Annotated in this window: 103 protein-coding genes and 2 tRNA genes (2 of these 105 running past the window's edge); 54 read left to right on the forward strand and 51 right to left on the reverse strand. The window is 40.6% G+C overall.

The features are described from left to right. The 5 genes from ccoN to WJR50_RS05385 all read right to left on the reverse strand — a co-directional run. A protein-coding gene (gene ccoN, locus WJR50_RS05365) for a cytochrome-c oxidase, cbb3-type subunit I (RefSeq protein WP_341292206.1) crosses the window boundary here: on the reverse strand, positions 1–1,922 show its 5' portion. 250 nt of this gene lie to the left of the window's left edge; 1,922 of the gene's 2,172 nt are visible here — the first part of the coding sequence; the start codon lies at positions 1,920–1,922; its stop codon lies off the left edge, out of view. A 6-nt stretch (positions 1,923–1,928) separates the two neighbouring features. Next, a complete protein-coding gene (ccoS, locus tag WJR50_RS05370) occupies positions 1,929–2,099 on the reverse strand; it encodes a cbb3-type cytochrome oxidase assembly protein CcoS (RefSeq protein WP_341292207.1) in 171 nt (56 codons plus the stop codon). Between the two features lie 130 nt (positions 2,100–2,229). Continuing rightward, positions 2,230–4,620 carry a heavy metal translocating P-type ATPase gene (locus tag WJR50_RS05375; RefSeq protein ID WP_341292208.1) on the reverse strand — a complete coding sequence of 797 codons (2,391 nt, stop codon included), beginning with the start codon at positions 4,618–4,620 and terminating at the stop codon, positions 2,230–2,232. 96 nt (positions 4,621–4,716) lie between these two features. After that, positions 4,717–5,526: a hypothetical protein gene (locus tag WJR50_RS05380; protein ID WP_341292209.1), complete on the reverse strand. Its 810-nt coding sequence runs from the start codon at positions 5,524–5,526 to the stop codon at positions 4,717–4,719. Between the two features lie 224 nt (positions 5,527–5,750). Further along, entirely contained in the window at positions 5,751–6,461 is a 711-nt protein-coding gene (locus WJR50_RS05385) for a Crp/Fnr family transcriptional regulator (protein WP_341292210.1), read from the reverse strand. A 172-nt stretch (positions 6,462–6,633) separates the two neighbouring features. Here WJR50_RS05385 and WJR50_RS05390 point away from each other — a divergent pair, with 172 nt between their 5' ends. Then, on the forward strand, positions 6,634–7,377 hold the full coding sequence (locus WJR50_RS05390) for a hypothetical protein (protein ID WP_341292211.1): 744 nt from the start codon (positions 6,634–6,636) through the stop codon (positions 7,375–7,377). A 3-nt stretch (positions 7,378–7,380) separates the two neighbouring features. On the opposite strand, the gene WJR50_RS05395 is transcribed toward WJR50_RS05390, so the two are convergent. From WJR50_RS05395 to WJR50_RS05405, 3 genes are all read right to left on the reverse strand, one after another. Beyond that, positions 7,381–7,770 (reverse strand): MerC domain-containing protein, encoded by a 390-nt coding sequence (locus WJR50_RS05395; protein WP_341292212.1) that lies wholly within the window; start codon positions 7,768–7,770, stop codon positions 7,381–7,383. 143 nt (positions 7,771–7,913) lie between these two features. Beyond that, positions 7,914–9,191: a citrate synthase gene (locus tag WJR50_RS05400; protein ID WP_341292213.1), complete on the reverse strand. Its 1,278-nt coding sequence runs from the start codon at positions 9,189–9,191 to the stop codon at positions 7,914–7,916. A gap of 75 nt (positions 9,192–9,266) precedes the next feature. Continuing rightward, positions 9,267–10,091 (reverse strand): prohibitin family protein, encoded by an 825-nt coding sequence (locus WJR50_RS05405; protein ID WP_341292214.1) that lies wholly within the window; start codon positions 10,089–10,091, stop codon positions 9,267–9,269. 291 nt (positions 10,092–10,382) lie between these two features. On the opposite strand from WJR50_RS05405, the gene WJR50_RS05410 reads away from it, so the two are divergent. Next, on the forward strand, positions 10,383–11,753 hold the full coding sequence (locus WJR50_RS05410) for a cystathionine beta-synthase (RefSeq protein WP_341292215.1): 1,371 nt from the start codon (positions 10,383–10,385) through the stop codon (positions 11,751–11,753). Between the two features lie 140 nt (positions 11,754–11,893). After that, positions 11,894–12,649 (forward strand): 3-keto-disaccharide hydrolase, encoded by a 756-nt coding sequence (locus WJR50_RS05415; RefSeq protein WP_341292216.1) that lies wholly within the window; start codon positions 11,894–11,896, stop codon positions 12,647–12,649. 78 nt (positions 12,650–12,727) lie between these two features. On the opposite strand, the gene priA is transcribed toward WJR50_RS05415, so the two are convergent. The 6 genes from priA to rpsF all read right to left on the reverse strand — a co-directional run bounded on the left by priA (position 12,728) and on the right by rpsF (position 19,684). Beyond that, positions 12,728–15,184 carry a replication restart helicase PriA gene (gene priA, locus WJR50_RS05420; RefSeq protein WP_510167118.1) on the reverse strand — a complete coding sequence of 819 codons (2,457 nt, stop codon included), beginning with the start codon at positions 15,182–15,184 and terminating at the stop codon, positions 12,728–12,730. A gap of 209 nt (positions 15,185–15,393) precedes the next feature. Beyond that, positions 15,394–17,472 (reverse strand): thioredoxin domain-containing protein, encoded by a 2,079-nt coding sequence (locus tag WJR50_RS05425; protein ID WP_341292218.1) that lies wholly within the window; start codon positions 17,470–17,472, stop codon positions 15,394–15,396. Next, on the reverse strand, positions 17,469–18,443 hold the full coding sequence (locus WJR50_RS05430) for a GSCFA domain-containing protein (RefSeq protein ID WP_341292219.1): 975 nt from the start codon (positions 18,441–18,443) through the stop codon (positions 17,469–17,471). Before WJR50_RS05430 ends, WJR50_RS05425 begins: the two co-directional genes overlap by 4 nt. 94 nt (positions 18,444–18,537) lie before the next feature. Next, positions 18,538–18,981, reverse strand: coding sequence for a 50S ribosomal protein L9 (gene rplI / locus WJR50_RS05435; RefSeq protein ID WP_341292220.1), 444 nt, complete (start codon positions 18,979–18,981; stop codon positions 18,538–18,540). Positions 18,982–19,052: 71 nt separating this feature from the next. Beyond that, positions 19,053–19,310, reverse strand: coding sequence for a 30S ribosomal protein S18 (gene rpsR / locus WJR50_RS05440; protein WP_341292221.1), 258 nt, complete (start codon positions 19,308–19,310; stop codon positions 19,053–19,055). Further along, on the reverse strand, positions 19,307–19,684 hold the full coding sequence (gene rpsF, locus WJR50_RS05445) for a 30S ribosomal protein S6 (protein ID WP_341292222.1): 378 nt from the start codon (positions 19,682–19,684) through the stop codon (positions 19,307–19,309). The genes rpsR and rpsF overlap by 4 nt, the downstream gene beginning before the upstream one ends. A gap of 199 nt (positions 19,685–19,883) precedes the next feature. Between rpsF and WJR50_RS05450 the strand changes: the two genes are divergently transcribed. From WJR50_RS05450 to WJR50_RS05475, 6 genes are all read left to right on the forward strand, one after another. Beyond that, positions 19,884–20,534 (forward strand): SOS response-associated peptidase, encoded by a 651-nt coding sequence (locus tag WJR50_RS05450; RefSeq protein ID WP_341292223.1) that lies wholly within the window; start codon positions 19,884–19,886, stop codon positions 20,532–20,534. A 100-nt stretch (positions 20,535–20,634) separates the two neighbouring features. Continuing rightward, the gene (locus WJR50_RS05455) at positions 20,635–20,868 is read left to right on the forward strand and encodes a hypothetical protein (protein WP_341292224.1); all 234 of its coding nucleotides are present in this window, start codon (positions 20,635–20,637) and stop codon (positions 20,866–20,868) included. A 4-nt stretch (positions 20,869–20,872) separates the two neighbouring features. After that, the gene (locus WJR50_RS05460; protein ID WP_341292225.1) at positions 20,873–21,505 is read left to right on the forward strand and encodes a hypothetical protein; all 633 of its coding nucleotides are present in this window, start codon (positions 20,873–20,875) and stop codon (positions 21,503–21,505) included. Between the two features lie 36 nt (positions 21,506–21,541). Further along, positions 21,542–22,603, forward strand: a complete 1,062-nt coding sequence (locus WJR50_RS05465) for a toxin-antitoxin system YwqK family antitoxin (protein WP_341292226.1) — start codon at positions 21,542–21,544, stop codon at positions 22,601–22,603. Positions 22,604–22,745: 142 nt separating this feature from the next. Continuing rightward, on the forward strand, positions 22,746–25,109 hold the full coding sequence (locus WJR50_RS05470) for a TonB-dependent receptor (RefSeq protein ID WP_341292227.1): 2,364 nt from the start codon (positions 22,746–22,748) through the stop codon (positions 25,107–25,109). A gap of 9 nt (positions 25,110–25,118) precedes the next feature. Next, positions 25,119–25,988: a DUF4249 domain-containing protein gene (locus WJR50_RS05475; RefSeq protein WP_341292228.1), complete on the forward strand. Its 870-nt coding sequence runs from the start codon at positions 25,119–25,121 to the stop codon at positions 25,986–25,988. 63 nt (positions 25,989–26,051) lie between these two features. Here WJR50_RS05475 and WJR50_RS05480 read toward each other — a convergent pair whose 3' ends face one another. Then, positions 26,052–27,398 (reverse strand): hypothetical protein, encoded by a 1,347-nt coding sequence (locus WJR50_RS05480; protein ID WP_341292229.1) that lies wholly within the window; start codon positions 27,396–27,398, stop codon positions 26,052–26,054. Positions 27,399–27,642: 244 nt separating this feature from the next. Next, a complete protein-coding gene (locus tag WJR50_RS05485; protein ID WP_341292230.1) occupies positions 27,643–28,785 on the reverse strand; it encodes a lycopene cyclase family protein in 1,143 nt (380 codons plus the stop codon). A 275-nt stretch (positions 28,786–29,060) separates the two neighbouring features. Here WJR50_RS05485 and WJR50_RS05490 point away from each other — a divergent pair, with 275 nt between their 5' ends. The 3 genes from WJR50_RS05490 to WJR50_RS05500 all read left to right on the forward strand — a co-directional run bounded on the left by WJR50_RS05490 (position 29,061) and on the right by WJR50_RS05500 (position 32,202). Beyond that, a complete protein-coding gene (locus tag WJR50_RS05490; RefSeq protein WP_341292231.1) occupies positions 29,061–29,855 on the forward strand; it encodes a bacteriorhodopsin-like in 795 nt (264 codons plus the stop codon). 183 nt (positions 29,856–30,038) lie between these two features. Beyond that, positions 30,039–30,950 (forward strand): hypothetical protein, encoded by a 912-nt coding sequence (locus WJR50_RS05495; protein WP_341292232.1) that lies wholly within the window; start codon positions 30,039–30,041, stop codon positions 30,948–30,950. A 199-nt stretch (positions 30,951–31,149) separates the two neighbouring features. After that, complete coding sequence (locus tag WJR50_RS05500; RefSeq protein ID WP_341292233.1) at positions 31,150–32,202, forward strand: amidohydrolase family protein; 1,053 nt, start codon at positions 31,150–31,152, stop codon at positions 32,200–32,202. Positions 32,203–32,205: 3 nt separating this feature from the next. Here WJR50_RS05500 and WJR50_RS05505 read toward each other — a convergent pair whose 3' ends face one another. The 4 genes from WJR50_RS05505 to WJR50_RS05520 form a co-directional block, all read right to left on the reverse strand. Continuing rightward, complete coding sequence (locus WJR50_RS05505) at positions 32,206–33,348, reverse strand: acyltransferase family protein (RefSeq protein WP_341292234.1); 1,143 nt, start codon at positions 33,346–33,348, stop codon at positions 32,206–32,208. A gap of 117 nt (positions 33,349–33,465) precedes the next feature. Beyond that, positions 33,466–34,077, reverse strand: a complete 612-nt coding sequence (locus WJR50_RS05510; protein WP_341292235.1) for a MarC family protein — start codon at positions 34,075–34,077, stop codon at positions 33,466–33,468. Between the two features lie 140 nt (positions 34,078–34,217). Further along, a complete protein-coding gene (acs, locus tag WJR50_RS05515) occupies positions 34,218–36,116 on the reverse strand; it encodes an acetate--CoA ligase (protein WP_341292236.1) in 1,899 nt (632 codons plus the stop codon). Between the two features lie 89 nt (positions 36,117–36,205). Continuing rightward, complete coding sequence (locus WJR50_RS05520) at positions 36,206–37,981, reverse strand: sodium:solute symporter family protein (RefSeq protein ID WP_341292237.1); 1,776 nt, start codon at positions 37,979–37,981, stop codon at positions 36,206–36,208. Between the two features lie 279 nt (positions 37,982–38,260). Here WJR50_RS05520 and WJR50_RS05525 point away from each other — a divergent pair, with 279 nt between their 5' ends. Next, a complete protein-coding gene (locus WJR50_RS05525) occupies positions 38,261–41,032 on the forward strand; it encodes a DUF1553 domain-containing protein (protein ID WP_341292238.1) in 2,772 nt (923 codons plus the stop codon). Positions 41,033–41,038: 6 nt separating this feature from the next. Further along, positions 41,039–42,508 (forward strand): DUF1501 domain-containing protein, encoded by a 1,470-nt coding sequence (locus WJR50_RS05530; RefSeq protein WP_341292239.1) that lies wholly within the window; start codon positions 41,039–41,041, stop codon positions 42,506–42,508. 49 nt (positions 42,509–42,557) lie between these two features. Here the strand turns inward: WJR50_RS05530 and WJR50_RS05535 are convergent, their stop codons facing one another. The 3 genes from WJR50_RS05535 to WJR50_RS05545 all read right to left on the reverse strand — a co-directional run bounded on the left by WJR50_RS05535 (position 42,558) and on the right by WJR50_RS05545 (position 45,813). After that, positions 42,558–42,926, reverse strand: coding sequence for a BlaI/MecI/CopY family transcriptional regulator (locus WJR50_RS05535; RefSeq protein ID WP_341292240.1), 369 nt, complete (start codon positions 42,924–42,926; stop codon positions 42,558–42,560). A gap of 6 nt (positions 42,927–42,932) precedes the next feature. Then, positions 42,933–44,429, reverse strand: coding sequence for a POTRA domain-containing protein (locus WJR50_RS05540; protein WP_341292241.1), 1,497 nt, complete (start codon positions 44,427–44,429; stop codon positions 42,933–42,935). 274 nt (positions 44,430–44,703) lie between these two features. Continuing rightward, the gene (locus tag WJR50_RS05545; protein WP_341292242.1) at positions 44,704–45,813 is read right to left on the reverse strand and encodes an alkene reductase; all 1,110 of its coding nucleotides are present in this window, start codon (positions 45,811–45,813) and stop codon (positions 44,704–44,706) included. 355 nt (positions 45,814–46,168) lie between these two features. On the opposite strand from WJR50_RS05545, the gene WJR50_RS05550 reads away from it, so the two are divergent. The 3 genes from WJR50_RS05550 to WJR50_RS05560 all read left to right on the forward strand — a co-directional run bounded on the left by WJR50_RS05550 (position 46,169) and on the right by WJR50_RS05560 (position 49,833). After that, complete coding sequence (locus tag WJR50_RS05550; protein ID WP_341292243.1) at positions 46,169–47,467, forward strand: PQQ-dependent sugar dehydrogenase; 1,299 nt, start codon at positions 46,169–46,171, stop codon at positions 47,465–47,467. An 89-nt stretch (positions 47,468–47,556) separates the two neighbouring features. Further along, on the forward strand, positions 47,557–48,057 hold the full coding sequence (locus tag WJR50_RS05555) for a c-type cytochrome (RefSeq protein ID WP_341292244.1): 501 nt from the start codon (positions 47,557–47,559) through the stop codon (positions 48,055–48,057). Between the two features lie 210 nt (positions 48,058–48,267). Then, complete coding sequence (locus WJR50_RS05560; protein ID WP_341292245.1) at positions 48,268–49,833, forward strand: peptide MFS transporter; 1,566 nt, start codon at positions 48,268–48,270, stop codon at positions 49,831–49,833. A gap of 29 nt (positions 49,834–49,862) precedes the next feature. Here the strand turns inward: WJR50_RS05560 and WJR50_RS05565 are convergent, their stop codons facing one another. The 3 genes from WJR50_RS05565 to WJR50_RS05575 all read right to left on the reverse strand — a co-directional run bounded on the left by WJR50_RS05565 (position 49,863) and on the right by WJR50_RS05575 (position 51,532). Next, complete coding sequence (locus WJR50_RS05565; protein WP_341292246.1) at positions 49,863–50,891, reverse strand: DNA topoisomerase IB; 1,029 nt, start codon at positions 50,889–50,891, stop codon at positions 49,863–49,865. Positions 50,892–50,983: 92 nt separating this feature from the next. After that, positions 50,984–51,265 (reverse strand): DUF4235 domain-containing protein, encoded by a 282-nt coding sequence (locus WJR50_RS05570; RefSeq protein WP_341292247.1) that lies wholly within the window; start codon positions 51,263–51,265, stop codon positions 50,984–50,986. 111 nt (positions 51,266–51,376) lie between these two features. Beyond that, the gene (locus tag WJR50_RS05575; RefSeq protein ID WP_341292248.1) at positions 51,377–51,532 is read right to left on the reverse strand and encodes a YqaE/Pmp3 family membrane protein; all 156 of its coding nucleotides are present in this window, start codon (positions 51,530–51,532) and stop codon (positions 51,377–51,379) included. Between the two features lie 343 nt (positions 51,533–51,875). On the opposite strand from WJR50_RS05575, the gene WJR50_RS05580 reads away from it, so the two are divergent. From WJR50_RS05580 to WJR50_RS05590, 3 genes are all read left to right on the forward strand, one after another. Beyond that, positions 51,876–52,127, forward strand: coding sequence for a YtxH domain-containing protein (locus WJR50_RS05580; protein ID WP_341292249.1), 252 nt, complete (start codon positions 51,876–51,878; stop codon positions 52,125–52,127). A gap of 180 nt (positions 52,128–52,307) precedes the next feature. Beyond that, positions 52,308–52,730 carry a hypothetical protein gene (locus WJR50_RS05585; protein ID WP_341292250.1) on the forward strand — a complete coding sequence of 141 codons (423 nt, stop codon included), beginning with the start codon at positions 52,308–52,310 and terminating at the stop codon, positions 52,728–52,730. A gap of 115 nt (positions 52,731–52,845) precedes the next feature. After that, positions 52,846–53,793, forward strand: a complete 948-nt coding sequence (locus WJR50_RS05590) for a diacylglycerol/lipid kinase family protein (protein ID WP_341292251.1) — start codon at positions 52,846–52,848, stop codon at positions 53,791–53,793. On the opposite strand, the gene WJR50_RS05595 is transcribed toward WJR50_RS05590, so the two are convergent. The 3 genes from WJR50_RS05595 to WJR50_RS05605 all read right to left on the reverse strand — a co-directional run bounded on the left by WJR50_RS05595 (position 53,747) and on the right by WJR50_RS05605 (position 55,710). Beyond that, on the reverse strand, positions 53,747–54,916 hold the full coding sequence (locus tag WJR50_RS05595) for an App1 family protein phosphatidate phosphatase (RefSeq protein ID WP_341292252.1): 1,170 nt from the start codon (positions 54,914–54,916) through the stop codon (positions 53,747–53,749). The two genes, WJR50_RS05590 and WJR50_RS05595, sit on opposite strands and share 47 nt — an antisense overlap. 77 nt (positions 54,917–54,993) lie before the next feature. Beyond that, positions 54,994–55,458, reverse strand: coding sequence for a ferritin-like domain-containing protein (locus WJR50_RS05600; protein WP_341292253.1), 465 nt, complete (start codon positions 55,456–55,458; stop codon positions 54,994–54,996). Between the two features lie 66 nt (positions 55,459–55,524). Further along, complete coding sequence (locus WJR50_RS05605) at positions 55,525–55,710, reverse strand: CsbD family protein (RefSeq protein ID WP_341292254.1); 186 nt, start codon at positions 55,708–55,710, stop codon at positions 55,525–55,527. Positions 55,711–56,113: 403 nt separating this feature from the next. Here WJR50_RS05605 and WJR50_RS05610 point away from each other — a divergent pair, with 403 nt between their 5' ends. After that, on the forward strand, positions 56,114–56,344 hold the full coding sequence (locus tag WJR50_RS05610; protein WP_341292255.1) for a hypothetical protein: 231 nt from the start codon (positions 56,114–56,116) through the stop codon (positions 56,342–56,344). A gap of 53 nt (positions 56,345–56,397) precedes the next feature. Then, positions 56,398–56,787 (forward strand): VOC family protein, encoded by a 390-nt coding sequence (locus WJR50_RS05615; RefSeq protein ID WP_341292256.1) that lies wholly within the window; start codon positions 56,398–56,400, stop codon positions 56,785–56,787. Here the strand turns inward: WJR50_RS05615 and WJR50_RS05620 are convergent, their stop codons facing one another. After that, a complete protein-coding gene (locus WJR50_RS05620) occupies positions 56,788–56,961 on the reverse strand; it encodes a hypothetical protein (protein ID WP_341292257.1) in 174 nt (57 codons plus the stop codon). Positions 56,962–57,105: 144 nt separating this feature from the next. Here WJR50_RS05620 and WJR50_RS05625 point away from each other — a divergent pair, with 144 nt between their 5' ends. Next, the gene (locus tag WJR50_RS05625) at positions 57,106–57,885 is read left to right on the forward strand and encodes a S24 family peptidase (protein WP_341292258.1); all 780 of its coding nucleotides are present in this window, start codon (positions 57,106–57,108) and stop codon (positions 57,883–57,885) included. A 158-nt stretch (positions 57,886–58,043) separates the two neighbouring features. Beyond that, positions 58,044–58,826: a type I methionyl aminopeptidase gene (gene map, locus WJR50_RS05630; RefSeq protein WP_341292259.1), complete on the forward strand. Its 783-nt coding sequence runs from the start codon at positions 58,044–58,046 to the stop codon at positions 58,824–58,826. 59 nt (positions 58,827–58,885) lie between these two features. On the opposite strand, the gene WJR50_RS05635 is transcribed toward map, so the two are convergent. Beyond that, a complete protein-coding gene (locus tag WJR50_RS05635) occupies positions 58,886–59,848 on the reverse strand; it encodes a hypothetical protein (RefSeq protein WP_341292260.1) in 963 nt (320 codons plus the stop codon). A 449-nt stretch (positions 59,849–60,297) separates the two neighbouring features. Here WJR50_RS05635 and WJR50_RS05640 point away from each other — a divergent pair, with 449 nt between their 5' ends. From WJR50_RS05640 to WJR50_RS05665, 6 genes are all read left to right on the forward strand, one after another. Further along, the gene (locus tag WJR50_RS05640; RefSeq protein ID WP_341292261.1) at positions 60,298–63,321 is read left to right on the forward strand and encodes a SusC/RagA family TonB-linked outer membrane protein; all 3,024 of its coding nucleotides are present in this window, start codon (positions 60,298–60,300) and stop codon (positions 63,319–63,321) included. 19 nt (positions 63,322–63,340) lie between these two features. After that, positions 63,341–64,945 (forward strand): RagB/SusD family nutrient uptake outer membrane protein, encoded by a 1,605-nt coding sequence (locus WJR50_RS05645; protein WP_341292262.1) that lies wholly within the window; start codon positions 63,341–63,343, stop codon positions 64,943–64,945. A gap of 319 nt (positions 64,946–65,264) precedes the next feature. Then, a complete protein-coding gene (locus WJR50_RS05650) occupies positions 65,265–66,590 on the forward strand; it encodes an NAD(P)H-dependent oxidoreductase (RefSeq protein WP_341292263.1) in 1,326 nt (441 codons plus the stop codon). Positions 66,591–66,865: 275 nt separating this feature from the next. Next, positions 66,866–67,249 carry a TraR/DksA family transcriptional regulator gene (locus tag WJR50_RS05655; protein WP_341292264.1) on the forward strand — a complete coding sequence of 128 codons (384 nt, stop codon included), beginning with the start codon at positions 66,866–66,868 and terminating at the stop codon, positions 67,247–67,249. Between the two features lie 36 nt (positions 67,250–67,285). Beyond that, positions 67,286–67,936: an SMC-Scp complex subunit ScpB gene (gene scpB / locus WJR50_RS05660; RefSeq protein WP_341292265.1), complete on the forward strand. Its 651-nt coding sequence runs from the start codon at positions 67,286–67,288 to the stop codon at positions 67,934–67,936. Then, positions 67,902–68,339 (forward strand): hypothetical protein, encoded by a 438-nt coding sequence (locus WJR50_RS05665; RefSeq protein WP_341292266.1) that lies wholly within the window; start codon positions 67,902–67,904, stop codon positions 68,337–68,339. The genes scpB and WJR50_RS05665 overlap by 35 nt, the downstream gene beginning before the upstream one ends. Here the strand turns inward: WJR50_RS05665 and WJR50_RS05670 are convergent. Continuing rightward, positions 68,336–69,865, reverse strand: a complete 1,530-nt coding sequence (locus tag WJR50_RS05670) for a GH3 auxin-responsive promoter family protein (RefSeq protein ID WP_510167116.1) — start codon at positions 69,863–69,865, stop codon at positions 68,336–68,338. The genes WJR50_RS05665 and WJR50_RS05670 overlap by 4 nt on opposite strands. Positions 69,866–69,918: 53 nt before the next feature. Then, a complete protein-coding gene (gene lptB, locus WJR50_RS05675; protein ID WP_341292268.1) occupies positions 69,919–70,653 on the reverse strand; it encodes an LPS export ABC transporter ATP-binding protein in 735 nt (244 codons plus the stop codon). A gap of 306 nt (positions 70,654–70,959) precedes the next feature. On the opposite strand from lptB, the gene WJR50_RS05680 reads away from it, so the two are divergent. The 6 genes from WJR50_RS05680 to WJR50_RS05705 all read left to right on the forward strand — a co-directional run bounded on the left by WJR50_RS05680 (position 70,960) and on the right by WJR50_RS05705 (position 75,638). Continuing rightward, entirely contained in the window at positions 70,960–72,255 is a 1,296-nt protein-coding gene (locus WJR50_RS05680) for a bifunctional folylpolyglutamate synthase/dihydrofolate synthase (protein ID WP_341292269.1), read from the forward strand. Continuing rightward, a complete protein-coding gene (trmB, locus tag WJR50_RS05685) occupies positions 72,252–72,911 on the forward strand; it encodes a tRNA (guanosine(46)-N7)-methyltransferase TrmB (protein ID WP_341292270.1) in 660 nt (219 codons plus the stop codon). Before WJR50_RS05680 ends, trmB begins: the two co-directional genes overlap by 4 nt. Positions 72,912–73,014: 103 nt before the next feature. After that, on the forward strand, positions 73,015–73,323 hold the full coding sequence (locus WJR50_RS05690; protein WP_341292271.1) for a hypothetical protein: 309 nt from the start codon (positions 73,015–73,017) through the stop codon (positions 73,321–73,323). 65 nt (positions 73,324–73,388) lie between these two features. Further along, the gene (locus WJR50_RS05695; RefSeq protein WP_341292272.1) at positions 73,389–74,120 is read left to right on the forward strand and encodes a CPBP family intramembrane glutamic endopeptidase; all 732 of its coding nucleotides are present in this window, start codon (positions 73,389–73,391) and stop codon (positions 74,118–74,120) included. Continuing rightward, entirely contained in the window at positions 74,117–74,935 is an 819-nt protein-coding gene (locus WJR50_RS05700; RefSeq protein WP_341292273.1) for an SDR family oxidoreductase, read from the forward strand. The genes WJR50_RS05695 and WJR50_RS05700 overlap by 4 nt, the downstream gene beginning before the upstream one ends. Before the next feature lie 304 nt (positions 74,936–75,239). Beyond that, positions 75,240–75,638 carry a hypothetical protein gene (locus tag WJR50_RS05705; protein WP_341292274.1) on the forward strand — a complete coding sequence of 133 codons (399 nt, stop codon included), beginning with the start codon at positions 75,240–75,242 and terminating at the stop codon, positions 75,636–75,638. Between the two features lie 71 nt (positions 75,639–75,709). Here WJR50_RS05705 and WJR50_RS05710 read toward each other — a convergent pair whose 3' ends face one another. Together WJR50_RS05710 and WJR50_RS05715 are read right to left on the reverse strand one after the other, a co-directional pair. Then, positions 75,710–78,193, reverse strand: a complete 2,484-nt coding sequence (locus tag WJR50_RS05710) for a TonB-dependent receptor (RefSeq protein WP_341292275.1) — start codon at positions 78,191–78,193, stop codon at positions 75,710–75,712. Between the two features lie 330 nt (positions 78,194–78,523). Beyond that, positions 78,524–80,947, reverse strand: coding sequence for an ABC transporter permease (locus WJR50_RS05715; RefSeq protein WP_341292276.1), 2,424 nt, complete (start codon positions 80,945–80,947; stop codon positions 78,524–78,526). A gap of 133 nt (positions 80,948–81,080) precedes the next feature. Between WJR50_RS05715 and WJR50_RS05720 the strand changes: the two genes are divergently transcribed. Beyond that, positions 81,081–81,344 carry a hypothetical protein gene (locus WJR50_RS05720; RefSeq protein WP_341292277.1) on the forward strand — a complete coding sequence of 88 codons (264 nt, stop codon included), beginning with the start codon at positions 81,081–81,083 and terminating at the stop codon, positions 81,342–81,344. 78 nt (positions 81,345–81,422) lie between these two features. On the opposite strand, the gene WJR50_RS05725 is transcribed toward WJR50_RS05720, so the two are convergent. The 4 genes from WJR50_RS05725 to WJR50_RS05740 all read right to left on the reverse strand — a co-directional run bounded on the left by WJR50_RS05725 (position 81,423) and on the right by WJR50_RS05740 (position 84,487). Next, positions 81,423–81,496: transfer RNA gene (locus tag WJR50_RS05725), tRNA-Arg, on the reverse strand. A gap of 91 nt (positions 81,497–81,587) precedes the next feature. Then, positions 81,588–81,857, reverse strand: a complete 270-nt coding sequence (locus tag WJR50_RS05730; RefSeq protein WP_341292278.1) for a hypothetical protein — start codon at positions 81,855–81,857, stop codon at positions 81,588–81,590. A 112-nt stretch (positions 81,858–81,969) separates the two neighbouring features. Continuing rightward, positions 81,970–83,283 (reverse strand): cation:proton antiporter domain-containing protein, encoded by a 1,314-nt coding sequence (locus WJR50_RS05735; protein WP_341292279.1) that lies wholly within the window; start codon positions 83,281–83,283, stop codon positions 81,970–81,972. 73 nt (positions 83,284–83,356) lie between these two features. Continuing rightward, entirely contained in the window at positions 83,357–84,487 is a 1,131-nt protein-coding gene (locus WJR50_RS05740) for a glycoside hydrolase family 5 protein (protein ID WP_341292280.1), read from the reverse strand. A 131-nt stretch (positions 84,488–84,618) separates the two neighbouring features. Here WJR50_RS05740 and WJR50_RS05745 point away from each other — a divergent pair, with 131 nt between their 5' ends. Beyond that, a complete protein-coding gene (locus WJR50_RS05745; protein WP_341292281.1) occupies positions 84,619–87,915 on the forward strand; it encodes a UvrD-helicase domain-containing protein in 3,297 nt (1,098 codons plus the stop codon). Between the two features lies 1 nt (position 87,916). Here the strand turns inward: WJR50_RS05745 and WJR50_RS05750 are convergent, their stop codons facing one another. Next, positions 87,917–88,513, reverse strand: coding sequence for a DUF445 domain-containing protein (locus WJR50_RS05750; RefSeq protein ID WP_341292282.1), 597 nt, complete (start codon positions 88,511–88,513; stop codon positions 87,917–87,919). 218 nt (positions 88,514–88,731) lie between these two features. On the opposite strand from WJR50_RS05750, the gene WJR50_RS05755 reads away from it, so the two are divergent. Further along, on the forward strand, positions 88,732–90,066 hold the full coding sequence (locus tag WJR50_RS05755; protein WP_341292283.1) for a Gfo/Idh/MocA family oxidoreductase: 1,335 nt from the start codon (positions 88,732–88,734) through the stop codon (positions 90,064–90,066). A 61-nt stretch (positions 90,067–90,127) separates the two neighbouring features. Here the strand turns inward: WJR50_RS05755 and WJR50_RS05760 are convergent, their stop codons facing one another. Together WJR50_RS05760 and WJR50_RS05765 are read right to left on the reverse strand one after the other, a co-directional pair. Further along, positions 90,128–90,439, reverse strand: coding sequence for a hypothetical protein (locus WJR50_RS05760; RefSeq protein WP_341292284.1), 312 nt, complete (start codon positions 90,437–90,439; stop codon positions 90,128–90,130). Between the two features lie 309 nt (positions 90,440–90,748). Beyond that, on the reverse strand, positions 90,749–91,192 hold the full coding sequence (locus WJR50_RS05765) for a TM2 domain-containing protein (protein WP_341292285.1): 444 nt from the start codon (positions 91,190–91,192) through the stop codon (positions 90,749–90,751). 494 nt (positions 91,193–91,686) lie between these two features. On the opposite strand from WJR50_RS05765, the gene WJR50_RS05770 reads away from it, so the two are divergent. The 3 genes from WJR50_RS05770 to WJR50_RS05780 all read left to right on the forward strand — a co-directional run bounded on the left by WJR50_RS05770 (position 91,687) and on the right by WJR50_RS05780 (position 94,649). Continuing rightward, on the forward strand, positions 91,687–92,250 hold the full coding sequence (locus WJR50_RS05770; RefSeq protein ID WP_341292286.1) for a YqgE/AlgH family protein: 564 nt from the start codon (positions 91,687–91,689) through the stop codon (positions 92,248–92,250). Positions 92,251–92,301: 51 nt separating this feature from the next. Beyond that, positions 92,302–94,503: a DUF349 domain-containing protein gene (locus WJR50_RS05775; protein ID WP_341292287.1), complete on the forward strand. Its 2,202-nt coding sequence runs from the start codon at positions 92,302–92,304 to the stop codon at positions 94,501–94,503. 72 nt (positions 94,504–94,575) lie between these two features. Then, positions 94,576–94,649, forward strand: a tRNA-Thr gene (locus WJR50_RS05780). Between the two features lie 212 nt (positions 94,650–94,861). On the opposite strand, the gene WJR50_RS05785 is transcribed toward WJR50_RS05780, so the two are convergent. The 4 genes from WJR50_RS05785 to WJR50_RS05800 all read right to left on the reverse strand — a co-directional run bounded on the left by WJR50_RS05785 (position 94,862) and on the right by WJR50_RS05800 (position 97,599). Further along, a complete protein-coding gene (locus tag WJR50_RS05785; RefSeq protein WP_341292288.1) occupies positions 94,862–95,389 on the reverse strand; it encodes a toll/interleukin-1 receptor domain-containing protein in 528 nt (175 codons plus the stop codon). Positions 95,390–95,598: 209 nt separating this feature from the next. Then, positions 95,599–96,342, reverse strand: a complete 744-nt coding sequence (locus WJR50_RS05790) for a LytR/AlgR family response regulator transcription factor (protein WP_341292289.1) — start codon at positions 96,340–96,342, stop codon at positions 95,599–95,601. After that, the gene (locus WJR50_RS05795) at positions 96,339–97,424 is read right to left on the reverse strand and encodes a sensor histidine kinase (protein ID WP_341292290.1); all 1,086 of its coding nucleotides are present in this window, start codon (positions 97,422–97,424) and stop codon (positions 96,339–96,341) included. The genes WJR50_RS05790 and WJR50_RS05795 overlap by 4 nt, the downstream gene beginning before the upstream one ends. Positions 97,425–97,467: 43 nt before the next feature. Beyond that, positions 97,468–97,599 (reverse strand): hypothetical protein, encoded by a 132-nt coding sequence (locus WJR50_RS05800; RefSeq protein ID WP_341292291.1) that lies wholly within the window; start codon positions 97,597–97,599, stop codon positions 97,468–97,470. Positions 97,600–97,745: 146 nt separating this feature from the next. On the opposite strand from WJR50_RS05800, the gene WJR50_RS05805 reads away from it, so the two are divergent. From WJR50_RS05805 to WJR50_RS05845, 10 genes are all read left to right on the forward strand, one after another. Beyond that, entirely contained in the window at positions 97,746–100,292 is a 2,547-nt protein-coding gene (locus WJR50_RS05805; RefSeq protein ID WP_341292292.1) for a TonB-dependent receptor, read from the forward strand. Positions 100,293–100,459: 167 nt separating this feature from the next. Beyond that, positions 100,460–100,921, forward strand: a complete 462-nt coding sequence (locus WJR50_RS05810) for a heme-binding domain-containing protein (protein ID WP_341292293.1) — start codon at positions 100,460–100,462, stop codon at positions 100,919–100,921. A gap of 124 nt (positions 100,922–101,045) precedes the next feature. Next, positions 101,046–103,331, forward strand: a complete 2,286-nt coding sequence (locus tag WJR50_RS05815) for a family 78 glycoside hydrolase catalytic domain (protein ID WP_341292294.1) — start codon at positions 101,046–101,048, stop codon at positions 103,329–103,331. Positions 103,332–103,362: 31 nt separating this feature from the next. Next, positions 103,363–103,506 carry a hypothetical protein gene (locus tag WJR50_RS05820; protein WP_341292295.1) on the forward strand — a complete coding sequence of 48 codons (144 nt, stop codon included), beginning with the start codon at positions 103,363–103,365 and terminating at the stop codon, positions 103,504–103,506. Between the two features lie 399 nt (positions 103,507–103,905). After that, positions 103,906–104,313: a DUF2569 family protein gene (locus WJR50_RS34190; protein ID WP_445223450.1), complete on the forward strand. Its 408-nt coding sequence runs from the start codon at positions 103,906–103,908 to the stop codon at positions 104,311–104,313. Between the two features lie 144 nt (positions 104,314–104,457). Beyond that, the gene (locus tag WJR50_RS05825; RefSeq protein ID WP_341292296.1) at positions 104,458–104,925 is read left to right on the forward strand and encodes a YybH family protein; all 468 of its coding nucleotides are present in this window, start codon (positions 104,458–104,460) and stop codon (positions 104,923–104,925) included. A gap of 440 nt (positions 104,926–105,365) precedes the next feature. Then, positions 105,366–105,557, forward strand: a complete 192-nt coding sequence (locus tag WJR50_RS05830) for a cold-shock protein (protein ID WP_341292297.1) — start codon at positions 105,366–105,368, stop codon at positions 105,555–105,557. 61 nt (positions 105,558–105,618) lie between these two features. Further along, positions 105,619–106,362 (forward strand): NYN domain-containing protein, encoded by a 744-nt coding sequence (locus WJR50_RS05835; RefSeq protein WP_341292298.1) that lies wholly within the window; start codon positions 105,619–105,621, stop codon positions 106,360–106,362. 153 nt (positions 106,363–106,515) lie between these two features. Beyond that, positions 106,516–107,601, forward strand: a complete 1,086-nt coding sequence (locus WJR50_RS05840; RefSeq protein ID WP_341292299.1) for a 3-oxoacyl-ACP synthase III family protein — start codon at positions 106,516–106,518, stop codon at positions 107,599–107,601. Positions 107,602–107,620: 19 nt separating this feature from the next. Beyond that, on the forward strand, positions 107,621–107,776 hold the full coding sequence (locus WJR50_RS05845) for a hypothetical protein (RefSeq protein WP_341292300.1): 156 nt from the start codon (positions 107,621–107,623) through the stop codon (positions 107,774–107,776). Positions 107,777–107,857: 81 nt separating this feature from the next. On the opposite strand, the gene WJR50_RS05850 is transcribed toward WJR50_RS05845, so the two are convergent. The 3 genes from WJR50_RS05850 to WJR50_RS05860 all read right to left on the reverse strand — a co-directional run bounded on the left by WJR50_RS05850 (position 107,858) and on the right by WJR50_RS05860 (position 110,290). After that, entirely contained in the window at positions 107,858–108,721 is an 864-nt protein-coding gene (locus WJR50_RS05850) for a sigma-70 family RNA polymerase sigma factor (protein ID WP_341292301.1), read from the reverse strand. 323 nt (positions 108,722–109,044) lie between these two features. Next, a complete protein-coding gene (locus WJR50_RS05855; RefSeq protein WP_341292302.1) occupies positions 109,045–109,314 on the reverse strand; it encodes a hypothetical protein in 270 nt (89 codons plus the stop codon). 85 nt (positions 109,315–109,399) lie between these two features. After that, a complete protein-coding gene (locus tag WJR50_RS05860; RefSeq protein ID WP_341292303.1) occupies positions 109,400–110,290 on the reverse strand; it encodes an AraC family transcriptional regulator in 891 nt (296 codons plus the stop codon). A 177-nt stretch (positions 110,291–110,467) separates the two neighbouring features. Between WJR50_RS05860 and WJR50_RS05865 the strand changes: the two genes are divergently transcribed. Then, positions 110,468–111,325 (forward strand): sugar phosphate isomerase/epimerase family protein, encoded by an 858-nt coding sequence (locus tag WJR50_RS05865; RefSeq protein WP_341292304.1) that lies wholly within the window; start codon positions 110,468–110,470, stop codon positions 111,323–111,325. 10 nt (positions 111,326–111,335) lie between these two features. Further along, on the forward strand, positions 111,336–112,466 hold the full coding sequence (locus tag WJR50_RS05870) for a Gfo/Idh/MocA family oxidoreductase (protein WP_341292305.1): 1,131 nt from the start codon (positions 111,336–111,338) through the stop codon (positions 112,464–112,466). Between the two features lie 73 nt (positions 112,467–112,539). Here the strand turns inward: WJR50_RS05870 and WJR50_RS05875 are convergent, their stop codons facing one another. Then, on the reverse strand, positions 112,540–113,769 hold the full coding sequence (locus WJR50_RS05875; protein WP_341292306.1) for a pepsin/retropepsin-like aspartic protease family protein: 1,230 nt from the start codon (positions 113,767–113,769) through the stop codon (positions 112,540–112,542). 339 nt (positions 113,770–114,108) lie between these two features. After that, positions 114,109–115,343, reverse strand: partial view of a beta-L-arabinofuranosidase domain-containing protein gene (locus tag WJR50_RS05880; protein ID WP_341292307.1) — the 3' portion only. 877 nt of this gene lie beyond the right edge of the window; 1,235 of the gene's 2,112 nt are visible here — the last part of the coding sequence; its start codon lies off the right edge, out of view; it ends in the stop codon at positions 114,109–114,111.

The following is a 115,343-nucleotide window of genomic DNA, read 5'->3' on the forward strand; positions in this document are numbered from 1 at the left end:
TAGGGGGGCATGATAGAACCGGGTGACATAGATTCAGGATCAAGCATGTGGTGGTAGTGCCAAGAGTCAGGGTATTTACCTCCAACCCTAAGTAAATCCGGTCCGGTACGTTTGGAGCCCCATAAGAAAGGGTGATCGTATACAAACTCACCTGCTTTGGCATATTCACCATACCTTTCAGTTTCTGAACGGAACGGACGCACCATCTGTGAGTGACAGTTATTACAGCCTTCTTTGATGTATAGATCGCGACCTTCCAGTTCCAGTGGGGTATAAGGCTGTACGCTGGCGATGGTAGGTACGTTAGATTTTATCAGGAAGGTAGGAATCATTTCCACCAAACCACCGATAAGGATTGCAATCAAACTCCAGAATAATAGGGCTACCGGACGACGTTCAAACAATCTTCTATGCCAGTGCTCACCTTTATGACCCTGATAATTTTTTGAAAGAGGAGCTGCGTGAGCTTCTTCATCCTTCAGTAATGATCCATTGGAGATGGTTTTGACCATATTGTAGATCATGATAATTACCCCTGTAATGTAGAGGGTACCTCCACCAGCACGTAGCATGTACATAGGTTTGATCTGGGTCACTGTTTCCAGGAAGTTAGGATAAGCCAGCAGACCTTCCTGAGTAAATTCTTTCCACATTAAACTTTGGGTAAAGCCAGCCCAGTACAGTGGAAGAGCATAGAAGATAATTCCCAGGGTACCTATCCAGAAGTGCATGTTGGCCAGTTTCTTAGAGTAGAGCTGGGTTCTGTACAGGCGAGGAATCAGGTAGTACATCATACCAAAGATCATAAAACCATTCCATCCCAGTCCACCAATGTGCACGTGGGCGATGATCCAGTCGGTGAAGTGCGCGATAGCATTCACGTTTTTCAACGAAAGCATAGGCCCTTCAAATGTTGCCATACCATAGCAGGTGATGGCTACCACGAAGAATTTGAGGATAGGCTCTTCCCTCACTTTATCCCAGGCACCTCTAAGAGTCAACAGACCGTTCAGCATACCTCCCCAGGAAGGAGCAATTAGCATAATAGAAAATACTACACCCAGAGATTGTGCCCAGTCAGGCAAAGCATTGTACAGCAAGTGGTGAGGTCCTGCCCAGATATAGATGAAAATCAGCGCCCAGAAGTGTATAATGGATAATCTATAAGAGTAGATAGGGCGATTAGCGGCCTTGGGTACAAAGTAGTACATCAGTCCTAGAACCGGAGTCGTCAAAAAGAAAGCCACCGCATTGTGTCCGTACCACCACTGAATCAGGGCATCCTGTACACCCGCGTACCAGGAGTAGCTTTTCATAAAAGTAACTGGTAACTCAAAGTTGTTCACCAGGTGAAGTACCGCTACAGTAACGAAAGTAGCGATGTAAAACCAGATGGCTACGTACAAGTGACGCTCTCTTCTTTTCAGAATAGTGGCAAACATGTTCCAGCCAAAAATTACCCAGATTACAGCGATTGCAATATCAATAGGCCATTCCAGTTCTGCATATTCCTTACTTGAAGTAAAGCCGAATGGTAACGTAAGAACAGCAGAAAGAATGATCAGCTGCCAACCCCAGAAATTAATTTTGCTGAGGAGGTCACTATACATTCTTGTTTTTAATAACCTTTGTAAAGAATAATACAGGCCAGTAAATGTTCCATTTCCTACAAAGGCAAAGATGACGGCATTGGTATGCAGAGGGCGAATTCTCCCGAAAGTCACATACTGTAAGCCGAGGTTGAGCTGAGGAAAAACCAGTTCAAGAGCTACATAGAGTCCTACCAGCATTCCGATCAGGCCCCAGATCACTGTAGCCATAGCAAACATTCTTACGATGGCATTGTCATAGTAGAATGTTTCAAGCTGCTCTGATTGAAGCCTGAGATCAGCTTCCGATTTAGTCTTAACACTTGTTGACATATCCGATTACTTAGTATTTGATTGATTATTTTTAGACTGATCTTCGTCAAACAGAATTCGTACGGAAGGAGTATAGTCGTCATCGTACTGTCCGCTCTTGGTAGCCCAGAGAAAGGCAATCAAGAAGCCTATGGCTACAAGAAGACTAATTCCGATAAGAAGAAATATTGCACTCATGATTTCATCATTTATACACAAAGAAACTATCTGGGCGTAGGAGTAGAAATGATAGGTGTCAGGGAAAAAACTGATATATGTCAGCTTTTTAGAAACATTAAACCTGATGGCCTAACAAAACCTGTCCTATCTACTTAAAAGCTCTACGACCTGCCCAATTTACTGCCAGTGTAATAAAACTGACCACACTGACCGAACTTACCGGCATCAGTATGGCAGCAATCAGAGGGGTCAGCATACCACTCACCGCAAAGCTCAATCCGATGATATTGTAAATGAATGAGAAGAGAAAAGCTGCTTTCACAATGCGCAGGCTGGTCTTGGAAAAGCAAAGAAACTTGTACAGTTTTTTGAACTGCCGGGCATCCAGAATAGCATCGCAGGCAGGAGAGAAATGATAGATATTATCTGCTACCGCGATTCCCAGTTTGCTTTGCCTTAGCGCTCCTGCATCGTTAAGCCCATCTCCTATCATTATTGTTTGCTTTTGTTCTTCATCCAATGATTTCAGATATTCCAGCTTATTGAGAGGTGACTGGTTGAAATATAAATGGTCAAAATAAGGTTGTAGCTTTACCCTCTCCCGCTCATTATCGCCCGATAGCATATGGAGTTTGTACTTGTCTTTTAGTGATAACATCAGTTCATTAAAACCCTCACGGTACAGGTTTTCAAATTCATAATATCCTTTTACCTCTCCATTGATACTGATGTACACTCTTGTAGTTCGCTTTTCAGTGGATACTTGCCCTGTTACGAATGACTCTGCTCCGAGGAGTAGTTTGTTTCCATCCACATAAGCAATAATTCCTTTACCGGGTATCTCTTCAAAAGCATCTGTTTTGACCAGAGGAAGCTGATCATCCAGTGACTGGTAAATTGTTTTGCTGAGTGGATGGGTAGAATTTCTGACAACTGAACGAAGCCACATACTTTCCAACTGATTCAGCCTACCGCCTTCCAGCTTCAGATGCTGAGGTTTGGACTGCGTAATGGTACCGGTTTTGTCAAAAATGATGTCACTGCTACGCGCCATTTGCTCTACTGCCTCAGTATTTTTCAGGTATAGCCCCTTTTTACCGAACAGCCTTAAGGTATGGCCAAAAGTAAAAGGTACGGAAAGTGCCAGGGCACAGGGACAGGCAATGATGAGCACTGAAGTTACTGCATTAAGAATCTGGCTGCTATCCTGAAAATACCAATAAATAGCAGTAACAGCACTGATCAGCAGTATCACTGCGGTAAAGTATTTACTCACAGAATTGACCAGAGAGGTAAGCTGGGAAGTTTTTTGTTTGCTGAAAACTTCCTGGTTCCACAGGTCTGTTAGATAGCTGTTTTCTACTGGTTTCTGTATTTCAATGGTGAGCGTGCTACCTACCTGCCGCCCTCCGGCATAGAGCAGATCCCCACTGTTTTTGGAGACAGGTACAGATTCACCGGTGACAAAGCTATAGTCAATGTTGGCGTCTCCTTTCAGCAGAATTGCATCGGCAGGGATGAGTTCCTGGTTCCGGATCATGATCTTGTCACCGATCTGTAGATCTCTCAGTGCCACACTCTCTTCCCTACCACTATTTACTTTAGTAACAGCAATAGGGAAGTAGGAAGCATAGTCACGGTCATAAGAAAGCGCCTGATAGGTTTTGCTCTGATACCATTTACCAATCAGCATGAAAAAAATCAGCCCATTGAGCGAGTCCATATAACCGGGGCCCAGTTGCATCACGATTTCGTAAGTACTACGAAAAAAGAAAGCCAGCATACCCAGGGCAATAGGAAAATCTATGTTGATGAAGCGATATCGGATAGCTTTCCAGGCAGAAATCAGATAATCGGAACCTGCGTAAAAGAATACCGGCAGGGCCAGAAAGAGGTTGATATAGCCAAAAAAGACCTGATAGTCTTTGGTAAGTGAAAAATCTGTGTCCAGATATTCGGGTAAGCTCAGCAGCATGGAATTACCAAAACAAAATCCGGCAATTCCTATCTTGATGGCCAGGCTACGGTCTATATTCTTTTTGCTCTCTTTCTTACCATCGGCTAATGAAATTTCCGGCTCATAACCTACGGAAGTTAACAGCTCAACCAGCTGCCGGAGTGTAATCTTATCTTCTTCAAAGGTGATACTTACTCTCTTTTTCAGAAACTGTACACTGGAGTGTAAAATACCTTCCCTCAGTTTGTACAGATTTTCCAGCAGCCAGATGCAGGAACTGCAGTGAATGGCAGGGATGTAAAAGCTTATTTTTTTGAGGGTACCATCCTGAAAGTCATACAATTTGGCGCTGATCTCCTCATGGTCAAGGAAAGCAAATTTTTCCAGTCTGCCAGGGTTTTTTAGCTGAATACCAGGGTTATTTTCCAGATCATAGTACTGACATAAATCGCTGGCATTTAATATCTCATATACCGTTTTGCATCCCTGACAGCAAAATGTCTTCTCATCAAATGCTATGATTTCGTCTTCACAATCCTCACCACAGTGATAGCATTTCTCTTTCTCTAATGTTTCGGCCATAATCACCTTAGAATATATTTCTGCTGCTAAGGTCCCTAGATTATACCGTTTTCTGTATGATCACGATCAGAATTTATTATGACTTTTGTCAGTTTTTCAGGCACTGGCAATGAATAAAAAGTATTCATTATTATGAGCTAACTTCAGTTTTTCTATCTCTTCCCGCATAAAAGACGGAGGTGATTGGTCAGGAAAGTTATTCACAAGAAGAATATTTTTGAGGGGGTCAATGGCAAAGTGAATGGTATGGACTGAATCTTCACAAATTTTATGGACTCCCAAATCTTTGAAGTGGAAGCGAAGGTACTCAATTAGCATTTTCTCTTCATTAGCGGGAAAAGTAGAAGCATCTTTACTACAGGGGATAAGTACCGTGATCGGTATATTACGACATATGGGTGACAATACCATTCTTAGGAGCTTAATCCCCGACAAAGAAGTTAAATTGCCATCATAGATCAGGATGATTTGCTGAATTTCACACAGTTTGTCCGGGATCACCATGATGGGACAACCAGCTTTTTTGAGGACTTCATAGATAGGCTTATGCTGTCCATAATAGGTACAATCAGCATAATAATTAGCATTCCTGATTACCAGCAAATCAGCATACAGGCTCTCAGTAATCAGTTCTTTGATGCTGCTGGAATATATTACCTGCTTTTTATTGGCAAATGTGGCTTCTGCTTTTGCTGTTTCTTGTACCGAAACCCCTTGCTGCGCAGGGCTTTCGGCCTGAGTAGCTAAGGGCAGGTATGCTTCTGCCAAATCTTCCACCGTAATGCTTTCCAGATGGAATTTCATAATCTGATGGTGAGGGTGCGTGAGTTGATGATGGATAAAAGCCATTTCAAGTTGCGCATCATCCTGTCCATTAAGACATATCAAAATCTTCTTCCTGTTCATGGTCCTCACAAATTAGTTTAGATGACGGTATAGGAGGTCAATATCACAAAAGTAGAGAGAACAGAAGGGCAAGAAAATGATGGCTGTCAAACAAAAAAATGACAAATGTCAGTAAAACAAAAAAAGGGAGGGAGGGAAATGCTAAAAAAGGGAGGGAGGGAAATGCTTTGAAATAGAGGTGTTTAAAATAAAAAAAGCCCATTGCTGGGCTTAATATTTTGAGGTCAATAAAGATTTGCTGTTTTAACCAAACCTTCAGTGTCGTCTATACTGATCTTTCGTCCCTTGGTACTGATTAGTTTGTCATCTTTAAATTCATGAAGAAGTCGGATCAGCGTTTCAGTAGCTGTACCTACAATATTTGCAAGATCTTCGCGGGTGAGGTTAATCTCTACCGGACCATTTTCATGATAATCCAGGCCATAAGTATCTTTAAGCTTAAGTAAAGTGATAGCAAGACGCTCTCTAACTGTTCTTTGCGCCTGGTTGGTTAGGTTTTCAGTCATCACGCCAAATTCATGACAAACCTGCTTCATCAGTCTTTTGTTGAGGTCTGAAGAGTCATTCAGCGCCTGCAAAAAGTTTGGCCGTGACAGGAAACATATGGTACAGTCTTCCAGGGTTTCGGCAGATACTGAGTAAGGTTCCTCAGCAAGCATTGCTTTGTAACCCAACAATCCACCCTCTCCTATAATGTTGACGATCTGTTCTTTACCATCAAAACCGATCTTATATACCTTTATTTTACCCTTATTGACACAGAACACTCCCAGAGGCCGGGTACCTTCATGAAATAGTATCTGCCCCTTTTTATAGATCGTACAGGACTTATTCTGCGAAACCTCGGCAAGCTGTTTCCCGCAGAGTACATTAAACAGAGAGGAGTTTCGGGAGCGGCATTCCTCGCAGGAAATAAAAGTTTGTCCTTTTCGCATAATTAAGTATCTATTCTTAAGTAAAGCTAATTTATGAAATATGAAGCAAATTTCAAGTGTTATATACTTTAACAAACTTAAAACGGAAAGGTAAAAAATGTAGTTCACATATCTAGATGACTTAGATCATCTTATAAGTATTTTTTTGAGGATAAACATTAATTTTTTTGACATGCTTAGATTTCTATTATTTATTTTTTTGAGTGCCTGCACTTTATTCTTACCCTTTACAAGCAAAGCTCAGTTTCGTGTAGATATTGAAAGTGGGGCAGCTTTTACCGGATATAATAACATACAGGTGCCTGGTACGAGCGGAACTCGTTTTGACCTCAGTGAAGAACTGGATGTAGATGACCGTTTTTTCTATCGGGTCAAGCTTTTATATACTTTCAATGACAAACATACCATCGCTGCGCTTTATGCTCCTTTGAGCATTACGGCACAAGGATTGTCTAATCAGGAAATTCAGTTTGCCGGCTCCACATTTGCCGAAGGTGATGCGCTGAATGCCCGTTACGAATTTAATTCTTACCGTCTTACTTATCGTTATCTTTTTCCAAGAAAAGGTGATTTTCAATTTGGCTTAGGAGCTACGGCTAAGATCAGGGATGCGCTGATCAGACTGGAAGATGAAGAGCAACGTGCTACTAAAACCAACGTGGGCTTTGTACCTCTGATTAATTTTCAATTAGAATGGTTTGCCAGAGAAAAGCTAAGTTTTTTACTACAGGGAGATGCACTGGTCGGTCCCCAGGGTAGAGCAGAAGATGTTCTACTGGCAGCTTTGTTTTATCCGAGCCGCAATGTGACACTCAAAGCAGGTTACCGGATTCTGGAAGGTGGGGCAGATAATGATGAGGTATATAATTTTACATTAATCAACTACGCGGTAATTGGTGGTATTTTTACCTTCTAATTTCTATGCTCTGGCTGTTGCTTTTCTCGCATGATACTTTTGCTGATGTTGCTTAAAGTTAATGCTATGCACAATTACTAATAAAACCGAAGCAATCATAGAAGAGTACAATGCAGCTTCAAAAACCTCATGCAGCATTATGGATATGGAAAACCAGCCCGCGCCCACCCACATCAATACTTTGAGGGAATGATATTCAGCGTTACGACTGGCAAAATATACAGCGCCTATGGCCAGTATGATGAAGAGGTAATCTACCCATTCGGCATGGGTACTCCAGTCTTCATTCAGCAAACCTGCCAGTACAAGTACGGGTAAAAGTAAGCAATGAATCAGGCAAAAAATAGAACTAAGGATACCAATGGTGTCTGCTTTAGAATCTGCTGAGAACATTCAATCTTGATTTTGAAACAAAGATAGTCTATTAACGGACTTATCTGCAACTTAGTTGCATAAAAATTTAAACAAATAAAAAAGCTTCACCAACAAATGAATGGTGAAGCTTTTATGATAAATAAGTCCTTTAACGCATGCGTCTAGCGTTCAAGCTTGCGGTGGTTGTAGCCAGTATAAATCTGACGAGGACGACCGATCGGCTCTTTATTTTCGCGCATTTCTTTCCATTGAGCGATCCAGCCAGGCAGACGACCAAGCGCAAACATTACCGTAAACATATCGGTAGGGATGCCCATAGCACGATATAGTATACCTGAGTAGAAGTCTACGTTAGGGTAGAGCTTTCTTTCTTTGAAATAATCATCGTTCAGGGCAGTTTCTTCCAGTTCCTTGGCAATATCCAGCACAGGATCAGTAATACCCAGACCGCTGAGTACTTCGTCCGCATTCTTTTTGATGATTTTGGCACGAGGGTCAAAGTTTTTGTACACTCTGTGACCAAAGCCCATCAGGCGGAAAGGATCATTTTTGTCTTTTGCTTTGTCAATAAACTTCTTCACATCTCCGCCATCCTGCTTTATTTTTTCCAGCATCTCAATTACTGCCTGGTTAGCACCACCATGTAGTGGACCCCAGAGGGCGTTGATACCAGCAGAAATAGAAGCATAAAGACTGGCCTGAGAAGATCCCACGATTCTTACTGTTGATGTAGAACAGTTTTGCTCATGGTCAGCATGCAGGATCAAAAGCTTATCCAGCGCATCAGCTCGGGTAGCATCTACCTCATAACTTTCAGCAGGCAGGGCAAACATCATTTTCAGAAAGTTGCTGCAATAGTCAAGAGAGTTGTCGGGATAGCTTACCGGATGTCCGATTTTATGCTTGAAAGCCCAGGCCGCAAAGGTCGGCATCTTGGCAATGATACGGATAATGCTAAGGTTTACTTCTTCTTTGGAACGGTTGGGATCAAGCGATTCAGGATAGAAAGCGGTAAGTGAACATACCAGTGACGACAACACGCCCATAGGGTGTGCGCTGGAAGGAAAGCCATCCAGAATTTTTTTGATGTCTTCGTGTACTAGAGTATGGTGGGTAATTTCTTCCTTGAAAGCCTGAAATTCACTTTCGTTGGGCAATTCACCATAAACAAGCAGATACGCTACTTCCAGAAAATTTGACTTTGCAGTCAAGTCTTCAATAGAGTATCCACGGTAACGAAGTACGCCATTTTCTCCATCTAAGTAAGTAATGGAGCTGGTGGTAGAACCGGTATTTTTAAAGCCAGGGTCAAGAGTGATATAGCCACTCTCTGTTCTCAGCTTGCTGATATCTATACCTTTCTCTTGTTCTGATCCTTCAACAATTGGAAATTCATATGATTTCCCATCAACTTTAAGTTCCGCAGTGTTATTGGACATATTTGGAATGATTTAATAGTAATAAAAATTCAAGCTAAAAATAATGGATAACATTGTAATAAAATATTTTATAGGCTAATTGTTGCCCAGGATAAGCGGTAATCCATCACTACCATTGCCAATCACCACAACTTTTGCATTACTGGACTCCGAAAGACGAGTAGTAGCTTCAATACCCCGCATTTTCAAAAGCTCGTCAGTAAGGCTGCTATTGATAATTTTATTGGCTTCCGCTTCACCTTCAGCGGCAATACGTTTACGTTCTGCCTCACTCTTTTCTCTTTCTAATCTAAATTGATAAGCAAGAGCTTCCTGTTCTTGTTTAAGTTTATTTTCAATAGCAGTTTTAATCTGTTCAGGCAGATTAATAGAACGGATCAGCAGCGCTCTCATCTGTATGTTGTTGGATTCAGCCTGAAGAATATCTTCAGTTTCTTCAATGATTGATGTTTCCACCTCGCTGCGTTTGGTAGAATAAATTTCTTCAGCAGTATAACGGCCCATTACCCGACGAACGGTGGAACGGGTTTCAGGAATGATCAACTTATTGATGTAGCCCTCACCGAAAAGTTCGTGGATATATCCGATTTTGTCATACATAGGATGAAAACGTACAGTGACATCTACCTTCAGCGAAAGGCCATTTTTATCCAGTACGTCCATAGTTTCATCAATACTGTTTTCTTTGACATCATACACGTATATATCGTTCCAGGGAGCTTTGACCACAAAGCCGGGCTGATAAATTTGATCTTTGTCCAGCCCTCCTCCAAACTTACGGAAGATCACACCCCTTTCTCCTGAATTAATGGTGAGGAAAATACTGGATGATAAATAAATGACAGCGATAAATAAGATGACTCCAATGACGATAAAAGGCAAAAATTTTCGGTTATCCATATACAATAGGGGTTATCAGGGGTTTAATATGAGTAAGTGATAATTAAAAAAGTACTGAATAGCAATATTCAATACCAATATGAAGCCAGCCAGAATTAAAACGATTTTTAAAACACATCGTTGTTGGTAGATCAAAATAGAATTCTGAAGCATGCTTTATAAATGATATTTTTTTAACAAGGCTGTTTACTGATAAATTTTTAATTTGACACGATTTTTTGAGAATAATACCAAGTGATTGCTAATAAATAATCCTAATTTTGCGCTAAATTAATAATTACAGGCAGAAATATGTACTACAACTCAATTATAGAAACCATAGGAGATACTCCCCTGATCAAGTTGAACAAGGTGACAGAGGGTATAGAGGGTACGATACTGGTAAAAGTAGAATATTTTAATCCCGGAAATTCGGTCAAAGATCGTATCGCGATTAAGATGGTAGAAGATGCTGAGAAAGCAGGCATGATCAAGCCGGGAGGCACTATCATAGAAGGTACTTCCGGTAATACCGGAATGGGACTGGCCCTGGCTGCCATTGCCAAAGGCTACAAATGTATATTTACACTGGCCGATAAACAGTCGCAGGAAAAAATTGATATCCTCAGAGCCGTTGGCGCTGAAGTGGTGGTTTGTCCTACTAATGTTTCTCCAGACGATCCGCGCTCTTATTATTCAGTAGCCAAAAAACTGAATGAAACCATTCCCAACTCTTTCTATCCCAATCAGTACGATAACCTTTCTAACTGGAAAGCGCATTACGAAACTACCGGTCCTGAAATATGGGAGCAAACGGAAGGAAAAATAACTCATTTTGCTGCTGGTGTAGGTACAGGTGGTACCGTAAGTGGTGTTTCCAAGTACTTAAAAGAGCAAAGTGATAAGGTGTTTACTTTGGGAATTGATACCTATGGCTCTGTATTTAAGAAGTACAAAGAAACCGGAGAGTTTGATGACAATGAAGTCTTCCCTTACCTCACCGAAGGTATAGGAGAAGATATTATTCCCAAAAACGTAAATTTTGACCTGATAGATGAGTTTGTAAAAGTTACCGACAAAGACGCAGCCATTATGGCGCGTCGTCTTTCCAGAGAAGAAGGATTATTTGTGGGGTGGTCTTGTGGTTCTGCAGTTTTTGGTGCACTTAAATATGCCAGAAAACACCTGAAAAAAGATGATCTGATGGTGATCATCCTGCCCGATCATGGGACTCGTTATCTGGGTAAAATCTACAACGACAGCTGGATGAAAGACCACGGTTATCTGGAAAAAAGAGAGTTTGCTACCGCTCAGGATATTTTGAAAGCACGAAACGGACAGAGTGACCTGGTTACTGTCACATCAGATACAACAGTGGGGGAGGCTATTGGTATATTAAATTCCAAAGGAATATCGCAGATACCGGTAACAGATGGGGAATCATATGTAGGTAGCCTGACAGATTCCAAGCTTTTACATCAGTTGATTGATAACCCTGCCATCAAAACACAGCCTGTCTCCAAAGTGATGGACAAACCTTTTCAGTTTATTTCCATACACGATACGCTGGATGTTTTGTCTTCACTGATTGATAAAAATAACAAGGCTTTGCTGGTACGTGATCGACTGAACCAGGTCCACATTATAACCCGTGCGGACCTTCTGATGGCAATGAGCAATTAATCATAAAACTTGCTAAAGTTAATTGCCCGGTTCGTTGCCGGGCTTTTTTATGCATTTTGCTTTATTGCTTTTGTAAATGTTTTCTCTCAATTTGTAAGCGTTTTTTTACACTAACATTCTAATCAATTTTACAACGACTTATGAAATTACTTAAATTTAACTTATCTGTTTTATTGATTGCCGTAGTTGCTTTTGTATCCGGGGCATGCTCCTCCGGCACTACCGAAGAGTCTTCTGAAGATACCACTGACCAGACAGCAGAAATTCCACAAGATGAAGAAGTGTGGGTTGAGTTGGTAAAAGGAAGTTCTAAAGAAGGCTGGACACAGCTTAACGGAGAGGCGACCTACGAAGTGGAAAATGGGGTAGTAACCGGAACTACCAAACTGGGAGAGCCCAACAGCTTCCTGACCACCAATAAAATGTACGATGATTTTATTCTGGAATACGAAGTAAAAGTTGATCCCCGGATGAACTCAGGCGTACAGATCAGAAGTAATTCATATGAGCATGATACCACTTATGTGTATACTGATGACGAAGGAAATACGGTAGAAAAAACGGTGGAATCTCCCCGTGTACATGGCTATCAGGTAGAGATTGACCCTTCTGAGCGTGGTTATAGCGGTGGAATCTATGACGAAGCCCGCCGAGGCTGGTTAGCAGATTTATCGGAAAATGAAGAAGGACGTACTGCTTTTAAAAATAACGAATGGAATAAGTACCGTGTTGAAGCCAAAGGAGATACAATCCGCACGTTTATCAATGGCATACAGACTGCCGAACTGGTAGATGATATGACTGACAGCGGGTTCATCGGGCTTCAGGTTCACTCTACCAAAATTGAAGAACCTATGCAAGTGCAGTGGAGAAATATCAGGATTCAAGAGCTGTGATGGTGTTATAGTGCAATAGTGTTAGGGTTAATTTTGAGAGCATTTCTTTTAACCCTTACACTGTAACACTAAGAACCATTAATAAGGATCAACATCTATTGTAGTACTTGTTCTTTTGAGCTGCTTGTCTTTTTCTAAAATGTTGCAGGCATCAATAATAATCTTTTTTGCTTCCTGAATAAAAGTTTGCTTCTTCTCTAACTTGATCATCAGCTGCATCAGGTATTGGTTTCTTAGGCGGGAAATCAATGGTTCTTCCGGACCTAATACTCTTTTTGGACCCAGCACATCTCTTAAATTCTCACTGAGTCGCCTGGCAGCTTTACTGCAAATTAATTTATCAGGGTTTTTGATGGTGATGCGGATAAGTCTTACAAATGGCGGATAGTGATATTCCTGCCGTTCGGCAATCTCTTCCTGAAAAAGTCCGATGTAGTCGTTAGAAACGATTTTGTGAAGAATTGGCTGCTCTACATTTGTGGTCTGGATAATCACTTTACCTACTTTGTCGCGTCTGCCGGAGCGGCCACTTACCTGCGTGATCAATTGAAAAGTACGTTCGTGTGAACGGAAATCAGGAAAATGGATCATCCGATCAGCGTCCAGTATGCCCACCAGGCTTACGGCATCAAAATCCAGCCCTTTGCTCACCATTTGTGTACCCACCAGGATATCAAGTTCCTGTTTGGCGAAGGCGTCAATGATATTCTGATAACTATTCTTCTTGCGGGTAGTATCCAGGTCCATGCGCTGTACTCTGGCATTGGGAATGAGCATCTGAATTTCTTCTTCCAGCTTTTCTGTACCATAACCAGCAGTTCTGAGTTTGGTTGAGCCACAGGCTTCGCATTCCAGGTGCAGTTTTTCATGATGGCCGCAGTAATGACAGCGGAGTTCGTAGGCAAACTGATGATAAGTGAGGCTCACATCACACTGCTCACATTTGGGAATATGACCACAGTCTTCACAAAAAATATAAGGTGAATAACCTCGTCGGTTCTGGAAAATGATCACCTGCTCCTGCAGACCAAGCGTGGCTTCCATATGCTGAAGTAGTACAGAAGAAAAATCCTCCCGCATGGTACGGCGTTTCCTTTCTTTGCGGATGTCTACCAATTCTATTTCAGGAAGTTGAGCATTACCAAATCTGCGATTTAGCTGTACCAAACCATATTTCCCTTGTATAGCATTTTGGTAAGACTCAATAGAGGGTGTGGCAGAGCCCAACAATGTTTTGGCGTGGTGCATTTTTGCCAGTACAATCGCTACATCCCGCGCATGATAGCGAGGGGCAGGATCAAACTGCTTGTAGGAAATTTCGTGCTCTTCGTCAATGATGACCAGTCCCAGATTTTCAAAAGGAAGCAATACTGCGGAACGAACACCAACCACCAGAGGATAGCGTCCATCCAGTATTCCCTGCCAGACTTCCACCCGTTCATTGTCAGAAAATTTGGAATGGTAGATGCCCATCTGGTCACCAAAGATTTTCTTCAGGCGGTAAACGATTTGTGTGGTAAGCGCAATTTCAGGTAAAAGATAAAGCACCTGCCCCCCGCTGGAGAGGACATCCTGAATGAGGTCAATGTAGATTTCGGTTTTTCCACTCCCTGTCACACCATGAAGCAGCACAGCATCTTTATCCTCAAAATGCTTTAAAATTTGGTTTTTAGCTTCCTGTTGAGTTTCAGTAAGCTGTATTTTGCCTTCCTGAGTAGGGGCTACCGGTTGAAAACGTGAAACGATCTCCTCAAACTCTTCTAAAACGCCATTTTTAACCAGTGTATTAACTGAGGAGGTAGATACACTTTCATTGTTCAGAGAGGATTTGAGTAAGCCTCTTTCGTTGTCTTCAAGTTTTTGATAGGCTGGCTTAAGCTGAAGGTAGCGGAGGAGTACATCCAATTGTTTGGGCTGTTTTTCCAACTCTTCAAAAAGCTTTTCCAGGCTGATATTGTCATGGGCGTACTTTTTGCTCAGCCTAACTCTTTTCACAATTTTAGGACGGTATTTTTCTTTTACCTCTTCAAAGATCAGTACAGCTTCTTTGCGGATCAGTGATTTGATGACATGATAAAAATTTTTCTCATTGAGCAGGTTGCCAATCTCATTGTAAGTAAGTGTCTGTTTTTCCTGTAGTGCTTCTATGACCTGATATTCTTTGTCATTGAAGCTGCCTTCATACTCTTCCAGGTCAAATTCAGGATTCATTTGCACTTTTGACTCACTGCTCAGCTTTAGCCCGGAGGGCAAAGCCACGTTTAGCACTTCTCCTACGGTGCAGGCGTAGTAATCGGCTATCCAATGAAAATGCCTGATCTGTACAGGATGGACTACTGCCTGCTCATCCAGAACTTCCAGTATGTAGCGAGCCTGATATTTTTTAGGAGGAGTTTGATGAAGTTTACCTATTACCCCGGTAAGCACTTTTTTACTCCCAAACTGCACGATCACCCGGCTTCCTACCTGTACAATCTGTTCCAGATCTTTGGGAATACGATAAGTAAAAAGCTTAGGAATAGGTACCGGTAGCATCACATCGGCAAACCAGGTAATACGCTCGTCGGGGGCTTCTACGTTGAGTTTTAACTGATCCAAAGTATAATGTAAACAGTATTGTTGCTGAAAGAATTTCTAAATCAATGAATTTGAAAATTACATAACTTCATGCACTTTCAGAAATTCAACGCAACTCTACTTTGCTAAAGTTCTGCCTGCCCCTTAATCTAGTAAACTTGGGTATTCTAATACTTTAGAAAAGTACTATTTTCAGAGATTTGCTCTAATGCAGCTTCTTTGGTATGAACTGGCATTTTGCAGGCCTTATCAAAACAAACGTATACAGTGGTTTTGCCATCAATAGCTTTTCTGTCTTTGAGCAAAGGTAAGTCGCTACCTTTTTCCGTACCGACAAGTAGCCGGTTGGGTATATAGTGGGAGAGAAAAGTTTTGGCGTATGATTTACTGTCGTTTCCAATAATGGCTATTTCCAGGCTGGCTTGCATCATTTCCATGTACAGACAAGCCCAGTTGCTCAGGTATGCAGGGTCACTATCCAGCATTTTGAGCATCCTTTTCATCATCCTTTCACTCATCTCTTTGTACTTAGTATCATCCAGAAGCAATGAGAGACGATACAGGTTTTTTGCCATCGCTGAGTTCGAGGCAGGTATCACATTGTCAAAAAACTCCTTCTTGCGGGCAATGAGCTGACTTTCCTCATTGGTATAGTGGAAGAAACCTTCTTCTTTATCATAAAAATGATCTACCACAAAAGCTGTTAAATGCTCCGCATGACGTAGCCATTGTTCATCAAAACTGATCTGATACATGGCGATAAAGGCATCTATCACAAAAGCATAATCGTCCAGATAGCCTTCCAGATACGCTTTACCATCTTTATAGCTACGATACAGGCTGGCCCTGTCACCCTGCTGCCTCATGAGCTTATCAACGATGAAATGTGCATTACGAAGTGCAAGTTCAAGAATACTGGTATCCTGTATTGTGGCATAAGCATCGGCAAGTCCTTTGAGCATAAGGCCATTCCAACTGCACAGAATTTTATCGTCTAGTCCAGGGCGGGTTCTTTCTTCTCTTTTCTGTAAAAGCTTTGTCTTACTTTCCTGGAGTATTTTTGAGAATTTAGTTCTGTCTAATTCATATTTTTTAGCGAAGCGATCTTCTGTCGCTGAGCAGTGAAGAATATTATAATCATGCTCCCAGTTTCCTTCTTTTTTAACATGATAGAAATCGCTCATCATTTCAGCGGTTTCCCCTAAAGTTTCCTGAAATTCATCATAGGTCCATACATAGAACTTGCCTTCTATTCCCTCACTATCAGCATCCAGGGCACTGTAGAAACCACCTTCCTTGTTAGTCATCTCGCGAGAGATAAAGGCTACAGTTTCTTCCATTACTTTTTTGTAAAGCGGCTTATGTGTTAATGCATAAGTTTCAGCATAAAGGCTAAGCAACTGCCCATTATCGTATAGCATCTTTTCAAAGTGAGGAGCAAACCAGCGTTCGTCTACTGAATAACGGGCAAAGCCGCCACCGACCTGATCATAAATTCCTCCGAATGCCATCTGGTCAAGTGTCAGCTGCAGTTGGTTGAGTGCCTCCTTATCTTTAGTGTAATAATGATAGTGGAGAAGAAACAGCCAGTTGCTGGGCATTGGAAATTTAGGTGCTCTTTTCATTCCTCCTTTTTCCTTATCAAAGTTAGAAGAAAACTTTTCGTAAGCCCTGCCTAGCAGTTCACGATAAGCCTGTTGCTCCATCTGCTGCTCATCTTCTATAATGCCGAAGCGCTGAAGTTCGCTATGCGAAAGGTGATGGGCAAACTGCTCAGCAGATTCTTCCAGCTTTGCTCTCTGTTGGTCATAAGCCGTGCGCACATTGTGTAACAACTTAGTCCACTGCGCAGGGGGAAAGTATGTGCCACCATAAAAAGGCTTTTGATCGGGTAGTAAAAAGACATTGAGTGGCCAGCCGCCTTGTATGCCCATGCTTTGTACCGCTTCCATATAAATCTGATCTACGTCAGGTCGCTCTTCTCTGTCTACTTTGATACACACAAAGTTTTCACTCATGTACTTGCCAATCTCCTCATTTTCAAAACTCTCTTTTTCCATGACATGGCACCAGTGACAGGACGAATAACCAATACTGAGAATAATAGGTTTATCTTCATCCCGAGCCTTTTTGAGGGCTTTTTCATTCCAGGTATGCCAGTCTACCGGGTTATGTGCATGCTGAAGGAGATAGGGACTTTTTTCCTTGGCAAGCTGGTTGGTATATTTATGGTGAATTGTACTCATAATAATTGTTTTTTAAGTGCCTCAACTTCATTTCGCACATCTACTTGCTTACTTAAGAGATTAAGTTGCTCAATAGTTTTCAGAATAAACTGCTGATGCTGCTTTGAAGCAGGCTGAAACGAACGATGTGCTAAAGCCCTCTTTATCTTTTCCCATTCTTTTAAGAATTCACGTGCTTCTACATCCAGGTAGGCACTCACCCATTGTTCCCAGATATAATCTTCAGCTACTTCGGTAGGATGTATCATGTCTGCCTTGTAGAAGCGATAATCTCTTAGATCATCCATCATCAATTCATAACTGGGGAAATAGGCAGTGTTTTCAGGATAATTTTGTACGATTTCTTCTACTGCCAAACGAAGTGTAGCTTTACTTACTGTATTTTGAACCAGAGTGTCTCTGATATGCCTTACCGGGCTCACAGAAAAAATAAAACGCGCCTTTTGGTTTATGCCATGGAAGTTTTCATAAAAATGAGTGAAGCGAGTTTGAATCTCCTCGGGCTTCAATATTTTCTTTTCAAAAATAGCGGAAGGCATTTTGTGGCAGTTGGCTACGATTTCACCATTATTTTTTTTTTCGTAGTAGAAAGCAGTACCCAGCGTGATAATAATCCAGTCTGCGTTTTCTAGAAAATTATGCGTTTGCGACAAGGCATTTTCAATTTGCTTTTGTAGTCCCTCCTTACTTTCTGAAGCAAAATCCGAGTGAAAGTTATAATTGTAATGTACATTATCTCTCAACAGGTAGCTGTCTTCCTTTGGTGGTTGATTATTGAGGGAGTGAATCAACAAATTGAAAATGGAAGCAGGGTTGAAAAGTGTCCCGAAGGGATTGTTATAAGCATCAAACTTGTTTTCTGTCAATCTTTTACCAATGGCTTGCGCAAAGCAGGAGCCTATGCTCAGCACCTTTGAACTGAGCTGTAGTTTGTCAGAAGATGGCGTGATGGTAACCGGCGTTCTAAACATAAAAAAATAAGTAGGTTAGAACCGTATAATAACAAAAAAGCACCCCAAAAGATAGGAGTGCTTTTCAAAAAATGTTCTGGAAAATAATGGAGACTTAGCCTTCCACTACTTTAATAGTGATCTCATGTTTAACTTCCTTGTGCAAGTCAATCTCAGCAGTATACTCTCCCAGGTTTTTGATCTCCTGGTTGAAAGTGATTTTGCGACGGTCAATCTCAAAACCTTTATCTTTGAGTGCATCTGCTATCTGTAGGGTAGTTACAGCACCAAATATTTTTCCGCTTTCACCAGCTTTGGCAGGAATTTCAAGGGTAAGGTCTCCCATTTTTGCTGCTTTCGCTTCAGCGTCACTTTTGATTTTCTCAGCTTTATGAGAAGCCTGGCGTACATTTTCCTCAGCCATTTTCAGGTTAGAAGTACTTGCGATAATAGCAAGCCCCTGAGGAATCAGGTAATTTCTTCCGTAACCTGGTTTTACCGATACAATGTCATTTTTATAACCCAGGCCTTTGATATCATCTTTAAGAATAACGTCCATGTTTGTTACATTAATGGTTAATGGATGTGCATTTAAAGCCTCCCTTAAAAGGAAGACTTGTAATGACTTCCTTACTTCAGATTATCATCCACATAAGGTAAAAGAGCCAAATGTCTTGCTCTCTTAACGGCCTGTGCTACTTTCTTCTGATATTTCAGGCTGGTTCCGGTGATACGGCGAGGTAAAATTTTGCCCTGATCATTGACAAGTTTCAGCAGAAAGTCCGGATTTTTATAATCAATATACTTGATACCTTGCTTCTTGAAGCGGCAGTATTTTTTCTTATTCTCAGTTTTGTTACTGATTACGGGTTCGTTCTGTAATGTCATGATGCTGACTCCTCCTTAGCCTCTTTTTTAGATTTTTTGAATTCTCCTTTTCTTCTTCTTTCGTTGTACTCTACTGCATGCTTATCTAAAGCCACAGTCAAATAGCGCAAAATCCTGTCGTCACGTCTATATTCAGTTTCTAGAGTAGTCACTACCGAAGGTTCAACATTAAATTCTACCAAATTATAAAAACCTGTAGTTTTATGTTGAATGGAGTAAGCAAGTTTGCGCAAGCCCCAGTGCTCTACGTTGATCACGTCGGCACCGTTGTCTTTAAGGATTTGTACAAACTTACCGGCAGCATCCTTCATCTGATCTTCAGACAAAACGGGATTTAAAATGAATACTGTCTCGTAATTTTTCTTAAATTCCATTGTTTATTTTTCGTTAACTGGAAAAGAGGTGCAAATTTACAATTATTTTGATTCTAACAAAAAGTTATTAGCTTTCATTTGATAGGGTATAAATTAAATTTTGGCTGGGCTTACAGTATCTCAACCCTAATTCTTATTGTTAGTATATTTGAATACAAACGATCTATATTTTTCACGTACAACATTTATCCCTAAAAATATGTGTGGCAGATACAGTATCGGTGCAGAAATACAGGCACTGGCCAACAGGCTTAACGTAAAAGTTCCCTCAGATTTTGAGCCTAACTATAATGCAGCTCCTACCCAGCATTTACCTGTAATAAGTAATTATCAACCGTCAGGCTTTACATACTTTCAGTGGGGAATAGTTCCTTTTTGGGCTAAAGATGAGCAAAAAAGATTGATCAATGCTCGTGCCGAGACAATACTGGAAAAAGCAACCTTTAAAAAACCATTCAAAAGCCGCAGATGCCTGGTGGCAGCAGATGGATATTACGAATGGATGAAAACCGATGATGGGAAGTTACCTTACCGTATTTGCCTGGAAAATGAAACCCCCTTCGTATTTGCCGGCATCTGGGAAAGACAGAATGAATTTGAAGATCAGGCCGACTTTTGTATCATCACCACAAGTGCAAGTCCTTCGGTAGCTCATATTCACAATCGTATGCCGGTAATTTTGCATCCCGAGGCGATTCAGTTCTGGCTAAGCGATACAGAAGATTATGAAGGCTTGCAGGATGTACTCCGACCTTTGGAAGATAATTTGATAAAAGCCTATCAGGTCTCTAAAAAGGTGAATAATGTGCAGAATAATTCATTTGCTTTAACCGAAAAAATAAACGCTTGAGAAGGGGCAAAAAAATGCATTGCAATGCTGATGATATCCTTGTAAAGTACCAGTACCTATGCTAGCTTGAAGTTTTTAATGAATAACCCTTAGAAATAATATGCAAACCGAACGTTATAACCCAAGCCAGTTGGAAATTCAGGTGGCTAATGCTATTGAAAGTCTTAAAGGACAAATAGAAGAACAATTAGCCCATAATAAGATTATTGAAATAAAGAATAATACAGATCTGGATAATCCCCAGCTGAACATCTATCTACAGGATGAGGATGGTGACCAACATGAAATTGTGATCAAGGTTATCCAGCGGATTGATAATTTACAGAACGAATAGGCTTATGGAGCATGATGTGCAAATTACCGATAAAGAATTAACCTATCTGGAAGATCTTGATTTTCTGTTGACCCGCCACGGGATCAACAAAAAAATTAATCAACTTCTTCTGGAAACAGAAGCCGGGCTTAAGCACTTTATCCAGTCACACAGCATTCCATTTCCTGATAATATTAAGTATAAAGCCGGAAAAATTGCCAAGGGAGAGAACTACCGTTTGCTCCCTTACTTTATTTTAGACTACCCGCGTCAGTTTCATCGCAACAGCATATTTGCGTTGAGAACCATGTGCTGGTGGGGGCATTATTTTAGTGTTACTCTCCAGCTTGCAGGAAAGTCCCTCAAAGAATTGCGTCCTGCATTGATTGAAAATGCAGAGAAACTACAACAGCAGGAGGTTTATTTATACATTAACGAGGATGATCCCTGGCAGCATCATCTGGATGATAAGAATTATATCTCCTTAAAAACGCTTACTGAGGATGAACTCCGTACTAAAATACGTGAATTACCGTATATAAAGTTAATGTCAACGCTTAGACTGGAAGATTGGGAGGAACTTCCCGATTTTACACTTTTATTTTTCAAGCAAATGTTGGCAGCTCTTTCTCTTTATGAAGAAAGTAACGATGATTAAGTAAAGGTTAACCGCCTATTGAGCAAAAAATTAAATATGAAACGCATCCTAACTATCCTATTCATTACAATGAGCTTCCAGGTGTGGGGGCAAAGTGGTATTATACCTATTGACAGCCTGCGGGGCAGAGGAGAACTGCAAGATGGTAAGCGCGAAGGCCGTTGGACTTTTTTTAATGGTAATGGACAACTAGTTCAACGTGGTCAGTTTGAAAATGGTGAAAAAGTAGGCCGCTGGCTTTTTTTTGATGAGTACGGCAGTATGATGGGCGTAGGTTATTACGAAAAAGGTGAGGCAGAAGGAGAGTGGAAGTTCTATTATCCTAATGGTCAGCTAAAATCCATAACCTACCTTGATAATGGAATTCGTGATAGTACATATACTGAATATCATTATAATGGAAAAATAAGTGTAGAGGGGCAGTTTGATACTGATATTCAAACTGGAATCTGGAAAACCTACTATGAGACCGGAAGTATATATTCTGCCGGAGAATATGTGAATGGTCTGAAGAGTGGCATATGGAAATATTATAATCCCGAAGGTGTATTGATAGCAGAAGGACCCTACCGGCTGGACCTTGAAAATGGTCAGTGGTTCAAATACCACGATAAGGGGCAGCTGGAATCAGTGGGTAGTTTTGTGATGGGCGAAGAAGATGGACCCTGGGGACTTTTCTACATCAATGGACAATTGATACAGGAAGAAGAATGGAGTATGGGCCGCCTGATGAATGTAGGGCCTTACATGTCCATTACGGGTGATACTTTGGATAGTGGTACATTCAAAAATGGTGAAGGTATAAAATTAGCCTACTACAATACCGGAGAGCTTGAGGTAAAAGGCGAATATGAGAATGGTAAGCCCAATGGTGAATGGACTTATTATTTCCGAGAAGGAAAGGTTTCCGGTGAAGGTAAAATGACCAACGGACAGCAGACCGGGGTGTGGACGTATTATTATGACAATGGTAACATTGAATCAACCGGCGAATATACCCAAGATCAGAAGTCGGGGCTATGGAAATACTACACCCGTACTGGCAGACTGATAGAAGTGGTGGAACACGATCCTGTTGAAGATGAAGAGGAGCTTTAACACTGTTATTTCAAGTCCCCGCTAATTCCTACAGGCCTTAATTTAGTCAATTTTTTCAGGATACATACCTTGTAATGTATAGCACAACTTGCATTGTAAGGAGGCAAAGACATCGCTAATATGCACCATAAAAGATAGGTGCATGCGAATTAATATTGTCAGCATTTTTATTATGCTGATATTGTCTGCTCATTTTGCTGGAGCTCAGTCCAGGGTCAACCTTAGTGGTTATGTTTCGGATTCTGAAACCGGAGAGCCTCTACCGGGAGTCAATGTGACGATAACTGAGCTAGGCCTGGGTACAGCAAGTACTCTGGAGGGGTTTTTTCAGCTTGAAGTGGAGGCAAATAGTCCACATCGTGTACAATTTTCATTCATCGGTTATCAAGAGCAAGTTATGGAGCTCAACTGCGCTACAGATACTGTACTAAAAGTGCAGCTATCACCCGCTGTACTTATGACTGATGAAGTTGTAATACGCGCAGATAAAGATGAAAACCAGCATACTCAGCTGGTAGATAGGCTTAGCCTGAATGCTCAGGAGATTGAAAGTATTCCTCATCTTTTGGGAGAAGTGGATCCTGTAAAGGTAGTACAGATGCTGCCTGGTGTGCAAACTGCTGGTGATGGTAACACTGGCTTTTATGTTAGAGGCGGACAGGTAGACCAGAACCTGATTTTACTGGATAAGGCAACCATCTATAATGCCAGTCACTTGTTTGGCTTCTTTTCAGTCTTCAATGGTAACACAATTGGTGAACTGTCTTTGGACAAAGGAGGAATACCAGCTTACTATGGTGGAAGATTATCTTCAGTACTCAACATAGAAACCCAGGCAGGAAATAAAAAAGAATGGAAGGGTAAAGGTAATTTGGGTTTGATTGCCGCCAATATCAAAATAGAGGGGCCAGTGGTCAAAGGTAAAAGTTCTTTGATGATTGCTGGAAGGAGAACCTATTATGACATCTTTCAAAAATCTGTTCTGGAAAACACCTCTCTTCTTAAGTCAAGCCTGGATTATTATTTTTATGATTTGAATCTGAAATGGGATTACTTATTTTCTGATAAAGATAAGATCACTTTAAGTGCTTACACCGGTAATGATCATTTTCAATACGCCAACTTTGAAGCCTTTCAGAATGAAATCAGTTGGGGAAATCAAGCTGCTACTTTGCAATGGCAGCATTCATTCTCACCTCAATGGCTTTCTGAAACTACACTATTTGGTAGTCAGTATGAGATGAGCCTGGGGGCCAAAGTCAGTGGGTATCGTATTCAGATATCTTCTGATGTAGAGGAAAAAGGCGTCCATCAGGAATTTATATACTCTCCCGCTAATAATCAGACACTCACCACTGGCGTTAGGTTTACCCGATATCGTTTTGTGCCGGGAGCCATGCAGGCCAGTACTGAAGAGCAGGCATTAGACTTTGGCGAGGTAGTTCCATTGCATGCCCGGGAAGGAGCAGTATTTTTACACTTTGAATCAGCTTTAAGCGAAAAATTGAGTGCAGGTCTTGGAGTCAGAGCCAGCCTGTTTCAGCAAATTGGCCCTTTTCAGCGGTTTGAAAATGATGAAAATGGCCGTCATCTGGATACACTTTTTTATCAGCAGAATGAACGTATAGCACAGCACTCAGCTATTGAACCCCGTCTCTCTTTGGTTTACAAACTTTCTCAAGTTACTGCACTCAAGGCTACTTTTGACCATAATGTGCAATATATCCATATGGCTCCTATGTCATCCGTGTCATTGCCTACGGATGTTTGGGTGCCCAGTTCCAGCATTATCAAACCTCAAACAGCTAATCAATTTTCTCTGGGATATAACCGCTGGCTGAAAGATCTTGAGCTTAATACTTCACTGACAGCATATTATAAGCTTATGGAAAATCAGCTGGAATATCAGAACGGTGTACTTCTGGGAAAAGGGCAGTATCAGAACTTTGATGATAAATTTTATTTTGGTCAAGGGGATTCCTATGGTTTGGAATGGATGATTAAGAAAGAGAAAGGAAGTATTCATGGCTGGCTTTCTTATACATTGTCACGTACCACCCGAACTTTCCAAGATATCAACCAAGGATTAAGTTTTCCTGCAAAATATGACAGGTTGAATAATCTGTCCTTACTGATCAATTATCGTAAGCATACTAAATGGCACTTTTCAGGGGTATTTACATTGGCCAGTGGCAATACAATGACTTTGCCGGTGGCACGCTATATCATGCAAGGAAATATAGTCAATGAATATGCCGGAAGAAATAATTTTCGTCTGCCAAGCTACCACCGATTAGATCTTTCGGCTACCTATTATCCCGCCCCTACGGGTAGATTCAAATCGTACTGGGTGTTTTCATTATACAATGTCTATAGCAGGATGAATCCTTACTACGTCTATTTCCAGGCCGAAGGTAGCTTGCAAGATTATTCATTAGAGATTAATGCCCGTCAGGTATCATTGTTTCCTATCATTCCTTCGGTATCATATCATATTAGCTTTTAATATTGACGTATGAAGTTTTTCCACGTACTGGGTATTTATTCAATCATATTTTTATCAAGCTTGATATTATCCTGCGAGCAGGATATAGCAGTTGAGCTTCCCAAATATGAGCCAAAGCTGGTGGTAGAAGGGTGGATAGAGCAGGGCAAATATCCGCAGGTAATTCTTACACAGAGTGCTGCCTACTTTGATAAAGTTGATTCAGCTTCTATGCGTCATTCTGTAATCACTACCGCTAAGATTACTGTAAGTGATGGTGAGCAGGAAGAAATTCTGACTTTGAAGAAAAAAGAAGCATTCTTTCCGGCTTATGTCTATGAAGGAAATGAAATAAGAGGAGAAGTTGGTAAATCCTATAGCCTGAAAATTGAATCAAAAGGTAAAACTTATATTGCAGAGACTACCATCCCTGAGGTGGCTCATTTGGACAGCCTTTGGTTTGAACCTCTCACCAATAACGATACGCTGGGTCAAGTATGGGCCAGTGTGCGTGATCCTGCATCTGAAGCCAATCAGTACAGGATTTTTACCCAGAGAAAAGGTAAAGATAAAGGCTATATTCCGGTTTACCTCTCAGCAATCAGCGACGAAATTTTTAATGGTGAAAAAGTTGACTTCACTTTGCTAAGGGGAGCCGAATCGCTAAGTAATGTAACTGATGATCTTTATTTTAATAAAGGAGATACCATTTACGTTAAGTTTTGTACCATGGATATGAACCACTACCGCTACTGGAACAGTCTGGAAAGAGAGCTCTATGCTTCTAAAAATCCTTTATCAGCCTCGGGTAATAAGGTGCTTTCTAATATTCAGGGGGAAGATGTACTTGGTGTGTGGGGAGGTTACGGAGCCTCATACTTTACTATAATTGCGAGATAGATGTCATAAAAAAGCCATCCGGTTACCCAGATGGCTTAAAATTGAGACTTTACTTGTTATTGATTATCCTTCCAGGCTTCTCATAAACTTTGTGAGTTCATTAGAAAGCTCATCAAACCCTTCACCGAAATAGGTTTCCATATCAGACTTGGTTTCATCAGCGAAAATGAATCTCAGGTTTACAGAAGTATAGGACTCTTCTACTTCTACAATCTCCCATTTCTGAGTTTCTTCGTTATAATGATAGCTGTCATAGGTGTAAGTTTCCTCATAAGTATAGAACTCTGAGTCAGCTATTTTTTGCTTTTTGCTAGCATAAAATACAACCAGATTTACAGTTTCATTGAGAACTTCTGCTTCTTTGATAGCCTGATCACTGTCATTTTCTGCTTCCATATCTCCTTCCATGACGACATCATCGCCGTAGATTTCTTCCATTGCATCAGACAGCGTTACAATATCAACATTACCCGCGATCTTGATATCCATTACCTGGAAAAACGCATTGGCCTCAGTAGCGAGGTCTCCCGGGTTCGCATCCTCACTTGCAGAAATCTTTTCAATATTTTCTGTAGTGAAAGTTCCTTTAGCACCTGCACCCATAGAGATCAGAATTTTATCTCCTTTGGTAAGAGAATAGGCAGAACCAACATTTTCACTGTCATTTTTTGCTTCAAATGCGAAAGTATAGCTGCTGATGCTCACTGAAGTTTTAACACTATTAGGAGTGCCATCTTCATTATATGCAGCATTGAAATTATATAAAAGCGCCTGCTTACCTTCTACTTTTAGTTCTGCAACCAACTTAGTAGGTAAGTCTCCTTCATAATCATCTCCCAAAGGATTGGGTGAAGTAATACCTTCATAAGAGTGAATAGTCAGCACGGCATCATTGGAAGTTCCACTTTCGGTAGAAGGAAACTCAAATACGATCTTACTGCTTTCACTATTGTAGTCCCACTTGTCAGTGCTATGGTTATAGGAGTACACCCCAGCATATTTATCGTAATATTCCCGGATGCTGCTAGGCTCCTCTACTTGTGTACGTAGCGTAGCAAAGACATCTTTGACACTAGCCTTGCCATCCTGATATTTTTGAAGGGTACGTGCTGTGCTTAGTATCCTACCATTTATTGGAGCTTCTGATGATTGATCTAGCCAATAAGCGAAACTAGCGCTTGCTTTTACGCCTTGAGCTTGCTGTAAATCATCCATCTCATGGATGAGTTCAATACCATTGTCTTCTAAATTAGCTTTGTTTTGTTCAGTAGTAAAACTGCTAAAATCTTCCGGAATCTCAGTAGTACCAGTGGTAGGATCTCCACCTTCTACGATTTCGTCTTCCTTACAGGCTGAAAAGCATACCGCTAATGCTACTGCAAAAGCAGTGAGTTTGTTGAGTTTTTTCATAAAGTGTTCAGTATTTGTAAATGCTGAACAAATATTTGAAAAATTATATAAATAATTATTTTATTAATATAAAATGTATTGCTGTGTAGGAAATCAGACCAATAAAAAACTTTTTATATTTTTTTTCAGACCTTTTGATGCTATTGAATTGTCAGCGCTAGTATCTCAAGTTTCAGCTTATAAATTAGGTAAAGTTTCTTTTATGACTTTTTGAGATAGAAGAAACCCTTTAGTGAAATGGTTTTCATTTGCTTCCGGAGAGCCACCAGCCAAAAAAAGATTTTAAAAAAGGTAAATATGGTAGTTTAGACAAAAGGTACATGTCTTGTTGTAAAGAAGTAGATTCATCCATAAAAGATAAAATCTGATGGAAAGTATTGCCTTTAAAAAGATTAAAAAAAATCTTACTTACCACTTCCGGGTTTTGAGAAATGATTCTGAGCAGCATCTCATCGTAAAACTTAAAACGTTCCTTAACTTCCCAAATCGGCATACTTCCTTCCTGAATAGAGTTAATGAGTGAGAGGGTATGAGCAGTGATACGGTTAAAAGTATAGCCAGTGGATGGTTTGATCATTCCGGCAGCTCCGCCTATTTTAAAATAACGAGAAGAATAATTTGCCTCATTCTTCAAAAATAACATAGGAATCTTCCCAGTTTCAATTTGTTTGACTGAGTAGGAGGTATTATTGATTTGCGTTGATATATATTCTTTTATCAAGGTATCATACTGATGAGTTGGCCATACTTCAGATGAAAAGACCGTGGCTTCAATCAGACATGATGTAGATGAAAAGGGTAAGACATAAAAGAAAGTGGGCCAAACTGCATCTGATGTCAGGCTAAAATCCATAAGCGTTGCCGTAGAACTATCTAGAATTGGCTCATCAAACTCAACAAACCAGCCACGAAAATGCTGCCAAAGATGTGGAGATAAAAATTGATGTTTTTCAAGTCTTGCATCCAGTACGATAGAAGTATGAATCTCATCACCAGTGGTTTGAACAGTCTGGGTGTACTCATCCTGATTATGGCTTATGACTTTGTCCTTCAGATAATGCCAGTTTGGATGTCTGGTCAATCCTTCAGAAAAAAACCAGTCAAACATTGCGGAGGCAGGAATATAACGATACTGATAAGAGGCTATCTGCTCCTCTTTGCTAAAATCCTTGAAGCTAAATTTTAAGCGGTCCCACTGATGGGTAACAAAATAATCACAAGGATGAGTACCGCTATGCCAAAAACACCAGGACTTTTGAAAGTCAGGTTGAGGGTCAATGAATAAAATTTTTTTGTTTCTGAAGTAAGGCAAATCTTTGATACCCCAGGCAAATTGAAGGGATGAAGCACCTAAACCTACAAGGGTAATATCAAAGTTTTCTGACATGATTGAATGAATATTTATCTGGTAAAGTGCTCAAAACTATCGTCCCAGCTATAGTAAATCAGGAAAGCTTGAATGGGATTTATTACCGGACTTTTAAGATCTAGCTATTAGCATGTCTTAAGTTATTTGTTAAAATTTTAATTGAATATAATAAACGATTATTATGCATAATAAAAATATATCTTAATTTGTTAATTATTATTAACAAATAGTTAAACAAAATTAAATCTTATCTGGTTTTGCCTATTGTATGTTATACTCAAACATTAATAACTATGAATACCTTAGCAAGCCTTTTCCTCTTAGAAACCTTTCCTAAAGATGATCCTGTAGCATTTACTTTCTTTAGCGGCTACATGGCTATGTTTGCAGCCACCATCTTTTTCTGGTTATCCATACCTATGGTATCAGATAAATGGAAAACTTCTCTCATCGTATCCGGACTGGTGACATTCATTGCCGGAGTGCATTATTACTACATGCGGGATACTTATATGGCTACCGGAGAGTCGCCTACAGCTTACCGCTATATAGACTGGACCCTGACCGTACCATTGTTGATGGTAGAGTTTTATCTTTTGCTCAAGCCTGCTGGAGCTAAAGCAGGTTTACTTACTAAGCTGGTAGTAGCTTCCTTATGGATGCTCATTGCAGGTTATATCGGTGAAGCTTTTTATGCTGATAATGGACCTTTAAACATACTATGGGGAATCATTTCAACATTAGGTTACCTGTATATCGTCTATGAAATATATGCAGGCGAAGGAAAGAAGCTCGCTGCCAACTCTAACAAGTTTATCAAATCTGCACAATCCAAAATCACCTGGTTTGTAATAGCCGGATGGGCAATATATCCTATAGGTTATATGCTGCTGGATGGTAACCTTTTATCAGGTCTGGCCGGTGTACTGCCGATAGATTTGGTGTATAATATAGGCGATGCTGTAAATAAAATAGGATTTGGGCTGGTTACTTACTCAGCAGCAATTTCTATGACCAAGCTGGAAAAAGAACAGGGTATTACTGATAATGAGTTGCTTGGAAAGAAAAAAACCACAGTGGCAGGATAATTAAAATTCACCATAGTCTGTGACTCTCGTAAAAAGGCAGCCTTATGGGTTGTCTTTTTATTTGTAGAGGTGTAATACTTTAAAAGGTGTCATCTTAAGCTTCAATCTGCCTCATAAATTTTCCTTGATTAGAACCGGAATTGGCTTCTCTCAACTAACTTTTTTGTTTCCAGCCTTTAAGATATGGCACGAGCTAAAAAAATATTGCATCTGTTTCATTCTGTATTGCTATCAGAGAAATTCCGGAAAAGGTGTGAATTTGCTATTGTTATCATAGCAATTGCCGGCTTTATTATCCATTTGCTTTTCATTGCAATGTCACATTGGGGATTGATAGATTCCTTAAGATTCAGAGATCTGTTAGACAACCCCTTGGTCGCAATCTATACACCATTTTCCTTCATATTGATATATGAGGTTTATTTATTGGTCTACTATCTACCCCAGTCCACCAGCAAGTACGTAGGCAAGCAGTATGAGATCATTACCTTGATCGTTATCAGAAGTATTTATAATGATATAGCAAGACTGGATTTTACCTCTAATTGGTTTGAAAATCAATACGACCTTCAGTTTACTTATGATATCATTGCAACGATAGTCTTGTTTTATCTGATATTTCTTTTTTACAGGCTAAATCAAAAAAGACCTCAGAACACTTCGGAATCCTATCCACCAAAAATGGCCCGCTTTATCTGTATGAAAAAGCTCATCGCAGGAATTTTGATACTGGTGTTTTTTTTTCTGGCTACCTATAATCTTGTGATGTGGATAAACTCCAGCCTCTATTTGGTGAATGACGAGGTTGATTCAATCAAGGATATCAATAAAATATTTTTTGATGACTTTTTTACAATACTCATCTTTACAGATGTAACGCTCCTACTAATCTCTTTGCTCTACACTCATCAATTCAGTTCAGTCATTCGTAATTCGGCATTTATTATTTCTACGACTCTCATCAAAATGTCATTTGGTATAGAAGGTATTGTAGGTACAATACTTACAGTCTTTGCAGTTGCTTTGGGGGTTCTGATTCTAGCGATTCAAAACCAATACAACAGGCTAAATGCAACTTCAGATAATAAATTTTAAACAGAAATTTTGTAGCTTCATATTCACTTAACTTTTCAGATTTTTGAAATTGATTTTTCAGATTTTTTATCAATAGATACTTAAATTTCTTACGAATCAATAAGCTAACACAACTCAAAAAGCCATTCATCAAATCTTGTAAGTCACTATCTCCATGCACAACCTATTTCTAATTTCTGTACTATCAATCTTATTACTTATGGCTGGAAGTTCATATGCTCAATCTGCTGAAGGTGATCCTAATCAACTTTTACTTAAGGATCATCGGCCCAAGTCTATTTACAATATTCCTCAGACTGCTGTTGAAAAAGCAAGCTTCCCCCTGATTGATTTACATACCCACCCTTATGTAAAAAGTGAGGCAGAATTGGATCAATGGGTGCAAACCATGGATGAACTCAACATTGATAAGTCGGTCATTCTTACTTATCAGACCGGTGAAGCTTTTGATTCGCTTTATCAGTTTTTCCAAAAATACCCCGATCGCTTTATTCTCTTCTGTGGCTTTGACTATTCTGCTTACGAAGAAGATGATTTTGCAGAAAAAGCAGTAAAAGAACTGGAACGTTGTTTTGAGGTTGGAGCAAGAGGGGTAGGGGAACTAGGGGATAAAGGCGCAGGCTTATTCTACTCCAAACCCAGCCCGGCTTATGGTATGCACATAGATGATGAACGTATGAAGCCCCTGATTGAGAAATGTGGAGAACTGGGTATGCCGATCAGTATCCATGTGGCCGAGCCTATCTGGATGTATGAACCTATGGACTCCACCAATGATGGTTTGATGAATGCTTACAAATGGCGTCTGGATAACAAAGAAAATATCAAAGGACACGCTGAAATGGTAAAAACGCTGAAGAATGCGGTAAGTGAGCACCCAGGCACCACCTTTATTGCCTGCCATTATGCCAATAGCTCTTACGACCTCTCTATTCTGGGAAAGCTTTTTGATCAGTATCCGAACCTTTATGCGGATATCTCTGCACGTTATGCTGAAACCGCAGCCATTCCACGAAATGTCAACCGCTTCTTTACCCAATATGCCGACCGCCTGGTTTATGGTACGGACATGGGCACAGACAAAGCCATGTACCAGACTACTTTCAGAATATTAGAAAGTGATGATGAGCATTTTTATGATCACAGTATTTCTTCATACCACTGGGCACTCAATGGCTATGGCTTAAGTAAAGAGGTTTTGGAAAAAGTATACAGAACCAATGCACTGAAAGTACTCAATCTTGAGAACTGATTTTTAAATCTTAAAAAATATTTTTCTCTTATACAGCCAATAACACAAGTGCCAGTAAAGGGCAAAGACAGTAATTGAAGCGATTATGGCCATGGTATATGCATTGGCTCCTAACCAACTAAGTACCCCATCGGTAAAAATGGCTGTAAAATCATTGACCCACTGATGTCCAACTGTTTGGGTAAAAAGGTAGATGAAGATGGAGTTCATTCCGACTATGCTGAAAAAGAAAACACCAGCCCGTACTTTCTTGACATCTACCAGCCAGTAAGTTGCTGCCAGCACCAGCAGACACCAACCTCCGCTGACGATGGTAAAAGATGTAGTGGCAATACGCTTGATGATAGGCGTAATACCTGCAAAATCCATCGCATAACCCACTACCAAGCCTATTAAGCCAGCAATCACCAGTGGTTTCAGTTTTTCAGAAGCACTTGTATTTGAGATGAGTATTTTTCCCGCTACCACTCCCCAGATGGTATGGGCTGCGGTGGGCAGACAGTTAATGGTGACCCAACCTCCTCCATTGATTTTACCCATCAACACCGTATCCATCCAGGCCCCAAAGTTTTCACCCTGTATAAAGGGCTTCTCAAAGCCATCAATCAGTACAAAGCGATATAAAATTTCAGTCAGGAGCAAGAAGCCAAAGGAAGCAATGATCTGTGTTTTGATAGGCTGGCGAAAGAGAAAAAAAGTTACCAGTATGGTGAATGAAAGTTGGGTAAGCACGTTCCAGAGTTCCCAAACCAGTTCGCCACTATACACACAATGCAACATTACGCCAAATGCAAACAGCAGGGCACAGCGTTTGAAAATATGATTACGTGCTTTCTTCCAGTCGCTGGGAAAGTGAACCCTTTTTTGTAATGAAAAGACCATAGCTACTCCGACGATAAACATGAAGAAAGGCTGAACAAGATCCCAAAACCTTAGCCCGTTCCATGGATGATGATGGAACTGCAATGCCAAAGCATACAAAAAACTTCCTTCATTGCTAAATTCAAGGGCATGATGATAAAGCTCAGTGGTTTCTCCCACCAATAAAAACATGGTGGCTCCCCGGAAAAGGTCTAAAGAAAGTAGTCGCTCTGATTTGATAGTCTGGTGAGTGTCAGTAGTAGGTTTAGGTTGGGTGTCAATCATGGTAGCTAAGCTTAATTTCCATGAATATAAAAAATAGCTTTTGAAAATCAGGGATTGGGAAAAACTATTGAACAGAAAACAGCCTAAAATAGCTTATTTGTACTGGCAATGGCGATTTTAGCTCCTTTGAATCAGGTTTTCAATTCCTCGTACTACCATATCTATTCCGATTGCTCCTACAAAAAAGCCGTTGATTCTGGTGAGTATGTCCAGGTTTTTATCAAAAGCGACTTTCAGCTTACGAGAAGTAATGCGTTGTCGAATTTCCTTTAAGCCGATTACGAAAGCAAAATTGACCACCATAATGATTATCAGGGAAATTATACTTTCATAAAACATCAATTGGTCACCCATAAGGATAGACAGAGAAATGGTACCGGCACCCACCATAAAAGGCAGCGCAATTTCTGAAGCCAGATCATCCAAATCTTCTTTGATCTGAATAAACCCTCGTTGGCCTTTTACAATAAAAAGGTAGGCAAAGGAAAAGAGAATAACTCCTCCAAAAATCCGAAAAGACTCAAAATAAATCTGAAAAACTTTCTGAAAAATGAAGTCTCCTAACAACAAAAAAAATAAAAAGACAATAAATGAGATTAAGGATGCCCGGAAAAAGACTTTTAGAAAATGCTGGTCGCTTAGATCTTGCATCACTGGTTTTAAGTACAGAAAAAGCGCAAATGGATTGAGCATGACCAAAAAGCCAATGACTACAGATAGGATGTCCATAAAAAATTGATTTATTTAAAAAATGTTGTATTCAAAAATATAAAAATAGAAGTGATACGGAAAACGCTTTTCTTTAAAGATGTAGACAAAAAAAGGGCTGGCTCATTTGCCAACCCTTAAATATTGGATCAATAACAAAATTACTCCACTGCGCCACTTTTAATTTCCTCAACCACATCAGGGTTCAGTAGGGTAGAAGTATCTCCCAGGCTGGAAGTATCTCCCTGAGCGATTTTTCTCAGTATACGACGCATAATTTTACCGGAACGGGTTTTAGGCAAGCCGGGTACAATCTGAATTTTCTCAGGCTTGGCAATGGGGCCGATAATCTTGGTAACCGTTGATCTGATTTCATTTTTCAGGTTTTCTTCAGAACGATCAGTCATATCGCAAATGACAAAGGCATAAATTCCCTGCCCCTTGATGTCATGTGGGTAACCCACTACAGCTGATTCAATCACTTTAGGGTGCTCATTGATCGCGTTCTCAATCTCGGCAGTACCCATTCGGTGACCGGAGACATTGATTACATCATCAACTCTACCTAAAATTCTGTAGTAGCCATCTTCATCACGCTTTACGCCATCACCAGTAAAGTAATAGCCTTTGAATGCAGAGAAGTATGTCTGGCGGCAGCGCTCATGATCTCCGTAAGTTGTTCTTAAAATAGAAGGCCAGGGGAATTTGATGCAGAGATTGCCTTCTACGCTGTTTCCTTTCAACTCTTTACCATCATTATCCAGTATTACTGGTTGAACTCCGGGCAGTGGTAAAGAAGCATAAGAAGGCTTGGTAGGCGTTACTCCGGCAATGGGTGAAATCAGGATACCACCGGTTTCGGTTTGCCACCAGGTATCTACGATAGGGCATTTATTCTTACCTACATGGTCATGGTACCAGTGCCAGGCCTCTTCATTAATAGGTTCTCCCACTGACCCTATTACCTGCAGAGAATCTAGAGAATAAGGCTCCAGGGGCTCTGTGCCATGGGCCTGAAGCGCACGAATAGCGGTAGGAGCTGTATAAAACTGATTAACTTTATACTTGTCCACTATTTTCCAGAAGCGACCGGCATCAGGATAAGTCGGTACGCCTTCGTACATCAGCGTGGTAGCGCCTGCTAGCAAAGGACCATAGACAATGTAAGAGTGGCCAGTAATCCAACCCACATCAGCAGTACACCAGTACACATCACCTATGCTGTATTGGAAAACATTTTGAAAAGTATAATCGGTATACACCATATACCCTCCGCAGGTATGCACTACGCCTTTGGGCTTACCGGTAGAGCCGGAAGTGTAGAGGATGAAGAGCATATCTTCTGAGTCCATCTCTTCGGCTTTACATTCTGAAGAGACACCCTCAATCGCATCATGCCACCAAAGGTCACGTCCGTCTTTCATATTGACTTCAGTACCCGTACGTTTTAGTACAATCACCTTTTCAATGGTAGAGGTATTTTCTAATGCTTCATCCACCACTTTTTTTACTGGGATAGACTTAGCACCTCTGAAATTACCATCGGAAGTGAGTACCATTTTGGCCTCACAGTCGTTGATACGATCGGTGAGTGAAGAAGCTGAGAAACCAGCAAAAACTATAGAATGCACAGCACCGATGCGTGCGCAGGCGAGCATAGCTACAGCCGCTTCAGGTACCATAGGCATATAAATGATCACGCGGTCACCTTTCTGAATGCCGTTGGCTTTCATGGCATTGGCGAACTTGCAGGTTTCCTCATAAAGCTCTCGTAAAGTCAGAATACGGTTTTCATCATCTGGTTCATTAGGTTCCCAAATGATGGCAGGACGCTCACCCTGCGTAAAAAGATGCCTCTCAAAAATATTCTCAGTGATATTGAGCTTACCGTTCACAAACCATTTGATATCAGGTTTCTCAAAATCCCACTCAACAATTTTATCCCATTTTTTTCTCCAGTAAAAAGATTCAGCAATTCTGGACCAAAATTTTTCGGGTTGTTGCACACTTTTATCGTAGTCGTGGATATATCCGGCCAGCGTTTGAATTTTGTGACTCATCGTATTATATATCGTTAGGTATTGTTAAAAAATGTGTTAATCGTAGTGCTAATATTAGCAATTAATCAACTCAATAAAAAGAATTTGGCTTAATGACCACCCGCTCTACCAGCACCTCGGGGGAATCTTATGGTTTCTACAATTTCCTGCACATCTTCTGGTGGTGGAGCAGTAAGTTGACATACAATGATAGAGACAGCAAAGTTGATAAGCATGGCGACAAAGCCGAAACCTTCGGGTGAAATGCCAAACCACCAGTCTTCCGGACTACTTTCACCCAGCAGGTTAAACTTGAACTTGAGCATGTAAAAAATCATAGATAATAAACCTACGATCATGCCACTTACTGCGCCTTCCTTATTCATGCGCTTATAGAAAATACCCATAATGATGGCGGGGAAGAAAGACGCCGCTGCCAAGCCAAAAGCCAGGGCAACTACTGCCGCTACATAACCAGGTGGATTGATACCGAAATAGCCTGCAATGATTACTGCTACTGCCGCAGCGGCACGGGCTACAATCAATTCACCTTTTTCATTAATATCCGGCATGATCTGCTTTTTGATCAGGTCATGGGAAACTGAAGTAGAAATCACAAGCAGTAGTCCAGCTGCGGTAGAAAGGGCAGCGGCCAAACCACCAGCAGCCACTAGTGCGATTACCCAGTCGGGGAGGTTGGCAATCTCAGGATTTGCCAGCACCATGATGTCGCGATCTACATAGAGTTCATTGGGAGAGGAGGAGTCTACATTAGAAACTATTCTTTGTCCATAAGCACCTTCCTCACCTTCTACAAATTCTGGGGTGATACCACTGATCACCGCTCCATTGCTGTACTGCACTACGCCATCTTCATTTTTGTCAATCCAGGCCAGTAAGCCGGTTTGCTCCCAGTTTTTAAACCATTCTGGAATCTCACTATAATTCTTATCAGTTACTGTGTCTATAAGATTCACCCGGGCAAAAGCGGCAATTGCAGGCGCAGTAGTATACAGGATGGCAATGAAAACCAAAGCATAACCTGCTGAGATTCGGGCGTCTTTGACTCTGGGAACCGTAAAGAAACGTACGATTACGTGTGGTAAACCAGCCGTACCTACCATGAGCGCCGCAGTGATGGCGAATACATCCATGGTACTTTTGCTGCCATTGGTATAAGCATTAAAGCCTAATTCCTGACTCAGTCCATCCAACCTATCCAGTAGGTAAGTATCAGTTCCCTCCAAAGTAGCCCCAAAGCCGATTTGTGGAAAGAAATGTCCGGTAAGTTGTATGGAAATGAAGATGGCAGGTACCATAAAAGCGAAGATGAGCACGCAATACTGTGCTACCTGGGTGTAAGTAATGCCTTTCATCCCGCCCAGCACAGCGTAGAAAAAAACAATCGCCATACCGATGATTACGCCCCACTCAATTTCAACCTGAAGAAAACGGGAAAAAACTACACCTACGCCTCGCATCTGTCCGGCTACATAGGTAAAAGAAACAAAGAGGGCACAGATCACGGCTACCGTACGAGCCAATTCTGAATAATAGCGGTCTCCGATAAAATCAGGTACGGTGAATTTTCCAAATTTACGCAGATAGGGGGCAAGCAATAATGCGAGCAAGACGTAGCCTCCGGTCCAGCCCATCAGATATACCGCCCCATCATAGCCCATAAAGGAAATGAGTCCTGCCATAGAGATGAAAGAGGCGGCTGACATCCAGTCGGCGGCGGTAGCCATGCCATTGGCAAGAGGGGGAACTCCTCCACCAGCCACATAAAAATCTCTGGTAGATCCGGCCCTTGACCAGATAGCGATGCCGATGTAAAGGGCAAAAGTGAGACCGACAATGATGTAGGTCCAGATTTGTACGTCCATAGTTTGGTTAGTCTAAATGATTTAGGTTGTTATGATTAGTCAATGCATCAAAGATAGAACACTCTTGTATCAAATGAAGATATCCTTACAAAGATGTAAATTGATCTTTGTTGTGCAAGTACGACCGCTAATACTTATGATTTAAGAATCGCATTTTTTTGCCTATTTGTATAATGTGCTCCAAAAAATGAAATCCTATCCTGCTTTAGTGCATAGCAGTTCTGCCAAAAAATGATGTACTTGTAGAAGTAGAATTTTTTTAAGCTAATACAACCCTTCATGCGTAGGTTTCTGATCTTTTCCGGAGCGATAATACTTATTGCAGCAAGCCTGCTTATGCATTATAATGCTTCACATGAGATCAGCTACAATCAGGATATTCGCCCCATCATCAACAATAAGTGTATTGCCTGCCACGGAGGAGTGAAAAAATCTGCCAACCTTAGTTTCCTTTCCAGAGAGGCAGCGCTGGATACAGCCGAGTCCGGCTTGCCAGCCATTATCCCCGGTGATGCCGGAAACAGTGAACTGATCAAAAGACTTAAACACCACGATCCTGAGCAGCGTATGCCTCTTGAAGCCGAGGCTTTATCGGAAGAAACCATCCAAAAGTTTGAAGCCTGGATCAATGAGGGGGCGAAATGGGAAGAACACTGGGCCTTTATCCCTCCCCAAAAAAATACGGAAGTCCCGGATGCTTCTGAAGAGTGGGGCAATAATGCAATTGATCAGTTTGTCTACGAAAAGCTCACTTCCCAGAATCTGGAGCCTGCTGCTACCGCTGATAAAGCCGTACTGCTCAGAAGGCTTTACCTTGATCTCATTGGCATACCTCCCAGCCAGGAGGAAGCAGAAGCTTTCCTGAATGATGAAAGCCCGGATGCTTACGAAAAGCTGGTGGATAAACTGTTGGCTTCTCCGCATTTTGGCGAACGCTGGGCGAGCATGTGGCTGGACCTGGCCCGTTACGCGGATTCCAAGGGCTATGAAAAAGACCTGAACCGCAACATCTGGCAGTATCGGGATTGGGTGATCCATGCTTTTAACAGGGACATGCCCTTTGATCAGTTTACCATTGAGCAACTGGCCGGTGATTTACTCTTGCATCCCCGTGAGGACCAGTTGATCGCTACTGCTTTTCACCGTAACACCATGACCAATGATGAGGGTGGAACAGTAAACGAAGAGTTCAGAACAGCAGCCGTCATAGACCGGGTATCTACCACTTTTGAAGTCTGGCAGGGAGTGACCATGAGTTGTGTACAATGTCATAGCCATCCTTATGACCCTGTGTATCATGAGGAATTTTATCAGTTTATGGATTACTTCAACAACACCATAGATGCGGATATGTACAATGAGCGTCCGCTGCTGTTTAATTACGAAGAGGAAGATGCACAAAAAGTAAGTGAGTTGGTCAACTGGCTGGATCAACGGCTTCCTGCTGATAGAAAAATAGAGCAAAATGCCCTGCTGCATGAAAAGAAGGAGCAGGTGCTATACAATTCCGATTATCGCAGGGTGGAAGCCGAAAGTATGCACAATAATCATCGCATCATTGAGCTTATTCCCGATGGACAGGATGTGGTGTGGCAGATACAGGACAGTACCTGGATCATGTTTGAAGATGTGGACCTGACCGCGGTAGAAGCCATTTCCTTCCGCTGCGCCACAACGCTTTCCGGAAAGATTGAAGTGAAACTGGATTCTTTACAGGGGCCAAGCCTGGGAGAAGTAACGATTGCTACCACCGGAGCATGGGATAACTTTATGATGGTAAAACCGGAGCCTTCCCAATGGAAAGTATTGTCAACGGCTATTCCCTACACCCGTGGTCAACATGATGTATATTATTTGTTCAAAAAGTACCAGCATACCGGGCAGCATCTGTTCCATCTGGATTGGATTGAATACCATGAGAAGCAGCCGCTGAGAAAAGCTTTTGACCAGGAGTTCAATGAGAAGCTGGAGGCTCTGGCTGCTATCAAACCTATGGCTACTCCCATCATGGGAGAGAAATCTCCTGATAGAGCCAGAACCACTCATATTTTTGAAAGAGGCAACTGGTTGGTACCCGGTAAGGTAGTGAATGCTGATGTGCCCAAGATACTGGGAGATATACCCGAAGACGCTCCTAACAATCGGCTGGGTATGGCCCTGTGGCTGGTCAGTGAAGATAATCCTCTAACCGCTAGGGTGACGGTCAACCGGTTCTGGGAACAGCTTTTTGGTTATGGAATCGTAGAGACAATGGAAGATTTTGGCTCGCAGGGCTTTGCTCCGAGCCACCCCGAACTGCTGGACTGGCTGGCAGTACAATTTATGTACGAGTACGACTGGAGCATGAAAAAGCTTTTGAAAACCATTGTCATGTCGGCCACCTATCAGCAGACCTCCAGCGCTGGCCTGGAAAAGTATGCACTTGATCCTAAGAATATATATTTAGCCAGAGGCCCGAAAGTGCGGCTTTCTTCTGAGCAGATTCGTGATCAGGCTCTGGTAGCCAGTGGCTTGCTTAACCCTGAAATTTCTGGTCCCAGCATCATGCCTCCTCGCCCTGATATGTCAAACTCCAACTGGACAGATTGGAAAACTACCGAAGGCGAAGCGCAGTATCGGCGTGGGTTGTATGTATTCTGGCGACGTACCGATCCCTATCCTTCCATGATCACTTTTGACAGTCCGGTAAGAAATGTTTGTACTTCCCGCCGTATTCGCACCAATACGCCTTTGCAGGCTTTGACACTGCTCAACGATTCGGTATATTATGAAGCTTCCGAGGCATTGGCGGAAAAAATGATGGAAAAAGAAGAGATAGAAGCCCAACTTATTTCAGGCTATCAAATGCTGATGTTCCGTCCTCCCTCCGAAGAAAAGTTAGACTTGCTGAAAGAGCTGTATGAAGAGGCGCTTCAGCATTATCAGCAGCAATTGTTACTGACCTCTTCGGAAGAAAAAGTGAGTTCCGACCTGCAGGCTGCTGAAGAATATGCTTTGAGATTGGTTGCCAATGCCTTATTGAATCTGGATGAAGTCATCACTAAAAACTGAAAACCTATGGATTTTCTGAGTCAGGCTCAGTATGAGATTGCCCGCTACAATACCCGCCGTCATTTTCTAAAGAAATGTATGTCGGGGCTGGGTGCATTGACTTTAGGCTCATTCATGGGTTGCAATCCTACCAGCAGTAGTACGGAAAAACTTCTTTCTTCCAACCCCTTGGCTCCACTTTCTACCCATTTTGCCCCCAAAGCCAAGCGGGTAATATTTTTGCACATGGCAGGTGCTCCATCTCAACTGGAGCTGTTTGACTATAAGCCTGAACTGCAAAAACTGGATGGAAAGTCTTGTCCACCTTCACTGCTTGAAGGCAAGCGCTATCCTTTTTTGGGAGAGTCACCCATGATGATGGGGCCACAGGCTAGTTTTAAGCAATATGGGGGTTCCGGTACTTATGTCTCGGAATTTTTGCCTCACTTTTCCAGCATGGTAGACGAAGTGACAATCCTTAAAGCTTTGCATACCGATGAGTTCAACCATGCTCCTGCGCAACTGCTGATGCATACCGGTTCGCCTCGTTTGGGTAGACCCAGCATGGGTTCCTGGGCGGTTTATGGGCTGGGTTCGGAAAATCAGGATTTACCCGGTTTTGTGGTGCTGCTCTCCGGTGCGGAAAATATCAGTGCGGGCAAAAGTGCCTGGGGAAGTGGTTTTCTCCCTACTGTCTATCAGGGCGTGCAATGCCGATCCAAAGGAGATCCGGTTTTATATCTGTCCAATCCGGGTAAGATAGATAGCAAAATGCGCAAGCTGTCTATTGATAAGATCAACCAAATCAACGAGCGAGAATACCAGGAGTCGGGCGATCCGGAAATTCTTTCCCGGATATCCCAGTATGAGCTGGCTTTCAGGATGCAGACCGCTGTACCTGAAGTGATGAATATTAACGATGAGCCGCAATGGGTACATGAGATGTACGGCACTGAACCCGGAAAGCGTTCCTTTGCTAATAACTGCCTTTTAGCCCGAAGATTGGTGGAGCAGGGAGTTCGTTTTGTGCAGTTGTTTCACCGGGGCTGGGACCATCATGGCACCGGCAAAGGCAATGGCGTAGACGATGGACTCAAAAATATGTGCCAGTCCGTAGATCAAGCTACTACCGCTCTGGTCAAAGACCTGAAACAGCGGGGTTTGCTGGAAGATACCCTGGTGGTTTGGGGAGGAGAATTTGGCAGAACACCCATGATGGAAGCCCGTTCGGGAGCCAACTACAAAGGCCGTGACCATCATGGCGATGCCTTCACTATGTGGCTGGCCGGGGGAGGCATGAAACAGGGTTTCAGCTACGGTGAAACTGACGAGATCGGATTTCATGGCATCAAAGACAGGCTGCATGTGCATGATCTGCAAGCCACCATTCTGCATCAGTTAGGGCTGGATCATGAAAAGCTGACTTACACCTTCCAGGGTAGAGAGTTTCGTTTGACGGATGTGTCAGGAAAGGTAGCGAAAGACATTCTGGCTTAAGGTATTTACCTCAGACAAGCTGCCTTTCGCTTAAATTTAGCTTGCGAGATTATTCATCTGAAGATTGATCAATAATATCTTTCAGCTTTTGGATTTCCTCATCACTCAGGTTTTCTTCCTTCACCATAAAGGAAAGGAGAGAAGCCGGGGAATTGTCAAAGTAACCAGAGAGCAACTTTTTCATGTACATTTTACGATAGGCTGATTTGCTCACGATGGGGTGGTACTCATGCGTTTTGCCGTAAGCAGTATATCCCAGATAGCCTTTCTTTTCCAGAAGCCTTACCACCGATGAAATGGTGTTGTAAGGTGGTTTAGGATCATCCGGCAACTCTTCTATCACATCCTTGACAAAAGCTTTTTTGAGCTTCCAGAAGATTTGCATGATACGCTCTTCGGCTTTGGTTAATTCTTCCATGAGTGATTAATCTTTTGTCTGAATTTCAGTTAAAGTAAATTCAATATCTACAGTGCCATTTTCAAGGTCAGGGATAGGGTAAATGTCAACTTTTTTAGGATCAAAATAGCCCATTTCAGCAATGGCTTTTTGAGAGGCAATCAGTTCAGAACGATCAAACCACTCACCGGATTTCATAGAAATATGTTTGAGAATATCTTCTTTAGATACATTATTATTGCCTTTGATAATTACATCCCTCATCTTGATTTTTTCTCCTTCATCAATATTGAAAGTCAAACTGAAAACTCCTGGATCAATTTGATTCTCATTCACATTAATACTGAAAAACAAATAGCCATTATCCATGTACAAAGAAGACACGACATTATTTTCAGGATTAAAAGGATTATAATCTAGGCGAGAATTTATAAGCTCTTCATTGTAAAAATCTCCGGGTTTTAAGCCTAACACTTCGTTAAGCTTTTCATCACTGTACACGGTATTCCCTTCCCAGCGGATAGTAGCTATTGTTTTTCCGTTTTCCAGAGCGTTTTCATTGCTGGGTGGTTGAGAACTGCTTTTCTGGGCTACGGATTGTAGATCCTCCTGACCTTCATCTATACAGGATAATAAAAACATCAACGATGCGATAAGGGGAAGCAGCAGCAGGAAATAAAGCTTCTTGTGGGCTAATGTTCTGGTTTTCATAAGCATGGAAATTCTGTTTTTGATTTGTTTGTTGGAAAATGTAGTAGTGAGAGGTATTAATCTCTCGGTACAGGCCAGTTTGATCAGTAAGTGAGCATAGGCCTTATGTTTTGTTCCTTTACCTGCAACGGCTTCATCGGCCAGATATTCGTGTACATTTTGCAGGCTTTCTTTCAGGTATTTGACAGCAGGGTTAAACCAAAAAATTATGTAGGTAAGCTCCAAAAGCAGCAAATCCAGACTATGTTTTTGCCTGATATGCACCTGCTCATGGGCTTTGATTTTTTCAACCTCATCTGCATGCAGAGATGCTATTCCTCTCCCGATAAATATATAGTGCAGAAAAGAGAATGCTGCCAAACGTTCCGGTACATGCACTATCCAAAAACCTTCTTCTCTAACTTTTGGGTTACATCTGATAAGTTTGCTGATTTTGTATAGCCCCTCAATAAGTAACCAACTTTTACAGGCTATACCTCCCAGGTATACAAAGAGAGACAGGAGTAGCCAGTTCATTGCGCTGGCTGAAGCATTTTCAGAGGTGGTTTTAGTATAATTATTGAGATTCAGCCAATCATAAGTAGTCCATCCATTAAAACTAGGATTATCAGGCGAAGTACTCATTACGGAGAGCAGAGGTGATACAGAGGTATCAATGGTGGGAAGTATTGAGCTCAGTAAAATGCTTAATAGTAAATAGGCGCGCATCCATTTAAAATGAGTCAGCCTTGCCAAGAAGAGTTTGTAGAGTAGAGAGAAAGTCAGCAGGCAAAAACTTGCCTCCAGCAGGTACTGAAATAAAGTTGGTATCATACTTAGAATGTTGGCATGTCTCGAAGATAAAACTAATTATTTAGTTTTACAACTTATATTTCAGTTTTATAACTGAATATTCAGTTTATTGATTGAAATTGACTTTTACAGCTTTGTGTTGTCCAAGCTGCTGTACCTAATTGAACAAAAAAAAGGCCGCAAGCCTTCAGGAATAGAAAAGGCCTACGGCAAGATTCAATGGGGAAATTATAGGTAGGTTCTATAAGCACATGATTAGCCATACTGCAACTATCATCTGCTTACATCGTCCACTTTACTTTACTACTTCTTCCAAAACCGGATAATCAAGATAACCTTTTACACCGGGGGTATAGAAAGTATCAGCATCCCATTCGTTCAGGGGAGCGTTTTGTTCAAATCTTTCTACCAGATCAGGATTAGAAACATAGGGTTTACCAAATGCTACCAGATCAGCATCACCTGCCTCAATCACCGCATTACCCTTTTCCTGATCAAAATTTGAGTTGATGATCAGTGTACCTTTATACATAGGACGGTACCTTTTGGCAATCTGAGTTTCCGCGAAGGGTAGGGCAGATACATCATTGAAAGGCTCAGATAAATGCAGATAAGCTAAGTCATAATCATTCAGCTCATTGACAATATAGTCAAAGGTAGGGATGGTCTCTTCATTCATCTCCATTCCAAAAATACCGTGCAGTGAAGGGTTGAGCCTTAAGCCGATTCTGTTTTCAGGCATCACTTCCTTGATGGCATCTATAATTTCAAAAAGGATTCTGGCGCGATTTTCTTTGGAACCGCCGTACTCATCAGTACGAGTATTAGAAGTGCTGCTGAAGAATTGATGCAATAAGTAACCATTGGAAGAGTGTATTTCTATTCCATCAAATCCAGCTTCCATTGCATTTTTGGCCGCATTTTTAAAATCCTGTACCGTTTCCTTGATTTCTTCTTTGCTCATCGCTTTGGGGGTAACCGTATCCTTTAGACCTTCAGGAGTAAACGACTTAGCATTAGGATTAATGGCGGAAGGGGCAAGAGGTAATTTACCATTATGGAAATCGGGGTGAGAAATGCGACCTACATGCCATAACTGGATAAATATTATTCCACCATCATCATGTACTGCCTGCGTCACTTCTTTCCAGCCCTCTACCTGTGCTTCTGAGTAAATACCTGGAGTATTGATGTAGCCTACGGCGCGGGAAGAAATCTGAGAGCCTTCTGTTATAATCAATCCTGCGGATGCTCTTTGTCGGTAATATTCTCCCTGCAACGCTCTATTAGGAGTGTTTTCAGGATTATTGGCCCGACTTCTGGTCATGGGAGCCATTGCTACTCTGTTTTTTAGTGTAAGCTCACCTATTTTATATGATTGTAATAATGCTTGTTCTTTGCTCATCTTACTCTTTTGTTGAGGTTTGGTTTATCAATAAATGGATCATTAGATTGTAATTACATACAATGTATCTAATGTTTATACAAATAACGTAGCGTAAGATGATAAGTTTAGATTATGGGAAAAATAAAGCAAGAAAACCCGCTTTACTAAACAAATCTTCTACTTGTGCTATTCTATCATTACAGATTTATGTTTGAGCATGAAAGCTTAGCAATAATTCTTGAATGAGTTTTTCATTGCTTATTTTGTAATTAAACCAACTATCAATTTATTTTTTACTATGAGAAAGCTCACAAAACAATTCCTAAGGAATTCTGAAACCAAAAACTTTTGCTTCAGAATGTGTATGCTCACTATGACTTCAGTGTTATTCTGGGCATGCGAAAATAATCAGGCTGATGAAGACCAAATGACTAATTCTGAGCCAAACCCTGAATTTGTTGCTGATGAAGACAATGGTTCTATTAAGCTGGAAAATGGATTTAGTGCGTATGTAGTGGCAGATAGCATCGGAAAAACAAGGCATATGGCCATCCGTGAAAATGGAGACATCTATGTCAAGGTGCGCGATCCTGAAAGTGGAGGAGTGCTGGCGTTAAGAGATACTACCGGTGACGGGCGCGCTGATGTGCAGGAATATTTTGGCGAGAACGTAACAGGTACTGGCATTGGTATTTACAATGGCTACCTGTATTATGCTTCTCCTACCACGGTGTATCGTATTCAATTAGATGATAATGCTTTGGTTCCCAGCGGTAGCTCAGAGGTGGTAGTAGAGGGTTTTCTGGAACAACAACAGCATGAAGACAAAACATTAGCTTTTGATGGAAATGGAAATATGTTCGTCAATATTGGCGCACCTTCCAATGCTTGTCAGGAACAAATGCGTACGCCAGGTTCTCCCGGTCAGGACCCTTGCCCTCAACTGGAAAGACAAGCCGGTATCTGGCGTTTTGACGCCAACCAACTCAATCAGACGCAGGCTGATGGAGAGCGATATGCTACAGGCATACGAAATGCAGTAGCCATTGAATGGAATAAGAGTGCCAACAGTCTTTATGCCATGCAGCATGGACGCGATCAGTTGAACAGTTTGTGGCCCGATTACTACAATGATACCACAAGTGCTGAGCTTCCTGCTGAAGAGTTTTTGAAAGTGGAAGAAGGTGATGATTTTGGCTGGCCCTATTGTTATTACGATCCTAATAAAGAACTAAAAGTATTGTCTCCTGAATATGGTGGAAATGGTGAAGAAGTAGGTCGTTGTGAAAGTGCCAAAGATCCAATTATGGCGTTTCCTGCCCATTGGGCTCCCAATGCTTTGGTATTTTATAATGGAGATCAGTTTCCTGAACAGTACCAGAATGGAGCCTTCATTGCTTTCCATGGCTCCTGGAATCGTGCTCCCCTTCCTCAGAAAGGTTATAACGTGGCTTTTGTGCCTATGGAAAATGGCATGCCCAGTGGTGATTATGTTCGTTTTGCGGATGAATTCGCCGGAGGAGGTGAAGAGTTTACCAGCCCTGCTGATGCTGAATTCAGACCTACAGGATTGGCTATTGGCCCGGATGGCTCGCTTTACATCAGCGACGATCAGAAAGGAAGAATCTGGCGTGTCTTTTATGATGACGCCAGTGCAGTAGCCATGCGATAGGTTAAACTACAGGAAATTCCCAAAGCTTTGTGAGCTTTGGGCTTTTTTTGTAATTTTCCCCAATTAATTAATCAAAATTGGAAATAACCTTGAAAAAACTAAGTCTTTTTTTAACAGCAGCTGGCATGTGTTGTCTGGTTGCCTGTTCCGGAGGAAGCGAAAGCAGCAACTCTAGTGCTAGTGATAGTCAACCGGAAGCGGCAGAAACTGAAACAGCCCAAGAAGAATCTCCTCAGGCCTCAGCGGAACTTACTCAAAAAATGGAAACCGGTAAGACAGTATACAATACCTATTGTATTGCCTGCCATCAGGCGGACGGAAGTGGTGTGCCCGGTGCCTTCCCTCCTCTACAGGAAACTGAGTGGGTAAACGGAGAAAAAGATACTCTCATTTCAATAGTACTTAATGGTCTACAGGGTGAAATTACTGTGAAAGGCCAAAAATATAATAGCGTGATGACAGCCCACAATTTCCTTTCCGACGAAGAGGTTGCTGGAGTGCTCACGTATGTGCGTAAATCATTTGGAAATAATTCCAGTGAAGTTACTGCGGAAGAAGTAGCGGAAATTCGTGGGGGAGAGGTAGAATAGTGTTTTTCATTCCGATGAAACAGTTTTCAAACCTCCTATCCCGAAAAATTTGGAAAATTATCAATGCTGGTGTCTTACATCAGCATTTGTTTTTTTACAACTTGTGAGTTGTCTGATTCTCAAAAGTTCAGGCATTGATAAAATAATGTGTACAAAGATTTGTTGTTTCTGCAATGAACAAACTAACAACAAAGAACTAATAAAGCATATATGGCAGAATTAAACGCTCAAACTGATTCTCCGGCCAGAGACAGATCAAATGAATTGTTTGGCCACCCCAAAGGTCTGTTTTATCTATTTTTTGCTGAACTGTGGGAGCGCTTTAGTTTCTACGGCATGCGGGCACTATTGACGCTCTACATGGTGCAGCAGGTGTTTGAAGCATTAGCCAACAAGGATACAGTCTCAGCCATTGTTTATTCATCATATGGATCGTTAGTGTACGCCTCACCTTTAATAGGAGGGAGAATAGCGGACCAAATATTAGGTTACCGAAAGTCAATTATGCTGGGAGGTATATTTATGGCGGTCGGCCATTTTGTTTTAGCAATAGAAAATAATGTGGCTTTCTTCACCGCCCTGGCATTTATCATTGTGGGTAATGGTTTTTTTAAACCCAATATTTCCACATTTGTAGGAGCGCTTTATCCAACCGGAGATACCCGGAAAGATTCAGGCTTTACTATTTTCCATATGGGTATCAATATCGGTGCATTCCTGTCACCAATTTTATGTGGCTGGCTGGGTGCCAACTATGGCTGGCACTATGGCTTTGCACTGGCAGGAATAGGCATGGTAGCCGGAGTCATTGTTTTTCAGCGAGGTATCAACAAAGGAGTATTCTACAATCATGGTTTACCACCTTATCCTGAAAAATTACAGGAAAGAAAACTAGGTTTGAAAGCAGAGTCAAGAATATGGGTGCTTTCGCTACTGGCAGTACCTATCATAGCACTGCTTTTATCTTCTTACGAGTTCATAGCGGGGGGGACAAGTTTCTTAGGCAAAATAACCATTGTCAATCTGATATTTTACGCGCTGAGTATTTTTATTCTGGGATACATAGGCTGGGTAATGTCTACCATAGATGTCAAAGCCCGCAAGCAGTTAGCAGTAGCCATGTTCTTAACAGTCTTTATGACACTCTTCTGGGGTTTTCATGAGCTTTCTGGAAACATCATCACACTTTTTTCTGAGCGTAATGTAATACTGGATGTTTGGTTATTTGATAATGCTGCTGCTACCAACGCGCTTAATCCGCTATTCATCATTTTGCTGGCCATTCCGGTCTCAGCACTTTGGGTAAAATTATCCAAAGTCAATATCAACCCTCGCACACCTTATAAATTTGCTATGGGGCTTGCACTCTTAGGGCTGGGCTTTTATATCCTGTTTTTGAGTAGGGGTGCTGCCAATGAAGAAGGAATGGTGCCTTTTATTTTTCTGGTGCTTATGTACTTATGTCTTTCGTTGGGAGAACTGTTTACTTATCCAGTAGGTCTTTCCAAAATTACCGATCTTTCTCCTAAGACAATAGTAGCGTTTATGATGGGCGTCTGGTTTTTATCCTCGGCCTATGCTTTCCAGATCGTAGGATTCGTAGGGCAACGCTTAGCGATTGATAATCTGGAATCCGGTGAAGCTGTACCTGCTGCTGATTCATTGCAAATATACACCTCAGGGTTTGAATCTATCGCCTATGTGGCATTGGGAGGAGCAGTAGTAGTGGTATTACTTTCTCCGCTTCTCAACCGTTGGATGCACGAAATCCACTAGCATGGGTAAAGGTCCGGATTTATGGGCCTTTACGCTTTTTGTAAAATGTTAAGCGTAACGATCTCACTATCTCTAAGCAGCTTACGCTTGCTTGACGGAAGCTTAATTTTAGTTCTTAAAGAATAAGGTTTCAGGTCTTCGTTGATTACTGTTTTCAGAACTTCGGGATGAATGTAATACTCTTTGCAAACGCTTACAGTGTTACCCAAATCCTGGGCTACGATTTTGACCAATGCGGACTCATATTTGAGGCGGGGATTTTCTTCCACTGCTTTCAATGCTTTTGCCTGACTTTCAACCGCCAGAGTGGTTCCTCCCCAGGTTCTGAAGTCTTTACTGCTAAAGTTTTCACCAGCTATCTGATGGAGATACTCATTTACGTCATGAGAGTTTATAGCCTGATACTTTCTATTTTCTTCTTGGTAGGTAAATATTTCATATCCGGGTAGCTCAGCACATTCTTTTATAAGCTTACTGAGTTGGTTATTGCGGAGGCTTATCTTACGATATTTTCCGCTTTTGGCTTTGTACTCCAGTTTGCCTACCCCTTTTTCAAAATCAAGATGCTTATTTCTGAGGGTAGTAGCTCCAAAAGTTTCATGTTGATCTTTGTAATATTGATTTCCGATACGTACATGGTACTCGTCCATCATCTGAATTACCAGGCACACCACTTTTTCTTTAGACCATCCTTTCTCATTCAGGAGCGTAGAAGTATGTTCACGAATGGTAGGTATGGCTAAACCAAAGGCTTCAATTCTGGAAAATTTAGCCAGGTTTCGGTATTCTGTCCACGCAGAGTGGTAAATATACTGTTTGCGTTCTTTCTGATCCAAGCCTGTAGCCTGAACGTGGCTCCGGGGATTTGGGCTTATCCAAACCTTATCCCACATAGGAGGAATTCCTAGAGCCTTAATTCTATCTATAGTTTCAGCGTCTTTAATGATGTTACCTGAAGCATCGTGATAACTAAAGCCTTTTCCTCTTTTTATGCGGGTAAAACCTTCCGTATGCTCGGAAGTATATATTAAATCCTTGGGGCACTCAATTGCTTTCACTTAGTCTAAAAAATAAATAACCAAAAAAAGGGTAATCCTATATCAGATTACCCAATTGCTTAGAAAAAGTTTGTCATAAAAAAGTATTTGTTTTAGAAATTTTCTTCAAGCTCAACAGTTACATTTCTACGGATAAGAAGTTTGGTAATACTTACCATCATACCTGTAAGTACTGTAAATAAAAATGCACTTTGCCATGATACTTCTCTTGAAGCCGGATTTTCAGGGGGTTCAGAATCAGTACTAAGCTTCCAGATGTATTTGATCAATCGTCGTACAGCAATGGCGGCAAGCAGCGTCATGCCGCTCACCATGTACTCTTTAAACTTATCATCATCTGTGTGCTCCTTTATAAATTTTTTGGCTTTTTTCATTTGAGTCTAAATTTATTAAAGTTCAGATAGTTTATTGATGAATGAATTTACAATAAGTTAATGTAAATAATCCCTGATATGAATAATTGTATCGTATCAGGGATTAGAAAATTATTTTGACAATACTACAAAAGCATGAATGACTCCTGGTAACCAGCCAATGAGCGTTAATAGCAGGTTGATCCAGAATTTACCGGATAAACCATATTGAAGTGCTACCCCTAATGGAGGCAAAAAAATCGCGAGTATAATGGATAATACAGACATCGGATTAGAGTTTAAAAGTTAAAAAAATTATTAAGTGGTCTTATCCACAATTTGTTAATAACTGTATAAGGTGGAAAGCTACTTAAATGTTTAGGGCATTCTGCGGAAATCAATGATGTGCGCTTTTGATTAGAAAGTGTTCTACATAGTGTAGAATACTTTCCTCGGAAAAATATAGTAGTTGAAATAGTATAAGTAGTGTAGTTATTCTTTTTTATCCTGAAAACCTGCCTAATTTCTTCTAAAATCGCCTTTTTGTATTTGTAGCAAGTTTCAATAATTCATTGGCATGGCTTTTACAATAGGTATGGTACATAAATACTTAAACCAGACTATTTTACTTATGAGACTTATATCAGGAATTGTAATTGGTTTACTAGCAGGTGTTGCTACTGGAATACTGACAGCGCCTGAAAAAGGTAAAAAAACCAGGAAAAAGTTTAATAGAGATAGCAACAGGTTTCGGAAAGATGTAGAAAAGTCTATTAACAAAAATATAGACAGTCTTTTAGAAACAATAAACAAAGGGATGGATAGATCATCTAAAAAAAGTAAAAAAACAATTTTTAATTTAAAGAGAACAGCTAAAGTCTAATCATTAGTATTTGACTTTAAAGTACTTTTTAGATTCCTCATTTTTTTACTGTATATTCATTACCTTCATAAGAATTTGTTTGGGTCAAGGGGAAATTCAATGGCCCAGAGGTAAATTTTTTATATCTTTTTTTATTTAACTTTTTATACGTTACAATTTTAAATCAAACTTTTTAAGAAAATGAAGACTAATAATAGAAACATAAGCTTTTTAGTAGCATCATTATTTTCCGTATTTGTTTTCGCTCAATGTACTTCTCCTAATGAGACTACAAACGACGAGATGGGTGAAGATACTGAGATCTTGGATGAAAACGAGATGGAAAACGACATGGAACAGATGGAAGCCAACTGGGAAGCAGAGCAAGAAGAGTGGGAAGCTGCTTTACAAAACAGAATTAGTGAAGTAGAGCAGGAAATGCAGGATGCTTCAGGTGATGCTCAGGCAGAGCTAAACGAGGAGTTGGACGAATTGAACAATGATCTGCAAGAAGTGCAGAATGCCACTGCTGATAATTGGAACGAGCTTAAGTCTAATCTGAATGAGACTTGGCAAGATATTGAGCAGGGTATAGAAGAGGAAATAAATGAAATTGATAGCTAATATCAAACTTTATTAATCAGAAAAATCAGGGTTTATTCCCTGATTTTTTTTTGCGCCTACCTAAAAAAGTTGATATTATTTTAGCTAAACGTCTCCAGAATGCTTTTTTTGACTTATGAACAGAGAAAAGTTCCTTTTTATTATCAATCCCATTTCTGGTGGATTAGATAAATCTAAGTATCTAAACAAACTCAGGCAGATTTTTCATAGTCAGCAAAAAACTTTTGAGGTTTTTGAAACTCAGGGAGTAGAAGAAGATTATGCTAACGCACTAAAAGCAATTGATGAGTTTCAACCTGATGTAGTAGTGGCTGTAGGAGGAGATGGTACTTGTAATTTTGTTGCGGATCTGATAACGGATAAAAATGTCCTTTTTGGTATAGTCCCTCTCGGGTCTGCCAACGGCCTGGCAAGGGAACTGAACATAAGTGAAAACCATGAGCTTTCTACCAAGTTGTTGTTTAGTGGAATTGAAAAACCTATTGATGCCTTACTCATTAATGGTGAACACCTTTGTCTGCATCTCAGCGATATTGGTTTGAATGCTAAAGTGGTAAAGCGGTTTGAGGAGGAGAAAATAAGAGGCAAGTTTGGTTACCTTCGTCAGTTCATCAGAGAGATTATCCACACTGTACCCAAAAAATTTAGGTTTGAGCTAAATGGTAATAAGTTCAAGAAAAAAGCTCATATGGTAGTGATTGCAAATGCTACCAAGTATGGTACAGGAGCTGTGATGAATCCGGTAGGAAAAATAGATGATGGAAAATTTGAAATCTGTATTGTCAAGCCTTTTCCTAAGTATGCCATTTTTTCTATAGCATATCATATGTTTATGGGGAGCCTCAAAACTTCACCTTACGTAAAAATCATTTCCTGCAAAGAGATTACTATTCACAATCCTCAAGAAGAAGTATTACAGGTAGATGGTGAAGTAATTGGGTATCCCCCTACGGTAAATGTATCTATAAAAAAGCATGCATATCGTCTGATTGTACCTAAGCCTAATGCCAGAAACTCTATTCTTGGTTTACCATTCTCTCAAACACAATCTGAAAGTCACTAGCCATATGCTTGTTGAATGTTTTCTCGTCTACAATACCCTTGAGTGCTTTCGGTGGCAGATAACCCTTCTGAATAGCGTCTACTGCTGCAGCTTCTGTATCTTTTACCAGTAGCATTCGGGTGTCGTAGGCTATAAGTTCCTCAGCTATATTATTGACAAAATCATGGCGTTTTGGCACTACATCGCGAATGTATATGGTTTTGATCCTCTCAGGAAATTCATGCACAATTTGTTTATAGATCTCCGCATCATGCTGACCACTATCGCCAATAAGAATAAACTCTCGCTCTTCATGTAAGCTGAGTATGTGTCTGATTTTATCAAGCTTATGATCGTGGTTACCCCCTCCTGATTTCCACATTTTTTTCAGATTGATTTTTACTTCTCTGAGCAGAAAAGGTCCTTTGGGAAGGTCATGGTGATGACAAAAATCAGCAAGCAGGTCATACAGATTCCATTCGCTACTGGACACATAAAAAAAAGGATTGAAATTTTTCTCATCCTCGGTATTACCAGTGCCTCTTTCCAGCGCACAATAAAATGCCGCTACTCCATCAAAGGGAAGACGGGTTTTAGCATTTTTAAAAAGCATCAACCTTAGCTTTTTACGCATATTGGTAGCATGCGAGATCAGCAGGGTATCATCAATATCTGTAATCACTCCATACTGGGCTCTTTTTCTGGTGAGCAGTATCTCTCCATATGATTCGGTAAATAATTTATCATCTTTAAGTATGTAGAAACGAATAGGTTGCCAATCTTCATCATCAATCATTCCTTCTTCCACCCTTTGGTTAACAATAAAAAAACCATCATCATCAGTAGTGTATCTTCTTACTCTTCCGGCAAATTCAGCATATACTTCTACATCGGAGATGCCACTACTGCTGTATCTCTTGACCATTGCCAGCAAATTCTGCCAAAGACTATCATGCTCTTCCGGTTGTGAAAGACCGGTATCTTCTATTACTCTACCTCTGATGAAAAACTGATAGTGATTGCCATAACCTCTGTAAGGTAAAATGATGGGCTTGCCAATCCAGCCTAATTTTTTTTTAATAAAAGATTTTAACTTCCGGAAAGGATAGTTAACAACATCCACTAAAAGATTAAAAATATCCATAATCTGGCGTTTGGGTTCATCCAAAAAAAAGCAAAGGCTCTAAACCTTTGCTTTATCATTACGCATATATTTGTCAATTAAGATTGAGCTGTTTCAGACTCAAATTCATGTAACTGGCTAAGTGTTCCTTTGATCATTTTTAATTGTTCCTGTACGCGTTCTTCTATATAAGCAGGAAGATTGCCTTTCAGCGCTTCAGAATACTTATCTATAGCATGTTTTTCACCGCGTATACATTCATCCAATACAGCTTTAGTATCATTACCACTTAGACCAGCTTTGAAATCCATCCATTCACGGTGCAACTTACTTACAATAGTGTCATCACCTTTAGCTTCCTGACCGAAATCCTTGATCAGGTCGTTCTCTAGTTCTGAACGAAACAAGGCTCTCTGCTGTGATAAACGATACAAAATGGTTTTAAACTCACTATTCTCTACTCTTTCGGAGGCATTTTTATAGCCTCTTTCTCCTTCTTTACAAACTGCTATTAATTCATTAATAGTGTTTACTATCTTTTTATTTGCTTCAGTATTACTCATAATATTGAATAGATTAAAATTAAAAAATTTGATTATTGAATGTTAAAAAAAGTTATCTGAATACTATCAGATATTATTAATGATATCTCTAACTTCTTCTTTGGTTTTACCTAGTTTCTTTTGCAGTCTGCCTATCAGTTCATCTTCTTTACCCTCACTGAAGGCTAAATCATCATCGGTAAGCATACCGTATTCCTGCTTAATTTTTCCTTTCTTTTCGTTCCAGTTTCCTTTTATATCAAGCTTGTTCATAGTTTAAAAAATGTTTTCGTTTCATGCATCTTACTACCTATCAAAACAACTAAAATAGGTGCATGTTTGTAAATTTTTATAAAAAATGGCTTCTCTTCGTGAATAAAGTTTTTAAAAATCCCAGAAGAGGATTCTACACAACATGGAATAAAATTTACAATTGAGGTCTAACTGCAATATGTGTAAGAAATATATTAATACGTTTTTTTTTGAGTAAAAATGCTTAAAAAATAATGGGTAAAATGATACAATTCTCAATAACAATGTTGATTTATTAATAATTAATATTCAAAAGTGTTTAAATTTAGCCATATTATTATAAATTAGTAAAATTAAAATTAATCTAGCCTATTAAAGCTGACATGTAACTTATAAATAGTTTTGCACAAAAATTGATACTGCTATGGTAAGAAAATACAATAGAGTGATGGATAAGTTTAAAATATCATTTAAATGTAGCAAGCAACCCGAAGGTACAAATGGCCTTTTGGGATTTGAGCCTGACAAAGCTTACATAGGCAGGGCTTATAATGGCTTGTATGAAGTGTCTACTGATTGGGGTAGGGGCAAGCCTACCATTTTACTGGATAGAAAAATCTTTGACCGTTATTTTGAGCTAGTCAGAGATAACTGATTTTGTTTAAACAAGCTATATAACAGAAGGCAAACTGCTTTCTGTTTTTTTTTATGGAGATTTTACAAATAAAAGAAAACTGCCTTTATGTAAGTGACCTACTACGAACTCGTCATTTTTATAAAGAAGTCATTGGCCTGGAATTAATCAGTTTTGTGGAGGGGCGGCACGTGTTCTTTAGAGCAGGACGCTCTGTACTTTTGTGCTTTTTACCAGAAGTAACTAAACAGGAAGAGACCTTACCGCCACATTTTGCATACGGCCAGCAGCATTTGGCTTTTGAAGTGTCGCAAAGCGAATACGAAGAGTGGAAGAAAAAACTTACCGATCAGAACATAAAGATCGTTCATGAGCAACATTGGAAAGAAAATTTGTACTCTTTCTACTTCTATGACCCAGACCAGCATGTGCTGGAAATTATCCCCCCCGGTATTTGGGAGTAATCAGACTTCCTGATTAGCCATCATCAACTCCTGAGCCGCCATGACAATCAGGCGATTGTTTCTGCGATGCGCCACACAGTTTTTGATGTACTCACAACTGTAACCAGTGCGTTTGCTAAGATGAAGATAGTCTTCCTGGTGAAGATGCTTTTTTATTTCCCTGATATTTTCCATATTTGTACTTGCTATAAGTACAAGTATATGCTTTAAAAAAGTATATTGCAAGAGAAAGTATTCTTAAATAAAGTATAATTTCAATAAATGTCTGATAATCAGTATAAAAATCTTGTAAATGAGCGATTCTTTGAATGCATTAATATGCTTAAAAAAAGTAAGCAGGTGCATTCCGATAGAGAATTTGCAACCAGCATTGATGTGTCACCTTCTAATCTGGGAGACATCAAAGCCAATCGCCGCTCAGTGACACTAGAGATTCTGAACCGAGCTTTTCAGAGATTCGGAATCAATAGTGCCTATGTTATCACAGGAAAGGGCAAACCCTTTCACAACCATTCAGAAAATGGTGAGGCAGAAGGAAAACAGTTTACTGAAGTAATTGTAGTAGCTACACAAGATACTCAGGGCAATACCACTGTGCCGCTAATCAACCATAAAGCGGCAGCAAACTACCTTTCTGGTTACGAATCTCAGGAGTTTCTTGAGTCTCAGGAAAGTATACAACTGCCTGGCTATATGCTTAAGGATGGTCTTTGTTATGCCGTACAGGTTAGTGGTGACAGTATGGAGCCTACCCTTTCAGAGGATGACTGGGTAATCTGTAGGCTGCTAGACAAAAGTGATTACCGCTATATTAATGATGGTGCAGTATACGTAGTTGTTTCCGAAGAGAGAGGAATTCAGGTTAAACGACTGAAGAACCGCTTGCAACAGTATGGAAGTGTCCGTTGTCTCTCTGATAACCCTAAGCATGAACCCTATGAGCTTTCTGAACAGCAAATTTTGCAGCTATGGAAAGTTGAGTGGCATTTAAGATCACATTTGCCTGAAGTTAATTTTGAACTTGATGATTTACAGGATAAGATTTCTGCCATGGCTAAAGAAATGAAAAAGCTTCAGCAGAACTTAGGCGCTAATTAGCATTAGCATAATTGCTTTCTCTTGACAAACTAAAGGACATTCAATTGTAGAATTTCCTATTGATTTTTTTGTGTTAACTTGCCAAAGTTTTGAGAATGATTCTCAAAACTTTTTTACGTTTTACCCATTGTTAGTATAGTAAGTTAAGCCGCTTTTTTATGATCCACTATAAAAGTATTGAAGAGATAGAGCTTATGCGCGAAAGTGCACTCATCGTGTCAAAGACCCTTGGCCTGATGGCTCAGGAAATAAAACCGGGAGTAACGCCACTATATCTGGATAAGCTTGCAGAAGAATTTATTCGTGATCAGGGAGCTAAGCCAGGCTTTCTTGGTCTATATGATTTTCCTAACACACTTTGCATGTCTCTTAATGAAGCAGTGGTGCATGGCATCCCAAATGAGCGGCCTTTGGAAGAGGGAGATATTATTTCAATAGATTGTGGAGCAGTAAAAAATGGCTTTTATGGTGACCATGCTTATACTTTTGAAGTGGGAGAGGTGGCTCCTGAGGTAAAAAAACTGCTTAAAATTACCAAAGAATGTTTAGATCTGGGTATTGAGCAAACCAGAGCGGGGAAAAGAATCGGTGATATTAGTTTTGCAATACAGCAACATGCTGAAGAAAATGGGTATGGTGTAGTACGAGAGTTAGTAGGGCATGGCTTGGGTAAAAAAATGCACGAATCACCCGAAGTGCCAAATTATGGCAAAAGAGGGAGAGGTCCGGTGATAAAAAATGGTTTGGTACTGGCAATTGAACCCATGATCAACCTGGGAACAAGACGCGTGAAACAGTTGAGCGATGGTTGGACAATTATAACTGCTGACAGAAGACCTTCAGCACATTTTGAGCATGATGTTGCAGTGGTGAATGGCGAGCCGGATGTTTTATCTACTTTTAAGTATGTAGAAGAGGCCCTTGCACAAAAAGTGATTTGATAAAAAAAGCCCCTTTTTTGGTAAAAGGGGCGGAAAATTAATATGTAAATTAAGTAAGCTTAAGCTTTCTGCTCTTCTCTAATCTGCTTTCTTCTTCCTGATAGAATTCTGAACTCACTAATTTTATCCACTAACTCTTGGAGTTCATTCACAGATATATGCTGATGGGTATCACACTTGGCAGTTCCTACTTCAATCAAAACCCCATCATACAAATACTCTTCTTCACTTACCTTCATCGTCATAGCTTTTACCGTTTCTTCTACGATCTGATCCCGCATTTTAGGACCAAGTGAGTGACTTGGGTCAAAATATGCAGCAATGTTTTTATCTGCATGACGCCTTTTAGTCCGCATAGCAGTATAATGAATAGGAAGGTTGCGGTATTCTCCTTTAGCAGGTAAATCACAACCTCTTTGAATAAGTATGACTTCCTCTGCGATAGATGCATAATTGACCAGGCCATCCCATACTGTCTCTATACTGGTTTTACCTTTAAAATCTTTACTCTCGGCCTTTTTATACTCTTCACCCAGCCATTTACCGTTTTTCAAACCTACAATCCAACCGTGTTCTTCTGCAAATCCGGCCATTTGGCGAATGTGCCATCCTAACTGATCAACTGCAGAATTCCAAACCAGGAAAGGGTCATTGGCAAATGACTTTTTGATACAGGCTAGCTGAATTGCGGGAAGCATAATCTCAGAAGAAGGGATAAGCCCGGTATCCTGGTATATTTTTTCAGCCATCTCTACAGTTGGTAAAGGAACGAGGTCGTCAGCATTTCCACCATGACCAAAAATATTGAAGTTTTGCATGATCGCCTCAAAATCATAGCCCATGAATCCGGCATCCGAATTCTCCATGTCAAAGTTTGTGCGGGATTTTAGTCCTACCGTTCTGGCTCCATACAAAGCAGGCTTTCCATTTGATTTTATTTCTGCCATTTTGTAGACTTCTTCTATATTGAAGTCATCAAGCGAATCGGGACCGGCATAAATTTTTACTTCAGGATTTTTCATGATCAGTGAATTAGTTGTGCTAATTCGTTCAGCGAATAGGTAATAATTGTTTAATAAGCTACAAACCTAATCATTTCCAGACTTTTAACTAAGCATTTATGCTAAAAAAGTCACTTCCAATAGGTTAGGCTTGACATAATGACAAATCGTAATAAGATCAGATAGTACAAAAGTAATATACAATACCCCAAAAAAGGAAGATAAGAATTAAATCGGTTGCATTATTTTAATAATGACGAATTAAGTAATGACCACGATTTAGAATATTTCCAAAAAAAATAAGTATAGATTCCTTTTTTTTTAAAAACACTCTTGTTTAATTGGATATTAATAGGATTATTTAATAAAAGCTTACATTATACATTTTTCATTAAAGTAGTGTAAGTGTTACTAATTCGCTTATTAAAGCAATCTTTTATTTATCAATTATCTAATAAAACAATCTAATTATGAAAAATTATTTACCGCCTTGGCGGAAGTCCATGAGCTTGCTCATGGCTTTCATGTTTGTTAGTATTTTTGCCTGGTCACAGGACAGAACCATTAGGGGAACTGTCACGGATGGAGAAACAGGTGAGGCTTTACCGGGAGTCAACGTAGTGGTGAAAGGCACTACTTCTGGTACCATTACTAATGTTGAAGGGCAATATAGCCTTAGTGTGTCCGGTGATGCGCAAACGATTGTCTTTTCATCAGTTGGATATGAAACTGATGAAGAGGAAATTAACAACCGCTCTACCATTGATATGACCCTTATGCCCGACATTCAGTCTTTATCAGAAGTGGTAGTAGTAGGTTATGGTACCCAGGAAAAAAGAGATGTAACAGCAGCAATCGGCTCTGTTAGTGAACAGGAAATTAAAGAATTACCTGTAGCAAGTTCTGTTGAAACCCTCCAGGGTAGAGTAGCTGGTGTGGATATTAGAAGTAATGGTGGTCGTCCGGGACAAGGTGTGTCCATTAATATTCGTGGACGTCGTTCTATTACAGCGGATAATGATCCTCTGTTTGTAGTTGATGGTATCCCTATTCAGGGAACTATTAACGACATCAACCCTCAGGATATAGAATCTATGGAGGTACTTAAAGACGCCGCTTCTACCGCTATTTATGGTTCCAGAGGTGCAAATGGTGTTATTTTAATTACCACCAAGAGAGGTAGCCAGGGTAAGACAACTGTAACCTACGATGGTTACTACGGACCTACCCAAGCTGCCAATACGGTTGACATGATGAATGGTGCTGAGTTTGCTAATTTGAAGCGTGAATCAAGACGTACAAATCCTGAATCAGGCTTATTATCGTGGGATGGTGAAATTCTTCCTGATTCAGAAGTTTTCCTAGACCCGGTAGAACTTACTTCATTAGAGCAAAATCCTGTCAGGTCAACTGATTATCAAGATTTGGTACTACAGACCGGTTATCGTACAAACCACCAATTGAATGTATTAGGGGGAAATCAGAAAACCCAATTCTTAATTTCAGGCAGTTTTTATGATGAAGAAGGTATTATTCCGACACAAGCTTTTACACGTTATACAGTCAGAGTAAATCTGGATCATCAGATAAATGATAAGATAAGAGTAGGTACTTCAACACTTTTTAGCCGTTCTATTGAAGACAGAGCTACTAACCCTCTGGGAGAAGCCTTGTCAAACAACCCATTAGGAGTACCATACGATGAAGATGGTAATCTTATTTTCTTACCTACCAATGATGGTATTCGTACTAATCCACTCAGTGAATTAGTACCAGGTGCTATTGAGGAAGAGTATAAATTTAACCGTTTATTTGCCAGTATTTATGCCAACTTTGAGCTTGCAGAAGGTTTGTCTTATAAGATAAATTTTGGCCCTGACCTCCAGACTCGTAGAATTGGTGGTTTTAGAGCAAGCTTAACGAATGCTCGTCGTGGTGCTCCACCTACAGCTGCAAGAAATAATAGAGAAGAGTTCAGCTATACTTTGGAGAACTTAGTAAACTATAGCAAAGATTTTGGAGATAATCATAGTTTGGGTGTAACCCTGCTTCAAAGTATTCAGCAATGGCGTAGGGAAGAAGATAACCTCAATGTTAGAGGCTTGCCCTATGAAACCCAGCAGTTTTACAATGTAGGTACCGCCTCAGAAATTTTAGGAGTTGGTAGCCGATTAGAAGAGTGGCAATTGGCTTCTTACATGGGTAGAATCAATTACGAACTCGCTGGGAAATATTTAATTCAGGCTAATATCCGTGCTGATGGTTCTTCTCGTTTGGCTGAAGGCAACAAATGGGCTTACTTCCCAGGTATTTCTGCAGGATGGCGTATTGTAGATGAGCCATTTATGCAGAATCAGAATTTTGTACAGGAGTTAAAGCTAAGAGCCAGTTATGGTGTGGTGGGTAATACCTCAATTGATCCTTATCAAACTGCCGGTCGTTTGGGAAGAACTACTTATGCTTATGGTGATGAACCTGGTTTTGGATATCGCTTGGCTGAAATCCCTAACGAAGACCTAAGCTGGGAGAAGACAGCTACTATAGATGTAGGTATTGACTATGGCTTCCTGGACGGAAGAATTTCAGGTTCCATTGACTTTTATCAGGCAAATACTACTGACCTGATACTTGAACGTCAGTTACCTTATACTTCCGGCTATGATTATATTCTGCAAAATGTAGGAAGTACTAGGAATACAGGGGTAGAACTTTCACTTAATACGATCAACTTTGATAACCCTGACGGTTTCAGGTGGACTACCAATTTAAATGTATCTCGTAACAAAGAGGAGATTGTAGAACTGTATAATGGAGCACAAGATGATGTGGGTAGCCGCTGGTTTATTGGTGAGCCGTTGGTTGTTTTCTATGATTTTGAAAAAGCAGGTATTTGGCAGATTGACGAAGCTGACGAAGCTGATGTATACAATCAGGTTCCAGGTGATATCAAGCTAGTAGACCGAGACAATAATGGAAGAATAGATGGAGATGACAGAGTGATCTTAGGAGATGATATCCCTGATTTCACTGGTGGTCTTACTAACCGATTTGAATATGGCCCGTTTGACCTGTCGGTATTTCTTTACGCAAGGGTAGGTCATATGCTTAATAGTGCATTCCACGATGGTAATAATACCTTACAAGGAAGATATAATAACCTGGATGTAGATTACTGGACCCCTAACAATCCTACTAATGCATACCCTCGTCCTAATAACAACCAGGAGTCTATTCCCTATGGTAGTACGTTAAGGTATTTTGACGGAAGCTATGTGAAAATCAGAAATATTTCTTTTGGTTATAATTTTCCTACAGAATTTATAGAAAGAGCTGGATTAAGCAGAGCCAGAATTTACGGAAGTATTCAGAATGCCTATACTTTCACAAATTATGATGCTTTTGATCCTGAGATTTATGATGATGATGATCCTGAAGTAGATGGTGAGGTGCCTATCCCTAGAGTATTTTTAATAGGTGTAAATCTTAGTTTCTAACGATAAACGACTTAATACAATGAAAAAAATATTAATTATAGCTATATCACTGGGGATATTTGTTTTACCCTCCTGCGAAAGCTTTCTCGAAGAAGATTTAGTTTCAGATGTATCCGCTAGCTCATACTATGTTACTGAGCAAGGTTTTGAGGATGCAGTCAATGCAACTTATACTCCTCTGAGGGATTATTATGCCCGCGAAATGGGTGCCTCGTTAACAGTTTTTGGTACAGATACGTACAAAAATGGTGCGGATGGGAGCCATAAGGGTATCAACCAGTATGACTCTCGCCTAAATGCCCAGGAATCTTATTTTAGAGATTTCTGGAGGTCTTTTTACGCTGCTATCAATCAGGCTAATGCGGTGATCAGAAGAGCAGATGAAATAGAAGGTCTCTCTGAAGATTTAAAGACGCTAAGGATTGCTGAAGTTCGTTTCCTGCGTGCTTTGTACTACTTTGAGCTGGTACGTACGTATGGAGATATTCATCTGACCCTGGATGAAACCCTCGGTGTAGAAACTGAAGCTGCCAGAACGCCTGCCAGTGAAATCTACAGTCAGGCTATTATTCCTGATTTAGAATTTGCCATAGCAAACCTACCTGTCACTCAGGAGGATTATGGTCGCACTACTGAACCAGCAGCAAAGCATTTACTTTCCAAAGTGCTGCTTACCAGAGGTTATACAGACTTTGCAGCTTCGGATGATTTTAGTAGATCTGCAGAACTTGCTGAAAGTGTTATCAATGATTATGATTTTGCATTACTAGATGATTTTACTGCAGTTTTTGATCAAAGTGCTCAGCTCCATGATGAAGTAATTTGGTCTGTACAATACACTCAAGATCCTTTGATCAACGGTCCGGGAAATGAAATGCACCTGTATTTCTTGATGGTCTATGATGTACAACCAGGAATGACTCGTGATATAGAGAACGGTAGACCCTGGAGACGCTTCTGGCCAACAGATTTCTTACTTGGACTTTGGGATAAAGAAGCGGATGTACGCTTTGATGGTAGCTTTAAAAGAGTATTCTATGCTAATAATCCTGCTACACTTCCTGAAGGCGTAAATATTGGTGATACAGCCATTTATCTCCCCGGTGAGGAAGTTAGCCAGGAATTCAGAGACAGCAAACCGTACATGATCATTACGCCAAGCGAATATACCGAACAATTGTTTCCTTCTTTAAGTAAGTTCCTTGATCCTAATCGTCCAGACAGACAGTATCAAAATGGTTCCAGAGACTGGATGGTGATGCGTTTAGCTGAAACTCACTTAATTGCTGCTGAAGCTTACTTTCAGGCAGGTAACTCTGAAGCAGCAGCTGAACATTTGAATGTAGTACGTAGAAGGGCTGCTAAAGAGGGGATGGAGGCTGCTATGGAGATCACTGCAGCAGATGTAAACATAGATTATATATTGGATGAAAGGGCACGTGAATTAGTTGGAGAAATGCATCGTTTCTTTGATCTAACCCGTACTGGTAAATTAGTGGAAAGAGTGAGGGCGCATAACCCCCAAGCATCCGCTAATATTCAGGATTTCCATGTGTTAAGACCAATCCCTCAGGATCAGATTGATAGAACGGAAGGTGAGTTTAGACAAAATGAAGGATACTAATGATTAAAAAACCAATCATTGATTACAATTATCTATCTGATTATAAAAGATTAAAAATGTAAAGGATAGAAAAGCATAATGAAAGTATAAAAGGGTGGTCTAAAAAGGCCATCTTTTTTTATTTACCCCATCTTATAATAACTTTAATAGTTAAATGGAAATTATAAAATGAATGAATGGGTATTGCATCAATAACTATACTACTTGATAAGTTTTATTTAGTTAAAAAAAAAGATGAAATAGTTATATAATTATTTGGATGAAAATGATATAAATCTTACATTGTTGCAATATTACAAATAAATGTCTTTTTAATGCCATGATTATAACAGACAAAGCCTTACACTTTAGAGAAGATATCGGTAATCCTATTCGCGTAGGCATACTTGGTGCTGGCTATATGGCCATAGGAATTGTAAATCAGATTGTAAAATACACTCCAGGTATGAGAGTGGCAGCGATCTGTAACAGAAGTATAGACAAAGCGATTCACTGCTACAAAAGAGCAGGTGTAGAACATGTAATGGACTGTGAAGACTCCAACATTCTTGATAACTGTGTAAGGAAAGGTATCGCAACAGTTACCAGTGATCCTGAAGTACTTGCCAGTGCTAAAGAAGTAGATATTATCGTAGAAGCTACAGGTACAATTGCATATGCTGCTAAAGCGGTATTGTCAGCAATACAAAATCATAAACCTGTGATTCTGATGAATGCTGAATTGGATTCTACCCTGGGCCCCATTCTGAAGCATAAGGCAGATCTGGCAAATGTTATACTTAGTGGAAGTGATGGAGACCAGCCTGGGGTAATTATGAACCTCTACCGCTTTGTCAAGAACATGGGATTTACTCCTTTAGTCTGTGGAAATATCAAAGGATTCTTAGATGTACATAAAAATCCTACTGATATGGAGCAGTACGCTAAGAATGCCGGGCAAAACGTCAACATGATTACCAACTTTACGGATGGTACTAAGATTGCATTTGAACAGGCGTCTGTAGCAAATGCTACCGGTATGAAAGTTTCTCAAAGAGGCATGAACGCATTCCACTCTAAAGAACATATTGATGATTTGACGAGTTTGTACGACGTAGAACAACTTAAAGAATCTGGGGGAATCGTAGACTATGTAGTTGGTGCTAAACCTGGCCCTGGCGTATATGTATATGCTACTACCGAAGATGAAATGTCTAAAGAGTACTTAAATTATCTCAAATTAGGGAAAGGCCCAATATATAGTTTTTATACGCCTTATCACCTATGCTATTTTGAAATCCCAAATTCAATTGCCAGAGTCTTTCATTTCAATGACCCCGTAATGGCCCCAATTGGCGCACCTGTGGTAGAAGTAGTAACTACCGCTAAGATGGATTTGAAGGCAGGAGATACATTGGATGGCTTTGGCGGATATACAGCTTATGGTCAGTGTGAAAATGCTGAAATTTGCAGAAAAGAAAACTTATTGCCAATAGGTTTAGCTGAAGGCATGGTTTTAAAAAGAGATATAGCAAAAGATGATGTAATTAGTTTTGATGATATTGAATATCCTGAAGATAATTTTGCATTCAAATTGTATGAAGAGCAAGTTAATCATTTTTTTCCGGGGAGTAAGCTAAAAAAGCCTCCTATGGTCAAGAACTAATACCTATCTTTAAAATTAAAAAGTGTGAAACCGGCTCTGGCCGGTTTTTTTCTAATTCTATAATAAATAAGTGCTTTAGCAGTTAAATAAATTACTAGGATTTAAGTGATTGAAAATGAGATATTTGTATTTCATTTTCAATATTTGTTAAGATTATTAATGAACTATAATTTTAAGATTGTTCTTTTTTTAATATAATTTGAAATGATATTGATTTCAAATTTTGAGATTTGAATATCATATCTAAATTTGCGCATTCATTAAACATTTCCACTATGAGCCAGGTAGAAAAAACAAGATACTCCGAAGAAGAACTTAAAGAGTTTGAGGTATTGATAGATCAGAAGCTAGAGAAAGCTAAAGAGGAACTAGAAACTATCAAAGCCAGCTTAAGCAGAAAAAATGATAGTGGTACAGATACTACTTCTGGTAACACCAAACTGATGGAAGATGGGGCTGACACACTTGAAAAAGAAAGTCTGAGCCAACTTGCTGCCAGACAACAAAAATTTATCAACCAGTTGGAAGGTGCTAAAGCGCGTATCAAAAATGGTACATATGGTATTTGCGTTGATACTGGTAAACTCATTTCAAAAGAAAGACTTAGGGCTGTACCTCATACACGCCATTCAATTGAAGCGAAATTAAAAAACCAGTAAAATTATTCATTTACATCACCTTTTAAACTACCATCATTGGAGTTTCTAAAGAATCATATAGAGGCGCTAATTTTTTGTGCCTCTAAACCCATAAAGATAGAAGATATTCAAAGCTGTCTGAACGAAATGTTTGATGCTGAAATATCTCTGGACGATATCAATGAAGCAATAGAAAAAATTACTGAGCAATATCTGGATGATCTATATCCTTTCCAGGTTTTCTATATTGGTGGTGGTTATCAATTTCTTACTAAACCCGCTTATCAGGCCAGTATCAGCATTTTACTGAAACAACAGTCAAACAAAAGGCTTTCAACAGCGGCTATGGAAACTTTGTCCATTATAGCCTATAAGCAACCGGTAACTAAGGCTCATGTAGAACAGATCAGAGGAGTGGGTTGTGATTATGCTATCCAAAAACTGCTTGAGAAGTCCCTGATTGAAATTAAAGGAAAAGAAGATACTATAGGAAAACCGTTACTCTATGGCACTACGGATTTCTTTATGCAATATTTTGGTATCAACAGAATTGGTGATTTGCCAACTCCTAAAGATTTTGACAAAAAAGAAAATGAAATAGGATTGCAGGAATCTGATTTTGACGACGAGGTAGAAGACAGCCAAGATTCAGATACAGAAGATACAGATAGTGATGAGAAGACATCAGGTACTGATACCGATCTCTAGAGAGCATCATGAAATGTTGGTATTGGCCCAGCTTTTGAAGAAGAACGCTCCCCCTTATCGTGGTCTCCCCACTACGTTTTCCGGAAAACTTTCTTATGCTGCTGAAGAATACGAGCGTTTTATTGAAAAACACCTTAAGAAAGACGCACAAACACTATATCCCTATCTTCGTCAGTTTGATGATTTTGAAACAATCTTAAAGGAACTTAAGATGACCAATGAAGAGCTGAGCCTGGCATTTCAACATGCAAATGAGCAATCGGAAGAAGGTGCAGATCTACTAGGCCGGAAACTTGAGAAATATGTTAGAACGAAAGAAAGGAAGCTTTTTGAAGCAATGCAGAAACATTTGTCAGAGGATGATTTTGCGGCACTCTCTGACAAACTTAATAATAATGGTTAAACCGTTTCTTCAGCGAGCATCTTAAGAATATCATCTACATACTCACGGTTATTAGATAGTCTGGGGACTTTATTCTGTCCTCCAAGTTTTCCTCTCTTTTTCATCCAACGGTAAAATGTACCAGTATCTACTTTATGGATAATGGGTTCAACTACTGCGATATTATTCTGGCGTTTGGCGTCATAATCAGAATTTAGCTTTCTCAGATTATTATCCAATGCCATTGAGAATGCTTCTACATTATCCGGAAGCTTTGAAAACTCAATAATCCATTCGTGACATCCCTTCTGGCCCTCACTAATATACCTTGGAGCAGCAGTAAAATCATCAACCAGAGCATTAGTCTCTTCACAGGCGATAGCAATTGCTTTTTCAGCATTTTCAACAATCAGCTCCTCTCCGAAGGCATTGATAAAATGTTTGGTTCTTCCACTGATTTTGAACCTATAAGGCTCTAGGGAAGTAAATTTAATAGTATCGCCAATCTTGTATCGCCATAAGCCGGCATTGGTAGAGATAACCACCGCGTAATTTTTATTGAGTTCTACATCCCCCAGTGCAACTGTACGAGGGTGCTCACTATCAAATTCCTCACTCGGAATAAACTCGTAAAATATACCATAGTCCAGCATCAATAGCATTTCCGTTGAGTTTTTCTGGTCTTGTATGCCGAAGAAGCCTTCAGTAGCATTATAGGTTTCAAGGTAATGCATTTTAGGAGAGGGGATCAACTCATTAAAAACCGAGCGATAGGGAGTGAAAGAAACAGCTCCGTGAACAAAAAGCTCAAGGTTGGGCCAGACTTCTAAAATATTTTCAGCACCTTTCATTTCCATAATCCTTTGTAAAAGGAATATGGTCCAGGTCGGAACACCGGCAATACTGGTGATATTTTCATTGGCAGTAGCGTTGGCGATCATCTCAATTTTTTCTTCCCAGTTCTCCATCAGCGCAATTTCCAGCTTGGGAGTACGGGAGAGTTGTGCCCAGAAGGGTAAATTTTTCATGATCACCGCCGATACATCACCACTAAAAGATTCACCGTTTTCGTCAAGGGGGTTAATCTGCTGACTTCCTCCTATTGCCAGGTTTTTCCCCGAAAACATCTTAGTTTCCGGATAATTGTTGACATAAATGGAAAGTAAGTCTTTTCCTCCTTTATAGTGACAATCTTCAAGTGCTTCAGTAGAAACAGGGATATACTTACTTTTAGAGTTGGTGGTCCCGGACGATTTGGCAAACCATTTGATTTTGCTGGGCCAAAGGACTTGGTTTTCACCACGCATTACCCGCTCAATATAGGGGTAAAGACTTTCGTAATTGACTACAGGAAGCTGCTCCTGATAATCCTGAAAACTATTGATATCACTAAAGTGATGGGTTTTACCATAAACAGTATTTTTAGCGGTATCTATTAAGTTTACAAATACTTCTCTCTGTACGTCATGGGGATATTTGAGAAAAAGCTCAATTTGATGAATTCTTTTCCTCATCAACCACGTCATTACCGAATTAATAAACTCCATGCAAATTAAATCTCTGTGCTGTGTTAAAAAATGTTAAGCTACTCAAAGCTTGACTATACCTTTCTTCTCAATTCAAAATGTTGACCTAAATATACCCTCCGTACCTGCTCGTCATTGGCGAGATCCTCTGCTGTCCCTGCTTTGAGCAACTTACCTTCAAACATCAGGTAAGCCCGGTCTGTAATGGATAGTGTTTCATTAACATTGTGGTCTGTAATCAGGATGCCAATGTTTTTATTTTTTAGCTGGGCCACTATGGTTTGAATTTCTTCAACTGCAATTGGATCCACCCCAGCAAAGGGCTCATCAAGCAACACAAAATCAGGGTCAACGGCTAAGGCGCGGGCAATTTCTGTACGTCTTCTTTCACCTCCTGATAGTACCATGCCCATATTCTTTCTCACATGTGTTAGGCTAAATTCTTCCAACAAGGCATCTGCCTTAAGATGCCTTTCTTTCCTCGACATTTTAGTCATCTCCAAGACGGCGAGTATGTTATCCTCTACGCTGAGTTTACGAAAAACCGAAGCTTCCTGCGCAAGATAACCTATACCTTTTTTGGCACGCTTGTACATAGGCAGACTGGTGATCTCCTGGCCATCCAAAAATATTTTGCCTTCATTAGGCTTGATCAGGCCTACAATCATGTAAAAGGTAGTGGTTTTGCCTGCACCATTTGGGCCGAGAAGTCCAACAATTTCTCCTTGAGATACCTCCACACTAATGTGATCTACTACAGTTCTTTTCTTATACTTCTTGACCAGGTTCTCACCTCTTAGTCTTTTCATCTGTTTGAGTTGTTGTGTAATAAAGCGCAATCCTAGCTTGCATGATACAATACTAATAGCAAAAAACCTGCAAATATGCTTTAATAGTCTTCTACACTGTTGCTTTTGCAAACAATAAAGCTAGGTACGATAATTCTTTTATTGGTAAAAATATCATGAAATTTTTATCAGCTTCATTTTAGGCCATTCTGGTAAGATAAATTTTTTGTCTCAAAACGTTGTGAAGTATAAAAGATAAAGATTCAATTGAGTTCAGTAATGTTGATTTTGGCAAATAGAATGTATGTTTGCAGCAAAGTTGATTTTATGGACTATCAAGAAGCTACAAAATATTTGTATGACGCATTACCTATGTTTCAGCGCATCGGTAATCCTGCTTTTAAAAAAGATCTGAGCAATACTATTGCCTTATGCAAATATCTAAATGAGCCTCAGAAAAATTTTCCCTCAGTACACATTGCCGGTACCAATGGAAAAGGAAGTAGCGCTCACAGCATAGCGGCTGTATTACAGGAAGCTGGGTACAAAACCGGCTTGTATACCTCTCCCCACCTCAAAGACTTTACTGAGAGGATTAGAATCAATGGTCAGCCTATTGAGCAGCAGTCTGTGATTGATTTTGTAGTTCAGCACCGGGATTTTGTGGATAAGCTCAAGCCATCTTTTTTTGAGACAACTGTCGCGATGGCATTTGACTATTTCAGTCGTGAAAAAGTAGACATTGCAGTGATAGAAGTAGGGATGGGCGGTAGATTTGATTCTACTAATGTCATACAACCTGTCTTGAGCCTGATCACCCATATTGGGTTAGATCATACCGCTTTTTTAGGAGATACACTGGAAAAGATTGCTTTTGAAAAAGCAGGGATTATCAAAGCAGGCATACCTGTAATGATTGGTGAAAGGCAAAGCGCTACGCAAGAAGTTTTTGAAGAAATTGCCAGAGGCAAAGAATCTCCTCTTTATTATGCTCAGGACACCTATCAGGTAGATATTGCTGAAATTATTGATGGTAAATATACCGTAAATGTGGAAAAAGAAGGAAAGTTAATTTTCCAAGATCTGTCTATTTCATTAGGAGCACACTATCAACTCAAAAACCTTCCTGGTATTCTTAAGTCGGTAGACCTACTGGCAGAACTCGGATATAGAATAGAACATGAACATATACGCTCCGCTTTGGGTAAAGTGAGTCAACTGACAGGACTAAAAGGACGCTGGCAGGTCATCCACAAGAAACCTCTCATCATTTGTGATACTGGACATAACCAGGGAGCATTTGATGAAATCGGGATTCAGCTTAAGCATATTCAATATGATCAGTTGTATGTGGTGATCGGCATGAACGAAGACAAAGACCCAGAGACTCTATTATCCAGACTGCCTAAAAATGCACACTATTTCTTTTGTCAGGCTGACCTTCCTCGTGCTATGCCAGCAGATGTATTGGCCCAAAAAGCCAGACAAGCAGGCTTTGAGGGAGAAAGCTTTAAACAGGTAAATGCTGCGTATCGGAGAGCAAAGGAATTGGCAAATGAAAATGATTGTATTTTTGTAGGGGGAAGCACTTTTGTTGTTGCAGAAATTGAAGATTTAACATGAGAAGTAAACTAAGCAGATTTAAAGATAACGAAGAACGTAAAAATATTATCCAGCCCGGTAAGCCTATATGTGATACTATCAAAGGTAAGTGGCAACAGTTTTTTGAAAATGATCATCCAATCGTTTTTGAATTGGGATGTGGTAGGGGAGAATATACCGTAGGGCTTGCCCGGCGGTTTCCGGATACAAATTATGTGGGAGTAGATGTGAAAGGGGCAAGAATATGGAAGGGAAGCAGTGCAGCCATTGAAGAAGGACTAGACAATGTGGCTTTTCTCAGAATTCGCATCCTGGAAATTGAGAAGTATGTAGAAGAAAATGAGCTGAACGAAATCTGGATTACCTTTCCTGATCCCCGCCCTAAGAAAAGAGATATCAAGCGTAGGCTTACGAGTGAACGATTCATGGATATCTACAAAAAACTGCTCAAACCTGAGGGAATTGTTCATTTTAAAACTGACAATGCCGCTTTGTTTGACTTTACTTTAGAACTTCTGAAAGCAAGAAATGATGTCATCAATCTGGAGTCTACCTTTGATTATCATAGTTCAAAATTCAAGGAAGAGTTGCCGGATATCGTTACTAAATATGAAGCGAAGTTTATGAGTGAAGGAGAAGAAATCAAATATCTTCGGTTCAATTTTGCTAAGGAGTAAAAATAGTAGCGATTAATTTTTGCTAAATAATCATATGTATCTTTGAATAATTTTCACTATTTTCCATTTTATTGAAGTTATTTTTATTAAAAATAATAACAAAATGAGAATGCCAGTTGAAAAAGAAGCAGTCAGAGATTTACTAAACCTTATTTCTACCAACAATAAAAGTCTGGAGTGGAGAAAACGTTGTATTTATAGTAATGGCTTGGATAATAATGTTTTAGAAATAAAATTTTATCAACATCCCCGCAATACGCAGATAGGCAGAATAGTGTATAATGCAAATAATGGGAATGTACTTCAGATGAAATATCGCGGAGCTGTTTCTCGCGCTCCAGGCCATATCATTGATATTCTTTTGGATATGATTAATCTGGAAAATGAATGCCACAGTAAGTCTTTAACTTAGGCTAAGATTAATCCTTCCAATTTTCTCCCGTCTTCTTATCTTTGCGGCTTACTTAGGTAGCCGTTATGGATAAAATTTCTTTTACACTTGCTGAGCAAGATATTCCGGCAGTCATGAGCATAAGCCTCACCATCATCGGGTTTATCGCTTATTGGTTTATTGCCGAGTCTCCCAAACGCAAAGCTTCATTTGAACACCAATATCCCCAAGATAAGGCCACAGTGCTTTGGGTGCAGTTTCAAAAATATACAGGAGTATTTTTTTTAGGCTTCATTCCTCTGATCATCTGCTTATTCACCTTACCTTTTTCACTTACCGAACTGGGTCTTGGTTTTCAAAATACCGGTACTTCCATGTTATGGATTTGTGGTCTGTCCTGTATCATCTTTCCATTGAATATCAGTGCAGCCAAAAGACCGCAAAACCTGAGTATGTACCCTATGATCAGGGCAAAAGTATGGGACAGCAAACTCATTGTAATTAATGCCTTGGCTACAATCTCTTACCTGTTTGCTTATGAATTACTTTTCAGGGGGATATTGTTGACCGCCTGTGTATATAGCTTAGGCGTTTGGCCAGCCATCGTTATCAATGTAGCCTTGTATTCAGCAGTACATTTGCCCAAAGGACCGGCAGAAACGATAGGTGCTCTGCCTTTTGGTTTGCTCATCTGCTATATTACTTTGACCACAGGCACCATTTGGGTAGCTGTAATGATCCATATCATTCTTTCACTGAGTAATGATTATCTCGCCTTATACTATAATCCTGAAATGCAGGTAAAATTCCGTTCATGAAAAAGCAAGAATTCAAAGGTAAGGTGGCCATCATCACCGGCTCCAGTATGGGGATTGGCAAAGCTACTGCCCGTTTATTAGCCGCAAAAGGAGCAAAAGTAGTGTTGAATGGTAGAAATCCTGAGCGGCTGGAGCAAACAGCAATTTCACTGAAATCCGAAGGTTTTGATGTACTGGCAGTGCAGGCAGATATGAGTGTAGTGGATGATTGCAGGAGACTAATTGAAGAGACAGTTCAGCATTTTGGGCGTCTGGACATTCTCATCAATAATGCAGGAATGTCTTCCAGGGGTTATTTTGAAGAACTGGATCCCATAGTTTTCCAGGACATGATGAATATTAATTTTTTAGGCTGTGTATTTCCAACTCGCTTTGCTGTGCCTTATCTCAAAGAAAGTAAGGGAAGTGTGGTCTTTATCTCCAGCGTCGCAGGAATCAGAGGCTTGCCAGAAACAATCATGTATTGTGCCTCAAAAATGGCCCTTACCTCCATAGCTGAATCACTTAAAGTAGAACTCGCCGAGTATAAAATTCATGTAGGCATTGTGTACGTAGGCATAACGCAAAATGATGAAGGCAAGAAGGTGATTGGTAAGGATGGAAAGCTGGTTTTATTAGAGTCTCGTGATAATAGAAAGGCTCAAAAGCCAGAGGATGTAGCCAAATCTATTGTCAAAAATATCAGAAAAAGGAAGTTTAAATCTATACTTACACTTTTAGGAAAAGTGAATTACTTGGCCAATCTACTCATCCCTCGCATTGTAGATCGTGTCCTCATCCGTGCAAAAGATAGGATAAATAAAATGAATAAGTAATATTGGAAATGATTTAGTAGAGGAACTAATTTTTTTTATAAAGTAATTCCCTTTGATTGATTTAATATTTTTATTATAAATTACCTAAGTACACCCAAAGTGAGTACTTCTTTGGTATCTTTGGACCAACTTTATTTCTTGCCCAATTTTCACTCATACTAGGGGAAACTATTGATTTACAAGTGGGGAATACAGGAATTTAGAAAGCAATCACCATCATTAAGTTTGTGGGATAAAATTTAATTTTTTCAACAATTATATGTAATTTTTATGTTTTAATAGTTATGCAGAGTTTTTGTTTACGATGAAGAAAGTAGATAAAATACTTTTAATAGATGATGATAGCATTGCTAACTTTGTTAATCGTTATCTTATCACTGGGCTTGATTTGACGCATGAATTGTTGATAATGCATAATGTGCCTTCAGCCAAACAAGTTTTATTATCTACCATAGAGAAGCTAGACGATGAGCAGCTTAAAGAATGTGTGATTTTGCTAGATGCTAAACTAGAGCACTATAATGAGCTTTTGCCTTCCAATTTACTCCCAAATTTGCCCTCTCCTGAAAAAGAAAGCCTTTACTTGATTATGGTATCTTATAACAAATTTGAAGACCCTTCACTTTCTTTCAGTTTAGAATATACTTTAGATAAACCGGTAACCAGGGAAAAACTAAGTCTGGCATGGAATAAAATTAGTTGAAGTATTTCCTTTATCATGAAAAAGGCCACACAAATCTTCATCTGTGTGGCCTATTGTATTGTTTGGTTTGACTAATTAGCTCTTTGTCTTAAATCATCTGATGCTGTTCCTCGTCTTCTGGCCTGTTTTACTTTATCGTTGCCAAAGCGATAGGAGAGGTTCAGCATAAATACTCTGGACTCCCACTTATTTTTGACTACCGTATCTATATTTCCCTGCATTACATTCACGCGGTTGTTTCGGATGTTAAAAACATCATCCAGACTAGCCTGAATTTTCAGCTTGCCCAGTGATTTAGAGATACCCGCGTCCACCTGATATTGTTCCTGTATATCAAAGATACCCCAAAGCTGAGGAGACTGGTACATACCCATTACTTCAAATTTTACGTCTCCGGGAAGAGTAAAAGTGTTTTGTACTCTTGCCATATAGCTGAGGAGGCTTTTATTTATTTGTCCTCCTTCTGAGAAAGGAGATTCTATAATATTGTAAAAACCAGTAAGGTTCAGGTTAAGCACCCACCACTGAGTGACAGGTAGCGGCGCAGCGATATTAGCACTGTAGTTCTTTTGTTTGTCAAGGTTTACTGTAGTCTGATAAGTAGTCTGACTGGCCTCATCCTGCTCCAAAACCTGGGTGATTGCATCATTGGTTTCATTGTAATTGAGGGTCAGAAATACTGCATTCTTAAAGCCATAGTTCAGGGCAAAAGCATTGGTATACTGAGGATTTAAGAAAGGATTACCTCTTTCAAAAGTAAACCGATCCAGGAAGAACTCAAACGGATTCAGATTGCCGTAGTTAGGGCGGTCAATTCTGCGGCTGTAAGAAAGCGCAAAGCTGTGTGTCTCCGACATTTTGTAAGAAATACTGGCACTGGGGAAAAGGTTGAAATACTGACGTTCAGCGGCACTGTCCAAAGTTACTGAGTAGCCATTTGAAGATGTATACTCCCCTCTCAAACCAGCCTGTAACTGCCACGCCTCATTAAACTTCTTGCTCACATTAAGATAGCCTGCATGGATTTCCTCATCATACTGAAAACGATTGCTTCTGAGCGTGTCTCTCTGCAATTCACCTTCTTTAATGGTTTTAAAATCCAGATTATTGTCGGTGGATACCTTGCTGGTTTTGAGGCCGCTTTCCATTCCCCAACCTCCGAAAATAGTCGTTCTGTAATCTGCTTTGATGGCAAGGATATCAATATTGGTGGTCATATTGGTGCGGACCAATAGGGGAGGCTCTGAAGTTGATCCTTCATTGCTGAAGTAGTAGTTATCATTCTTTTGATAATTGTCACGGCCCCAGATAGAATAATCTGCGTCAAAGCTCAGTTCACCTCCGTTGGCTAAATCCTGCTTAAAGTTCAGGTTATAAGTAATGTTGTTCCAGGCGTTACCAGAGCGGTTCTCTGCATTCAAACCATCGTAAGGATTGTCGTATACGCCTCCCAGGGTGGTAGTATTTTTAGCATCCCCGTTCCATTCTCCAAAGTTACCGCTGACCAACACCCCAATGGTGCTTTTCGGGCCAACGTACCAGTCTGCACCCGTGCGGAAATTATTGCTGCTGACCCAGTTGATCATATGCGATGACTGGTCAAAAGTAGTGATGGCAGTGTCACCGTTCTCAGTGATAAAAGGAATGTTGCGGAAGATGTCATTGTTCTGAAAACGCTTGCTGTAGTAGTGACTGTAGTTTCCGAACAGGTTAACTTTTTCAGAACGGTAATTAAGGTTGAGGCTGGGGTTTAGTTTGGGGTATTTACCATAACCCATGCCCAGGCTCACATTTCCGTTCAACCCCAAATCAGAAGATTTTTTTCTGACAATATTGATGATACCTGCATTTCCTTCAGCATCATATTTTGCCGGAGGATTATCCATGATCTCTATTTTCTCAATATTTTCTGCTGAAGTACTTTCCAGAAGTTGTGAAAGGTCAGTGTCGGAGAGATAGGTAGGTTTTCCATCCAGGTATACCAGCACATTGGATTTACCTTTTACACTGATGTTTCCGTCCTGGTCCACCGTAACTCCCGGAGATTTTTCCAAAACTTCTCTAGCTGTTCCGGTTTGAAGAATAGGACTGGCGTCCACATTCACTACCAGTGCGTTGGGCGTCATTTCCATCATGGGTTTAGAGGCAGATACTATCACTTCGCTAAGTTCTGTGGTGGCTTCACCCATCTGTATGTCAGCTAGTACTTTGCTACTATTGATATGAACAATGGGTGAAAAGTAGCTTTTGTAGCCCACCATTTGAGATGAGACGATGTAATCACCTTCAGCAATTCTTTCAATTACAAAATGTCCGGTGGTATCTGAGATGGTCCCTTTCATCAGAGAAGAATCCTGAGGGTTGAGCAACAAAATGTTGGCAAAAGGTACGGCCTGGTTATTTTCATCTTTCACTTTACCAGAAAGTTGGTGTTGAGCGCTAGCTGTAAAAGCCAAAAAAATGAGTATAATCAGTAAACTTGCTGATCGGCTAATCAAGGTAAAAGTTTGGGTTAGCATGACAGTGTAAATCATTTGGGTTAATGGTGTTTTCATAAAAGTCAGCTTATCCTAAAAAATCACAGGATAAGTTTGGTACATAGTATTACCTAGTACTGGGCCAACAATAGTGCCGATTGTATGAATTGATAGGCTAGGAAAAGAGGTCTTTCTAAAATAGAGATGAAAAAAGCGTGCTGAAGGTTGCTTTCAGGCCGATTTTATTGCTCAAATGTTTTTAAAAGAAAAAAAACAGAACCGTCAACAACAGAAAAATTTACACAAAGTGTTCGGAAGTGCACAAAGAGCGTACGTTAGCGTACACCGCACAGCCTTGCAAATGAGGAGTTAATCATTACTCATTATTCATACTTCATTACCGATTAATCATTCATATCGTAGGGATTTGGCAGGATCAGCCAGAGCGGCTCTGACAGTTTGGAAGCTGATGGTAAACAGAGCGATCAGCAAAACCAGAATTACCGGGGTGAGCAATAGCCACCAGGCAATATCAATCCGGAACGCATAATCTGAAAGCCAGGATTGCATGACAAAGTAAACGATGGGCAGACTCACTACACTGGCAATGATTACCAGTCGGACAAAGTCTTTGGAAAGCAAAGCTACAATGCCTGAGACGGAAGAACCCAGTACTTTGCGGATGCCAATCTCTTTGGTTTTCTGCACCGCCATAAAAGAGGATAAACCAAAAAGACCCAGGCAGGCTACAAAAATGGCCAGTAAGGCAAAGAAGCCGAAGGTCTGACCGAAGCGGAGATCTGACTGATATTGTTTGTTGAAATGATCATCCAGAAAGAAGTAGCTGAAAGGATTTCCGGGAAAGTAGCTGTCCCAAACTTCCTGGGCAGTAGCAATGGTTTCGGGTAGATTTGCTGTTTCTACTTTCAGCGAGAAAAAGCTTCTGCTGGCAGGCATCAGTCGGAAGATGAGCGGATCAAAGTTGGCCTTGAGAGATTCCTGATGATAATCTTTTACCACGCCCACGATTTTAAAAGTATCGCCCCAGAAGAAAATTTCTTCATTCAGCGCTGCTTCGGCTTCAACAAAGCCGATAAGCTTAACGGCTGACTCGTTAAAAAGTACTGCACCTTCATCGGTGCCAAAATCACGTGAGAAGTTTCTGCCCGCTACCATTTCCAGTTGAAAAGCATCCAGAAAATCATAATCAATATCGATGACTCTGTACTGATTGCTTTCACTATCATCCTGAGCAATGAGTTTGATACCGCCGGCATTCCAGCCCGGTTTGTTACCAGGTACAGCGGTAGAAGCCGTGGCTGCTTTGATAGCAGTGTTTCTTGTCAGTGCGGATTTGAATCCCTCTACCCGGTCGGCATACACGGAATCATCTACCACGCTGGGCGCTTCAATAACCAGAGTTTGATCAATCGCTACACCTAATTCCTGCTCCTGCATGTACATGATCTGCCGGTAAACAATGAGGGTGCCAGCAATCAGAAATACTGATGCGGCAAATTGTAATACCACCAGCGTTTTTCTCAGTACGACTCCACTTTTAGAAGTACTCATTTTCCCTTTCAGGACCTGCACCGGTCTGAAGGCAGAAAGCACAAAAGCCGGGTAAATGCCCGAGAAGAAAGCGCCAATCACAAAAATACCCAGTAGAAACCACCAGAAGGAGGCTGTAAGAAACAGCGAGAGCGTCAGTTCCTGCCCGATCAGACTGCTGAAATAGCGGTAAGAAACCAGTACCAAGACAATCGCGATGATGACTGCTAAAATATTAAGCAGTATGGACTCCGCCATAAACTGTCGGATCAGTTGAGTGCGCTGCGAGCCCATTACCTTGCGAATACCAACTTCTTTGGCCCGGTCTACTGATTTGGCGGTAGACAAATTGATATAATTAACCCAGGCGATCAGAATGATAAAAATAGCGATGATCATCAGCGCGTAGACTGCATCCTGGTCTCCATTCACTTCGGCTTCCATCATATAGTTGGAAGTGAGATGAATATCAGTAAGGGGTTGCAGGTAGAAATCCATGTCAGAATCATATTCAGCCAATTCTTCACCTGCCTTGGTTTCTATCAATGCTGGAATCTTTTCTTCCAATGCTTGGGAATCAGTGCCATCTTTGAGTTTGAGGTAAGTATAAAAACCATCCCACTGCCAGGCGGTAATGACTTCTTCGCCCACCCAGCCTACAAAAGTGGAGTAGGAGAAGAGGAAGTCAAATTTGAGGTGAGAATTTTCAGGCACATTTTTGAAGACACCCGTGATTTCGTATTCATTCTCATCATTTACACTAATTCTTTTGCCAATAGGGTCTTCATCACCAAAATAGCGCTGAACAGTAGCCTGAGAAATAACAGCAGTATACGGTGCCTCCAAAGCAGTGGCTTCATCTCCCTGCAGCAGGTCAAAAGAAAACATGGGTAGAAAAGAAGCGGTGGCAAAGAACATTTTTTCTTCTTTGAAACGGACGGGGCCTCCCTGAGCTTCTTTGTAAATAACCACACCCTGAGTGGGTCTGAGGGTGGCATATTCTTCTACTTCTTCAAAACCTTCTTTGAGCTCATAGCCTGCTGCCCCACAGCCCGCCGCCCATTCGGTGGTCAGTATGCCTTTATTGTAGCGGCTCTGCTTGACACGGTAAAGGTTTTCTTTGTTGGCGTGAAAATCATCATAACTCAGTTCCCATTGCACATACTGAAGGATGAGCAGGCAGGCCGCAATACCAATAGCCAGCCCGAGGATGTTAATGAAAGAAAAAACCTTGTTTTTCAGCAGATTTCTAAGGGCGATTTTGAAATAGTTTTTCAGCATGTCTGTGGAATGGTTAGGTAGTATTTAGAAAACGACTGACCCCGCAAATCATTACAGACACTCCGGAAATTCATGAAGGTTACAATTAATGAATATTTTTTTATATTAAAGACTCATTAAAATTTAAGGTAATATGACAAATGAAATTTTAACATTTGAAGAGAAGGAATCAATTAAGAATCTTTCCAATATTGACCTTGAAGAGCTACACACACAGTTATCATCTAAATTGGCAAAGTCAGACGATCCTTGGAAAATTATACAGGAGCTCAAAAAGTATCATGTTATGTCAGTTTTTCTTGATCAAAAAAATGCTTATTCTGTGCCTGAAGGAATATTCAAACTCAAAGAAATTCTGAAGGAAGTAAATAAAGAATTGTTAAGCAGGCAGAAATGAAAGTTAAATAATATCTTTTAAACGAATATAAAAAGCCACTCAAAAGACTAAGCTTAAGAGTGGCTTTTTTTAGAAGTGTGCAACCGGAAGGAGTCGAACCCTCAACCTTCTGATCCGTAGTCAGACGCTCTATCCAATTGAGCTACGGTTGCGTTTTGGAGTTGCAAATGTAGTTATCTCTCCGGTAATTGAAAACTCTTTTTGAAAAAAATTAGAAAAGGGGCCGAAGCCCCTTCTGTATTTTTATACGTTTCTTTTATAATCTCTGTTTCTGAAAAGCCTGATATCATTACCACTACCTCTCAGAAAATAATTGTCGTGTTGCGTATCTGAAGTAGGAGACAGGCTCTGGTTACCAGGAGTACGGGTATCCTGCATATCCAATCCATGATCCGACAAATTGACTCCTTTTAAACGAACATACTCACCATCGTCGTCAGTAATGATGTTTGCTTCGTGTTCTCTCCATAAAGCTTCCAGCTTCTTCTGTCTTTCTTTCTGTTTAATATCCATAACTTAAAAAATATTTTTGTTTAAAAAATTGAATATCGTCTAAGAACAATATTAACTGTTTAACAAGCAAAACAGAGAATTGTTTGAAATTAAATAGTTGAAAATCAGCGTTTTATATAATCTCTCGTTTTTTATTCTCTTCTTTCTTGTCACTGTGATTCTTATCATTCGTCTCAATTCTGTCAATCTCTTTATCAACCTCTTGCCAGTAGCTACTCGCAAAATCTTCGTAAGGTTCAATCTTATTTCCACTTAGCACCAATGAGAGTGTCATGGCAATACTGGTGATGAGGATAACGAAAAGTAAGACTCCTGAATTAAATTCTGGCGCCTGTAAATTATCCGGTATGCTAAAGAAAAGTAAAATGGTAATTAAACCTCTGGGAGCAATAAAAAGCTCAGTTATGATGTTTTTGCGGATAAAGATTTTGAGCAGTATAAATCGTAGGCCGTACATGATACCCAGCAGAATGAGGCTGACAATAGCCACTCTTACATTGAACAATGTTGCCAATGTGATGGTCATACCGAAAATGACAAAAAAGAAAGTGCGCACCACAAAAGCAGACTCCATAGTTACCAGTCGGAAATTGTGCAAAATGCTGTTGACGGAAGGATTGCTAAGCATTTTCTTAAATGGTCCAAAAAAGAAAAGCTTATGGTTGTTCAGCACCAGCCCAAAAATCAGAATGATGATCAGTGATGAAAGATGAAAGAGCTTACCAATGGAGTACAGTAATAATAGTACTGAGATCAGGAGGAAAAGCTTGACCTGGGTATCCAGCTTTTGAAAAATCAAGACAAGACCATAGCTGATAATTACTGAAAGTGTTATGGTAATTAAAATATTACTTACTACATCCCACACAATGAGGTGGGTATCCGTAGTATCTACATTTCCGATGATGAAGTAGAACAGCATTATACCGAGTATATCAGAAAAAGTAGCCTCGTAGACCATAAATTCTTTTTTATGTTCATCAAGGCCACCCACACTGGGAATCACAATGGCACTGCTCATGATAGAGAGCGGTACGGCATACACGCAGGCTTTTAAGAAATCATCAATATAAAAGTATTGGATCACATAGGCTGAGGCAATAGTACCGATTCCCAAGGCCAGCAGAGCTATGGAAAATGATTTCCAGATCAGCGGCCATTTGTCTTTGCTAAGTTCCAAATCCAGGGCAGCTTCCAGTACGATCATGGTTAGGCCCACTATTCCCAGAATTTCCAGAATATTCATCAGCCAGTCTCCGGTGAAAATTCCAAATTCCGCAGAAAGCCACTTCAAACCTACGCCCAGTATGATGAGGAGTAATACACTGGGAATATTTGTTTTCTTAGAAACTACATTGAATAAATAGGATAGTATAATGATTACTGAGGTAGCAATCACCGCTATATAGGCGTTAAATTCAGTCATATTCAAATTTTCGTAAACTAATTTCTAGTGAAACGAATACTACACTCATTGGTTTTTGAAGAAACTTGGAAAGCTACTTTTCTGGAGAAATTATCTGAACTAGCGCTGTGTTTACTGAACCGTCATCTCCTACCAGCCCAAAGCTTCCGCTCTTATAATCCCAATTGGCATAGGCAATTCCGTTCTTTTTAAAGACTTCAATCATATCACGATACCATTGCAAGCGTGCTTCTTCAGGAGCTTTCGTGATGACACCCCATTCGCCACAGTAAAGGGGAAGGCCGGTTTCCTGCGCTACTCGTAGCGGCTTTTGCATCATTTGTTCCAGTGTATCCTGCGTGTAAGCATGCATACGTCGGCCCACTATATCCTGCTGGCGTGGAGAAAGCGCCTCAAACTCTTCATTGGTCAACAAAGGACCTGGGTAATGAACAGGACCTTTGTAATCAGCCAGGTTAGTCCAGCTAGCCTGATAGTGGGTAAGTAGAAACGGCTCATAAAAATGAAAACTGAGAAGAATATTTTCGTCATTATCCGGTACTTTCAGCTGATCAAAAGTATTAGCGGATTGCCAGCGATTAGAGCCGATGACAATGGTTCTTTGAGGCTCTGATTCTCTTATAGCCGTGTAGGCTTTGGCTACCAGTTGATTCCAGTCTTCAGGATCATCTGCCACCGGCTCGTTCATCAATTCATAGGCTACCATTCCTACGGGATACTGGCTCAACTCTTCAGAAAATGAGCGCCATAACGCAATAAATTTCTCCTGCGCAGTTGGGGCAGTCCAAAGCGGCTTTTCTTCTTCGTTAAAATGATGTGAACGGAGGATATGAAGATCTACTATAGCCCTGAGACCGTTTTCTCTGCACCAGCCCAAAGCATTGTGGAGTAACTGAAAAGCTTCCTCTTCCTTATTGCCTGCTTCATCAAACATTTGTTCTTCATCTACCGGGAACCGGAGGTGATCAAATCCCAGGCTCGCCAGGTAGGCTACATCTTCCTTTTGAAAGAAATTTTTTCTGGCTTCTCCTCTTCTCTGGCTTTGCGATAACCAGTGCGAAATATTGGTGCCGCTATTGATCTGAAAGTCTTCATATTTGTTCTCAGGTTGTGCGGTCTTATCAAGGTTTTCCTGGGTGGGAGAGCAGGCAAAAACAAGTGTAAATAAAAAAATAGTTGATAAATGACTTAATAGGTTCTGCATAGCTTCTTTGCTTATTTATTAGCATAATAAAGAAACCCTTTTCCAGAAGCAAATGCATGATAAAACATTAAAAAGAGTGTTTGTAAAGGGCGATTGATTTCTATTTATTTGCCCTGAGAGATTGAATTTGTATGGATAAACCCTTTATCATTTATCGTTCGTCAGCGGGTTCGGGAAAGACCTTTACACTTGCGTTGGAGTATCTGAAGCTGGCGCTTCAAAGCCCTGCGGCTTTCAGGAATATACTGGCGGTTACCTTCACCAATAAGGCTACCCGCGAGATGAAAGGGCGGATCATACAGTTTTTGTATGAGCTGAGCCATGGCAATAATGCAGTGCTCAGTGCTATTCTGGAACCTGCTACCGGATTAGAAGGCAATGCGCTGCAGGAACGCTCCCGCCTGGTGCTTTCCAACATTCTGCATGCCTACTCTTACTTTTCAGTAATGACCATTGACTCCTTCTTCCAGAAAGTCATACGGGCATTTGCCCGTGAACTGGGCTTGCAGGCAGGTTTTGCCATAGAACTTGACCAGGAAAAGGTGCTGGATGAGGTCATAGACCAGGTGCTGAGTGAAATTGGAGAGCCTAAACATCAGTTGCTAAGAGAGTGGCTGGTCCGCTTCTCTGAAGAAAAAGTAGAGTCTGGCAAAGTCTGGGACTTTCGGCGTGACTTAAAACAGCTTGCCGGGGAATTATTCAAGGAAGAATATAAACTTCAGCAGGATGACAAGCATGATCAGGAGCATTCGCATTATCAGAATGTGCTTTCCCAACTAAAAGCAATCGTCAAGACTTTTGAAAATAGCATGCAAAGCTTTGGCAAAGAAGGTTTGCATATGATGGAAAAGCATGGGTTGAATAATACCGACTTTGCATATGGCAAAAGCGGGGTAGGAGGTTACTTTGTACGGCTGGCGGAAAAAACAGACTTTGATCCCAAAAAGAGAGCCAGAGATGCTGCCGAAGATGAAGAAAAATGGTCAACGAAATCCTCCAAGAAAAAAGCGGAAATTCAGGAAGTGCTTGCCCTGGGCCTGCAGGAAATTTTGCTGAAGGCAGTTTCACTTTACGATAGGGAATCTGTTAATTACCAGTCGGCCCTGCAACTCTTAAAATTTATCTACGCATACGGGATTTTAAGAGATCTGTCCCAAAAACTAGATGAGTATAAAAGAGATAATGATCTGATGCTGATCTCAGATGCCTCTGTATTTCTGAGAGAAATTATAGGGAAGGATGAGACGTCTTTTATTTATGAAAAAATTGGCAGCAGCTTTCAGCATTTTCTGATAGATGAGTTTCAGGATACATCGGGTATGCAATGGAGTAATTTTCGTCCGCTGATTGAAAACAGCCTGGATTCGGGATATAAAAATCTGGTGGTAGGAGATGTCAAGCAATCCATTTACCGCTGGCGAGGCGGGGACTGGCAACTTCTGCTGGAAAAAATTCAGCAAGACATTGCTCCCTGGAATACAGCTTCCTTTAAGCTGGATATGAATTTCCGGAGCAGTAAAAATATTGTGGATTTCAACAACTGGTTGTTTGCTACCCTACCCAACATGATACGCGAAGCCATCTCGGTAAAGTTGCAGGATTTAGGAGATGAGGAGCGCGCTTTTCTGGAATCAAGGGCTGAGATTATCACGCATGCTTATGCAGATGTACAGCAGAAACTCCCCGGGCCCAAACTTCATTCCGATAGCTTGCAGGGCTATGTACGTATGGAAATGCTGGACAAAAAAACAGAGGCAGAGGATGGAGAGGAAAGCCTGCACTGGAAAGAACAGGTGAAGCAAAGGCTGACTCAACTGGTAGAGTCACTACAGGATCAGGGATTTGCGCTGCGCGATATTGCTTTTCTGGTCAGGGACAAAAAAGCCGGCAAAGAAGTAGTAGATACTTTGATGGCTTACAAAGGAGAGGGCAAAGCCAAAGCAGGATATAGTTATGAGGTAATTTCTTCAGAATCATTATTCCTGGATGCATCTCTCAGCGTAAGCCTGCTTATTGATTTGTTACGCGTATTGGATAATCAGGACGATGTAATAGCCAAAGCCAGTGCCGTGTACAAGTACCGTAAGTTGCAGCAAAAAGAAACTAATTCTGACCTGCTCCATGAAATTTTTATGTCTTCCGCATCTGTTCCTGAGCAGGTAGAAGCAGATGGGTATTTGAGATGGTTGCCCGATGCATTTGCTGCGCTCCACAATTACTTAAACAAACTTCCCCTTTATGAACTGGTTGAAAATCTGGTCAGCATCTTTGAATTAAACCAGGCCAAGGATGAGTTGGCATACATTCAGGCTTTTCAGGATGCAGTATTAGAGTACAGTGGTCAGGAAAGTGGTGATCTGTTTACTTTTCTTAAATGGTGGGATGATAAAGGAAAAGAGACCTCGGTAAGAGTATCTGAAGATGTAGATGCTATGCGCATTCTCACCATTCATAAATCCAAAGGCTTACAATTTAAGGTAGTAGTGATTCCTTTTTGTGATTGGGAGCTTGATCATCGCAGTGGGCAGGATAATATCATCTGGACGCAGACCAGTGCTCAGCCCTTTGATAAGTTTGGGCTGATGCCCATGCGCTATGGAAGTAAGCTATCAAATACCTACTTCAGTCTGGATTATTACCAGGAAATGATCAGGGCTTATATTGATAACCTTAATCTGCTTTACGTTGCCTTTACCCGTGCAGAGGAAGCGCTTTACACTTTTTCTGCTCCTTCCGTAAGCAAGAGTGGAGTCACAGTCAATTCAGTAGCTAATGCGCTCTATGAGGCCTGCAATTCTCTCACTGATGAAGAGGCAATGAAAACAGCCTGGGAACAGGAGTCAAGGCTATTCACACTGGGACAATTGCAACAGCAAACAACCCATCCATTGACTAAAGAAGCGCCAGCCCTGAAGATGGACACTTATCCCTCAGAACGTTGGAGAGACCGCCTAACGGTCAGGCCGTTTGCAAAAGGATTTTTTTCAATCACTCCGGAAGGGGAAATGAAGATCAACCATGCGATCATTATCAAAGATGTATTGATCAATTTGTACAAAGCTTCTGATTTAAATCAGGTTTTGGAAAAAGTACATTTTGAAAGGGGGATGAGCGAAGAAGAAAAAATAAGGATTAATACCAAACTTCAGGAAGCCTTGAATAAGCCTCCTCTAAAAGATTGGTATGGTGCTACTTTTGATACATTACAGCTTAAGGCATCTCTGGCTGGTACCAACGGAAGGTTATTACAAGTAGACCGGCTCCTGCTTCGTGGAAAAGAAGCGGTTATTATCCAATTCCATGAGGATAAAGCAGATAAAGATAGTCTATCCGTGCTGAAGTCAGCTTCGCAAACGCTTAAACAAATGGGATACCAAGTGGAAGCTTATTTGTTTGATACTGAAAACTTGCAAGAGCTTAGTATTTAATCTACTGAAGCTGCAAGATAGCTATCTGTATCAGTCCGATCATAAAGCCCAAAACACCACCAAGTAGCTCAATAAATTTAAACTCTTTGCTCATAATGGAATAAAGAATGCTTTCCAGCTTGTCGGTAGAAAAGCTAACCACCTTTTCATAGACTGTTTTTTCCACATCCACATCCTGCTCAATTTTATTAATAAAGCGGTCAATCAATTCAGGAAGCATAAGCTCAACTTCAGCGAGCAGGGTACTTTTTATTTTCTGCTTGAGCTCCTCATTCATAAACATAGCCAGCATGGGCATAACTTCAGGCAGCCGATTTTCCAGAAAGTCATTCAGTCTTGCGTCTACAATTGCCTCAACTTCTTCGGTATTTCCAGGCTTTTGCAAACTCTGTTTCACATCTTCAATAGAGAAAAGTTCATCAGCTACAATTTTACCTAATTTCTCAGCCAGTTTATTTTGTCTTTTCGGAAAGATCCCCTGAATTTCCAGAAAAAGAACTTTCACTTTCTTACGGGGATGAAACAGCATTTTGATAGCAATGTAATTGGTAATATATCCGGTAAGGGCAGCTATAATAGGTAGCGTCCAAATAATCATATGTCTCGTTTTTTCCGCAAAGCTATAGGAAAGATTGTATACACCCAAGCCATATTTTTCTCCAAGTGTGAAAGTCTCTCATGCAAGTCTCATCATATTTTCGTAAATTTTGGCAGAATTGTAATAAGAGGCTTTATTAGCCGTATTTTTTATAAAATCGTATGATAAGCATCTTATTTTTTAATTTAATATTTACTACTAACAATAATCATTGAAAAATGTCAAACAAACTTAACCGTAGAGATTTTGTAAAATCTGCTGGTGCTGCAGGCGTAGGGCTAAGTGTAGCTGGTGGTTTTTTTCCTGCCTTTGGTAAAAACGCACCTAACGAAAAAATAGTGGTGGCCATCATGGGCCTCAATGGAAGAGGTAGTGCTCTTACCGGTGAATTTGCCCGTTTGGATGGATATGAAATTGCTTACATCTGTGACGTGGATGAGAGAGCAGTAGCCAAAGGCATTGAGATCGCTATGAAGCCCGGTAAGCAAAAGAAAAAGCCTAAAGGTATTGTTGACTTCCGTGAAGCATTGGATGATAAAGATGTAGATGCATTGGTCATTGCCGCTCCTGACCACTGGCATACCCCTGCTGCCATCATGGCGTTACAGGCTGGTAAGCATGTTTATGTAGAAAAACCTTGCGGCCACAATCCCAAAGAAGGAGAAATGTTGGTAGAAGCTCAGCAGAAGTATGGTAAAGTAGTACAGATGGGTAACCAGCAGCGCTCGGCCCGAGAGTCAATTGAGGCCATCAACGAAATAAACAAAGGAGTGATTGGCACGCCATATTTTGCTAAAGCCTGGTATGCCAATACCCGTGGTCCGATTGGTAACGGAAAGAAAGTAGAGGTGCCCTCATGGTTGAATTATGAGCTTTGGCAAGGCCCTGCTCCCCGTAAGCCCTATCAGGATAACCTGATCCATTATAATTGGCACTGGTTTAAGCACTGGGGTACCGGAGAAATCTGTAACAATGGTACGCACGAAATTGATATTTGTCGCTGGGCACTGGGTGTGGATTATCCGGTAAGAGTAAGTTCTCATGGTGGTCGTTACCATTACGATGATGATTGGCAGTTTTATGACACTCAGGTCGCCAACTATGACTTTGAAGGAGAAAAAACTATCACATGGGAAGGCAGAAGCTGTAATGGACGTCCGGTAGAAGGTAGGGGCCGTGGTTCAGCCATCTATGGTACTGAAGGGACCATGATCATTGACCGGAATGGTTATGTACTTTATGACCTGGATAACAAAAAGATAAGAGAAGTAACGCCTGAAACCAAAAATGCGACCATGGATACGGTAGGTGGTGACCAGCTTACTGCTCTGCATATCGTAAATTTCCAGGATGCTATACGTACTGGTGCAGAGCAAAATGCTCCTATAGATGAAGGGCACAAAAGCGTTTTGCTGTGTCATCTTGGTAATATGGCTCAAGAGTTAGGAGAAACTTTAACGATAGATCCTAAGAATGGCCATGTTAAAGATAGCGAAGAAGCCATGAAAATGTGGGCTAGAGAGTATGCTCCCGGTTGGGAACCATCTGTGTAAAAGAAAAATCTCAATATTGACCACAACTGTCTTGGGTATACCTGAGACAGTTTTTTTATGTTCAGTTGGCGTGCTTATGTGACTTGATGAGAGACTTGTCTTTTACTGGGCCGGATTTTTTGTCAGAAGCTATCCTACGGTAATTCTCCATTTCAATATCTTCCAGCTTTTGAGATTGTCGGGCATATTCATTAAGGATACCCAACTCAACCAGATCAAATTCATCTTCGGAAGTTAGTACGAAAAAAACTTCATCTTCATCATCGGGGCTATGATGATTGTAATGTTTACTGAATTCATATCCATACTCATTCAGTAATATTTCAAATTTTTTTTCTGTGCCCCTTTCTATGGATACGCTAAGTGTCGGCATATTTTCATATTTAATTTTGCCTCAATCTATAATTATATAATGGCTTACACACACAAATACTAAAATCCTCAATACAATGTAAGGCTAATTGTCAATATGGCAAAAGTTTGTTAATTATGTAATAGCTGTGAATTTATTTCCTTTTGCCAAGAAAAATATAACGCTAACCAAAATAAATATTCACAAATAAAAAAATACTAGAATTAAATACAGCAATTATATTGAAAGTATCATTAAAAATGCCCTATTAAGCATGGCAGCGTCTATTCTTAAAGTTTTGCTGAAGATAAATTCTAGCTACGCATTTTTTTATTGTATGTCAAGTGTCTTCTCATAAATGTTAGGTTCCCCGGAAATTTTTCTTAAAGCCTCATTGTAAACTTTCCTGGGTAGGTACTCCCCTTTTTCTTTTGCATTTTTCAGAAATACTTTCACTTTGTCTCTATCGTTCATCTCCATGAGCTTGCTGAGCAGTGCTTCTTCCAGGTTTTCATTCATGTTAAAATCAAGGATGTCATCATCATCCTGATACTTTTTCTTAAATACATGCCTCAGACTGTACTTACGGTTGAAGACTGCATAACTCATAAAAAGAAATACAAAGCCATCTATAATACCTATCAGCATTGGGATTAGCGTCCAGAAAAAGGCCAGATACCACCAGCCATATTTATTTTGTTTGAGGTAAAAGCGATGAACACCAAAAGCACCAAGCGTAAAAGCGAGTAGCGTAGCTAACTGTTTGTTCTTCATTTTCTTAATCTTATCAGTAATTAGTTATATAAATCTGATGTAATATTAATTTTGAATATACGTTTTGCAAAGTGTCGGGCTAAATCTCTTATGGATTAAAAGTATCAGTCTGTATTGCATCAGCATAATATAATATGCTCAGTACTATGCCACATAGCTTTGCTAACTTTTTCATTACGAAGTACTTAGTTTTATTTGGCTTTTATTCATACAATATCGTACAGCTATTAAAACCAAAGCCTTCTTTGGTAATAATAATTGATCAAAAACTGTGTGAAAAGTGAGAAATGTTTCAGAAAAGGAAGTAATAAATTCTTTTTTAATGAAATAAGTAATGAATCTTATTCATAAGGGTAATAGCGCTGACATCATAGGTTTTTCATGATTCTTAATTTGATCGTATTGAAAAAGCATGGATCAATTTTTTGTCAATATGAGTAAACCTTTTCATAATTGTATGCTTCTTAATGTTCGGAAGATAAATTTAATTTTGTATGCCATCTAATATCAAACCTACAAAAGGTGATTTATTAATTTCAGAACCTTTCCTTCCTGATCCTAATTTTGAGCGCTCAGTGATCTTATTGTGCGAGCACAATGAAGACGGGTCATTAGGATTTGTGCTTAACAAACCTATTGAGCTTAGTCTTGCAGATGTGATAGAAGAAGTAAATGACTTTGAAAAAATACTCCACAAAGGTGGACCAGTACAGGAAGACACATTACATTTTATTCATAGGGTAGGTGATAGGTTAGAGGGGAGTCAGGAGATTGCCAACGGAATATACTGGGGCGGAAATTTTGAACAGCTTCTTTCCTTAATCAATACCAAACAGCTTAACCCTCAGGATTTTATATTCTTTGTAGGCTATTCCGGCTGGTCACCCGGGCAGCTTGAAAATGAGTTGGAAGAGGACTCATGGATAGTGTACAAACAAGCCAGTACTGATGAGATATTTAGCCATAATCCTGCAGGGTTGTGGAGAAATGTGCTGAGCAATATGGGGGGGAAGTACCGTATGCTCTCAAATTATCCTATTGACCCGCGTTTAAATTGAATCATTTTACTAATTTTGGGCTTTATTCTAAAGAACTAATATATATTGCTTATGTCAGAGGGCTCTGAAAATAAGAAGCAGGAAGAAGTAAACATTACTACCACCGAACAAGCTGAAAATATCAATAAAAAAGAAGAGACTCCCTCATCTTCACCTGATGACGAGAGTAAAGCTTCTCAGGCTGACATTTCCACGGATACTGATGAAGATAGCAAGTCTGAGCCAGTAAAAGATGAAGCGTCTGCCAGCCCTGAGTCTGATGATAATAATGAGTCTGACTCTAACACCAAAGAGGAAGGTTCTTCAACTTCAGCAAGTTCTCATGATGAGTCTGAAGCCAATCAATCTGATGAAGCGGTTCAGGAGCAGGAACAGTCCACTTCTACCAGCAGTGATGAAAATGTAAAAAATGAAGTTGAGGCGGAAGATAAGGCTGATGAAAAGCCTGCGTCTACAAGTGATCAAACTGCTGCTACTGCTAATGCTCAGGAAGAAGAGCACGGTAGCGATGATGCAAAAGATGAGGATGAGCATGAGGAAGAAATTGACTATAGCAATTTCTCCCGGGAGGAGTTGGTAAAGGCAATTGATCAGGAGCTCAAGAATGAAAATGTAAAACAAGCTGATGCACATGCACATGAAATGAAGTCAGTGTTTGATGAGCTAGAAGCTGAGTTGAAAGAGAATGCCTTGCAAAAATATCTCAACGATGGTGGAGAGAAAGATGGATTTGAATATAAGTCGGATGAATTAAGTGAACACTTCTACAAATCTTTCCGGTTAATCAAAGAAAAGAAGTCAAGCTATTATGCTAAGCTTGGTCAGGATAGAAACAAAAACTATGAGGCCAAACAGGATGTTCTCAATCGCCTGAGAGAGTTTATTGATAGTGAAGAAACACAGGTCAGTATCCACAAACTTAAGGAGTTGCAGAATGAATGGAGAGCTATCGGACCGGTACCTCCTCAACATAACAAAACCCTGTGGGCCAATTATAATGCGTTGATTCATCGCTTTTATGATAACCGCAGTATCTACTTTGAACTTAAGGAGTTGGATCGCCGGAAAAACATGGAGGCAAAACTAGCCCTATGTGAAAAAGCTGAAAATCTGGTAGAAGATCCCGATATCAAAAAGGTACTTCGTGAGTTGGATGAACTGCATGAAGAATACAAACATATTGGTCCTGTTCCCAAAGACGATCAGGAAGCACTTTGGCAGCGTTTTAAGTCAGCCTCAGATAAGATTCATGAAAGAAGAAGAGAATATGTAGATCAGTTTAAAGAAGAGCTTAACCAGAACCTTGACCAAAAACTGAAGCTTTGCGATGAGGTTGCTGAGTTTGCCAATTTTAGCAGTGACAGCATCCGGGAGTGGAATCAAAAGACAAAAGAGATTCAGGCTTTACAAAAGCGTTGGGATGCAGTGGGTCCTATGCCGAGAGAAAAAGCCAAAGAGGTAAACAAAAAATTCTGGTCTAATTTTAAACAGTTCTTTGCTAACAAAGGAAACTTCTTTAAGCAGCTTGACGCTCAGCGAGAAGGTAATTTGGAGAAAAAAGAGCAGTTGGTAGAAAAAGCTGAAAGTCTGAAAGAAAGTAATGACTGGCAGAAAACCGCTAATGAGCTTAAAAGACTTCAGAGGGAATGGAAGGACATCGGTCCTGTGCCGGAAAAAGTGAGAAACGAGATTTACCAGCGCTTTAAATCTGCCTGTGATACATTCTTTGAGCGTAAAAGAGAAAACAACAAAGAACTTGAATCATCTTACGAGAAAAATCTTGAGGCCAAGGAAGCAATCTGTACTGAGATAGAGAACATGGCCAAAGAAGGCTCATCAGATACGGATAGGCTTCAGGAACTTAGTGGAGAGTTTGCAGAAATCGGTTTTGTTCCACGTAATGCTATCAAGAAGATCAACCAGCGATTTGAGAAAGCAGTAGAGAGCTTCATGAAATCTACCAAAGGTCTTGATGCTCAACAGAAGGAAGACCTAAAGCTTGAACTTGAGGTAACCACAATTAAAGGTACGCCTCGTGCTGAGAGAAAACTGGATCATAAGGAGTCATCTTTGAGAAAAAAGATTAACAAGTTGGAAGAAGATATTTCCTTATGGAAAAACAATATCAGCTTTTTTGCTAACTCAAAACAGGCTGATAAATTGAAGAAAGAATATGAGCAGAAGATAGAAGATGCTGGGGCTGAATTGGAGCACCTCAAATCTCAATTGGACATCATAGAAAATATGCGATAATTTTTTCAGTAAGGGGTTGCAGTGAATAGGGTGGATTTCTATATTTGCAATCCCTTAGCCAATACAGGCTATGCCTCCTTAGCTCAGCTGGCCAGAGCAACTGACTTGTAATCAGTAGGTCGTTGGTTCGAATCCGACAGGGGGCTCTTAGAATTGAAGGTAAGTAGCTGTTTTTCAGTTGCTTACCTTTTTTTTATATTGCTCACGTATAAGTCACCTTCATTACTTTCTATCTATCCAAAAACGCAGACAGTGTGTGCGCAATTACATATCTTTATCAAATCCCCGAACTATTATTTTTTATCTTGCTTGAGGACTGAGCAAACTCCCCTATCCATTAAATAACAATTTGAATCTCTTAACTTTTCTGATTGTAAAAATATAGGGGCTCTTCATCTATTTTGTAGAGCGCATAATTGAGGAGATAATATTCTTCAGGCAGGTTTATTAGTGGTCTAGTATCTTCCATTATATCAGAAAGAGTACCATCCTCTATAGGATTCATGATTTTTTTCGGGTTTTTTTTATGATGCTTAGTACACTGGTGAGCAATAACACCTCTGAAGTCTAACCACATAAATTCACTGATCTTTTCATCAGTAGGAAAGTCACAGCATAAAACGGGAACAATAGGTTTTTGTAATTTTATGCCTAATTCAAACTCTTTTTTTACCCATTCAGATTTACCTGAATGACAGCACCAAAATAAAATCAGCTGATCACAATTTGTAATCGCTTTTTCAAGCATATCTTTCCATTTCTCCCCTGGGTTTATTGAGTCGCGATCTAAAAATACACGTTGCTTATTAAAGCGCATCAACTTTGTAATGGCATCAATGATTGGAGTATCTTTTCTGCTGTACGAAATGAATATAGATTTAGCCATATAAACAAATTAATAAAATTAATTCATTCCAGACACAAAAGCCTCAACGCAAAACAGATTTGGACCTTGTCATCAACTTACTCTACTTTTTGAACCTGTTTTTACGAGTATGATACATCTGCATATTGTGGCCTAACTGGAATACTCGCAATAAATTTCTGCTTTGGAGGCTAATAAGCAGGACCGGCTATCCATTTTGATTGTTTAGCTTACTGCATCCAGCGTTCTATCAGTTTAGAAAAATCATCTTTATACTGATTGCTCACCGGGATGCTTTCATTGCCTATTTGCACATTAGTTTTAGTTACAGCTTTGATCTTTTCCAGAGAGATGATGAATGAACGGTGGATACGCATGAATCGGTTTTGAGGAAGTTTTTCTTCCAGTACCTTCATGCTTATCAGGCTGAGCAAGGGCTTATTACTGCTTTGCAAATATACTTTTACGTAGTCCTTAAGCCCCTGTATGTAAAGGATGTCAGTGTAATTAACTTTCACCAGTTGATACTCTACTTTCAGGAAAAGGTAATCTTCTTCCGACTCAGTTTTTTGAGGAACAGTGCCTTTGGCTTGGGCAAACTCAGCATAGGCCTGGGCTTTGCTTACTGCTCGTAGAAATTCTTCGTAGCTGAATGGTTTTAACAGATAATCCAGGGCATCTACTTTATAACCTTCTAGGGCAAACTGGTCATAAGCTGTTGTGAAAATAATGCGTGGACCTGTTATTCTTTCTCGTCTGTCAAGTACTCTGGCAAGCTCAATGCCACTCAGGTCGGGCATCTGAATGTCCAGGAAGATGAGGTCTACTGCCTGTTCATGCAAAATTTTCAGTGCTTCAACCGCACTGGAATACCGCCCATAAAGCTCAAGAAAAGGAGTTTGCTGAATATAAGTGCAAACCAGATTAAGCGCATGAGGTTCATCATCTACTGCTATACATTTCAAGGTGGTCATGACAACTGCATTTTTAAATTCACCTGAAAGGTGTTTTCCGGTGCCTGCTCATCCACTTGTAGTGTATACTTCCCGGGATAAAGCAAATCCAAACGACGTTTCGTATTCGTCAGCCCAATGCCATTGCTCTCTTCCAGCAATACACTATTATTATTGAAAATGGTATTCTTCACTTCTAAATGTATGCTGTTTCCTTTTTGTTCTATATTGATCAAGATACAGGAAGATGATTGGGCACTGACTCCGTGTTTGAAAGCATTTTCCACAAAAGGTAGAAACATCATAGGCGCTATACTCATATCATTGAGTGAAGCAGGGTGCCTGAAAGTCACCTTTACCTTATCCGTAAGCCTGAGTTGCATAAGCTTAATATAATCCTGCAAAAAAGCAATCTCCTGGCTCAGAAAGGTAACGTCTTTGCGGGTTTCATAGAGGACATAGCGCATCATACGAGATAGGTTATGCAATGCCTGTCGTGCTGTGTCTATGTCTGACAAAGTAAGGGCATAAATATTATTCAGCGTATTGAAGAAAAAATGAGGATTGATCTGTGCTTTCAGAAACGAGAGTTCTGAACTGATCTTCTGCTGTTCCAGGTTTTGACGTAGCTGTACATCTTCCTGCCACTTCTGCACCACTTTAACACTGGTACTTACCCCGAGCACCAGCAAAGAGAGCAAGAATAGAAAAAAATCAAACCAGGGATTGCTTCTTCGTGCAGGTTCATCACTGTCTGGGTGAAATGCTTTGTGCATGAGTTCGGGAAGATTGAGCCAACCCTCTATCGTTTTCATTACCGGCATGAGGATGAAAACTACCAGTAATACCATCAGAATGAATAAGCCGATTTGGTTGTGAAACAGTAGCCGGGGAACTAATAGCTCGGAATTCAGATAAAAGATGCCTACCAGAAAGGAGAAGAGAATAGCTTGCCTGATCCAAAACTCGCTCGGCAGGCTAATCTGAAGGGATGCCTGCCAGGACAAGGGCTGAAATAGCAAGAAAAACAGGCCCATCACTACCCACACCAAAGCTTGTATCAAAGGTGAGCGAAAAGAAAGACGTAAAGATAATGGAGGCATATGGACAAATATCTTGAGCGAGGGTGAAAGAGAATCTCACTTATCATAAACATACGCTAAATATTAGCTTAAGATTGGTCAAATCTATGGTTTTGACAAATGTAACGACAGAATCCACTCTTTTGTCTACCACCCATGTACCTGACTTTACATAATGGTATAGAATGGTTTTCATCGTTTATTAAGGGACTATCGTCGTTATCTTCAGGCATACTGTCTATTCCATTTTTCTACTATCTCAGAAGCCCGTTAATTCAAATATTCTTTGGTCAATATGCATGCTGTATTGCCTGAAAAGGAATATTAAACGATCAGCCAATCATGAAAATAAATGTAGTTTCCTTCATACTTATCATCGTTTTATCAGGGATTTCCGAACTAGCTTTCGCCCAAGCTCCTCAGCCCAATGGAAGGCCTATGTCACCAAGTACGGCAGGAAGCAAAGCCCCATCCAATGTGCCGCAGGGAGACGGGAAGATCAGCGGTATCATCCTGGACAAAGAAAGCCAGGAACCCATACCTTATGCTACGGTAGCACTGATTAATCCCCAACTGGATAAGCCAGTGGATGGAACAGTAGCCGATGATCAGGGTAAGTTTCAGCTCAAGAATATAGCAGAAGGTGTTTATAAACTTACCATAAGTTTTATAGGCTACGAAGCTTTTGAAATCACTACCGTTGAGATCAGTAAGAAAGACAAGAATATAGATTTAGGCAATCTCTATCTCATTTCAGAAACCAAGCAGCTGGATGAAGTAGTGGTACAGGGGCAGCGTGATCTTATTGAAGAGAAAGTAGACAGAACAGTCTACAATGCCGAACACGACCAGACCACCAAGGGAGGCGATGCTACTGACGTGCTTAAGAGGGTGCCTATGTTATCCGTAGACCTGGATGGTAATGTGTATCTGAGAGGTAGCCAGAACATCAAAGTGCTTATTGACAACAAACCTTCTACCATCACCGCCACCAGCGTGGGTGATGCACTCAAGCAGATTCCAGCCGACCAGATCAAATCAGTGGAAGTGATCACTTCTCCTTCGGCCCGTTACGATGCGGAAGGTACCGGGGGTATCATCAATATCATCACCAAAAAGAATAAACTACAGGGTGGTACGCTAAACATAGATAGCGGTGTTGGGAATAGAGGGGCTAACCTGGGCCTGAATGGGAGCTACCGCCGCGGTAAGGTTGGGCTCTCCTTGGGAGGCTTCGGACGTACCGGCTATAACATTCTGGGTAGTTTTGAAAATAACCAGCTTACCACTGATAGTAATGGCAATGAAATTCTGACCACCCAGCAGGCAGATACGCGCAACAACATGCTTTTTGGCCGCTACTCCCTGGGACTGGATTATGATATCAATAAGAAAAACTGGATTTCTGCCTCTGTTCAGCTAGGGGCATTCAACTTTTATTCCCAACAGGATGCGCTGCTCACGCAGACGTATCAGAACGAGGCTTTGCTGAACAGTAGCGTACGTGATGTGGATATGACCAATTTGTCAGAGAATATGGATGTGAGCCTTACCTACGTGCATACCTATGACAAGCCACAGCAGGAACTCATCCTCATGGGTCTTTACAGTCGGAACAATCGTACCAATGATTTTGTGAACGACATCATTGACCAGAATGATGAAAGTGCAATTGACCGCTTCAAAAACGAAAACCAGAGCTTTAATCAGGAGATCACCTTGCAGGCGGATTACCAGATGCCTATTGGCGATAAGCAAATGCTGGAGATTGGCGGTAAGGAAATCATGCGTACAGTTTCCAGTGATTACCAGTTTTTTGTAGCAGACAGCGATGGAGAATACGAAGCGGTCCAAGACAATAACCTCAGCAATGTCTTTAATTATGATCAGAATGTAATGGCAGGTTATGTATCCTATACCCTTAACCTGAACAAGTACAGTATCAAGCCGGGGGTAAGGTATGAATATACCACGATACAGGCCAACTTTCAGGATGAAGTGGAAGTAGAAATCCCTTCTTACGGCATACTGGTGCCCAGTGTGAACCTGTCCAGAAAACTGAAGAACGGTAACATGATCAAGGCTGCGTATAACCGCCGTATTCAGCGTCCTTCCTTACAGTTTCTGAACCCTAACCTACAGGCCTCTAATCCGCTGAACATCACGCAGGGCAATCCTGACCTGGAGCCGGAGTATACCAACAACTATGAGTTGTCCTACAGTACCTTTCTCAAAGGCACATCGCTCAACTTCTCTACCTTTATGCGAAACACCAGCGGTTCCATTCAGCCCATCAGAAGCCTGATAGGACAGGATACAGTTTTGACAACTTATGAGAATATTGGCAGTGAAGATGCTTATGGCCTCAGTGTATTCGCTAATGTGAACTTATCCAATAAGTTCTCACTGAATGGAGGTACGGATGTATATTATGCCGTTCTGGATAATAACGTTAGCAATCCGCTTTACCAGGCAGAAAATGAGGGTTGGGTACTTAGTGGAAGACTTTTTGGAAACTATAACATCACCGACACCTGGGGTTTGCAGTTCTTTGGCTTTTACAGGGGCAGACAGGTACAGCTACAGGGCTATCAAACCGGCTTCGGTATCTATAGCCTGAGCATCAAGAAGGACTTTAACGATGACAAAGGCAGCATAGGCTTTGGTGCGGAAAACTTCTTTACGACTGAGTTCAAGATGCGTACCGAAGTAAACTCTCCTATCATCAGCCAGAGCAGTGTCAATAGTATGCGCAATATGGGCTTTAAGATTAACTTCAGCTATCGCATCGGTAAGCTCAACGCTGATCCTCGCCCCAGACGCAGAAAGTCTATACAGAATAATGACCTCAAAGAAGGAGGAGGAAACCAGATGAACATTTCTCAATAGAAATGAACAGGGAAATGCGAACGCTGAAAAGATACCAGTAGAAAGTTGTATCTAAGATGCAACATAGTGCGAAAGCCCGGACTAAATTAGTTCGGGCTTTTTTCATTGACAATGACCGTTAGAAATATTTAATTGTCATCAACTACTATACTACACCTCTAACCTTTATGAAACGTACATTCGCTTTAGGGTTTATAGCCCTCCTGATCATTATCCAGTTTATTCGTCCGGAAGAAAACCTGGGTGAAGCGGAAAGCAGTAATGATGTAACCCACTATGTAAATGTGCCCGATCAGGTAATGACTACCCTGCAAAGCTCCTGCTACGACTGTCATTCTAACCATACCAACTATCCCTGGTACTCAAAAGTAAATCCGGTAGGCTGGTGGTTAAACAATCATATAGAGGAAGGCAAAAGCGAACTCAATTTCTCTAACTTTGCTGCTTATGATGTGGAACGTATGGACCATAAACTGGAAGAAATTGCTGAAGAAGTGGAGGAAGGCCATATGCCTTTACCTTCTTATACCTGGATACACCGGGATGCCAAACTCACGGATGAACAGGTTAGCCTGATCACGGAGTGGGTCAATACGGAAAGACAAAAGTTAGACGTGCCTCAGCAGTAGTATATTCATGTCTCAGCATGCTATGGGATACTGGGCTGATGTCTGTTTTCTTTTCTTGTTAACACATAAAGATGGGGCTGCTTAAAGATTTTCTTTATCTTCAGCCCCTTACATAATACAACCTATGCCTGTTTCGTCCATCTACAAGCCGTTCTTATTCCTCTTATCCATTTCTATCTTACTGACTAGCACTGCCCATGCGCAGGATAAATTACTGGCCCCGCAGGGTTTGCTGACAGATCTGCTGGAACACAGCAATCGTACCTACACACAAGGGTATCAGACCAATATGACACTTCAGCAAGTGCAACAATATGGCAGAGACTATCAGCATGTGACTATTCAGCACCAAAAGCCGGTATTCAGCTGGATTGTCAATGACGATAAGCAGGATGTCTTACAAACCGCCTACCAACTTCAGCTGGCTACTGATGAAGAAAAACTACGCGCAAATGATCCCGACCTCTGGAATTCGGGCAAGGTAAGCAGTAGTAATTCTTCGGCTGTAGTGTATGAAGGTACACCACTCAAAGCCAACACGATTTACTACTGGAGAGTAAAGGTGTGGAACAATCAGCAGGAAGAAAGTCCCTATTCGGCAATTGCCTCGTTCAGAACCGGAGCGGAACTCCTGCCGCATGATACGCCCCGCTATCCTACCCAAAAGACCGATGAAAGACCAGTCAGTATTCATAAAATTGAAGGAGAGGACTACTTCATTGATTTTGGTAAAGACGCTTTTGCCCAGCTTAGCCTGACTTTGCACAGTGCGCAGGAAGATACTCTCACTATTCATTTTGGGGAATCGGTAACTGATGCCGGACGTATTGACCGTGAACCGGGCGGAACGATTCGCTACCAGGCCTATCAGCTTCCCATCAATGAGGGAACACGCACCTATAAAATCGCTTTTCGTCCGGATGAGCGGAATACCGGTGACAGAGCTATTAAAATACCTGATTACATAGGAGAGGTATTGCCGTTTCGCTACTGCGAAATTGAAGGCTATGCCGGTGAGATCAGCACCGATGATGTAGTGAGGCACGCGGTCCATTATCCTTTCAATGAGGAAGCTTCCTATTTTCAGAGTGCGGACACGGTGCTGAATGCCGTATGGGAGCTGAGCAAGTATTCTATCAAAGCCACCAGCTTTGCGGGCATCTATGTAGATGGTGACCGGGAGCGTATTCCCTACGAAGCCGATGCCCTGATCAACCAGCTTTGCCATTATGCGGTGGACCGTGAGTACAGCATGGGCCGTTATTCCCATGAATACCTGATCACGCATGCCACCTGGCCTACCGAATGGATTCTTCAGTCGGTGCTGATGGCCTGGAATGATTATCTGTACACCGGAAACCTATCATCCGCCGAGCATTATTATGATGACCTGAAATCCAAAACCCTGACTGCCCTGGCAGGCGATGATCATCTGATCAGTACCCAGAGAGGGCAGATGGACCAGGAAGTACTGGCATCGGTACATTATGAAGGGGAAGCGTTAAGAGACATCGTAGACTGGCCCCATACCGGTATACTGGGTTTGGGCAAAGAAGAGGCTGGAGAGACAGATGGCTATGTCTTTACAGAAGTCAATACGGTAGTCAATGCCTACCACTATCAGGCGTTGGTCTGCATGAGTCGTATCGCCGCTGACCTGGGCAAGACTGCCGATAGCAGGGAATTTATGGAAAGAGCAGAGGCAGTGAAGAAATCCTTTAACCAAAGGCTACTGGACAAGCAGAAAGGCTATTATGTGGATGGCATGGGTACTGAACACAGCTCATTGCATGCCAATATGTTTCCCCTGGCTTTTGGTTTAGTACCTGAAAAATACCGCGACTCGGTGATAGAATTTGTCAGGTCGCGGGGGATGGCCTGCAGTGTGTATGGTTCACAGTTCCTGATGGATGCTGTATATGAGGCAGAAGCAGGTGCTTATGGTCTGGAACTGCTGTCTTCTACGGCCGAACGTAGCTGGTACAATATGATACGTGCGGGAGCCACCATCACCATGGAAGCCTGGGACAATAAGTACAAGCCCAACCAGGACTGGAATCATGCCTGGGGCGCTGCACCCGCCAATATTATCCCTCGTAAGCTGATGGGCATTGAGCCGCTTGAACCCGGTTTTGCCAGACTCAGGATCAAACCACAACCTGGAACGCTGGAATGGGCAGAAGTTCGTATGCCCACCATCAGGGGAGCGGTAGAGGTATCCTTTGACCAAAGAAAAGGTTTTACCATGGAAGTGGATATTCCTGCCAATACAGAAGCCGAAGTTTATATGCCGCTTCAGGGCAAAAAGATTAACACAGCTATGGTAAATGGTAGCAGCAGGAAGGGGAGGAGAGAAGGAAACTTTCTGGTATTTGAACTGGGTTCGGGGAAGTATAGCCTTAACTATTAACAGAGAAAGATACCAGGCTTCCTAAGCTTTCATGCAGCAGACGATCAGTCAGCACGAGTATATTGGAGAGCAAAGCTATCCGATTATTCATCCGTACTGTGGTGAAAACAGTAAAAAGATGCCCTGGCTTAAGCTTCCCTGGGAGGGAAATACAACAATTACTGTTAAAATATAGCTTTCCCTCTTGGGGAAAATGACAAAATGCTGTTGTTTTATCGCTTTCCCCAGTAGGGAAAGCCAGTGTAAGCTGTCATTTTATGACCATCCCCAGTGGGGAAGGTAAGGAAACAGGCTTTTTGTTCACCATCCCCCTGAGGGACAGAGACAAAACGATATAGATCATTGACTTTCCCTCCTGGGGAGAGCGGTTAAAATGGCTTATTGGATGACCATCCCCTTATACATCACTGAGAAACTCATCCCATCTCAGTGTAAGAGAAGTAGGTCTATAGCACAAAAAAATCCTGCTAAGGGTACCATATTAGCGTAGTTGAAGAAGGGTGTAATAGAAATACATACAGCTCTACTTCGCAAGTGGGTTTGTTTTGGATGTTATCTATAATTCAATCAATAAATGAGAGGTTACAATACATACTACGAAGATGAGCAAAGAACTAATTATGGCTTTTGGTTATATCTTATTATACTAAATGTAGCTTTGGGCAGCTTATCGGGTGCCAAGGCAATATTAACCTCTTTCAATACTATAGATACTGTTATACTTTGCTACTACTTTATCATGTTAATGATTGGAGTTTTGTCTGTTATATGTTTTTTCTATAGGCATAAAATTACTCCTAAACTGATTGTAGCTTTTCTGGCTATCAATCTATTCTACATTGTAGGGATGAGTTTTTTAGTTTGGAATTATGATTCAGGAGGAATTGATTATTTTGGGTTGATACGTATCATTGTGCTATGCTCATTAATAATTCCTTACTTATTAATTTCTAAGCGTGTAAAAGAAGTATTTGTCAAGTAACTTGGAATGAAACAGGTATAGCATTCAGTGTGATAGTTTATAGCTAGTGGTTTATTTCATCAAGCACCAAAATTGACATTTGAAAAAGGAACTCTTTACGTCTTCTGAGGGGGCAAGCTTGTCAATTGTCTAAAACCCATTCCAATGAAACAGTTCATCTTATTATCCATCCTCCTGTGCTTGTTCGCTTGTGAACAGGAAAAGACAAGTGATGCTGCTATTAAACAGGAAATCATTGATGTTACCAATGCCTACAATCTGACATGGGAAACGGTAGATATGGATTCGGTAGCACAATTCCATGCTGAGGATATCAGGTACTACTGGCATGGGTTCCGTGCTGCCTCTTCCAATGAGGAGTTTCTTGAGGTATTTAAAGAATGGATGGCCACTACCCAGGAGTGGAAGATGGAAGTAGAAAATTATGATGTTCAGGTATTAGGGGAAGACCTTGCCATTATCGGGTTTAATTCTTCCGCTACCACCACCGTGCTTACCAACGGAGAACCCTATGATTATGGGACAGGCGCCTTAACCTACGTATGGAAGAGAATAAACGGAGTTTGGAAAATAATACATATCCACGAATCGGCTTTGGAAGCTGAAAACTGAATATAAAATATTGCAAGCTGTGAAATGCAAGCAAGCGCACTGTAAGCTTATCCCCCAGATTAGTCAGCTTACATGACAGGCACTCTGGATAAAAAAATAGCTATACCAGCTACACCTTAGGTACCAGTTCTCGCTCAAAGTACACCAGCTCCTTTTTGGATGTATCTGTCTGGTCAACGCAGTAATAAATACGATCCACATAACGCCTGACGATGAGTTTGCGGATACACTACAGATCCTTCGGGAAAAATATTTTGCATGAGTTAAGGTAGGTATAAATCTATTAATAATATGCAGTTGGCTTATCTATATTCATATAGGGCCAAACAAGAGATATAAAATATGACATTCATTTTGCCTCTTTCAAAAAAAAAACAAAGGAAGTGAACTACTATCCATAAAATAAGGTTACATTGCCTTATACTTATAATAACAATTCAATGAAAGAAGGTACCGTAAAATTTTTTAACCACACGAAAGGATTTGGTTTCATTAAGCCATCCGATTCAGGTGCAGACATTTTTGTTCATTCAAGTGGACTTATCGACGAAATAGAGGAGGACGATAAGGTGGAATATGAAGAAGAGCAAGGCAAAAAAGGTCTGAATGCAGTCAATGTGAAAGTTATTTAGTAAAATATATTATCACTTTGAAATGAAGAACATGCCCCGATAAGGCATGTTTTTTTGGTTTATGGAAATAGATTTAAAATTGGCAGTGCTGATTGACGGGGATAACATTCCCTCTGCCTACATTAAAGAAATGATGGAAGAGATTGCCAAGTACGGTAACCCTACCATCAAAAGAATATATGGAGACTGGACCAAGCCTAATTTGTCCAAATGGAAAAATATCCTCCTTGAAAATGCCATCACCCCTATACAGCAGTATGGATACACTTCGGGTAAAAATGCGACGGACTCTGCCATGATCATAGACGCCATGGACATTTTGTATTCGCAGAAGGTTAACGGGTTTTGTCTGGTATCCAGCGATAGTGATTTCACTAGATTGGCCACCCGTCTCAGAGAAGCCGGCATGAAAGTTTTTGGAATCGGGGAAAAGAAAACACCCGATCCCTTTATCGTAGCTTGTGATAAGTTTATCTACCTGGAAATTCTTAAAGACCAATCCAAAGAAGAAGGATCTGATAACCAGAAAGGAAAGTCTGAAAAGAAAAGTGACGTTGATAAGATTACTCCTAAAGTAATCCGCTTAATTTCCACTACCATATCCGATCTGGCAGATGATGATGGATGGGCCTTTCTCGGAGATGTAGGAAACTTACTGCAAAAGAAGCAGCCCAACTTTGACTCCCGAAACTACGGATTTCAGAAACTCACCCCCCTTATCAAGTCTATCAGCAAGTTTGATGTTGAGCAAAAAGAAAACCAGAAAGGTAAGTTCAAGCTGATTTATGTGAGAAACAAAGAGTAATCTATCCTCAAATAGAGAAGAAAAATCACATGAAATTCAAAAATTGCCCGACATTTGCTTAAGTTGGGAGGTTCTGGATTTCAATTTTAACTAAAGCATCAAAATAGATAGAGTAATTTCTAAAATTTTATGCTTTAAAAAACATAAAATTTTATGGCTCATCATACCTATTACACAGTTGTTACTGGAACTGGAAGATATATACCTTCCCAAATCGTTAAGAATGAATCTTTTCTGAAAAATGAATTTTATAATTCCTCCGGACAGAGGATTCCCAAATCCAATGATGAAATCATTCGTAAGTTCCAGGAGATTACTGAAATAGAAGAGCGCAGGTATGTGGAAGATGAGATGGTCACTTCTGATATTGGCTATTATGCTGCTGAGGCAGCTGTCATTTCAGCGGGCATTGACAAAGAGAGCCTGGATTATATCATTGTAGCCCATAATTTTGGTGATGTATTGCACGGCAACAAGAAAACGGATCTTGTCCCCAGTCTGGCTGCCAGAATTAAATATAAGTTAGGTATACATAATCCCTATACCATTGCCTATGACTTACCCTTCGGCTGCCCCGGATGGGTGCAGGGCTTGATACAGGCTGATTATTATATCAAGTCGGGAGATGCCAAAAAAATCCTTGTGATAGGAGCAGAGACACTATCCCGTATTTCCGACCCTCATGATATTGACAGCATGATTTATTCGGATGGGGCAGGAGCAGTAGTGGTGGAAGCGAGACAAAGCGATGAACCACTGGGAATCTTAGCCCACAAAACACGCTCAGATACTTTGAATCATGCTCACCTGCTTAATATGAATGTCTCCTACAATCCTGATTATAAAGATGATACGCTGTTCCTCAAAATGGAAGGAAGAAAGCTGTACGAGTATGCCCTCACTACCGTACCTCAACTTCTAAGTGACTGTGTGGACAAAGCTGGTTTAGGTATTGAACAGATCAAAAAAGTGCTCATCCACCAGGCAAATGCCAAGATGGATGATGCTATTTTATCCCGATTATTCAAATTGCTGAATGTAGCGGAGATTCCGGAGTACATTATGCCAATGACCATTGCGACCCTGGGAAATAACTCGGTAGCCACCGTTCCAATCTTGTTGGATAAACTGCTAAGGAAAGAACTTAAGCATCATCATATCAATAAAGGAGAGCATATGATCTTCGCTTCGGTAGGGGCTGGTATGAATGTCAATGCGGTGATCTACAAAATGCCATAGGAACTTAGTTAAGCTCATTATGCCTGGCCTTCAGTATCTTCCTGATGGCACAAAAAGCCTTTTGATAATCCGAGGTGTTGAGGTAGAGGCGGTCATGAATGGTTACCTGATATTGATGGTTACGAACGGCATTAACCCTACAGTAAATTACCGTATTGTTACAAACAGCTTTTAAGTATCGGGCTTCAGTATAAATCATTATGCGCCTTACGTCAGTGCAGTAACAATATCGGTAATTATGTGGGAAGAAAAAACATTAACCCAGATAAGGTCTTAAAGCACTGCTTCGGGTACTATGTCTGAGCCTGCGGGTAGCTTTTTCTTTAATCTGACGTACTCTTTCTCTGGTAAGATTGTATCTGCTGCCTATTTCTTCCAGTGTCATTGCTTTTCCACCATTCAGCCCAAAATAAAGCGTAATTACGTCAGCTTCTCTTTGGGTAAGGGTAGAAAGCGATCTTTGCAGCTCTCTTTGTAAAGAGTCGTGCATCAGATCTGAATCAGGAGTAACCTCACTCTTATTTTCCAGTACATCCAGCAGGCCATTTTCTTCACCACTGGCAAATGGAGCATCCATAGACAGGTGACGATTAGCTACTTTGAGGTTGAGTGCGATTTCTTCTTCGGTGATATCCAGCATTTCAGATAGTTCTTCCAAAGATGGTTCGCGCTGATACTTCTGTTCCAGTTCGGCAAATATTCTGCTGATCTTGGTAAGTGTACCAATACGGTTTAGTGGAAGACGTACCATACGGGATTGTTCGGCCAGCGATTGCATAATAGACTGTCGTATCCACCAGACGGCATAAGAGATAAACTTAAAGCCTCTGGTTTCATCAAATCGCTGCGCAGCCTTCATGAGTCCTAAATTACCTTCATTGATCAGATCATTTAGCGACATGCCTTTATTCTGATATTGCTTGGCTACCGATACTACAAAGCGCAAATTGGCTTTGGTGAGCTTTTCTAAAGCAACCTGGTCTCCTTCTCTTATCCTTCTGGCCAGCTCTGCTTCCATGTCAGGAGTAATCAGATCTACTTTGCTTATCTCCTGTAAATACTTATCCAGTGATTGGCTTTCCCTGCTGGTTATCTGTTTCGTTATCTTTAGTTGTCTCATGGATAATGTTATGAAATGAAATAGTTGTTAAAGTGTACAGAGATTGATTTTATAATGACATGTGAAGATGCTACACTGAAAAATTCAACCTCAAAATATGACTACAATCCAGAGATATTTACAAGGGGAAAAGGTGTACCAGCCCTACGGCTTTTCACAAAGTTCGGTGAAGATACGACAATTTACTGAACTCAAGCTGCAAAATTTACTTTGTAATGCGTTTTTAGCTAAAATATCCCCGTTATAAGTTCATAAATGCTGTTAAATTCGAATACTGAAGAGAGTCATATTTGAAAAAGTTAAGTTCAAGCACTAAAATTTAATCATGATGATTCTGAATCTACTTCTGAAATGTCCAGATAGTACTCTTTTCCTTTTTCAAAAAATTGATCAGCATTCGGGTTATCTATCCAAATTTGTAGTTTTCCTATAGGAGAAGATAAATTGAACTGATTGTTATCAACATCATCAGTAGCATCAGAGCCTTTTACGCCGTGAAGATGCGCAATTAGTGAATCCTGTACTTTTTCAACTCTTGAACAAAAGTATTTTGCGCGCATTGGTATTTTGCTTTTATCTATTCTGTAAAGCATTCCATGCAAAAAAAGTTTACTATGGGCCTACATTATTTAAATGAGTAAGCCTGGCCCTTATTGATTTGAATGATGTTTTGTTTGATTAAGCTTTGGAAGAGGTACGGGGAGTATCCTCATATTCTTTTTTATACTGTAGTGGTGTACGTTTCATCAATGCCTTAAACTGTCTATTAAAATTAGTAAGCGTCTGGTATCCACTTTCATAACAAGCCTGAGATACGTTCATCTTTTTTTCAATCAGGAGACGACAGGCGTAACCTATTCTGACCTCACTTACTAGCTCTGAAAAGGTTTTATTTGCATGCATCTTGAAGTATCGGCTAAATGAAGTAGGGGTCATATTGGCAATAGAAGCTACCTCCTTCAAACTGATCTTGTTTTTAAAGTTATCCATCACATAAGCATGAATAAGATTCATGATTTCAGTATCACCATCTTTCAGAGAGTTAGTATAACCGGTGCTGGACAACTCGTAAATTTCCTCGGAGTGCATCATCTCATTGAGGATTTGAAGTAAAAAGATGACACTTTCTAAGCCTTTCTTTCTCAAAAGCTCTTGCATCATTTGGGTAATCTTATTCGCAGATTTACCAAGAATTTCCAGGCCTAGTTTTGACCTTTCTAAAAAATGCCTCAGGTGTATAGCCTCCTCTTTTTGGATGAGCTCTTTTCCAGGAAAGTGTTCCTGAAAGTAAACTACAATGCCATGAGTGTGGAGATTTGGGTTTCCATCAAAATATATCACATCGCTTCGCCACAAATGGGGCAGGTTTGGTCCGGTAAAAACAACATCGCCCTCTTCAAAAGACTTGATATGGTCGCCGACAAAGCGAGTTCCTGAGCCTTTGAGCACTACAAATAGCTGGTACTCCTGGTGAAAATGCCAGTTAGGATCAAAATAAGGTTCTTTTAATTCCCTAATTACAAAAGTATGAGTATCAGGAATTGGAGATTTTCGTAAAGCATGTGGCATAGTGACACTAATTTATCCCGATAAAACTAATAATTTTCTATTGATGACAAAATAGTGTTGGTATTGGGCAACAAACAGTATGAAATTTTAGACTACATTTTTAATCATTGTATTTGTACCTTTAAGTGGTTAACCGAGTATAGATTTTTAATTTTTTGATACACTAAGCATAACCCTATGAAACCTACTTTTGGCGTCAGCACCTGGCTTTGGACGTCTCCTTTTGATACATCAACAGCCCAATCTTTATTTCCGAAAATCAAAGAAATGGGATATGATGTGGTAGAAATTCCGGTAGAATATCCCGAACAAATTGATGGTAAAAAGGTAAGAGAAGCGCTGGATGAGTACGGCCTGAAAGCCGTGGTATGCGGAGCATTCGGACCTACCCGTGACCTTACCCATGCCGATCCTGCTGTACATCAGACCTGCTTTGGTTATATCGCTGACTGTTTTAAGCTCTGCAACGACTGGGATGCCAAATTTCTGGCGGGCCCGATGTACGCTGCAGTAGGTAAAACCCGTATGCTCAGCCCCGAAGAACGAAAAGTGGAGTGGGACAGGGCAGTCACCAATCTCAGGAAGGTATGTGATATGGCCAGCAAAGAAGGCCTTTCTTTAGCCATTGAAGCCCTAAACCGCTTTGAGTCTGATCTGATCAATACAGTGGAGGATGTGCAACGTCTGGTAAAAGACATCAATCATGATGCCGCCAAAATAATGGTGGATGTATTCCATATGAACATTGAAGAACCTGATATTGGCAAGGCAGTGAGATTGGCAGGAGATAAACTTATCCATGTGCAGATTGCAGACAATTACCGGGGTACTCCTGGTACTGGTTCTGTACGCTGGGAATTGCTTAGAGATGGGTTGAAAGACATCAATTACAATGGAACGATCTCCATTGAGAGCTTCACTCCGGAAATTAAAGAACTGGCCGGGGCAGTGTGCATCTGGCGTCATCTGGCCCCCGATCAGGATCAGTTCGCTTCAAAAGGGCTGGAATTCATGAAGAAAACGTTTAACTATTAATACTGAACCTATGCAAAAAGATAAGATTAATATAGCCATCATCGGCTTGGGCTTTGGTGCGGAATTCATTCCTATTTACCAGAAACACCCCAACGCAAATATGTATGCCATCTGCCAGCGCACCCAGTCCAAACTGGATGAGGTAGGGGATGCCTTTGGCATTGAGAAGCGTTATACCTCTTATGATGATTTACTGAAAGATCCTGATGTGGATGCCGTACATATCAACACACCCATTCCCGATCATGCATCTCAGTCTATCAAAGCTTTGAAAGCAGGTAAGCATGTGGCCTGTACGGTACCTATGGCCACTACAGTAGAGGAGTGTAAGGAAATTGTAAAGCTCACAAAAGAAACTGGTTTGACGTACATGATGATGGAAACCGTAGTCTATGCCCGAGAGTTTCTGTTCATGAAAGAACTGTATGAGAAAGGTGAGCTGGGAAAAGTACAGTTTCTTAAAGCTAGTCATCAGCAGGATATGGACGGATGGCCCAACTACTGGCCCGGATTGCCACCTATGTACTATGCAACGCACTGCGTAGGACCTGTACTCGGACTTACCCGCGCTGAAGCGGAATATGTTTCCTGCTTTGGTTCCGGTACCATCCGTGAAGAACTGCACAAGCATTATAATTCGCCTTATGCTGTAGAGACTACGCATATCAAATTCCGCAACTCTGACCTGACAGGACATATCTATCGTTCACTCTTTGATGTGGCCCGTCAGTATCGTGAAAGTTTTGAAGTATATGGCTCCAAAAAGGCGGTAGAATGGCCATTAATTGAAGGTAATCCTCTGGTAGTACATACCGCGAAGAAGCCGGAGCCGGAAATCCCTGAAGAAGTAGAGTGCCCGGATTATGCCAAACTTTTGCCCAAAGAAATTCAGCATTTTACTACCAAAGGAGTATATGATGAAGATGAGCATCAGCATTTGTCTTTTACGCAGGGCGCTGGCCACGGAGGTTCACATCCACATCTGGTACATGCTTTCCTGGATGCTTTGGTAAAAGGTGAAGATCCTTATCCTAATGCGGTGCAGTCAGCCAATATTACCTGTGTGGGAATTATCGCACATGAATCGGCTCAGAAAAACGGTGAGGTGATGAAGATGCCTGACTTTACTTTGCAGTCATAGAAAGAATTTGGTTTTTATAATCTTTGAATTGCCGGACGACATCATCCGGCAATTTTTTTTTATTTAAGATGCCTCATGGGTCAACAAAGTAGCCATTTGTCAGATCAATTGTGATAGGTGCCTGTTTAATCTTCCCATTAGGAAGCCTTACTGAGTCAAGACTTGTGACGCTATCTTTGTTGAAGTATGATCGTCCCCAATGTCTGGATTTACCGTAGAAAAGATATTTCCCTTCTACAGTATCAAGATGATGCGTAATTCTTTGGGTGGGTACAGAAAAGTGATAGTTAAGGTCTATCTCAAAGAATCCTTTTTCCTGTATTTGGCGTCTGCAATGTAGCTCATACATTTTTTGTTTAGTGACTGCGCTCAGATCAGTGACCTCATTCTCAGGAGTGTTTATTGACAGATACATTTTCTGATTTGGATAATCAAGTATAATCCTGTCAAAAGCCCAAAGAAATTGCAGGCCAATCAGGCTATTATATTGTTTTTCTGTGCACATCACATTGGTAAATTCCAGATCACCTAAGCTCACACTTTCGGCCATGGTATACTGAACTGTATCTGGAACTGTTCTTTTTTCCTGCGTATGACTAAATGCTGAAAATGGAGAATAGCTTAGCGCGATTCCATGATCAGAATTATCGTCTCTACTTAAGCTATCCTGCAAGCGTATACTGGTTGTGTAACCAAAGTCAAGAAGAAGGTTGAAAGTTATATTGTTTATTTGAACGGGTATATACCAATTGCCCTCCATGTTTTTTAGTGGCAGTTGGGTCATCCCATCCATTTCTGACAAGGCATCAATAGATTTTGTCAGAGTAACTTGCTGATTTGGCATGTTAAAACCCCAGACGTAATGGGTAAGAAAGTTGTTGCCGATAACGCCTATGAGTTCATCCTGACCTTCAAATGGCCCTCCCTTCTTCCAGGCTGAGCTGTCTGTCGGCCAGAACACCAGATTATTCACCTTAATATTTCCTATTTGAAATTGTCTCATCACCCTAAGCTTCTTACTCCTCTGAAGTCCCTGTGCATCTGTCAATGTAAAAGTATGTTGCAATTCTCTTACACCAGATATACTTTCATGTAGTGTACTGAAGCTTGCCCCAGTATCAAACAAGAAAAAACCACTGCTATCATTGACCTGCGATTTCAGTAAGATGTGTCCATGCTTGCCAACGAGAAATGGCAAAGTAAATTTATCCTCCTCCCCGTTCCAGGCGAAATGAACCTGATGTTGCTCAGCTTTTTGGGAAGCAGTACTAATGTTTCTTACCATCATAATGATGCTGATCATACTGATAACAATTAAGTGGGGATACAAAAAAAGGGGATGGTGGCGCATAAAGAGGGCAAAGAGAAGACCTATCGGGATAAATGTAATGAGCAGGTATACTCCAAACCTAACATCAGCAGTACCATGAAAAATATTACTGTAAAAAATGAAGCAAAGACAAAAAAGTGAGACAGTCAAGCATACTGCAATGATGACTCGGGCAATTTTTTCAAACATTCACTTAGGCTGATTGTGTGAGTAATGCTTATCAATATAAGTGATGAATTGATTAAATGAAATCGGCTATATCAATATTACACAAATAACCAGTATTTACACTCTTTTAACTTCAACGCTATTTTACCTATACACTGGAAATTCAGTTATTCTTAAAGTAGTACAGCCATAAGGAACTAAAGTGATTTCTTCCAACTTAGATTTGTCACCAACTCTGCCGCCCCACCAGGCGGGAAACTCTGGTGCTCCGTTGACCAGCTTCCACTCGGGTATTTTCATGCCTCTCATTTTCAATTCAACAGGCGCATTCTCAAGGTTCCAGGGATACTCGCCGTTCCAGTCTTTTTGTACTACTTCTACAGCTTCAGGTAGCTTGTTTAAGTCCTCCTGGTATAATGCATAATTCCAGTCATTAAGCGGATAGACCTCTTCAAAGGCACGATAGCCATCTCCCCGATCTTTTGTGGTATGCTTTTCTCGGATTTTCAGGGCGTACACCAGCGGCCCTCGTTCAATGGTGTGGGCAAACTCATACCACTGAGAAGTTCTGAGCTCCATAGGCATCGTAAGTGTAACCTGATCTCCATCTTTCCATGCTCTCTGGATAATGGCTGTTTGATTATCTGCCTGCCCTTCCCACTCAATACCATTGATCATGATTTTTGCGTCTTTTGTCCAGGCAGGTATTCTGAGATGAAAAGGAAAACTCGTTGGTTCACTTAGAGAAAAAGTGAAGCTAATCTCATCTCTGAAAGGAAAAGCTGTTTCTTCTACAACCTTTAAGGGTACACTGTCAGCGACTAAAAGGTTAACTTCACTGGGTGCGTACAAAAGAGCCGCTACACCTTTGTCATGGGTTGCGTACCATAAGTTCTGCACGTACTTGGGCCATGACTGATGCATATTGGAAGTACAGCAGTGATAGCCTGTCAATGTACCAAAAACGAAATCAGTACCTCCGTGATTTTGTGTTTCAAATGAGGTCTCCAACTGATCAGTAAGTTCTACCTGATTGGCTGCCTGAAAATACTGGCGAGAAGAAAAATCATCAGATGCCTGAGTAGGCAAGGCATTATAGGCAATTTTTTCCAGCAGATCGGCAAACTCCATATCTCCGGTGATGGTAAGCATCGTTTCCAACGAGAACATCTCTTCAGAAATAGAGCAAAATTCCACGCCCTGCACCGGATTGTTGCCGTGTAACGGTTCATCTCCTCCATACATGCCCTGCGGCTGCCCATGATACTTTTTCATGTCCTGCAAAGCTTTTTTCACAGCGGCGATATATTTTTTGTCAGCTTGCTGCTGGTAATATACTACCGGTTGTTTGAGTCCTTGTGCAAAATTGACACAGTGCA

This window comes from Catalinimonas locisalis (assembly GCF_038039535.1).
GTDB lineage: Bacteria > Bacteroidota > Bacteroidia > Cytophagales > Cyclobacteriaceae > Catalinimonas.

What these genes read in the sequence shown, in the direction of transcription:
- WJR50_RS05860 (WP_341292303.1), bottom strand. Translation starts at nt 110,290, where the DNA reads ATGCCACATGCTTTACGAAAATCTCCAATTCCTGATACTCATACTTTT.
- WJR50_RS05595 (WP_341292252.1), bottom strand. Translation starts at nt 54,916, where the DNA reads ATGGATATTTTTAATCTTTTAGTGGATGTTGTTAACTATCCTTTCCGG.
- WJR50_RS05490 (WP_341292231.1), top strand. Translation starts at nt 29,061, where the DNA reads ATGAATACCTTAGCAAGCCTTTTCCTCTTAGAAACCTTTCCTAAAGAT.
- WJR50_RS05710 (WP_341292275.1), bottom strand. Translation starts at nt 78,193, where the DNA reads ATGAAAACACCATTAACCCAAATGATTTACACTGTCATGCTAACCCAA.
- WJR50_RS05830 (WP_341292297.1), top strand. Translation starts at nt 105,366, where the DNA reads ATGAAAGAAGGTACCGTAAAATTTTTTAACCACACGAAAGGATTTGGT.
- WJR50_RS05775 (WP_341292287.1), top strand. Translation starts at nt 92,302, where the DNA reads ATGTCAGAGGGCTCTGAAAATAAGAAGCAGGAAGAAGTAAACATTACT.
- WJR50_RS05855 (WP_341292302.1), bottom strand. Translation starts at nt 109,314, where the DNA reads ATGCTTTACAGAATAGATAAAAGCAAAATACCAATGCGCGCAAAATAC.
- WJR50_RS05680 (WP_341292269.1), top strand. Translation starts at nt 70,960, where the DNA reads ATGGACTATCAAGAAGCTACAAAATATTTGTATGACGCATTACCTATG.
- WJR50_RS05415 (WP_341292216.1), top strand. Translation starts at nt 11,894, where the DNA reads ATGAAATTACTTAAATTTAACTTATCTGTTTTATTGATTGCCGTAGTT.
- WJR50_RS05505 (WP_341292234.1), bottom strand. Translation starts at nt 33,348, where the DNA reads ATGATTGACACCCAACCTAAACCTACTACTGACACTCACCAGACTATC.
- WJR50_RS05495 (WP_341292232.1), top strand. Translation starts at nt 30,039, where the DNA reads ATGGCACGAGCTAAAAAAATATTGCATCTGTTTCATTCTGTATTGCTA.
- WJR50_RS05835 (WP_341292298.1), top strand. Translation starts at nt 105,619, where the DNA reads ATGGAAATAGATTTAAAATTGGCAGTGCTGATTGACGGGGATAACATT.
- WJR50_RS05760 (WP_341292284.1), bottom strand. Translation starts at nt 90,439, where the DNA reads ATGCCGACACTTAGCGTATCCATAGAAAGGGGCACAGAAAAAAAATTT.
- ccoS (WP_341292207.1), bottom strand. Translation starts at nt 2,099, where the DNA reads ATGAGTGCAATATTTCTTCTTATCGGAATTAGTCTTCTTGTAGCCATA.
- WJR50_RS05635 (WP_341292260.1), bottom strand. Translation starts at nt 59,848, where the DNA reads ATGAAAAATCCTGAAGTAAAAATTTATGCCGGTCCCGATTCGCTTGAT.
- acs (WP_341292236.1), bottom strand. Translation starts at nt 36,116, where the DNA reads ATGAGTCACAAAATTCAAACGCTGGCCGGATATATCCACGACTACGAT.
- WJR50_RS05750 (WP_341292282.1), bottom strand. Translation starts at nt 88,513, where the DNA reads ATGATTATTTGGACGCTACCTATTATAGCTGCCCTTACCGGATATATT.
- WJR50_RS05600 (WP_341292253.1), bottom strand. Translation starts at nt 55,458, where the DNA reads ATGAGTAATACTGAAGCAAATAAAAAGATAGTAAACACTATTAATGAA.
- WJR50_RS05380 (WP_341292209.1), bottom strand. Translation starts at nt 5,526, where the DNA reads ATGAACAGGAAGAAGATTTTGATATGTCTTAATGGACAGGATGATGCG.
- WJR50_RS05570 (WP_341292247.1), bottom strand. Translation starts at nt 51,265, where the DNA reads ATGAAAAAAGCCAAAAAATTTATAAAGGAGCACACAGATGATGATAAG.
- WJR50_RS05845 (WP_341292300.1), top strand. Translation starts at nt 107,621, where the DNA reads ATGCCTGGCCTTCAGTATCTTCCTGATGGCACAAAAAGCCTTTTGATA.
- WJR50_RS05870 (WP_341292305.1), top strand. Translation starts at nt 111,336, where the DNA reads ATGCAAAAAGATAAGATTAATATAGCCATCATCGGCTTGGGCTTTGGT.
- WJR50_RS05655 (WP_341292264.1), top strand. Translation starts at nt 66,866, where the DNA reads ATGAGCCAGGTAGAAAAAACAAGATACTCCGAAGAAGAACTTAAAGAG.
- WJR50_RS05875 (WP_341292306.1), bottom strand. Translation starts at nt 113,769, where the DNA reads ATGATCAGCATCATTATGATGGTAAGAAACATTAGTACTGCTTCCCAA.
- WJR50_RS05580 (WP_341292249.1), top strand. Translation starts at nt 51,876, where the DNA reads ATGAGACTTATATCAGGAATTGTAATTGGTTTACTAGCAGGTGTTGCT.
- WJR50_RS05405 (WP_341292214.1), bottom strand. Translation starts at nt 10,091, where the DNA reads ATGGATAACCGAAAATTTTTGCCTTTTATCGTCATTGGAGTCATCTTA.
- WJR50_RS05810 (WP_341292293.1), top strand. Translation starts at nt 100,460, where the DNA reads ATGAAACGTACATTCGCTTTAGGGTTTATAGCCCTCCTGATCATTATC.
- WJR50_RS05410 (WP_341292215.1), top strand. Translation starts at nt 10,383, where the DNA reads ATGTACTACAACTCAATTATAGAAACCATAGGAGATACTCCCCTGATC.
- WJR50_RS05755 (WP_341292283.1), top strand. Translation starts at nt 88,732, where the DNA reads ATGTCAAACAAACTTAACCGTAGAGATTTTGTAAAATCTGCTGGTGCT.
- WJR50_RS05865 (WP_341292304.1), top strand. Translation starts at nt 110,468, where the DNA reads ATGAAACCTACTTTTGGCGTCAGCACCTGGCTTTGGACGTCTCCTTTT.
- WJR50_RS05530 (WP_341292239.1), top strand. Translation starts at nt 41,039, where the DNA reads ATGGATTTTCTGAGTCAGGCTCAGTATGAGATTGCCCGCTACAATACC.
- WJR50_RS05455 (WP_341292224.1), top strand. Translation starts at nt 20,635, where the DNA reads ATGCAAACCGAACGTTATAACCCAAGCCAGTTGGAAATTCAGGTGGCT.
- WJR50_RS05540 (WP_341292241.1), bottom strand. Translation starts at nt 44,429, where the DNA reads ATGATACCAACTTTATTTCAGTACCTGCTGGAGGCAAGTTTTTGCCTG.
- WJR50_RS05640 (WP_341292261.1), top strand. Translation starts at nt 60,298, where the DNA reads ATGAAAAATTATTTACCGCCTTGGCGGAAGTCCATGAGCTTGCTCATG.
- WJR50_RS05465 (WP_341292226.1), top strand. Translation starts at nt 21,542, where the DNA reads ATGAAACGCATCCTAACTATCCTATTCATTACAATGAGCTTCCAGGTG.
- lptB (WP_341292268.1), bottom strand. Translation starts at nt 70,653, where the DNA reads ATGAAAAGACTAAGAGGTGAGAACCTGGTCAAGAAGTATAAGAAAAGA.
- WJR50_RS05800 (WP_341292291.1), bottom strand. Translation starts at nt 97,599, where the DNA reads ATGAAAACCATTCTATACCATTATGTAAAGTCAGGTACATGGGTGGTA.
- WJR50_RS05500 (WP_341292233.1), top strand. Translation starts at nt 31,150, where the DNA reads ATGGCTGGAAGTTCATATGCTCAATCTGCTGAAGGTGATCCTAATCAA.
- WJR50_RS05815 (WP_341292294.1), top strand. Translation starts at nt 101,046, where the DNA reads ATGCCTGTTTCGTCCATCTACAAGCCGTTCTTATTCCTCTTATCCATT.
- WJR50_RS05430 (WP_341292219.1), bottom strand. Translation starts at nt 18,443, where the DNA reads ATGTTTAGAACGCCGGTTACCATCACGCCATCTTCTGACAAACTACAG.
- WJR50_RS05550 (WP_341292243.1), top strand. Translation starts at nt 46,169, where the DNA reads ATGACTTCAGTGTTATTCTGGGCATGCGAAAATAATCAGGCTGATGAA.
- WJR50_RS05585 (WP_341292250.1), top strand. Translation starts at nt 52,308, where the DNA reads ATGAAGACTAATAATAGAAACATAAGCTTTTTAGTAGCATCATTATTT.
- WJR50_RS05820 (WP_341292295.1), top strand. Translation starts at nt 103,363, where the DNA reads ATGCAGCAGACGATCAGTCAGCACGAGTATATTGGAGAGCAAAGCTAT.
- WJR50_RS05705 (WP_341292274.1), top strand. Translation starts at nt 75,240, where the DNA reads ATGAAGAAAGTAGATAAAATACTTTTAATAGATGATGATAGCATTGCT.
- priA (WP_510167118.1), bottom strand. Translation starts at nt 15,184, where the DNA reads ATGCTACCGGTACCTATTCCTAAGCTTTTTACTTATCGTATTCCCAAA.
- WJR50_RS05510 (WP_341292235.1), bottom strand. Translation starts at nt 34,077, where the DNA reads ATGGACATCCTATCTGTAGTCATTGGCTTTTTGGTCATGCTCAATCCA.
- WJR50_RS05605 (WP_341292254.1), bottom strand. Translation starts at nt 55,710, where the DNA reads ATGAACAAGCTTGATATAAAAGGAAACTGGAACGAAAAGAAAGGAAAA.
- WJR50_RS05375 (WP_341292208.1), bottom strand. Translation starts at nt 4,620, where the DNA reads ATGGCCGAAACATTAGAGAAAGAGAAATGCTATCACTGTGGTGAGGAT.
- WJR50_RS05560 (WP_341292245.1), top strand. Translation starts at nt 48,268, where the DNA reads ATGGCAGAATTAAACGCTCAAACTGATTCTCCGGCCAGAGACAGATCA.
- WJR50_RS05730 (WP_341292278.1), bottom strand. Translation starts at nt 81,857, where the DNA reads ATGGATATTAAACAGAAAGAAAGACAGAAGAAGCTGGAAGCTTTATGG.
- WJR50_RS05785 (WP_341292288.1), bottom strand. Translation starts at nt 95,389, where the DNA reads ATGGCTAAATCTATATTCATTTCGTACAGCAGAAAAGATACTCCAATC.
- WJR50_RS05620 (WP_341292257.1), bottom strand. Translation starts at nt 56,961, where the DNA reads ATGGAAAATATCAGGGAAATAAAAAAGCATCTTCACCAGGAAGACTAT.
- trmB (WP_341292270.1), top strand. Translation starts at nt 72,252, where the DNA reads ATGAGAAGTAAACTAAGCAGATTTAAAGATAACGAAGAACGTAAAAAT.
- WJR50_RS05740 (WP_341292280.1), bottom strand. Translation starts at nt 84,487, where the DNA reads ATGCAGAACCTATTAAGTCATTTATCAACTATTTTTTTATTTACACTT.
- WJR50_RS05460 (WP_341292225.1), top strand. Translation starts at nt 20,873, where the DNA reads ATGGAGCATGATGTGCAAATTACCGATAAAGAATTAACCTATCTGGAA.
- WJR50_RS05450 (WP_341292223.1), top strand. Translation starts at nt 19,884, where the DNA reads ATGTGTGGCAGATACAGTATCGGTGCAGAAATACAGGCACTGGCCAAC.
- WJR50_RS05395 (WP_341292212.1), bottom strand. Translation starts at nt 7,770, where the DNA reads ATGTTCTCAGCAGATTCTAAAGCAGACACCATTGGTATCCTTAGTTCT.
- WJR50_RS05625 (WP_341292258.1), top strand. Translation starts at nt 57,106, where the DNA reads ATGCTTAAAAAAAGTAAGCAGGTGCATTCCGATAGAGAATTTGCAACC.
- WJR50_RS05840 (WP_341292299.1), top strand. Translation starts at nt 106,516, where the DNA reads ATGGCTCATCATACCTATTACACAGTTGTTACTGGAACTGGAAGATAT.
- WJR50_RS05610 (WP_341292255.1), top strand. Translation starts at nt 56,114, where the DNA reads ATGGTAAGAAAATACAATAGAGTGATGGATAAGTTTAAAATATCATTT.
- WJR50_RS05700 (WP_341292273.1), top strand. Translation starts at nt 74,117, where the DNA reads ATGAAAAAGCAAGAATTCAAAGGTAAGGTGGCCATCATCACCGGCTCC.
- WJR50_RS05745 (WP_341292281.1), top strand. Translation starts at nt 84,619, where the DNA reads ATGGATAAACCCTTTATCATTTATCGTTCGTCAGCGGGTTCGGGAAAG.
- WJR50_RS05825 (WP_341292296.1), top strand. Translation starts at nt 104,458, where the DNA reads ATGAAACAGTTCATCTTATTATCCATCCTCCTGTGCTTGTTCGCTTGT.
- WJR50_RS05480 (WP_341292229.1), bottom strand. Translation starts at nt 27,398, where the DNA reads ATGAAAAAACTCAACAAACTCACTGCTTTTGCAGTAGCATTAGCGGTA.
- rplI (WP_341292220.1), bottom strand. Translation starts at nt 18,981, where the DNA reads ATGGACGTTATTCTTAAAGATGATATCAAAGGCCTGGGTTATAAAAAT.
- WJR50_RS05545 (WP_341292242.1), bottom strand. Translation starts at nt 45,813, where the DNA reads ATGAGCAAAGAACAAGCATTATTACAATCATATAAAATAGGTGAGCTT.
- WJR50_RS05475 (WP_341292228.1), top strand. Translation starts at nt 25,119, where the DNA reads ATGAAGTTTTTCCACGTACTGGGTATTTATTCAATCATATTTTTATCA.
- WJR50_RS34190 (WP_445223450.1), top strand. Translation starts at nt 103,906, where the DNA reads ATGAGAGGTTACAATACATACTACGAAGATGAGCAAAGAACTAATTAT.
- WJR50_RS05695 (WP_341292272.1), top strand. Translation starts at nt 73,389, where the DNA reads ATGGATAAAATTTCTTTTACACTTGCTGAGCAAGATATTCCGGCAGTC.
- WJR50_RS05650 (WP_341292263.1), top strand. Translation starts at nt 65,265, where the DNA reads ATGATTATAACAGACAAAGCCTTACACTTTAGAGAAGATATCGGTAAT.
- rpsR (WP_341292221.1), bottom strand. Translation starts at nt 19,310, where the DNA reads ATGACATTACAGAACGAACCCGTAATCAGTAACAAAACTGAGAATAAG.
- WJR50_RS05850 (WP_341292301.1), bottom strand. Translation starts at nt 108,721, where the DNA reads ATGAGACAACTAAAGATAACGAAACAGATAACCAGCAGGGAAAGCCAA.
- WJR50_RS05765 (WP_341292285.1), bottom strand. Translation starts at nt 91,192, where the DNA reads ATGAAGAACAAACAGTTAGCTACGCTACTCGCTTTTACGCTTGGTGCT.
- WJR50_RS05575 (WP_341292248.1), bottom strand. Translation starts at nt 51,532, where the DNA reads ATGTCTGTATTATCCATTATACTCGCGATTTTTTTGCCTCCATTAGGG.
- WJR50_RS05645 (WP_341292262.1), top strand. Translation starts at nt 63,341, where the DNA reads ATGAAAAAAATATTAATTATAGCTATATCACTGGGGATATTTGTTTTA.
- WJR50_RS05615 (WP_341292256.1), top strand. Translation starts at nt 56,398, where the DNA reads ATGGAGATTTTACAAATAAAAGAAAACTGCCTTTATGTAAGTGACCTA.
- WJR50_RS05590 (WP_341292251.1), top strand. Translation starts at nt 52,846, where the DNA reads ATGAACAGAGAAAAGTTCCTTTTTATTATCAATCCCATTTCTGGTGGA.
- WJR50_RS05385 (WP_341292210.1), bottom strand. Translation starts at nt 6,461, where the DNA reads ATGCGAAAAGGACAAACTTTTATTTCCTGCGAGGAATGCCGCTCCCGA.
- WJR50_RS05520 (WP_341292237.1), bottom strand. Translation starts at nt 37,981, where the DNA reads ATGGACGTACAAATCTGGACCTACATCATTGTCGGTCTCACTTTTGCC.
- WJR50_RS05400 (WP_341292213.1), bottom strand. Translation starts at nt 9,191, where the DNA reads ATGTCCAATAACACTGCGGAACTTAAAGTTGATGGGAAATCATATGAA.
- WJR50_RS05470 (WP_341292227.1), top strand. Translation starts at nt 22,746, where the DNA reads ATGCGAATTAATATTGTCAGCATTTTTATTATGCTGATATTGTCTGCT.
- WJR50_RS05390 (WP_341292211.1), top strand. Translation starts at nt 6,634, where the DNA reads ATGCTTAGATTTCTATTATTTATTTTTTTGAGTGCCTGCACTTTATTC.
- map (WP_341292259.1), top strand. Translation starts at nt 58,044, where the DNA reads ATGATCCACTATAAAAGTATTGAAGAGATAGAGCTTATGCGCGAAAGT.
- WJR50_RS05790 (WP_341292289.1), bottom strand. Translation starts at nt 96,342, where the DNA reads ATGACCACCTTGAAATGTATAGCAGTAGATGATGAACCTCATGCGCTT.
- WJR50_RS05720 (WP_341292277.1), top strand. Translation starts at nt 81,081, where the DNA reads ATGACAAATGAAATTTTAACATTTGAAGAGAAGGAATCAATTAAGAAT.
- WJR50_RS05735 (WP_341292279.1), bottom strand. Translation starts at nt 83,283, where the DNA reads ATGACTGAATTTAACGCCTATATAGCGGTGATTGCTACCTCAGTAATC.
- WJR50_RS05770 (WP_341292286.1), top strand. Translation starts at nt 91,687, where the DNA reads ATGCCATCTAATATCAAACCTACAAAAGGTGATTTATTAATTTCAGAA.
- WJR50_RS05805 (WP_341292292.1), top strand. Translation starts at nt 97,746, where the DNA reads ATGAAAATAAATGTAGTTTCCTTCATACTTATCATCGTTTTATCAGGG.
- WJR50_RS05485 (WP_341292230.1), bottom strand. Translation starts at nt 28,785, where the DNA reads ATGTCAGAAAACTTTGATATTACCCTTGTAGGTTTAGGTGCTTCATCC.
- WJR50_RS05665 (WP_341292266.1), top strand. Translation starts at nt 67,902, where the DNA reads ATGAGAAGACATCAGGTACTGATACCGATCTCTAGAGAGCATCATGAA.
- WJR50_RS05535 (WP_341292240.1), bottom strand. Translation starts at nt 42,926, where the DNA reads ATGGAAGAATTAACCAAAGCCGAAGAGCGTATCATGCAAATCTTCTGG.
- WJR50_RS05795 (WP_341292290.1), bottom strand. Translation starts at nt 97,424, where the DNA reads ATGCCTCCATTATCTTTACGTCTTTCTTTTCGCTCACCTTTGATACAA.
- WJR50_RS05525 (WP_341292238.1), top strand. Translation starts at nt 38,261, where the DNA reads ATGCGTAGGTTTCTGATCTTTTCCGGAGCGATAATACTTATTGCAGCA.
- WJR50_RS05690 (WP_341292271.1), top strand. Translation starts at nt 73,015, where the DNA reads ATGAGAATGCCAGTTGAAAAAGAAGCAGTCAGAGATTTACTAAACCTT.
- rpsF (WP_341292222.1), bottom strand. Translation starts at nt 19,684, where the DNA reads ATGGAATTTAAGAAAAATTACGAGACAGTATTCATTTTAAATCCCGTT.
- WJR50_RS05425 (WP_341292218.1), bottom strand. Translation starts at nt 17,472, where the DNA reads ATGAGTACAATTCACCATAAATATACCAACCAGCTTGCCAAGGAAAAA.
- WJR50_RS05715 (WP_341292276.1), bottom strand. Translation starts at nt 80,947, where the DNA reads ATGCTGAAAAACTATTTCAAAATCGCCCTTAGAAATCTGCTGAAAAAC.
- WJR50_RS05670 (WP_510167116.1), bottom strand. Translation starts at nt 69,865, where the DNA reads ATGGAGTTTATTAATTCGGTAATGACGTGGTTGATGAGGAAAAGAATT.